Below are 112,834 nucleotides of genomic sequence, written 5' to 3' on the forward strand. Positions count from 1 at the left end.
GCACTGCTTTTACCGCCCCAAAGGAATCCCCAACCATGGCCCTCATCACCTCTGACCGCGCCCGGTTCCCCAACGACCCCTGGCAGCTCGTCGAGACCGTCCACGTCCCCGGCAACGCGGGCACCCTGGAAACGCTCTTCAGCCTCGGCAACGGACACCTGGGCATCCGCGGCGCGCACTGGGCGGCCGCCGACGCCGATCTGCCGGGCAGCTTCATCAACGGCTTCCACGAGACCTGGGACATCAAGCACGCCGAAAATGCGTACGGCTTTGCCCGCACGGGCCAACGGATCCTCTACATCCCGGACGCGAATAACTTCACCGTGGTCATCGACGGTGAAACGCTGAGCCTCGACGAATCCACCGTGCTGGACTACCGGCGCAGCGTTGACTTCACTACCGGCATCTACGAATGCCGGATCACCTGGCAGTGCCGCTCCGGCGCTACCGTGACCACCACGGAACGACGCGCCGTCGGCTACCAGACCCGCGGGGCGCTGGGCATCTCGCTGGAGCTCGCCGCGGACCGCGAGATCTCCGCGGACGTGACGTCCTCCGTGATCAACCGCCAGGACCAGCCGGTGGAGGACCACTCGGCGCATGACCCGCGCCGATCCGGCCGGCACGCCGGACGTGTGCTGCTGCCGCTGCGCCTCGACGGCGGCGACGGCTCGCTGCGCCTGTCCTGGGAAACCGCCGAGTCCCGGCAGCGCATCGGCATGGCCGTGGACCACTGGACGTCCGCGGGACTGCAGCCCTTCGACACCCTGGTGCACGAGGATGACAGCAGCGTCCGCTACGTCCTGGCTGTCGGCGCGGACCAGCCGTTCGTGCTGGAAAAGAGCGTCAGCTACGCCGTCGGACAGTCCTCGGCGGACCTGGCCGACGACGCCGAAGCCGGACTCAAGCCGATCGCGGAGATCTTCGCCGAAAGCACCGCGCACTACCGCGACTACTGGACCACGAGCGACATCGTGCTGGCCGGCCAGGCCGGGCTTCAGCAGGCTGTCCGCTGGAACCTGTTCCAGCTGGTCCAGGCCACGGCGTGCGCGGACGTCGCCGGCATCCCGGCCAAGGGCGTCAGCGGCTCCGGCTACGACGGCCACTACTTCTGGGACCAAGAGGTGTACCTGATGCCGTACCTGACGTACACCTGCCCGGGCAACGCCCGCCAGGTCCTGGAGTTCCGCCATGGGATGCTGCCCGAGGCCAAGATCCGCGCCAAGGAGCTCAGCGTCGACGGCGCCCTCTTCCCGTGGCGGACCATCAACGGCCTCGAGGCCAGCGCCTACTACGCCGCCGGCACCGCTCAGTTCCACATCGCCGCCGCGATCGCCTTCGCCACCAACCGCTACAGCTGGGCCAGCGGCGACCAGGATTTCCAGGAATCCCTCGGCTCCGAACTGCTGGTCGAAACCGCCCGGATGTGGGTCTCGCTGGGCTTCTTCGGCAAGGACGGGCTGTTCCACATCCACGGCGTAACCGGCCCGGACGAGTACACCGCCGTCGTCAATGACAACCTGTACACAAATGTCATGGCGCGCTTCAACCTGCGCGCCGCTGCGGCGCTGGACCACCCGGAGATCGACGACGCCGAGCGCCAGGTCTGGGAGCAGGCCGCCAATCGGATGCAGGTGCCCTACGACGAGGACCTCCAGGTCCACTCGCAGGATAACGACTTTATGACCCTGGAGCCGTGGGACTGGAGTACCCCGCGTTCGCAGTACCCGCTGCTGCTGCATTTCCACCCCCTGGTGATCTACCGGCACCAGGTGCTCAAGCAGGCCGACACCGTGCTGGCCATGTTCCTTCAATGGCAGGACTTCACCGCCGAGGAGAAGCGCCGCGCCTTCGATTTCTACGATCCGATCACCACTGGCGATTCCACCCTGTCCGCGTGCGTCCAGGGCATCATGGCGGCCGAAGTCGGCTACGGCGCGGCCGCGCTGGAGCACTTCACCCACGCGCTGTTCATTGACCTGGACGACACCCACGGCAACACAATCGACGGCGTGCATATCGCCTCCACCGGCGGCGTGTGGAGTTCGCTGGTCAGCGGCTTCGCAGGCCTGCGCGACCAGGGCGCGGTGCCGTACTTCGACCCGCGGCTGCCCGCCGAATGGGACGGACTCGCCTTCCACCTGAAGATCCAGGGCCGGCTGCTGCAGGTCGGGCTGGAACAGGGCGCCATCAGCCTCACGGTCCGCGAAGGCGCCCCGCTGGAGGTCGACGTCCGCGGCGAGCTGATCACCCTGGACCGCGATCCGGTGCGGGTGCCGCTGGCACCCGTGGCAACGCCCGAGCCCACGATCTTCCCCAGCGGACTCCCGACGGCGTCGATCCCGATCGTGCGCGCCGGCGTCTAAGCCGGGCTACAGCAACGCGGGGTCACTTAGCGCCCGTCCGGCGGTCCGGAATGGGCGCTAAGTGACCCCGCGTTGCTTCGGACCGGGCCGCGCCGGGCTCGACGCTTCGGTACCAGCCGGGGTATCGGGGGCGTCGGGGGCGGCCGGGGCGTTATCGCCGCGGTGCAGCGGGTGGGAAATTTCGTCTGCCGGCATCCTCGCCACCAGCATGGCGACCACGGCCATGACGGGGCATACGGTCCCGGCCACGAGGAAGATCAGCCACACCGGCAGGACCTCGGCGGCGGGGCCGGCGAGGGCCATGGAGATCGGCATGAGGGCCAGCGAGACGAAAAAGTCCAGGCTCGAGACCCGGCCCAGCAGATGCGGCGGGACCCGGCGCTGCAGCAGTGTCCCCCAGATGACCATGCCGACGCCGCCGGTGGCGCCGAAAATGAACAGGGCGGCCGCCAGGGCCCAGAAGCTGTCCATAATGCCGACGGCGGCGATTGGCAGGCTGCCCGCACCCCAGCTCACCATCATGACGCTGAGGTAGCGGCGGGGGAGCGGAAACGAGGCGGTGGCCAGCGAGGCTGCGGCTCCTCCGACGCCCATGATCGCGAGCAGGAAGCCGAACATGCGGGAGTCTCCGCCGAGCTGGTCCCGGACCACGAACGGTACCAGGACCTCGATGGGGCCGATCAGGAACAGCACGGAAATGCAGGCCCACAGCAAGGTCCACAGCAGCCACGGCGTCCGGACGGTGTAGCTGACACCCTCGCGGAGATCGTGCAGCAGCGAGGTCTCGTCCCGTGCCTGGCCGGCGCCCTCCTCGCGGGCCGTGCTGCTTTCGCTGTGGGGTGCCGGTGCGGCTGCCGAAGGCCGGCGGCGGAGGAAGTTCAGGATTGAAAAGGCCAGCAGGTGGCAGGCCGCAACCCCGGTGACCGCGTACGCGGGGGACAAGGCCGCCACCAGGATGCCCGCCACTGCCGGACCGGCGGCCTGCTGCAGGATGGGCCGTATGGTGCCCTCCATGCCGTTGGCCGCGAGGAGGTCCTCGGCCGGCAGGATCCGGGGCAGGATGGCCGAGTAGGCGGGGAAGAAAAAGGCCGCCCCGACACCGAGCACAAACGCCCCGAGCGCCAGATGCCAGAGCTGCAGCCGGCCCGCCATGGCCAGCCCGCTGATGGTTGCGATGACGGCCAGGTTGGCGCCCTCCACCGCGATGATCAGGAGCCGCTGCGGCAGCCTGTCCGCCGCGATGCCGCCGGCCAGGACAAAGGCGACTAAACCCACGCTGCCGGCCGCGGCCACGAGGGAGAGTTCCAGCGGGCCTCCGCCGAGGTGGATCACCTCGTAGACCATCGCAACGGCCCACATCCCGGAACCGAAGATGGAGATGGCCAGGGCCGCGATCAGCACCCGGTATTCGCGGTGCGCGAACGGGCGGAGGGCTCTCAATGCGCGCATGGATTCAGTCTAGGTGTCCGGCCAGTTGGAGGAACGGCGGATTTCGATCGCCAAGGACCGGATGGAATAGGCGGCGGACCGTCCGGGTTGCCGCCTAGTAGGACGGGCTACCTCATCGAGACAGCCCGTTCCGACATACTGGGCCCGGACCGCCTTCAAGCTGATCGAATGCGGCGGCCGCGGCACTGATCGAGCTTCAATAGCCAGAAACGGAGATGGTGGATTTATGACTGCCTACAAGACAGTAAACCCCGCAACCGGAGAAACGTTGAAGGAATTCCCGCTCGCGACCGCGGGCGAGGTGGAGCAGGCGCTCGCAGCCTCGAAAGAGGCCTTCGCCGACTGGCGATCGGCCCCGGTGGAGGCCCGCGCCAAGGTCATCGCCCGGGTGGCCGAGCTGTACCGGGAGCGGCGGGACGAGCTGGCCCGGCTGATCGCCACCGAAATGGGCAAACCACTGGCCCAGTCGCGGGGCGAGGTGGGCCTCGTGGCCGACATCTACTCGTACTACGCCGAAGAAGGCCCGTCCTTCCTCCAGGACGAACTGCTGGACGTCAAGGGCGGCGGCGAGGCCGTTGTCCGCTCCGCACCCGTCGGGCCGCTCCTGGGCATCATGCCGTGGAACTACCCCTACTATCAGGTGGCGCGGTTCGCCGCCCCCAACCTGGTCCTCGGCAACACCATTCTCCTCAAACACGCCAGCAGTTGCCCGCAGTCTGCCCTCGCGATCGAGCAGATCTTCAAGGATGCCGGACTCCCGGAGGGCGCTTACATCAACGTGTTCCTGAGCAACGAGCAGGTAGCCGGGGTGATCGCCGATGACCGCGTCCAGGGTGTCTCGCTGACCGGAAGCGAGCGGGCCGGAGCGGCCGTCGCCGAGGTGGCGGGCCGGAACCTGAAGAAGTATGTGCTGGAACTGGGCGGCAGCGATCCGTTCATCGTGCTCGACTCCGGCGACCTCGATGCCACCGTCAAGGCGGCGGTCAGCGGCCGGATGGGCAATGCCGGGCAGGCCTGCACCGCCTCGAAGCGGTTCATCATCCTCGAGGACCTCTACGAGGCGTTTGTGGAGAAATTCACCGCCCGGATGTCCGCGTTCAAACCGGGCGACCCGCTCCTGGCGGACACCCGGTTCGGCCCGCTCTCCTCGCAGAGCGCCGCTGACGGCCTGATCGAACAGATCCAGGACGCCGTGGACAGGGGCGCAACCCTGAGGACCGGCGGACACCACGTCGACGGTCCCGGCGCCTTCGTGGAACCCACCGTGCTCACAGACGTGACCCCGGGCATGCGTGCGTTCTCCGAAGAGCTGTTCGGCCCGGCTGCGGTCATCTACAAGGTGGCCACGGTGGAGGAGGCCATTGAACTGGCCAACGGTTCCCCGTATGGCCTCGGCGGCGCGGTCTTCAGCGCCGACGCAGAGAAGGCCAAGGACGTGGCGGACCGGCTGGACACCGGCATGGTGTTCATCAATTCCGTGGCCGAGACGCAGGCGGACCTGCCGTTCGGCGGGGTCAAGCGTTCCGGCGTCGGGCGTGAGCTGGCACGGTTCGGGATGAATGAGTTCGTCAACAAGAAGCTCATCCGGACCCCGCGCTAACCCCGGCAGGATCCCGCGGGCAGCTGCGGGCGGATGGGCTGCGCCGATCCGCCTTTCAGCTGCCCGCCCCCACCTGGGCGCGCCAATGCGCCGGGCCAGCTTCGCCACGAGCCGTTGACAAACAGCAGTCCATATTAGAGTTAAGGCTCTATTAGCAGTTCCGGTTCCGACGAGAGGCGATGATGGCCAAGCGCAGCAACCCGGCAATGAAGATTGCCCAGCAGACCGCCCACAATGCGATGTTTGATGCACAGGGCCTGCCCAAACAGGGCGTCCACAAAGTGCTCCTGCGGGCCGTTGAAATCCAGCGGCCGTTGATCCTCGCGAACCTCCGACGCCTGCAGAAGAAGCATCCGAACGCCACGGCGGCCCAGCTCGCCGCGAAGCTGGAACGGGACTACCTCATCGCCGTGACCGGTGGCGGCGCGCTCGTCGGCGGATCCGCCGTCGTCCCCGGCATCGGAACCGTGGCTGCCCTGGGCCTTTCAGCGGCCGCCACCGTGGGGTTCCTGGAAGCCACCGCTCTCTTCTCCACCTCCCTCGCCGAGCTGCACGGCGTGCGGATGGTGGACCCGGACCGGGCCAGCACCCTGGTCATGGCCATCATGCTCGGCGAGGAGGGCACCGCCCTGCTGAGCTCCCTGAGCGGCCAGGCCGCCGGGCAGGGCAAGGGGCCCACCCAGGCCTGGGGCTCCCTCTTCGCACGCCGCGTCCCACTGGCCGGCTTCGGCTCGGTACGCGAACGGCTACAGACGATGTTCCTGAAGAGCCTGCTGAAAAAGCAGGGCACGGCACTCCTGGGCCGGGCGCTGCCGTTCGGCATCGGAGCCGTCGTCGGCGGCGTCGGCAACCGGATGATGGGCCGCGCCGTCGTCGCCAACGCCAAGGAAGCGTTCGGACCGATGCCGGACACGATCCCCGGCGAACTGCTGTCCGTCGCCGGGGCCCCCGGCGCGGACACACGCCAGGGTGACGGCCCGGACCCTCACGACGGCGGCGCACCCGGCGCTCACAACGGCGGCGCACCCGGCGCCGGCGAGGACGCCCGCTCCGGCGGCGCCCGTCAGGGCGACGGCCCCCGGAAAGTGGGCCGGGCGAACGGCCAGGGCCACGACGGCGGCACCTTTTGGATCTGAACGCAGCCCTGGGGGAGTCCTTCGGGACCTGGACCATGGGCGACGACGCCGCGATGTTTCCGCTGCTCACGAGTGCCAGCGTGGCCTGCGGGCTGCATGCCGGGGACCCCGTGACCATGCTGGACACCTGCCGGGCCGCGTACGAACTCGACGTCCGGGTGGGTGCCCATCTCGGCTACCCGGACCTGAACGGATTCGGCCTCCGCGCACTGGACATGTCCTTCGACGATCTCTTCGGTGCCGTGCTGTACCAACTCGGCGCGCTGGACGGGGTGGCCCACGCCGTCGGCGCCTCGGTGGACTACGTCAAGGTGCACGGGGCGCTCTACGACCGGACGGTGCACGACGCCGAGCAGGCCTCCGCCGTGATGGCCGCCATCCAGGCCTACGATCCGGGACTGCCCGTCCTGGGCTTCCCCGGCTCGGCGCTGCTCGGTCTCGCCGGGGAAGCAGGCCACCCGGTGTTCGCCGAAGCCTTCGCCGACCGCGCCTACCTGCCGGACGGCACGCTCATGCCGCGCTCGCAGGACGGTGCCCTGCTGCACGACGCCGGCCGGATCGCGGAGAGGGCCGTGCGCCTCGCCACGAAGGGCGAAGTCGAGGCGATCGACGGCACCGTGCTCCGGATGGAACCGGATTCGCTGTGCCTCCACGGCGACACCCCCGGCTCTGTCGCCGTGGCGGCAGCGGTCCGCGCGGCCCTGGAAAGCGCGGGCGTGGAGCTCGACAGTTTCGCCTGAGCCGCGGCTGACGGGCACCATTGCCGGCCCCGTCTGAAGGCTCCAGCAGCCGGCCCCCGGAACCGGATCCCGTCGTACCGCCGCTGCCCAGTGCCGGAAGGCCCTAGCCGGGCCGAAAGGCGCAATCTAACTTAAAGGCATGACTGCCGGAGGTCCCGCGGGGTTTGATGGACCCGCCTCGGACGCAATGCTGAAGCTGGGCCGATTTTTCACGAAGTGGGACCAGACCGATGACGGCAGGGTGGTGTTCCGCGAGGGCGGCCGGAAAGGCGACGTTTTCTACCGCGACCGGTGGAGCCACGACAAGGTGGTCCGCTCCACGCACGGGGTGAACTGCACCGGCTCCTGCTCCTGGAAGGTGTACGTCAAGGACGGCATCATCACCTGGGAGTCCCAGCAGACCGATTACCCCTCGGTGGGCCCGGACAGCCCCGAATACGAGCCGCGGGGCTGCCCGCGCGGGGCAGCCTTCTCCTGGTACACCTACTCGCCCACCCGCGTCCGCTTCCCCTACGCCCGGGGCGTCCTCGTGGAGATGTACCGCGAGGCCAAGGCGCGGCTGGGCGACCCGGTGCTGGCCTTCGCCGACGTTGTGGGCGACCCGGAACGGCGCCGCCGCTACCAGCTGGCCCGCGGCAAGGGCGGTCTGGTGCGGGTGTCCTGGCAGGAAGCGATCGAAATCGCCGCCGCTGCGCACGTCAACACGATCAAGGCCTACGGGCCGGACCGCTGCGCCGGCTTCTCGCCGATCCCCGCGATGTCCATGGTTTCGCACGCCGTCGGGACCCGCTTCATCCAGCTGATCGGCGGGGTGATGACATCCTTCTACGACTGGTATGCCGACCTGCCCGTGGCCAGCCCGCAGGTCTTCGGCGACCAGACCGACGTCCCGGAATCCGGGGACTGGTGGGACGCGGGCTACCTCATGATGTGGGGCTCCAACGTGCCCGTCACCCGGACCCCGGACGCGCACTGGATGGCCGAGGTGCGCTACCGCGGCACCAAGGTGGTCACAGTCAGCCCGGACTACGCGGACAACACCAAGTTCGCGGACGAATGGCTCCCGGCCCAGGCCGGAACGGACGCGGCGCTGGCGATGGCCATGGGGCACGTCATGCTCAAGGAATTCTTCGTCGACCGTGAGGTGCCGTTCTTCTCCGACTACGTCCGGCAGTACACGGACCTGCCGTTCCTGGTCCGGCTGGCACGGCGCGGTGACGGCACGCTCACGCCGTCCAAGTTCCTCACCGCCAAGGACCTCACGGCCGAGTCCGGGGCCGAGGACGCGGCATTCCGCACCGTGCTGTTCGACAAGAAAACCGGCCTGCCCGCGGTCCCCAACGGCTCCATGGGGTTCCGCTACTCCGGCAGCGGCGAGGGCAAATGGAACCTGGACCTCGAGGGGATCGAACCCGCGCTGTCGCTGCGCGAAGTCTCTGCGGAAAGCGCCGAGATCCTGCTGCCGTGCTTCGAGGACGCCGGCGGGGCCGGGAGTGTGCTCCGCCGCGGCGTGCCCGTCGTTGAGGTGGAGGGCCAGCTGGTCACCACCGTGTTCGACCTCATGCTGGCCCAGTACGGTGTGGGCCGCGACGGGCTCCCTGGGGACTGGGCCGGCGGCTACGACGACGCCTCCACGCCCTACACCCCGGCCTGGCAGGCGGAAATCACCTCCGTCCCGGCGAAGGCCTGCATCCGGGTGGCCCGCGAGTTTGCCCGCAACGCCGAGGAGTCCAAGGGCCGTTCGATGATCATCATGGGCGCCGGGATCTGCCAGTGGTTCCACGGCGATACCACCTACCGGGCGGTGCTGGCCCTCGTGATGCTGACCGGCTGCATGGGCCGCAACGGCGGCGGCTGGGCGCACTACGTGGGCCAGGAAAAGACCCGCCCCGCCACCGGCTGGGTGTCCCTGGCCAACGCGCTGGACTGGTCCCGCCCGCCGCGGACCATGATCGGCACCGGCTACTGGTACATGCACACGGACCAGTGGCGGCAGGACGGCTACTCCGCGGACGCGCTGAAGTCCCCGCTCTCCACCGGGGCCCTGGACGGGATGCACACCGCGGACGCGCTGGCCCAGTCCGCCCGGCTCGGCTGGATGCCGTTCTACCCGCAGTTCGACCGCAACCCGCTGGACCTCGCGGACGAGGCGGAAGCCGCCGTCGCCGCCGGCACCGCGAAGGACACGCCCAGCTACATCGCGGACGCGCTCAAGAACCGCACCCTGAACCCGGCGATCGAGGACGTGGACGCCCCGGGGAACTGGCCGCGGACCCTCGTGCTGTGGCGCTCCAACCTGTTCGGCTCCTCCGCCAAGGGCAACGAGTACTTCCTCCGGAACCTGCTGGGCACCCACAACAACGTCCTGGGCAAGGACCACGCCGAGGGGCTCAAGCCAAAAGACGTGAAATGGCACGAGCAGGCGCCGGAGGGAAAACTGGATCTGCTGGTTTCCGCGGACTTCCGGATGACGTCCACCACGCTGTTGTCCGACGTCGTGTTCCCGGCCGCCACCTGGTACGAGAAGCACGATCTTTCCTCCACTGACATGCATCCGTTTGTGCACGCCTTCACCCCGGCGATCGACCCGCCGTGGGAGACCAAAACGGACTTCGACATGTTCCACCTGCTCGCCCGGGAGTTCTCCCGGCAGGCGAAAACCCACCTGGGCGTCCGCCGGGACCTGGTCAGCGTGCCGCTGCAGCATGACACCCCCGGCCAGCTCGCACAGCCCGGCGGGATGGTGCGGGACTGGCGGGACACCTCCATCCCCGCGGTGCCGGGACAGAACATGCCCATCTTTTCGGTTGTGGAGCGGGACTACACCGCCATCGCGGACAAGCTCGCCGCCGTCGGGCCCCTCGCCGACAAACTGGGCTTCACGGTCAAGAACGTCACCTACAAACTCGCCGGCCCGCTGGAGCGGCTCAGCCACGCCAACGGCGTGATGCTCGGCGGCGCCGCGGACGGCCGCCCCGCGATCGACACCGACGCGAAGATGGCCGAAGCCATCCTGGCCTTCTCCGGCACCACCAACGGTGCCCTGTCCGTGCAGGGCTTCAAGGACCTGGAAATCCGCACCGGCCGGAAACTCGCGGACCTCTCCGAGGGCTCCGAGGAAAAGTTCATCACCTTCGCCCAGACCCAGGCCGGCCCGGTGCCCGTGATCACCTCGCCGGAGTGGTCCGGTTCCGAGACCGGCGGACGGCGCTACGCCCCGTTCACCATCAACGTCGAACGGCTCAAGCCCTGGCACACGCTGACCGGGCGGATGCATTTCTTCCTCGATCACGACTGGATGATCGACATCGGCGAGGCCCTGCCGATCTACCGGCCGCCGTTGGACATGCACCGGCTCTTCGGTGAACCCAAACTCGGCCAGGACGGGGCCATGGAGGTGGTGGTCCGGTATCTGACCCCGCACTCCAAATGGTCCATCCACTCCGAATACCAGGACAATCTGCTGATGCTCTCGCTCTCGCGCGGCGGCCCCACGGTCTGGATGAGCCCCGCCGACGCGGCCGCCATCGAGGTCAAGGACAACGACTGGGTGGAGTGCCTGAACATCAACGGCGTCCTGGTGGCCCGGGCGATCGTCAGCCACCGGATGCCGGCGGGCGTGGTCTACGTCCACCACGCGCAGGAACGCACCATCGACGTGCCCAAGTCCGAGGCCACCGGACGGCGCGGCGGCATCCACAACTCCGTGACCCGGCTGCTGGTCAAACCCTCGCACCTGATCGGCGGCTACGCCCAGCTGGCCTACGCGTTCAACTACCTTGGCCCCACCGGAAACCAGCGCGACATGGTTGCCACCGTCCGCCGTCGTTCCCAGGAGGTGCAGTACTGATGCGTGTTATGGCTCAAATGGGCATGGTCATGAATCTGGACAAATGCATCGGCTGCCACACCTGTTCGGTGACCTGCAAACAGGCCTGGACCAACCGCGCGGGCACCGAGTACGTCTGGTTCAACAACGTCGAAACCCGCCCTGGCCAGGGGTATCCGCGCCGCTACGAGGACCAGGAAAAGTGGCAGGGCGGCTGGGAACTGAACAAGCGCGGCAAACTGGTGCTCAAGGCCGGCGGCCGGGTGAAGAAGCTCTTCGGGATTTTCGCCAGCCCGGTCCAGCCGGAACTCAAGGACTACTACGAGCCGTGGACCTACGACTACAAAACCCTCGTGGACGCCCCGTTGGGCGACGATTTCCCCGTGGCCCGGCCCAAGTCCCTGATCACCGGCGAGGACACCAAGATCACCTGGTCCGCGAACTGGGACGATGACCTGGGTGGCTCCACCGAATACGGTCACCTTGACCCGATCGTGGAGAAGGTCCGCCGGGAGTCCGAGGACAAGATTAAGTTCGCCTACGAGCAGACTTTTATGTTCTACCTGCCGCGGATCTGCGAGCACTGCCTGAACCCGTCCTGCATGGCATCCTGCCCCTCCGGCGCCATTTACAAGCGGGTGGAGGACGGAATCGTCCTTGTTGACCAGGACAAATGCCGCGGCTGGCGGCAGTGCGTCACCGGCTGCCCGTACAAGAAAATCTACTTCAACCACAAGACCGGCAAGGCCGAGAAGTGCACCTTCTGCTACCCGCGGGTGGAGGTGGGGCTGCCGACCGTCTGCTCCGAGACCTGTGTGGGGCGGCTGCGGTATCTGGGGTTGTTCCTGTACGACGCCGACGCCGTCACCGCGGCGGCGTCCGTCACGGACCCGCGGGAACTCTACGACGCCCAGATGGACGTTCTGCTGGACCCGAACGACCCCGCCGTCCAGGCCGAGGCCCGGGCCCAGGGCATCCCGGAGGACTGGATCGACGCCGCCCGGCGCTCGCCGGTCTACGCCCTGGCCAAGGTCTACAAGGTGGCTCTGCCGCTGCACCCCGAATACCGGACCATGCCGATGGTCTGGTACGTGCCGCCGCTGTCCCCGGTGGTTGACCTGCTGCGGGACCAGGGCCACGACGGCGAGGACTCCGGCAACCTCTTCGGCGCCATCGACGCGCTGCGCATCCCGGTGGAATACCTCGCGGAGCTCTTCACCGCCGGCGACACGGACCGGGTCACGGCGGTGCTGAAGAAACTCGCGGCCATGCGCTCCTACATGCGCGGCATCAGCATGGGCAACGATCCGGACGACTCCATCCCCGAAGCCGTGGGCATGGACGGGCAGACCATGTACGAGATGTACCGGCTGATGGCAATCGCGAAGTACGAGGAACGCTACGTCATCCCCAAGGCGCACGTGGAACAGGCCCACGACCTCGAGGAGATGGGCTGTTCGCTGGACTTCGACGGCGGCCCGGGCATGCAGGACTCCGCCCCGTTCGGCGAGGCCAGCGGCAGGCCCGTCCCGGTGGCGGTGGAAACGTTCAAGGCCCTCCGGGACCGGCAGACCTCCGATTCCGCGCCGGGCGAAGCGACCCTGCGGGGCAGGGTGAACCTGCTGAACTGGGACGGCACCGGGGCCCCTTCCGGGCTGTTCCCGGAAAGACCGTTACCCGTGACCCCCGGCGGCCACGGTCCCGGCACCCCGCCGGCCGGGGAGCAGCTGTGAGCCGGCGCCAGCAGGTCCTCTACCTCGCCGCGGCCTGGTGCCTGTCCTATCCGGATGAGGAACTGATCGGCCGGGTGCCGCTGATGCGCGCCGCGCTGGCCGAGTTCCCCGGCGCCCTCCCGGACTTCCAGGAGGTCCTGGACCGGCTGGAATCCACGCCGCCGATGGAAATCCAGGCGCACTACGTCCGCGAGTTCGACCTCGGCAAGCGGCACGCCCTGCACCTGTCCTACTGGACGGACGGGGACACCCGGCGCCGCGGCGAGGTGCTGGGCAACTTCAAGAAGACCTACCGGCAAAGCGACATCCTGGTGGACACCCACGGGGAACTGCCCGACTACCTGCCGATGGTGCTGGAATATGCCGCCGTGGTGGACCTCGCGGCCGGCCGCGATCTGCTGACCCGTTTCCGGGCCAGCCTGGAGATGCTGCGCTTCGGACTGCTCCGGGACGAGCTCCCGCACGCGCGGATCCTGCAGGCCGTCTGCGCCACGCTGCCCGGGAAATCGCCCGCGGACGAACAGGCCGTGATGCGGATGGCCGGGTACGGGCCACCCACCGAAGCGGTGGGGCTGGACCCGTACGACCCGCGCCTGCTGCCCGTGAAGGGGGCCTGACCATGCTGGCAGCCGAAACCGAGCCCGGATCCGCCGTCGAAATCACCGCACTGGACATCGTGCTGTGGGGCGTGCTGCCGTACGTTATGGTGGTGGTCCTCGTCGGCGGGCTCATCTGGCGCTACAAATACGACCAGTTCGGCTGGACCACGCGGTCCTCCCAGCTCTACGAGTCCAGGCTGCTGCGGATCGCCTCGCCGCTGTTCCACTTCGGCCTGCTCGCCGTGATCGCCGGCCACTTCTTCGGCCTGGTCATCCCGATGGCATGGACCCAGGCCGTGGGGATGAGCCAGGCGTTCTACCACTTCAACGCCCTGTTCGTCGGCGGGATCGCCGGCGTCGGGACCCTGGGCGGGATCATCCTGCTGATCTACCGCCGCCGCACCACGGGCCCGGTGTTTATGGCCACCACCGGGAACGACAAGACCATGTACGTGGTCCTCACCGCAGCGATCGTGTTCGGCTTGTGGACCACCCTGGCGAGTGTCTTCGAGGGCGAACACGGCCACAACTACCGCGAGACCGTGGCCCCGTGGTTCCGGTCCCTGTTCATCGTCCAGCCGGACATCGCCGCCATGGCCGGGGCGCCGTTCTCCTTCCACCTGCACACCCTGGTGGGCATGGCGCTCTTCGTGATCTGGCCGTTCACCCGGCTTGTCCACGCCTTCACGGCACCGTTCCACTACCTCTTCCGCCCGTACATCGTCTACCGCTCCCGGGACGGGGGCGCGGCCGCAGGCAGAGGCGCAGGTAAATCAACAGACGGTGCCGCCGGCGGGCGACGTTCCACCGGCGCCGCCCGCCGCGGCTGGTCTGCCGTCGGAACCCGCGACCGGGACACCCGGAACCGCTGAGCTGAACTGAAGCTGGAGGACAACACGTGGCAGGATCCGCAGCGCTTCCCCGGACCGCCCCCGCGGGGCGGACACTCAACCTTGTGCTCGCAACCTCGGCCTCGGTGGCGGGTTTCTGGGCCTGGAACTCGGTGGCCACCCTGGGCGCCTTCTACACGCAGAACCTCCAGCTGAACCCGGCCACCACCGGCGTGCTCGTTGCCATGCCGGTGTTCGTGGGCTCGCTGGGCCGGATCGTTGTCGGCACGCTGACGGACAAGTACGGCGGCCGCGCCATGTTCACGTTCGTCCTGCTGGCCTCCATCCTGCCGATCCTGCTCGTGGCAGTCGGCGGCCTCCTCAACTCCTTCGCCCTGGTCCTCGGTGCCGGGCTGCTGCTGGGCGTGGCCGGGACGGTCTTCGCCGTCGGGATTCCCTTTGTCAGCGGCTGGTACGAACCGTCCCGCCGCGGTTTCGCCACCGGTGTCTTCGGCGCCGGCATGGGCGGCACGGCGCTGGCCGCCTTCCTTAACCCGCGGCTGGTGGCCGGAATCGGTTATTTCCCCACCCACCTGCTGATCGCCGCGATCCTGGCCGTGATGGCGGCGCTCGTCTGGTTCCTGATGAAGGAAGCCCCGGGCTGGACCCGCAGCACCACCCCCGTGCTGCCCAAGCTCGCCGACGCCGTGCGCACCCCGGTCACCTGGAAGATGTGCTTCCTCTATGCCGTCGTCTTCGGCGGCTTCGTCTCCTTCGCCACGTACCTGCCCACCTACCTCCGCGATATCTACAGCTTCGATCCCAGCGCGGCCGGTGCCCGCACCGCAGGGTTCGCGCTTGCCGCCGTGCTGGCCCGGCCGGTGGGCGGCGTCCTCGCCGACAAGTTCGGCCCCAAACCCGTGGTGATCGTGTCGCTCGCCGGCGTCGCCGTGCTCGCCTGGGTGGTGAACCTGCAGCCCGACGGCGATGTCCCCGCCGGCCTGACGTTCGTCGCCATGGCCGCGGCGCTGGGCCTCGGGGCGGGCGGGGTATTCGCCTGGGTGGGCGTGCTCGCCCCGGCAGGCAAGGTGGGCAGCATCAGCGGCGTGGTCAGCGCCGCCGGCGGACTGGGCGGGTACTTCCCGCCGCTGGTCATGGGAGCCACGTACGACGCCGCGACGCGCAGCTATTCGATCGGGCTGCTGCTGCTCGTAGTCACGGCACTCGCGGCACTCGCGTTCACGATTTTCGCCGTGCCGGGCCGGACCAAGGCGAAGGTCGCTGCTGCGTAGCAGAACGCCCAGTTGGCCGAACGCTGCGTCAGCCGAACACCAGGTGCGCCACGGTGAAGATGGCCAGTCCGGCGAGGGCGCCCACCACCGTGCCGTTGATCCGGATGAACTGCAGGTCCTTACCGATCTGCAGTTCGATCTTCTGCGAGGTTTCCTCGGCATCCCAGCGGGCCACTGTGTCTGAGATTACGCCGGCAATGTCCGAACGGTAGGTCTTCACGAGATAGCCTGCGGCGTCGCCGATCCACCTGTTGACCTTGCCGGCCAGCTCGGGATCTACCACCAGCCGGGTGCCGAAGTCGTGGACGGCGGCCTTGAACCTCACGGTCAGTTCGCTGTGCGGATCGTCGACGGCGGAGAGCAGGGCCGCTTTGACGGTGCCCCAGGTGCGGGAGGCGAGCTCCCGGATCTCCGGGTCGCCCAGGACCTGGGCCTTGATGCCTTCGGCGCGGGCGATCATGACCGGATCGTGCTGCAGGTCCTGTGCGAGGTCCTTGAGGTATTTGTCGATGGACAGGCGGACCTGGTGCTGCGGATCGGCCTGCACCGCCCGGGTGAACTTCAGGACCTCAATGTAGACCTTGTCGCCCACGAGCCCGTCGACGAACGAAGGCACCCACGTCGGCGAGCGGTCCGTGACCAGCCTGTTGACGGTCTCCTGGTTGTCCCGCACCCAGTCCACCGTGCGGTCCACCAGCACATCCACGAACGCGTGGTGGTGTCCGTCGTCAAAGATCTTCTGCGCGATCCGGCCCACCGGCGGCCCCCACGGCGGAGCGACTATGTGCCGGCGGACCATCCCCTCGATCACGGCCTGGACGTCGTCGTCGTTCAGGACGGTGAACACGCCGCGGAGGATGGCGGCACCTTCCTTGGCCACGCGCTCGGCGCCGCCGGGGCCGGACAGCCAGGCGCCGGCCTTGCGGGCGAGGTCCACGGAGGCCAGCTTCTCCTGAACCACCTGCTCGGAGAGGAAGTTGGTCTCCACGAATTCGCCCAGCGAGGCGCCGATCTGGTCCTTGCGCTGCGGGATGATGGCGGTATGCGGGATTTTGAGGCCCATCGGATACTTGAACAGGGCCGTCACGGCGAACCAGTCGGCGAGGGCGCCCACCATGCCGCCCTCGGCCGCGGCCCGGACGTATTCAAGCCAGGGGTACTGCTTCTGCAGCGCGAAGGCGACCACAAAAATGACTGCCATCACGATCAGCAGCGACACGGCCAGCAGCTTCATTTTGCGCAGCGCGGCGGCTTTCTCTGCATCGGACGTGGCCGCGGGCCGGGTTCTTGGCTCAGTGTTCACCTGCATGTGCCCAGCCTAGTGCCCGCCCTGGCGGGCGCCGTCCGCTAACGTGTCAGCATGACGACTGATGAGTCCTCCGCCGCCCGTCCGCTGGTGTACGCCCACCGGGGATCCAGCGCCGCCTTCGCCGAGCACACCCGCGCCGCGTACCTGCAGGCAATCGCCGACGGCGCCGACGGCGTGGAGTGCGATATCCACCTCACCCGGGACCAGCACGCGGTGCTGCTGCACGACGCCAACCTGGACCGGACCTCGGACGGCACCGGACCCGTGGCGGACCGGACCCTGCACGAACTGCGGCTGCTGGACTTCTCGTCCTGGAAGGGGGCGAGAATTCCGGACGACTACGGCAGCCGGTCCGCGCAGTTCCTGAGCCTTCCCGAGCTGCTGGACATCCTGCGCGGCGCCGGGCGCGAAATCGGTCTCGCTATTGAGCTCAAACACCCCAGCCCCTACCAGCTCAGGCTCGAAGACCGGGTCCTGGACATCCTCAGGGCCGAGGGCTGGGACGCGTCAACGTCCAGGCTGGACAACGTCAGTGTTTCGTTCATGAGCTTCAGTCCGGACTCGGTGAGGCACCTGCTCAAGGCCGTCCCGGCGTCGGCCGTCTGCCAGCTCGTGGACGACGTCAACGTGGCGGAGATCCGCGGGGAACTCGGCCTTGGCGCGCTCACCGGCGGGGCGCTGGCGAATGTTATGAAGGCCGCGCAGACCGAAGGTGAGCGGATCCTGGACGACTGCGAGGCGGGCCTGGCCGGGCCCGGCATCAGCTACGTCCGCGAGCATGCCCGGACCATCCGGCGCTGGCTCGACTCCGGCCGCCGCTTCCGGGTGTGGACGGTTGACTCTGAGGACGACGTCGCGCTGTGCCGGGAGCTCGGCATCCACGAGATCACCACCAACCGGCCGGCCCGCGTCCTGGCCCAGCTCTCGGCTGAATCTCGGCCCGCTCGCTAAGCCTTTGGCCCTTCGCCTGGCTCGGACGCGGATTCGGGGTGTCCCGATGAGTGGTTGGCGGAGATTTTCGTCAGTTGGTCGGAGGTCGAGGTCCAAGGGCGGGATAGCCCTGCTCAGGGACATGCCCCGCGCCGGGGCCAGCGGGTGGACATCGTGTCATTATGCCCGATCCCGGGTGCGAAGAATGGGCATGTCCCCGCGGCTCGAACAGCGCTCGGAAAATTCGCCCACCGGCCGCGGCGCCGAAACCGTCCCGGCCGTTTTCCAGGCTGTGTCCCCGGCGGATGCGGCCAGGGTCAGCGGGGGTACCGCGGCTGTGATTGAGTTGTTCCATGCCATTCCGCTGGTCCGCCCGGGCCGCCCACACAGCGTCCGCGTCAGCCCTCAGCGCGGTGCTGCTGGCCAGTGCCGGAAAGCATTTCCGCGAGCCGGAGTTCTTTGAACAGGTGGTTCCGGGCGTCATCTGCCGCGACGACTCCGGTGGCCGGCCCAACGGGCCCCTCGCGGTGCTGTCCCGCGCGGAGTGGATTGCGCTGAGCGGGCTGCTGGAGGCGGGCGCTGCCATCGGGCTGCTGATCCCGGCCACCCGCCGGGCCGCCGCGGGCTGCGTCACGGTCATGTTCACGCTCTTTCTGGCCGGGCACATCGACGCGCTGCGGAAGGCCTGCGGACCCGACGGATCGCCCCGCCGGCGAAAGGCCCACACCGTCCGGCTGCCGCTGCAGGCGCCGCTCATCGCCTGGGCCTGGAGCCTGACGAAGCCGGTGCTGCCGAAATCAGCCGCGGGGAATCCAGCCGCGGGGAACTTAACCGCGGCGCCGCGGCCGTGAAATTCCTGCAGTCCCCGGCGGTACGGGTGGGGCTGTCCATCAGCATCGCCACTGGACTCTACGGAGTGTCCTTCGGCGCCTTGTCCGTCACCGCCGGACTCGACTTCTGGCAAACCATGGCCCTGAGCCTGCTGCTGTTCAGCGGCGGCTCGCAGTTCGCGTTCATCGGGGTCGTGGCCGGAGGAGGTTCCGGCGTAGCCGCGATGGGAGCGGCCACCCTGCTGGGCATGCGCAACGGAATTTACGGGATGCAGATCAACGCCCTGATGCGGCCGCGCGGCTGGCTCCGGTTCGCCGCCGCCCACGTGACGATCGACGAATCCACAGCGACGAGCACAGGGCAGACGGATCCGCTGGAGCAGAAGCGCGGTTTCTGGACGGCGGGAATCGGCATCTTTATCCTCTGGAACCTGTTCACCGCCGTCGGCGCGCTGGCCGGAAGCGCCATGGGGGACCCCCGGCAGTGGGGGCTCGACGGCGCCGCGGTGGCCGCGTTTCTGGGTCTGCTCTGGCCCAGGCTCAAGGGCCGCGAACCCGTGGCGATCGCCGTCGTTTGCGCCCTCGTCACGGTACTTGCGGTGCCGTTCGTGCCCGCCGGGGTGCCGATCCTGGTGGCCGCCGTCGTCGCCGCAGGAATCGGCTGGTTCAGCCATGGCCGCAGCGACGAAGGACTGGAACCGGACGTGGATCCCTACGCCGAGCAACACCCAGCACGCCCCTCATCCCGCCCCGCCGGAGACACCCCATGAGTCTTTGGATCTGGCTGCTGCTGTCCTGCCTGCTGTCCTACGCCTGGAAGCTGCTGGGCTATCTGGTCCCGGCCGGTGTGCTCCGCGATCCCCGGATGTCGAGGATCGCCGGCACCATGACCATCGGGCTGCTGGCCTCCCTGGCAATCGTCAACACGGTGGCCTCGGGCCAGACGCTGACGCTCGACGCACGGCTGGGCGCGCTGGCCGCGGCCGGCATTGCCCTCCTGCTCCGGGCACCCTTTCTGATAGTGGTCCTTGCCGGAGCCGGTGCGGCCGCCGGCCTGCGGCTGCTGGGCTGGGGCTAGGGCCAGGGCCAGGGCGCATTTTCGCTAGTTCGTCCGGAGCCATGTTGCGGGGGCGGGGCGGCGGGGCTCAGGGACATGCCCCGCGCCGGGCCAGCGGGTGGACATAGTGTCATTCTGCCCGGTCCCGGGTGCGAAGAATGGGCATGTCCCCCGTCCCCGCGCGGGACTGATGCCCGGCGTCCGGTTTGCCTGGTGCCCCAGAACGCAAGGGTCGAGTCTCAGCCGAGCACGGCGTCGAACGCGGTACTCGGCAACGGAGCCTGCGGCGGCAGCGGCCGGTGCGGCCGTTCCGTGCGGATGGCATCCTCCACCAGCGCGACCGGACGGCGCCACGCGTCCGACCCGGCCTCCATCGTGTCCACGACGCCGATAAGCATGGCCAGAAGACGGATCAGGTCCGTCATGGAAATATCACTGCGCAGGGTTCCCTGGCCTTGTCCGCGGCCCAGCAGTACGGCCACGGATTCGATCAGGTCACCGGTGATGCCGGTGAGCAGTCCGCGCCGGCCGGCGACGGCGCCGAGCAGGTTGGCCTCCTCGCTGGCGACGCCCATCAGCGCTTCGATCACGTTGAAGAGCCCGTCGGCGGCGTCCGGGTTGGCGAGTGCCTCCTCGATGGCCGGATCAACCAGCAGCCCAAGCTGCCGGTGCAGGGCGGCGAGGACGAGCTCTTCCTTGTCCGCGAAGTTCCGGAAAAGTGTGGCCGGGCCCACCCCGGCAGTGACGGCGATGGTCTGCAGCGGGACATCCGGGCCGCGCTCGCGGAAGCAATGGCGGGCCGCGGTGATGATCTTGTCCACATTCCGCGCGGCGTCGGCGCGGAGCGGCCTGCCCCCTACTACCCGGTTCATTTGCCTAGGGTAGCAACGCAGACCTTGGGCAAAGCTGATACTCGGCGGTAAGGCTCAATGTGACGGCCTCCGGTCCGTTCGGGACCGGATCCGGGCCATTCCGCTGCGGTGTCCCGTGACAGACTGGTGCCATGTTGCTCGCATTTTCTGTCGCACCCTCAGGCCGGCCCGCACACACGGCCGAAGATTCCGGTGCCGTCTCCGGCGCCGTCCCGGCGGACGAGGCGTCAGTTCACGATGCCGTCGCCGAGGCGGTCCGGATCGTCCGTGAGTCCGGCTTGCCGAACCACACCGATTCGATGTTCACCACGATCGAGGGCGAATGGGATGAGGTCTTCGCGGTGGTAAAGCAGGCTACCGAGGCCGTGGGGCGTTACGGCCGCCGGGTCTCGCTGGTTATCAAGGCGGACATCCGCCCGGGGTACTCGGGAGAACTCACCGGCAAACTGGACCGGCTGGAACAAGTAATCGGCGGCCACCGGACTCCGGCCCGGGACTAGGATTCCCGGTCCCGGACGCTACCGCCGGGCCCGGGCAACTGGGAGACTGGGGGCATGATCGAGCATCAACCCACGGCCCGCTGGACCGCCGTCGAGGAGTTCCTGTCCGACGTCGTGGTCCGGCCGGACGGTTCCCTGAAACGTGCCGTGACCGCCGCCCTGGCGGCCGGTATGCCGCCCATCGAAGTGGCGCCCAACGCAGGCAAGCTGCTGAAGCTGCTGGTCCGGCTCTCCGGCGCCCGCCGCGTGCTGGAGATTGGGACGCTGGCCGGCTTCAGCACCATCTGGATGGCCCAGGGGCTGCCCGACGGCGGCCGTCTGGTCAGCTGCGAATACCTCCCCAAACACGCAGACGTGGCACGCCGGAACGTCGACGACGCCGGCCTGGGCCATCTGGTGGAGATCCGCGTCGGAGCCGCGCTGGACACCCTCCGCGCCCTTGAGGCCGAAGACGCCGCGCCCTTCGACTTTGTTTTCATCGATGCGGACAAGGAAAACAACCCGCACTACCTCGACTGGGCCATCCGGCTGGGCCGGCCCGGCACCGCCGTCGTGATGGACAACGTGGTGTGGGAAGGGGCCGTGCTGGATCCCTCGCTCGATCCGGTCAACGCCCCAGGCATCATTACCGCGCTGCAGATGCTGGGGGAGGACCCGCGGCTGGACGGGACGGCGATCCAGACCGTGGGCTCTAAAGGCTGGGACGGTTTTGCCCTGGCGCTGGTGCGGTAGGACGGGCCCGGCAGACCGCGAGCGGCAGGACGGACCCGGGCGTATGCGGGCTGCACCTCGAAGTGCTAAGTGTGCTTAGATTTACTGAGCGGCAGCCCCCGGCCGACGGCAGCGGGAGCGAACGGCACCAGCGATACTCCCCGAAGGAATGCAGGCCACGGACATGAACGGGACCCCAGACGTCCACCCGCCGCGTCCGGTGCGGATCAGTTCCGCACCGCAGCAACTGGCCGCGCTCCGGCCCTTGCTGGACGCCGCTCAGCCGGCCGTGGGGGACGTTCCGGCGCTGCTGGAACTGGCCAAAGCCGCGGAGGAGACCGCCCCGAAGCCCGGCAGCGGCCGGACGGCGTTCCTCTGGGAGCTCCTGGCTTCCATCACCGCCGTTGATGTCGCGGCAGGCAGAGCCCTGGAACCGCATCTGGATGCGTCTGCGATCCTGGCACAGGCAGCCGCCCAGGCCGCGCCCGAACATCCCGCCCACGCCGCCTATCCCGCCCACCCCGCCGCGCCCGCCGCCAACCATGCCGCGCCCGCTGAGCTGGAAGGCCTGGACCGCCCGGACATCGAAGGGATCCACTTCGAGGGCGCCTGGGGTGTGTTCGCGGCTGAGGCCGCCGGGCTGCGGCTGGAGGCGAAACAGGCCGAGGGCGGATTCCTGCTCCACGGCTCCAAGCCCTGGTGCTCGCTGGCCGCGCAACTGGACCACGCCGTGCTGACCGCGCACGTCGAGGGCAGCGGCCGCGCCGCGTTCGCCGTCGACCTCCACGCTCATGGCGTGAGCTTTGCCGATCCGGAATGGACCAGCCGCGGCCTGCGGGAAATCCCCAGCGGCACCGTGCACTTCGACTCCGTTCCGGCCGCGCCGCTGGGAGGGCCCGGCTGGTACTACCAGCGTCCCGGCTTCGCCTGGGGCGGCATGGGTGTGGCGGCCTGCTGGCTCGGCGGCGCCGTCGCGGTGGCCCGCGGGTACAAGGACTCCCTGGCGGCGGCGGCCGAAGGCGGGCGGGAGCCGGACCAGATCGCACTGGCCCACCTCGGCGAGATCGACCGCACCCTTGCCGCCCTGACCGGGTACCTCGCGCGGACCGCCGCCCGGATCGACGCCGGGGAGCTCTCAGGCAGCGGCGCGTGGAGCGAGGCTTTGCGCGTCCGGGGGCAGGTCGCCGCCGCCGTCGAACGCATCCAGACGCTGGTGAGCCAGAACCTCGGGCCTGGTCCGCTTGCCTTCGACGAGGGCTACGGCAAACGCATGGCCGACCTCTCGCTCTACATCCGCCAGCACCATGCCATGCGTGACGACGCCCAGCTGGGCGCCCTGGCATTGAAGGGGGACCACCCATGGTGAGCTTCACCCACCACGACGCGGGCACCAGCGAGGACACCTGGGCCGCCAGCGGTCTGCCCGTGCTTCCGGAGCTGCCGCTAGACGCCGCGGAAATGGCGGAACGTGCGTTCGTGGTGCTGGCCGCCCATCCGGACGACGAATCCCTCGGCGCCGGCGGGCTGATGGCCCGGCTGCGGTCCGTGGGTGCAGACGTCACGGTCCTGCTGTGCACGGCGGGGGAGGCCTCGCACCCCGGATCGCCGACCACGACGCCGGAAGGGCTCGCTGCCGTCCGGCTGCGGGAATTCGGCGCCGCGCTAGGGCAGCTGCTGCCGGACCATGCCTGGCAGTTCCTTGCGTTGCCGGACGGCCTGCTCTCCGGACAGCGGGCCTCGATCCACACCGCGCTGCGGGACACCGTCGCGGCGCTTGCCGAAAAAGGTGTGCGGCCGGACCACGTTATTCTCGTGGCCCCCTACCGGCATGACGGCCACACCGACCACGACACGCTCGGTTCCGTCGCCGCCGAGGTCGCCGCCTCCGGCGGCCACGGGCTGCTGGAGTTCCCCATCTGGTACTGGCTCCGGGCCACCCCCGATGACCCGGCCTGGCAGTCATGGCTGCGGCTTCCGCTGAGCCCCGCGGAGCAGCAGGCCAAGGCCGCCGCCATGGACGCCCACTTGTCGCAGGTCCAAGCGTTGTCCGGGCAGCCGGGCGATGAGGTGCTGCTGTCGCCGGCATTCCTGCAGCACTTCGAACGGCCGTGGGAGACCTTCGCCTGGCAGCGCCCGGCCGCCGGGGCCGCCGATGGCTCCTATGCCGCAGGCGATGCGGAAGGCGTCTTCGACGCCGTGCACACCGGCACCGACGACCCCTGGCAGTACACGAGCAGCTGGTACGAACAGCGAAAGCGCTCGCTGACCCTCGCGGCCCTGCCCGGGCCGGAGTACGCCGCCGGACTCGAAATCGGCTGCTCGATCGGCACCCTGAGCGCGGAACTCGCCCGGCGGTGCGGAAGCTTCCTCGCCGTCGACGCAAGCAGCGCCGCCCTGGCTCACGCCGCCAAACGGCTCGCGCACCTCCCCTCGGCCCGGACCCGCCACCTCACGGTCCCGCAGGACTGGCCGGAGGGCCGGTTTGATCTCATTGTGGTCTCCGAGGTTGGCTACTACCTGGCGCGGGGCGAGCTGGCCGAGCTGTTCGCCCATGTCGAGGCCTCGCTGCTGCCGGGCGGCACCCTGGCCCTCTGCCACTGGCGGCACCCCATAGCTGGTTGGGAGCTCGACGGCGATTCCGTCCACGCGGCCGCGCGCCGGCAACTCGGCTGGGCCGACGTCGGGCTCTACCGGGAACGCGACTTCGTCCTCGAGATCCTCCTCGCGCCGGAGACCGCCGCCGATTCGGCTGCTGCGGCGTCGGCTGCCCTCGAGCCGGGTGCCCTCGCTTCCGCTGCCGTGGCTTCGGTTGCACCGGCGTCCGGAGCCCCGGAACGGGAACGGGCACGGTAAGCGGATGGCGGCCTATGCCCTTCCGCAGCCCCGCGGGCACAATATCGACCGCGTCGCCGTCGTGATTCCGGCTCACAACGAGGACCGGCACCTCGGCCGCGCCCTCCGCGCCGTGCAGCGGGCCGCCGATGCCCTGAACCGGCTCCGGCCCGACGTGGAGGTGGGTGTGACCGTTGTGCTGGACAGCTGCACGGACGACTCCGCCGGCATCACGGCCCGTTTCGTCGCCGTGGACCCGCGCTTCGGCGCCGTCGAAGTCCGCTTCCGCAGCGCCGGCGCCAGCCGGGAGGCAGGTATCCGGGCTGCCGGTATCGGCGTACCCCGACGCCGGCCGCCCGGCAAACGGTGGACACCACCGCCGTGGGCCGGGCGGACCTGGCTGGCCAACACCGATGCCGACTCGCAGGTCCCGGAAAGCTGGCTGGTCCGCCAACTGGAGTTCGCCGAAGCCGGGGCAGACGCCGTGCTGGGCTCCGTCGAGCCGGACCCCGAAGGGATGGACCCGGAGCTGCGCCGTCGCTGGCTGGAACGCCACCCTTTCGAAGAGGACCACCCGCATATCTACGGCGCCAACTTCGGTGTGCGGGCCTCGGCATACATCGCCGCCGGAGGCTTCCCGAAGCTCGCCGCGCACGAGGACCGGACACTCGTCCAGAACCTCCGCAGCCGCGCGTTCACCGTGACGGCCACGGACAGTATGCGCGTGCTGACCTCGGGCCGGACGCAGGCCCGCGCCCCGCACGGCTTTGGCGCCTACCTCCGGACATTGGGGCGGCACCTTTGACCAGGGGCGCGATCCGGCCGGACTTCGAAACCTCTATCAGCGACGTGACTTACCGGCGGACATCGGGCGCCGGCAGGCACCGTCGGAACTTTCAGCCCTAGCCTCGAAGTGGCCGATGGTGCCACAATCAAGCATGTGGTCGATTTTTGCCGGCGACCGCCGTCGCCGCTGGGTGGCAGCGTGGGTAGCGGTAGTGGTGCTAGCCGCTGCGGTGGTGCTGGCGGTCGTCTTCTCGGCGGGACCTCCGTCGGCCGGTCCGACGGCGACGGCGTCCATCAGACCGCTTCCCGGAACCGCCAGCCCTGCCTCCGCCAGCCCTGCTTTCGCCAACCCTGCAGCCACACCGTCGGACATGCCCAGTCCTTCGGCCAGCGAACCGGGACCGGTTGACCCTGCGCCGGTCCCTGTCCCGGCCCCGGCACCGCCCGCACCGGCCCCGGCGCCCCCGGTCCCGGCGCCCCCGGCACCGCCCGCACCGGCCCCGGCCCCTCCGGCCCGGCCCGCGGCGCCGTTCCCCGCCGCGCTCGCCGGCAGCGACCTTGAAGTGATCCCCGGCGCCGGGGCCGTGGTCGCGCTGACGTTCGACGCCGGAGCGAACTCGGCCGGGTTGCCGAGCATCCTGCAGACGCTGGCCGCCACCGGGGTGCGCGGGACGTTCTTCCTAACGGGCAACTGGGCCAGCGCCAACCCGGCGGGGGTCGCCGCGATCGTGGCCGGCGGCCACCGGGTGGGCAACCACTCCATGACGCATCCGGGGTTCACCGGACTCTCGGACGCCACCATCGGGAACCAGCTCGCCGGAGCCCAGCAGGCTATCCAGGCCGCCGGCGCGGATCCCCGGCCACTCTTCCGCTTCCCTCTCGGCGATCGCGACGCCCGGACTATCGCCACGGTCAACGCCTACGGCTACCTGCCTGTCCGCTGGACCGTGGACACCGTGGGCTGGAAGGGCAGCAGCGGCGGGATCACGGCGCAGATCGTGGCGGACCGCGTGCTCGGGCGGCTACAGCCGGGCGAGATTGTCTTGATGCACGTCGGCTCCAACCCCGACGACGGGACCACCCTCGACGCCGATGCCCTGCTTCAGATCATCAACAGGGTACGCCAGGCCGGCTACGGCTTCACTACCCTTGACACGCTGCTCCGGTGACGGGTGACTGTATGCCTTTCAGTCTGACGTTCCGGTGGCCAGTTGGCCCGCAGCAGCTGCCGTTCCTGGTGCCCCGAAGGACGGGTGCTGCGATAGTACTGGAACTGCGAGCGAGGGCTGGTGCTGCAAAAGGACAGCAAATGCTAGCTACTTCGTGTCCACGCGCAGCACGGCGGCGCCCGTGATCCGGTCTTCCGCGAGGTCCAGCAGCGCCCGGTCTGCGGCTTCGAAGGGGTAAGGCACCGTCGTCGGGCGGAGTGGAATCTCCGCGGCAATCCGGAAGAACTCCTCGCCGTCGGCCCGGGTGTTGGCTGTGACGCTGCGGACCTGGCGTTCCTGGAAGAGCTCGTCGGCGTAGTTCAGCGGCGGGATGTCGCTGAGGTGGATGCCGGCGACGGCGAGCGTCCCGCCGCGGTCCAGGGCCCGCAGCGCCACGGGCACCAGGCCGCCCGCCGGAGCGAACAGGATGGCGGAATCGAGCAGCTCCGGCGGTGCGTCGTCGGCGCCGCCGGCGAACGTGGCGCCCAGTTCGAGGGCGAGGCGCCGGGCTGCCACGGACCGGGTCATCACGTATACCTGGGCCCCCCGGTAGAGCGCGATCTGGGCTGCCAGATGCGCGGAGCCGCCGAAACCGTAGATCCCCAGCCGGCCGCCGATGGGCAGCTCGGCACGGCTCAGGGCCCGGTAGCCGATGATGCCCGCACAGAGCAGGGGGGCGGCCTCCTCGTCGGAGAAGAGATCGGGAATCCGGTAGACGAAGTTTTCCGCCACGGTGATCAGCTCGGCATAGCCGCCGTCGCGGTCCCAGCCGGTGAACGTGGGGGCCAGGCAAAGGTTCTCTTCGCCGCGCAGGCAGAAGCGGCAGGAGGCGCAGGTACGGCCCAGCCAGGCGACGCCCACCCGCTCCCCGCGGGAGAACCGTGCTGCGTGGGCCCCGCATTTGACCACTTCACCCACCACTTCATGGCCGGGGATGATACCGGGGTGCTTCGGTGGGAGGTCACCCTCGGCCAGGTGCAGATCAGTCCGGCAGACCCCGCACACCCTGACCCGCAGGAGCACCTCGCCGGGCCCGGGCCGGGGATCCGGGCACTCGACGGCCAGCAGGGGATCGGTGCTGATCGGTCCCGGGTGTCCCAACCGCCAGGCTCGCACGGGGGCGCCCTCCTCTTCCTGAACCGCCAGCTCCCCTCTGGAGACGGATGTCGCGAACGTCGAAATCAGCGCGCAATCAGCGCGTTGCAGCGCGCCGGGCGCAGCCCGGCGGAGATCGTGGTGCCGGGTCCTCCACCCAGTAGAGCGCAATGCCGTCCATCCGGCTAGGGGCGGAGGTCCCGCCCGTTAGTCCTGTTGAGCGTCGCGGTGCTGCTCGCGCAGTTCGCGTCCGCGGCGGATGTCTTCTTCCTCTTTTTTCTGCAGCTTGTCGCTCTGCTTGGTGTCGCGGGGCGGCAACTGGATGGACTCTTCGGCCTCGATGCCGGCCTGAAGCTGGCGGCCACGCTCCATCTCGGCGTCGAACTCGGCGCCGAACAGCAGCGACATGTTCAGGATCCAGAGCCACAGCAACGAAACGATGACGCCGCCGATCGCGCCGTAGGTCTTGTTGTAGCTGCTGAAGTTGGCTACGTAGAACGCGAAGGCCACGGACGCCAGCAGGAAGATCAGCAGGGCGATGAGAGAGCCCAGACTCAACCAGCGGAACTTTGGCTGCTTCACGTTGGGGGTGGCGTAGTAGAGGATGGCGATCGCCAGCACAACCAGCAGCACCATTGCCGGCCACTTGGCAAGATTCCAGACCGTCAGGAACGCTGCGCCGAGGCCGATCGCGCTGCCGACGGACTCCGCTACCGGCCCGGTCAGGACCAGCATGGCTGCCAGCACGACGACGATCAGCAAGTTAAGTACGGTGACCGCGAGCATGGTGCCCCGGAGCTTGAGGAAGGGCCGGCCTTCGTCGATTTCATAGACCCGGTTCATGGCCCTGGCGAATGCCCCCGTATAGCCGGACGCGGACCACAGTGCAGTGAGGATGCCGGCGACAAGGGTGAAGCCCGCGGCGTTGGAACTCGCCAGTTCTTCCACCGGCTTTCGGATGGCCTCCACCGTTTCAGCGGGGGCGAAGCCCCGGACGATCTCCAGGAGCGCCGAGGTGGTCTGCCCAGCCTGCCCGAACACTCCCAGCAGGGACACCAGTGCCAGCAGGGCGGGGAAGAGCGAGAGGACCGAGTAGTAGGTCAGGGCCGCGGCCAGATCCGGGCACTGGTCCTTCGTGAATTCCCGCAGGGTTTTCCTGGCGATGTACTTCCATGAGGGCTTGGAGACATCTGCGGGGCTGTCCGGCTTGCGGGAATCGTCCGGGGCGGGAGCTGTGCGGGCCTTGGCTGTGCTGCTCTCATCCGTTTCGGCGTTGGTCATGGTGTCATTGTCTGCTCTGGCAAGGTTCTTGGCCATGGAAATTTTCCTTCGTGGGCTTAATCGCAACGGCCGGCCGCCCAGCGCGTCAACGCGGGAAGCCGGCCGTCTCAGTTGGCGGGCTACGCCTGCTGGACGTGATCCTTCGCGTCCGCAGCCGTGGCCTTGACGTCCGCCACGGCGCCCTGGCCGTCGGCCTTGACATGTTCGGCGGCGTCGCCGGCTGTGGCCTTGACGTTCTCCATGGCGGCCTGGGCGGGTTCCTTGAGTCCGTCGGCCACGCTCTTGGCAGCCTCGGTCAGCTCCGCAGTGAGCGGTTCGGCCGCGGTCTTGAGGGCATCCGCGGCTTCGCGCTCCTTCTGGCTGGCGGGAATCAGTGAGGAGACCAAGAGGCCGGCTCCGAACGCGATCAGGCCCGCGGCCATCGGGTTGCCCTGGGTCTTCGTCTTCACCTGCGTCGGCGCGTCCCCGATCGCGGAGCCCGCGTCGCTGAGGTGCCCGCCGGCGCTGCCCGTGGCGGCGTGCGCGTTGCCAGCAGCGTGGTCGGCGGCCCCCATAACTTTCTCCTTCACCCCGAAGACCGCGTCCTTGACGGTTTCTTTGACCTTGTCGGTTTGCCGCTGGACGATATGGGACGGTGTGACTTTGTCCGCCACTGCGTCGACATTGCTGCCGAGGCGCGCGCGGGTTGCTTCGATTTCTGCTCGGATATCATCCGGGTTTTCACTCATCGTGGTTCCTCGCTGGATCTAAGAGTTGGGTTTGAGCGCGGGCGGGATTTCCTGCAGGGTCGCGGCGGTCTGGGGCAGCCCCTTGATCGACTTGAGTTCCTTGCGGCCGATCGAGGCCAGGACGGCGGCGACGATACCCCAGATAAGGGCCACGACGACGCCGGACCAGCCCAGCCCCATCAGGGTTCCAAGTGCCCACCACAGCGCCAGGGACAGGAAAAGGAGCACAAAGTGGCCCGCGACGCCGGCACCGGCAAGCATTCCGCTGCCCTTGCCGGCCCGGCTGGCGGACTGTTTGAGCTCGACCTTGGCGAGCTCGACTTCCTGCCGCATCAGGGTGGACATGTCCCGCGTGACGTCGCCCAGGAGGTCGCCGAGGGACGTGGTTTCGGCCTTGGCGTGGGCGGCGGTGTGAGGGATTTCGCTGCTCATCGACGTCCACCGTCAAAGGGGTCATCGCGCAGCGGATCGACGGGTTGCAGGGGATCGGCAACGACGGGCTCCGGGGCCCAGCGATCCTGCCCGGCTACCCTGCCCGCTGTGCCGGCGTCGAGCGGGTTGGGCGGATAAGCGTCTGCGAAGCCCGCCGTCGTCGTTTCCGGGGCCGGCATCTGGACCGGGGGTGGCGGGACCGCCATGCCGGTGTCGGGCACGCGGGCGGCAGGTGCGGCCGGGCTGCCGGCGGCGGGGGTGCTGGCCGCCGGGGCGCCGGCCGAATCAGGGGCGCCGGCGCTGAGGCTCCGGCTGAGCCGTCCGGCGAGGATGCCTGCTCCGGCGGCCAGCATCAGGAAGGTGCCGGGACGCTGCCGGGCGAAGGTCTTGACTTCGGTCAGCAGTGAACCGGGGTCCCGGCCGTCGAGCCATGATGCCACGGCGGAGGAGCGCTCGGCGGCCTGGCGCACCAGGTCGCTCGCGACGCCGGGCTGATCCGGGGCGGCAGCCATGGTGTGCAGCTCGGTCGAAACGGAGCGCAGCCCCTCGGCGACCTTCTGCTGTTGCGTACCGGCCTGATCGGTGAGATCGGACTTGGCCTGCTGCAGCAGATCACGGGCGTTGGTCTTCACCTCGGCGGCGACGTTGGCCACCTCGGTCTTGGCCGTCTCAGCCACGTTCTGGGCCGAGTCGGTGGCCTGGGCCGCGACCTCACCGGCCTGCTCCTTGGCCGCGTCGGTCTTGGCGGTTCCGCCGTTGGAGATCGGCGTTGTGACGGCCGAAGGCGGGAACGTCGATTCCTTCCGGAGCTCTGTCTGCCGGGCGGCCGTCGGGGTGCCGAGGGTCCCGTCCTGGGGCCATTGGTTTTCTGTCATCTTCGCTCTCTTTCCAAGAAGATCGGATGCTGATCGCAAACCAGCACTACTGGCGTACAAATAGTAAGCATGATTACTAACAAATGGTAAGTACCCTTGGTGTATTTCTTTTCACAGACCGATTGCGTCGGCATCTTCCGGGCGGATGCCGACGCGGACCGGCGGTGACCGGCACCGGGTGGCCACCTCGCGAAGGAAGGCGGGGGGAAGCGGCCAAATCCGGGCCAGTCCAGCACCCCGGCCGGCAGTGGCTGGGCCAGGCCGACGCGTCCGGTCAACTAGGGTTGAAAGATGAGAAGAACGGCGGACGGCTGATGGCTAAGCGGGGCAGGGCGGCCGGCCGGAGCACCGGAAAAACAGTGCCGGGGGTGGTGGAGGTGCCGAAAGGTACCCGCCCCGACGGCCCGGTGGAGGGCATCTACTACATCGACACCGGCGACTGCGAGTTGATCGCGGACCAGGACAATTCCACGGGCTGGCTGCTGCGGATCAACGGCGTGATGAGCTCGCACATCGACCTCGCGGACCCGCTGTTCCTCGACTTCGAGTACATGCGCTGGATCTCCGCGCTGGCGGAATCGCGCTGGTCCCGGGAGACCGGACCGAGGCTGCGGGCCCTTCACCTCGGCGGTGGAGCATGCTCATTGGCCCGGTACTTCCATGCCGCCTATCCGGATGCCCGCCAGGTGGTCGTGGAACTGGACGGCAGGCTCGCCGGGTACGTCCGAGGCTGGTTCGATCTGCCCAAGGCGCCGCTGATGCGCCTGCGGGTGGGGGAGGCCCGCGATGTCACCGAAAACCTCACCCCGCACACCCGCGACCTCATCATCCGCGACGTCTTCGCCGGGTCCATGACCCCGCGTCCGCTTACCACCAGGGAATTCAACCAGCATGCCAAGCGGGTGCTGGCCCCCGGTGGGATCTACGTGGTGAATTCCGGCGACGCCCCGGACCTCAGGAACGCACGCGAGGACGCGGCCACCATCGCGGATACCTTCGAGCACACCGTGATCATCGCCGACCCCGCCATGCTCAAGGGCCGGCGCTACGGCAACATGGTCATGGCCGGAAGTGACTTGCCGTTCGACGACGACCCCCAGCTGGCGCGCCGGCTCCTCGGCGGCGCGGTGCCCGCCCACATCTGGAACGACGCCAAGGTCCGGGCCTTCGCGGCCGGCGCCCCGGTCCGCCACGATCCGCCAGCCCCGCCAGCCCCGCAAACCCCGTCGAGTGCTCCGTAACTGCCCTTTTGGCGCCTCAAAACGGCGGCTACGGAGCAGTCGATGAGGATCTGCCCCGGCCCATCAGCGCCTCGCGGTGGGCGGCGGTCTGTTCGCGCAGTGCCTGCACCACCGCCGCCACGGCCGGACGGCGCATCGAATCGGGCCGCAGCACCATCCAGTAGGGCAATTTCTCGGCGAACTCGTGGGGCAGCAGCCGGACGAGGTCCGGGTGCAGGTCCGCCGCGAAGCACGGCAGGAACCCGATCCCCGCTCCGGCGCGGGTGGCCTCCACATGAACAAAGACGTTGGTGGAGCTCAGTCCGTCCCGCATGGTCGGCACGAGCCTCCGCGGAGCGTCGAGATCATCCACCTGGAGCATGGAATCCACAAAGTAGACCAGCGCATGGGCCGTAAGCTCTTCCACGGTCGTGGGGGTGCCGAACTCGGCGAGGTAAGCGCGCGAGGCGTACATTCCCAGCATGTATTCGCCGAGCCGGGCGGCGGCGGCCCGGTGCACCTGCGGCTCGCCGACCACCACCTCGATGTCCAGTCCCGAGCGCTGCTGGAGCGCGCGGCGCGTAACGGTAATGATCTCGACGCTGAGCCCCGGATGGTCGCGCCGCACGCGGGCCACGGCGGGGGCTGCGATGTAGGCGCTGAAACCGTCCGTCGCAGTCATCCGGACGACGCCGGTGATGGGATCCGGGATCCGGCCCGGCTGCTCGAGGGGCCGGATGGCCGCTTCCACCCGTTCGGCCACCTGGACCGCTTCCGCGCCAAGGTCCGTGAGCTCCCACCCTCCCGAGGCGCGCGAGAGGACCCGCCCGCCCAGAGCCTTCTCCAGGGCCGCGATTCGCCGGGAAACGGTCGTGTGGTTGAGTCCCAAAGTCTGGGCCGCCATCGTGAACTTTGCGGAACGGGAGACCGCCAGCAGTACCAGCAGGTCATCGGGATTTGCTTTCATATCTGCAATTCTGCACATACCGGGTGCTTGTTTGACCATTGAAACGCCCAGTTTGTGCGGCAATACTCTGTGAAGCTGCTCAGTGCTGTGCATCATGCCTCGCCTGGGCCGATAGGACCGCGACCTGAGGAGTGCAGACATGGAGAGCAGCTTGAACGGCCGCAAGGCCCTGGTGACCGGCGGGGCCGGCGGGATCGGTGCCGCCAGCGTCCGGGCCCTGGCGGCGCGCGGTGCCAAGGTGGTGATCGCGGATGTGGATGAAGCGGCGGCCGGTGCCCTTGCCGACGAGGTGGGCGGCACCTCCTGGGCGGTGGACCTGCTCGACGTCGGGGCACTCCAGTCCGTCAGTTTGGACTGCGACATCCTCGTCAACAACGCCGGAATCCAGCGGATCAGCCCCATCGAGGACTTCGATCCGGCCGACTTCCGCCGCATTATCACGCTGATGCTAGAGGCGCCCTTCCTGCTCATCCGGGCCGCCTTGCCGCACATGTACGCCAACAACTTCGGCCGGATCATCAACCTGTCGTCGGTGCACGGCCTGCGCGCCTCGCCGTTCAAGAGCGCCTATGTCTCCGCCAAGCACGGGCTGGAAGGGCTGAGTAAGGTGACCGCGCTGGAAGGCGGCGCGCACGGCGTCACGTCCAACTGCATCAACCCGGGATACGTCCGGACACCGCTGGTCGAGACGCAGATTGCCGACCAGGCCAAGGTGCACGGCATCCCGGAGTCCGAGGTGCTGACCAAGATCATGCTGACCGAGGCTGCCGTGAAGCGGCTCATCGAGCCGGAAGAAGTGGCCTCCCTCGTTGCCTGGCTTGCCTCGGACGACGCCGGCATGGTCACGGGCGCCAGCTACACCATGGACGGCGGCTGGTCCGCCCGCTAGCCCAAACCACCGCCTCGCCGAGGTGAGACTTGGCGCCCATCCTGATCCGGACCATGGGCGCGAAGTCTCACCTCGGCGCAGTCATGGGGAGTCCCGAGCGTCCTGCTCGGGCGCACCGGGCTTCGGGGCGAGGGTGGCCGGCTCGGTGGCCCGACGGATGTAATCGGCGACGGCGTCCTCCGGAACCCGGAACGAGCGGCCGACGCGCACGGCTGCGATGGCGTGCGAATTGACCAGCCGGTACACGGTCATTTTCGACACCCGCATCGCTGCGGCCACCTCGGCGATCGTCAGGTACTGCGTGGACATCGGGGCGGCTGACATGGCAACGCGGCTCCTTGTTGGTGCGGCAAGCCTGGCGGCCTGGCCGTCTTGCAGCCGGGCCGCCGGCTCCGGCGGCAAACGAACTTCCGGCGGTCCGGACCAGCTTCGGGGGGCTCCCCAGCCAATTCCCCGGCTGGTCCGGGACCGCCGTGAAACCCACTGTAGGCTTCTGTCCCGTTCGTCACACGCGTAACTTCTACCCCTGTTACACCCCGCACCACTTGGGTCACAGCTGTGTACTACTTGCAGGGACTACTGGGCCGGCTGGAGCTCCGGCGCAGAAAGCCACCCGGGGAATCAACGTCAAGATGCCGGGCGCAGAAAGCCATTGACACAATGTAAAAGTTTCTTTACATTAGCAATGTCGGCTTTGTTTTACATGGGAGACGAGATGTCCTTCGAAGAAAAGAGCGCCTGGATCACCGGGGTGCTGGCAGTCGCGGCGTACGCGGTGTACCTCGCCGTCGTCCTGGAATTGTCCGGTTCCATGCCGCTGACGGAAGTTCCCTACGTGGCGCCGCTGCTGTTGACTGTGGGCGGATCGATCGCGGGATCCATCGTGCTGCACACCGTGATCCGGACGTTCTCCGCCGGGGATACCGGGAAGAAGGACCAGCGTGACAAGGAGATCTACCGCTTCGGCGAGTACGTCGGCCAGTCCTTCCTCGTCGTCGGGGGAGTGGTGGCCCTGGTGCTGGCGATGGCTGAGGTGGAGCACTTCTGGATCGCCAATGCCGTCTACCTGGCCTTCTTCCTCTCGGCGATTCTGGGCTCCGTCGCCAGGATCGTTGCCTACCGCAGGGGCTTCCAGCCGTGGTGAAACCGACAAGGGTCACCAATTCGATCCGCCGGCTGCGGTCTGAGCGCGGCGAACTCACCCAGGCGGAGCTTGCCGAGCGGATCGGCGTCACCCGCCAGACTGTCATCGCCATTGAACAGGGCCGCTACTCGCCCTCGCTTGAGCTGGCATTCCAGATTGCCCGTGTCCTCAGGGTTCCCCTCGATGACGTTTTCCAGTATCCGGATTCTGAAGGAGAAGCACCATGAAGGCAATAGTTCAAGACGTCTACGGCTCTGCGGATGTGCTGGAGTTGCGCGATGTCGACAAGCCGGTGCCCGCCGACGACGAGGTGCTCATCAGGGTCCGCGCCGCCGGCGTCGACCAGGGTGTCTGGCACCTCATGACCGGGCTGCCGTACCTGACCCGTGCCTTCGGCTTCGGGCTGAAGGCGCCCAAGAACGGCATCCGCGGACGGGAGGTCGCCGGTGAGGTGGAAGCGGCCGGCCGTAACGTCGTCGGATTCCGGCCCGGCGATGAAGTCTTCGGCACCTGCGAAGGGTCCTTTGCCGAATATGTCTGCGCAAAGGAGGGAAAGCTGGCGCTGAAGCCGGCCAACCTGAGCTTCGTGCAGGCCGCCGCCGTCCCGATCTCGGCCGTCACGGCGCTCCAGGGCCTCCGCGACAGCGGGCAGGTCCAGCCCGGGCAGGAAGTACTGATCATCGGCGCGGGAGGCGGCGTCGGCGCTTACGCCGTGCAGCTCGCCAAAGCGTTCGGTGCGAAGGTCACCGGAGTGTGCAGCACCGCGAAGACGGATCTGGTCCGCTCGATCGGCGCCGATCATGTCATTGACTACAAGCACGACGACTTCGCCGACGGCTCGAAGCAATACGACCTCATTATCGACACCGCCGGCAATCGCCCCCTCTCGGTCCTGCGTCGAGCACTCAAGCCGCACGGAACTTTGGTGATCGTCGGCGGCGAAGGCGGCGGGCGCTGGACCGGCGGCTTTGAACGCTCACTGCGGGCCCCCATCCTGTCCCTCTTCGTGGGCCAGAAACTCAAGGGGCTTATTTCGGTCGAGCGCGCCAACGACCTCCGGTTCCTGACCGAACTCATCAACGCCGGCTCGGTGTCACCGGTCATCGACAAGAGCTACCCGCTGGCCGACGCACCCGCGGCGATCCGGTACCTGCACGAAGGCCGGGCCCGCGGCAAGGTGGTCGTCACCATATAAGCGAGGTGATCCGCGGCGGGTGGGACTTCGTTCCCGGGGCGCGTTACGGCCTGAAGGCGGCGTAGACTTCCGCACTGGAAGTGCCGTCGACCAGGAAGGGACTCCCGTGACGTCCGTACCGCTGACACTTCAGAGCAGCCGGCACCGCCGGCTCGTGGCTGATTGCGCCAACTGCGCCGGGCTCTGCTGCGTTGCCTTGGCCTTTGCCAGGTCTGCGGATTTCGCCGTGGACAAGGCCGCAGGCGATCCCTGCGTGAACCTCGAGGCGGACTTCCGCTGCGCCATCCATCCGCAGTTGCGGGAACGCGGCTTCAAGGGCTGCACCGTCTTCGATTGCTTTGGTGCGGGCCAGAAAGTCACCCAGCAGACGTTCTCCGGGACGGGCTGGCGGGAGGCGCCGGACTCGGGGCGGCTGATGTTCGCGGTTTTCCCGGTCACCCGGCAGCTGCACGAGGTCCTCTGGTATCTCAATGAGGCCCTCGGTATGCCCCGGACAGCGCCGCTCCACGGTGAGCTGCTGGCGGCCTTCGAGGAGACGGAGCGGCTTACCCTTCAGCGGCCCGAGGCCATCCTGGCGATCGACGTGAACGGGCATCGGGACGGGGTCAACGCACTGCTGGCCCGTGCGAGTGAACTCGTTCGGGCCACAGCCCCGGCGCCGTCGAAACGTTTAAGGAGGATCGGCCCGGGCGCCGACTTGATCGGGGCCCGGCTGGCCGGGCAGGACCTGCGGGGTTCCAACCTCCGGGGCGCCTACCTCATCGCGGCCGAACTGCGGGGTGCGGACCTGCGCGGCGCGGACCTTATCGGTGCCGATCTGCGGGACGCAGACCTAACCGGCGCCGATCTGTCCGGCACCCTGTTCCTGACGCAGCTGCAGCTCAACGCCGCCAGGGGCGATTCCTCGACCGTGCTGCCCGGCTCGCTGCTGCGGCCCGGGCACTGGGGGCCTGAGGCCGGATCCCTAGGGGCCGCCGGGAACGGCCTGCCGGTCTAGGCCGGCCAGAAAGGCCGCGTTGCCGCGCAACGCGGCCTCATAGCGGATGACCTCCTCGCTGCGGATACGGTCCGTGGCCAGTTCCAGGAGTTCGGCGACGGCGGCATCGCTGCGGGAGGCGGCATGAAGGGACAGGGCCAGGAAGAGGCGGACCGAGTCGGAGCCGGGGAACAGGGCCCGGGCTTGCCGCAACGCGGCCAGCGATTCCTCGTGGAGTTCGAGGTTCCGCAGGGTGCTGCCGTACTGCAACAGGCACCGACGCAGAGTGTCGCCGTCCAGCCCGGCGTCCATTGCCTGCTCGTAGTAGCCGCGGGCGCGCCCCTCCTCGCCGGCAGTGTCGTAGGATCCGCCCACCTCGAAGAGCGCAAGGGGATCGCCGGGATATTCCGCGAGGAGACGCTGGAAATACTCGATGGTCGGCTGCATGTTCTCCCGGTCGCGGTGCCGGTGGCCTTCTTCAATTGCGGCGGCGAGATCGGGGTTCGGTGAGCGGGTCATGGGGTATGTCTAGCCGACGTCGAACGGCACAGCCGGGCGGGACACGCGGGCAGCGGAAATCTAGCGTTACCCCGCCCGCGGCTGGCTCCCTGGCCGGCAATGTCCGGGATTCCAGACACGCGGTGCCGCGGCGGACCGTCCCTCGGTGCCGGGCAGGTGCATGCTTAAGTACGGGATACCGGACACGCCCCGATTTCGAAGAGGACCCATGCCAACGAGCACCACCAGCCCGAACACCGCCAGCCTGAAGACCACCGCCGCGGCCGGCGCGCCGGACGCGCCGGTGGCCCCTGCCGCCAGGCCGGCTGGCAACGGCGCTGCAGCGAAGGCGGCGTCCAAGGTGCCGGCGGCAGAGAACACCCTTCGCATCCTCAAACTGCTGGCCTCCAAGCGCGGGCCGATGGCGGCGTCGAACATTGCCACGGCGCTCGGCCTGCCGCGTTCCAGCGTCTACCACCTGCTCGGCGTGATGGAGGCGAACGGCTTTGTGCTGCACCTGCATGAGGAGCAGCGCTACGGCCTGGGCATCAGCGCCTTCGAACTCAGTTCCGCCTATTCGCGGCAGGAACCCCTGTCCCGGCTGGGCCGGCCGTTGCTCGCCTCGCTCGTTGACATGATCGGCGAAAGCGCCCATCTGGCCGTGCTGCACGGCCGCGACGTGCTCTACATCGTGGAGGAGCGGGCCAAAAACCGGCCGTCCCTCGTGACCGACGTCGGGGTCCGGCTGCCGAGTCACCTCACCGCGAGCGGCCGGGCAATCCTCGCCGCGCTGCCGAAGTCTCAGGTCCGGGCGCTGTACCCGAACGCCGCCGCGTTCAGCGCCCGGCACGAGACCGAGTCGCCCATCATGAAGTACTCCGCGCTGTCCTCGCACCTCGACCAGGTCCGGCAGCGCGGCTACGCCACCGAACACGGCGAGGTGACGCCCGGCTTCGGCTCGATCGCCGCCGCCGTCACGGACCACGTGGGCTGGCCGACGGCCGCCGTCGCCGTGACGTTCCTCGAGGAGAAACTGCCCGCGGAAGGGTGGCCGGCGCTGGCCGCACGGGTGCAGAAGGTCGCCGACGAGCTCTCGGTCCGGATACACGGCCGCCCGCAGCCGTCCTGACCAGTTGCCCTATCACTTACGGCTCCCATTCGCCTGTTTTAGCAACCAAAAGTGATAGCGCAACGGAGGGAGGGGCGCGTCTGGAATCCCGGACGGCACACGTTCTGAGGCTCTGTCTCCGTGGCCGCGGACAGGCTTTAGTTGATACAGAACCTCATTCCTCCGAAGCAGCCGAGAAAAGACGAGAAGGAGCCTCATGGCACCCGCCGATTTCACCACCGGTGCCCGCCCGGTCAAAGCATCCCGCGGCACCACGCTCACCGCCAAGAGCTGGCAGACCGAAGCCCCGCTGCGCATGCTTATGAACAACCTGGACCCCGAGGTGGCCGAGCGCCCCGATGACCTTGTGGTCTACGGCGGCACCGGCCGCGCCGTCCGGTCGTGGGCCGCGTTCGACGCCATCACCCGCACGCTGGAAACCATGGAGAAGGACGAGACCCTGCTGGTCCAGTCCGGCAAGCCCGTCGGCGTCTTCCGCACCAACGAATGGGCGCCGCGGGTGCTGCTGGCCAACTCCAACCTCGTCGGCGACTGGGCCAACTGGCCCGAATTCCGCCGGCTTGAGGCCGAGGGCCTGATGATGTACGGCCAGATGACCGCCGGGTCCTGGATCTACATCGGCACCCAGGGCATCCTGCAGGGCACCTTCGAGACTTTCGCGGCGATCGCCCGCAAACTCACCGGCGACGAGGACGGCACCCTCGCCGGCACCCTGACCCTCACCGGCGGCTGCGGCGGCATGGGCGGCGCCCAGCCGCTCGCCGTCACCCTGAACGACGGCGCCTGCCTGATTGTCGACGTCGACGAAAGCCACCTGCGCCGCCGCGCCGGCAAGCGCTACCTCGACGAGGTGGAGACCGACCTCGACGCCGCCATCGCCAAGGTGCTGGCCGCCAAGGAAGAGCGCCGCGGCTGGTCCGTGGGCTATGTCGGGAACGCCGCGGAAGTTTTCCCGGAGATCCTGCGCCGCCACAACGCGGGCGAGCTCACGGTGGATATCGTCACGGACCAGACCTCCGCCCATGACCCGCTGAGCTACCTCCCCGAAGGCGTCACCATCGAGGAATGGCACTGCGAAGCCGCCGCAGACCCGGACGGCTTCACCAAGAAGGCCCAGGCCTCCATGGCCAGGCACGTGGCGGCCATGGTCGAGTTCCAGGACGCCGGCGCCGAGGTCTTCGATTACGGCAACTCCATCCGCGACGAGGCCCGCAAGGGCGGTTACAACCGAGCCTTTGAATTCCCCGGTTTTGTCCCGGCCTACATCCGCCCGCTGTTCTGCGAGGGCCTCGGCCCGTTCCGCTGGGTGGCGCTCTCCGGCGACCCCGAGGACATCGCCGTCACGGATGCCGCCATTAAAAACCTCTTCCCGGAGAACAAGCACCTGCACCGCTGGCTCGACGCCGCCGCTGAGCGCGTGGAGTTCGAGGGCCTGCCGGCGCGGATCTGCTGGCTTGGCTACGGCGACCGTGCCAAGGCCGGCCTCCTGTTCAACCAGCTGGTCAAGGAAGGCAAGGTCAAAGCGCCCATCGTGATCGGCCGGGACCACCTCGACTCCGGCTCCGTCGCCTCCCCGTACCGCGAAACCGAGGCCATGGCCGACGGCTCGGACGCTGTTGCCGACTGGCCGCTGCTCAACGCCCTGCTCAACACCGCCTCCGGCGCCACCTGGGTCTCCATCCACCACGGCGGCGGCGTCGGGATTGGCCGCTCCATCCATGCCGGCCAGGTCTCTGTCGCCGATGGCACGGACCTCGCCGCGCAGAAGCTCGAACGCCTGCTCACCAACGACCCCGGCATGGGCGTCATCCGCCACGTCGACGCCGGCTACGACCGCGCCGTCGAAGTCGCCAAGGAACGCGGCGTCCGCATCCCCATGATCCCCACGAGCCCCCAATCCACATCGGTTGCTCCGTAAGTGCCGTTTTGAGCCCCCAAAAGGGCACCTACGGAGCAATCGATTCCCACCAACCAGGAAATATCATGACTCTCCCCACCCACTCACCGCTCACCGTCACGCTTGGCTCAAGCGGCGTCACGCCCGAGGACGTCGTCGCCGTCGCCCGCCACGATGCCCGGGTGACCATCTCCCGGGACGCGCTCGACGCTGTCGCCAAGGTCCGCGCCCACATCGACCGCCTCGCCCACAGCCAGGCCCCGGCTTACGGCATCTCCACGGGCTTCGGCGCCCTGGCCAACCGTCACATTCCCAACGAGCTGCGCACCCAGCTGCAGAAGTCCCTGATCCGCAGCCATGCCGCCGGGATGGGCCCGGCCGTGGAACGCGAGGTGGTCCGCGGCATCATGTTCCTGCGCGCCAAGACCCTCGCCTCCGGCCGCACCGGCGTCCGTCCCGTGGTGCTGCAGACCATGGTGGATGTCCTCAACGCCGGCATCACCCCGGTGGTCCGCGAATTCGGCTCGCTCGGCTGTTCCGGCGACCTCGCCCCGCTGTCGCACTGTGCCCTGGTCCTGATGGGCGAAGGCGAGGCGACGGGCCCGGACGGCACGCCCTACGGCGGACGTGGAGAAAGCCCGGTCGCCGGACTCCTCGCCGAACACGGGATAGAACCCGTCACCCTCGCCGAAAAGGAAGGCCTGGCGCTCGTCAACGGCACCGAGGGCATGCTCGGCATGCTGCTTATGGCCATCGCCGACATCCGCCAGCTGCTCACGACGGCGGACATCACCGCAGCGCTCAGCGTCGAGGCGCTGCTCGGCACCGACCAGGTGTTCCTGCCCGAACTGCACGCCGCGCTCCGGCCGCACCCCGGACAGGCCGCCTCCGCGGACAACATGCTGCGGGTCCTGTCCAACTCCCCGATCGTGGCCTCGCACCGGATCAACGACACCAAGGTCCAGGACGCCTACTCGCTGCGCTGCGCACCCCAGGTGGCCGGCGCCGTCCGCGACACCGTGGACCACGCCGCCATGGTGGCGTCCCGTGAACTCGCCGCCGCGATCGACAACCCGGTGGTCCTGCCCGACGGCCGGGTCAGCTCCAACGGCAACTTCCACGGTGCTCCGGTGGCCTACGTCCTCGATTTCCTGGCCATCGTCGTCGCGGACCTGAGCTCCATCGCCGAGCGCCGGACCGACCGGATGCTGGACCCGGCCCGCTCGCACGGGCTGCCTGCCTTCCTGGCAGCGGATCCCGGCGTCGACTCGGGCCTGATGATCGCCCAATACACCCAGGCCGGGCTGGTCTCGGACAACAAGCGGCTGGCCGTCCCGGCGTCGGTGGACTCAATTCCCAGCTCCGCGATGCAGGAGGACCACGTCTCCATGGGCTGGCACGCGGCCCGCAAGCTCCGCCGCTCCGTGGAGAACCTGCGCCGTGTCCTGGCGATCGAACTCGTCACGTCAGCGAGGGCGCTCGACATCCGCACCCAGCTCTCCGGCGGCGACCTTGTGCCGGGACCGGCAGGCACCGCGGTGATCGCGGCACTGCGCGACGTCGTCGACGGTCCGGGAACCGACAGGTTCCTCTCCCCGGAGCTGGAGGCGGCGGACCGCCTCGTTGCCTCGGGGAAGGTCCGGGCGGCGGCCGAATCCGCCGTCGGAAATCTCGCCTGACGGCAAACAAACTGCGGTTTGGCCGGGCAATTTCCGGCGGCCCCGAAATTGTGGGCAACACGGCCGGCGGGGGCCCGGGAACTGTAGTACAAAGGGGAAGTCGCACCAACGACGTTGTGACACAGAACATATACAAAGGGGTAGAAGTTCATGAAAGCACGCGGGACGGTTATGTCCAGGCGCCTGGTATCCGCCGCCACGGTTTCCGACTGGGGAAGCCTCAAGGCCGGCGACCGGGTTGAAATCCTCAAGCACGCACGGGTCCTGGCGGCCGGTGAGGTCGAAGAAGTCTCGGTGAGCGGCAACGTGCTCTGGCTGGTCCCCGCGGACCTGTCCGGGACGCAGCTCGTCCTGAAGTCCGACGGCGTGCAGGTGCGGCGCAGCTGACCGCGCCCCGGCCCGTGAGGCTGATGGCCGGGCGACCCATCAGCGCCGGGAAGGCGGACGGAACTTGGACCGGGCTGCGGACGTTGTGAGAAGGTGGGGGACGGGGCTGCACAGCGTCGCACCCTGCCGATATGATATTGGCACGAAGTCCTGGGGATAACTTCCGGGATGGTTTTCGCCGTCCTGCCGTCATTAACTGGTCAGGACCAGTAGTTCCAGGAGTTGTTCCAGCGTGGTTCTCAAGACATTCGGTTGGTCGTTCGCGGTCACCATCATTGCATTGGTGGTCGCTTTTCTCTACGGCGGACCCGAGGCGCTCATCCTCTGCATCATCCTGGGCATTCTTGAAGTCAGCCTGAGTTTTGACAATGCCGTGGTCAACGCCCGGATCCTCGAGCGGATGAACCCGTTCTGGCAGAAGATGTTCCTCAGCGTGGGCATCATCATCGCGGTCTTCGGCATGCGCATCCTGTTCCCGCTCCTCATCGTCGGAGTCACAGCCGGCCTGAACCCCATTGAAGCGGTCAGCCTGGCCATGGAAAAGGGCGATCCCGGCGCTCCCGGCACCTATGGCTACCTCCTGCACGAAGCGCACCCCCAGATTGCGGCCTTCGGCGGGATGTTCCTCCTGATGCTGTTCCTGGACTTCATCCTCGCCCAGCGTGAGATCAAGTGGATCAAATTCCTCGAAATTCCGCTGGCCCGGCTGGGCAAGCTCGAGGGCGCATCCCTGATCGCCGGAATGGCCGCGCTGGCCTTCGCCGGTGCCGTGTCCGGTGAGAAGCAGGGAATCGTCCTGCTCTCGGGCCTGCTCGGCATGATCACCTATTTCCTGGTGAACGGCCTCGGTAACCTTTTCGACGTCGACCAGGACGGCGACATCGACGCTGCGGACGCGGACCTCGTCGTCCACTCCGGTCCCTCCGGTTCCGCCAAGCTTGCGGGCAAGGCTGCCTTTATGCTCTTCCTTTACCTGGAAGTAATCGACGCCTCCTTCTCCTTCGACGGGGTGATCGGTGCCTTCGCCATTACCTCCGATCCCATCATCATCGCCCTCGGACTCGGCTTCATCGGCGCTATGTTCGTCCGCTCCCTGACCGTCTTCCTGGTCCGGCAGGGAACGCTGGACGAATTCAAGTACCTGGACCACGGCGCGCACTGGGCCATTGGCGCCCTGGCCGTCATCCTGCTTATCACCATCGTGGTCCCCATCAACGAGATCATCACCGGCCTCATCGGAGTGGTCTTCATCGGCGCCGCCCTCACGGGATCGATCCTGCGCAACAGGCGGGACCGCGCCGCCGGGCAGGACGAAACACTCGAGCCGGCGGATGCGAACGGCTCGTCGGTAGCCAGCACCAAGCAGTAGCCACCACTATGGAAAGCGAGTAAATCAATGGGTTTGAGTTTGGAAAAAGGCCAGTCACTGTCGCTGACGAAGCAGAACGGCGAGTCCCTGACGAACGTCCGCCTGGGTCTGGGGTGGGACTCCGCTGTGCCGGCCAAGAAGGGGTTCTTCGGCGGAACGAAGACCGCTGAGGTCGACCTGGATGCCTCGGCCATCATGTTCGACGGCGAAGGCAAGCACCTGGACACGGTTTTCTTCAACCAGCTCACCAGCAAGGACGGCGCCATCCGGCACACCGGTGACAACCTCACCGGCGCCGGCGACGGCGACGACGAGACCATGATGGTGAACCTGCCCGCGGTCTCGCCGGCGGTCAAGCACGTCGTGTTTGTCATCACGAGCTACAGCCAGCAGACCTTCGATATGGTCAAGAACGCGTTCTGCCGGGTCATCGACGACTCGGCCGCGGGCAGCCCGGAAGTTGCCCGCTACTCCCTCACCGAGGCAGGGAAGAACACGGCAATGGTCATGTCGAAGCTGTCGCGGACCGGCAACGCCTGGACCTTCCAGGCGATCGGCACGCCGGCCAACGGCCGCACCGCCGCCGAGGTTCTCGGCGTCGCTGCTTCCGTGCTCTAAGCCCGTCCCCGCAGCGCACCAAGGAGGTACACATGTCCAGCCTGACCCTGAGTAAAGGCAGTAACCTGTCCCTGACAAAGGCTGATCCGGGGCTCCGCCGGGCCATGATCGGCCTCGGCTGGGATCCGCGGACCACGGCGGGCGAACAGTTCGACCTCGACGCCTCGGCGCTGCTGGTCAGGGCGGACGGGAAGGTCCGCTCCAACGCCGACTTCATCTTCTACAACCAGTTGTCTTCGGCCGACGGTGCCATCGTGCACCAGGGGGACAACCGCACCGGCGACGGCGACGGCGACGACGAACAGGTCCTGATCGACCTGGACGCCGTCGCACCCGACGTCGAGAAGATCGTGATCGTCGTGTCGATCGACCAGGCAGACGCCCGCCGGCAGAACTTCGGCCAGGTCCGCGACGCGTTCTGCCGGGTGGTGAACGAGGAGACCGGCAACGAAGTGGTCCGCTACGACCTCACCGAGGACGCGGCCGCCGAAACGTGCATGATTTTCGCGGAGATCTACCGTCACAACGGCGAGTGGAAGTTCCGTGCCGTGGGCCAGGGCTACGCCTCGGGCCTCCGTGGCGTGGCCACGGACTTCGGCATCGCACTGGACTAGAAACCCGGCGGCCCGGGGGAACCCGGGCCGGCCCACCTGACTGAACTAGGAGAATAATCATGGCTGGCTTGACCCTTACCAAAGGCAGTAACCTCTCGCTCACCAAGACCGATCCGGGGCTGAACAAGGTTCTCATCGGGCTGGGCTGGGATCCCCGGACAACAACCGGCGACGCATTCGACCTGGATGCCTCGGCGCTCCTGCTCGGCGCCGACGGAAAGGTCCGCAGTTCCGCGGATTTCATCTTCTACAACCAGCCGGCTGCACCCGACGGCTCGGTGGTCCACAAGGGGGACAACCGTTCCGGCGAGGGCGACGGCGACGACGAAGTGGTCGCCGTCGAGCTCTCGGCAGTGGGCGCAGATGTTGAGCGGATCGTCTTTGTGGTCTCGATTGACCAGGCAGAGACCCGCCGGCAGAACTTCGGCCAGGTGCGCGCCGCCTACTGCCGCGTGGTGAACCAGGAGACTGACGTGGAAGTGGTGCGCTATGACCTCAGCGAGGATGCGGCGCCGGAGACCTGCATGATCTTCTCAGAGCTCTACCGCAACAATGGCGAATGGAAGTTCAAGGCCGTCGGACAGGGGTACGCCACCGGCCTCGCCGGCATCGCCGCGGACTTCGGCGTCCAGCTCGGTTAAGACGCCGCGACCAGAGAATAGAGAGAGACAACAATGAGCATGCAACTCACACCGCCTGAGACGGCGTCGCCGGCACCGCTGGTACTGAACGCGCCGGAATCCGTGGACATCGTCAAGGTGGACGACGCCCCGGGAATGGTCCCCGTTCCAGCTGAACGCCAGCAGGAAATCAACGCGCAGGCGCGGGCTTTCGTCAGTGAAGTCGCTGCTATGAACCCGCACAGCCCCGAGTACTCCAGCAAGATCGACGGAATCAACCGGCTGGCGGGCCAGCAGCTGGTGTCCTCCGCTGACACCTCGAGCCGGTTGCTGGAGCGGTCGTCCACGTCGTTGGCCGGCGCGAAGAAGGCCGGCAGCAGCGCCCAGGTGCAGGTAGCGTCCACCCTTGGTGAACTCCGGTCCACGGTGGAAGACCTCACCCCGAACGCGGCCGACCTGAGCGTGGGCCGCAAGATCCTGGGAATCATCCCCGGCGGCAACAAACTGGCCAAGTACTTCCAGAAGTACGAATCCGCGCAGACGCAGTTGGACAAGATCATCAAGTCCCTGATGGCGGGGCAGGATTCGCTGCTTAAGGACAACGCCGCACTGGCCCAGGAAAAGACCCAGCTGTGGGAAACCATGCAGGGGCTGAGTGAGTATGCGGTATTCGCGAAGGCCCTGGACGGGGCAACAGCAGCCAAAGTCGATGAGATGAAGATCTCGGGCCAGATCGAAGAAGCCGGCAAACTCGACGCCGATGTGCTGTACCCGATCCGCCAGCGCCACCAGGACATCCTGACGCAGCTGGCCGTATCGGTCCAGGGCTACCTGGCCATCGACATGATCCGCAAGAACAACACCGAACTCATCAAGGGTGTTGAGCGTGCCCGCACCACCACGATCTCCGCGCTGCGGACCGCCGTGATCGTGGCCCAGGCTCTCGCCAACCAGAAGATGGTGCTGGATCAGATCGACGCCATCAACACCACCACGAACAACATGATCCTCAAGACGAGCGAGATGCTGAAGGATCAGACCGCCCGGATCCACCAGCAGGCGGCCAGCTCCGGCGTCAGCGTGGAGACCCTGCAGAAAGCGTTCGACAACGTCTTCCAGACCATGGACGCCATCGACACCTTCCGCTCGCAAGCCAACAAGAGCATGGAAGGCACCGTTCACGCCCTCGAAACAGGGCTCGAACGCGCCCGTCCCTACCTGGACCGGGTGCGCCAGCAGGAGGGAAATTAGCGGCCGCCGGCCCTGAGCAATAGGCTTACGGGCTATGGTCGCAAAATTCTTAGGCTCGCTGTTCGGCAGCGGAGCGGGTAACCGCCCCGCTGCCGACTCCGGCGCCGAACTGCCCGCCGCCGTCGATCCGGTTGCAGTCGAGCTGGCAGCCACCGGGTCCGCGCTCCGGGAGCTGCGCGGGACGGCCCTGAGCAAGGGCGCCGAACTGCCCACCGTTGTGGTCTCACAACTGTTGGCGCTGGCGGACATCCTCGGGTCCCTCATCGGCTACATCGGGGAATCCGGGGCGTCCACCGAGCAGCGCGTCCTCCTGAACGCCATCATCACCGACTATCTGCCGTCCCCGCTGCGCGCCTATTTGATGCTGGCCGCTTCGTCACGGAATGAGGACTCCGCGGACACAACCGTATTGCTGGAGCAGCTTGACACGCTCTACTCAACCGTCAAAAACCTGGACAACCAGGTCCGTACGGGGGCTATCACGGAACTGGCGGTTCACGGCCAGTTCCTGCGGGACAAATTTGATGTTGACGGTCTTCACCTGGAAGGACACTAGTGGCTTCGATGGTCGCGGGCAGCAACGCCGCCCTCACCGCTGAGAACCCCGGACTCGGGAAAGTACTGCTTGGGATCGGCTGGGAAATGGTGCCCAGCCGTGGGCCGCAAGCCGAGCTGGTACCGATGGCGATCATGTGCGGGCCGGACGGCCGCGCCATTTCGGATGACCACCTCGTCTTTTTCAACCAGATCGCCAGCCCCGAAGGCAGCATCGCTTTCGCCGGAGCGGAAGACCAGGAGCAGATCGACGTCGACCTCACCCGGGTGCCCGGGACGGTCAGCAAGATCGCGGTACTGCTCTACGTGGATCCGGATGTCCGGGGGCCCGGCACCTTCGGCGCTGTCAAGAACGCCTATCTGCGGGTCGCCAATGAGCAGAACCGGGAACTCCTGCGTTTCAGCGTGCCGCGGGGGAACCTGGATAAGATCAACGCCATGATTCTCGGTGAGCTGTACCGGCATGGCGGGGGCTGGAAGTTCCGGGCCCTCGGTCAGGGCTATGAGGCCGGGCTCGCCGCCGTTGCCGCGGACTTCAAGTTGAAGCTCTGACCATGGGATTGAATCGAAGCCCTGTACGGACCGATATCGACTACCTCAGCCGGCGCCGGAAAGTTGTCAAGCGCCCGGAAACTGCACCGCCCGCTTCGGCCGGCGCAGCCCCGCCGCCGGACCCCGGCCCGTCGACTTCCGCGGGACTGACGCTCGGCCACCGACCGCGGGTCTCCGGTCCCTCCGGTTCCGCCGGCCCGTCCGGTTCCGCCGTTTCCGCGGGACTTAATCTCGGCCCCGGACCCGCGCGTACTCCGGCGGCCGGCGGCACTCCGGCGACCAGCGGCACTCCGTCGACCAGGCCGGGTCCGGCGCCGCGCACCGCCCCGTCGGCCGCGGAGCGGCTGTTCCCGGCTCCGGCCTTTGGCAGCCTCCGCGAGTTGGGGGAAGCGAATCCGGTGGTGCGCCTGAACGCGAGGCAATCCGCGATCGGTTCGCTCCTGGTGGCCGGGGCCCGCTCGGTGGCATGGGAGGACCAGAACCTCACCACGGGTGCCCACCACGCGGACGGGCACAAGGCCGGCACCCCGGTCAGCACACCCGGTAACCGGCCCCTCGCCGGAATTCAGGACCTGTCCGGAATCGTATCCCTGCGCCACGTCCGCCTGCTGCGCCGCGCACTGTTCATCGCTGGCGAGTCACCTTTGACGATCGGAGTCTTCGACGGCGCCGCCGCCGCGGTGGCCGCCAGGAACGACGGCGGCTTCCGGAGCGTTCTGTATGTCGTGCGGATCGGCGGAGTCCTTGAGGTCCGCGCCGAGTTCGTCCCGGCAGATGCCTCCGACGCAGTCATCTGGGCCACCTTCGGGTTCACCATGACGATTCCACTGGACCAACGGGTACTCCTGCGCTAACCGGCAGCACACCGCAGCTAAGAATTAGGGGAAGATGCAGCACTTCAGAGCCCTGCCTGAATCCGTCAAGGATCGGCTTTTCCATCTGCGCCCCGAGGTCCTTCACCGCACCTCGGACCCAGGACTGCTGGCCGTGGCCCTGGGTGCCACCCTCTACTCGCCGGCCACCCGGAGCGGCCTCGCGGCGGGCATCCGGAAGCAGGCCAGGGCCGGGTGTCTGAGTATCGTCATTTGCCTGGAGGACGCCGTACCCGATGATGACGTGCCCGCGGCAGAGGAGAACCTGCTCATAGCGCTGGCGGAGCTTTCGCAGGAGGATCCGGGCGAGCTGCCACTGATCTTCATCCGATGCCGTACCCCGGAACAGCTACTCGACGTCGGACGCCGGGCCGGTGCCGCGCTGGGGGTCGTTTACGGCTTCGTTTTGCCCAAGTTTGAGAACGAAACAGGCCGGGGACGCGCCTTTATGGTGGCGTTGCAGCAGCTTAACGAGGAGGCCGGCCGCGGCGGCGCTTCGGCGGCACAGGCGCTGCAGGCCATGCCCATCATCGAGGACCTGTCGACAACCCATCTTGAATCTCGGGTCCGGGTGCTGACGGACAACCTGGCCCTGATCGAAGAGTTCCGCGAACTGGTGCTGTGCGTCAGGATCGGTGCCACGGACATGTCCAGCGCTTTCGGGCTGCGGCGTTCCCGCGACCTGACCATCTACAACGTCAAGGTCGTTGCCAACATCATCGGCGACGTGGTGAATATCTTCGGCCGCCCGCAGAACGGCTGGGTCATTTCCGGACCAGTGTGGGAGCACTTCGTCAACACCGAGCGGGTCCTGAGGACGCAGTTGCGGTCCTCACCGTTCGAGGCCGTCAACGAAGGCGAGCTCCGCCAGCGCATCCTGATGGACAACCTGGACGGCCTGATTCGCGAGATCGAGCTGGACCTGGCCAACGGGCTGCTCGGCAAGACGGTCATCCACCCCACCCACGTTCCCGTAGTGCATTCCATGTGCGTCGTGAGCCATGAGGAATACCTCGATGCCCGGGATATTGCCGGGAGCGCGGGAGGTGGCGTGAAAGCGTCGTCCTATGGAAACAAGATGAATGAATTGAAGCCGCACCGTGCCTGGGCGGAACGCACCCTGCTGCGGGCCCGGGCCTTCGGCGTCGCCCGGCCAGGGGTCAATTTTGTGGAACTACTGGAAGCGAGCATGCGATGAAGGCAGTCCGTACGGATGCCCCCTGGAGCGGAAACTACGTCCGCGATACCCTCGGCGTAGACGTGGCCTCGACCACCGGTCACGGCGTGCTGCCGGTGGAAGCCCTCGTCGGCCTGGCGCTGCGGCGCAATCCGAAGCGGGCCCATCTGCTCGTCTCCCGGGTGCTCGCCAAGCATGTCCCCACCGAACCCGGAATCACGACGTCGGCCGGCTGGCTCCTCGCCCTCCTCATCAGGAGGGAACTCGAGGGCTCAGACGAGGGCTCCGCCGGGCACGCGGCGTCCGCCGGACTCCTCACGGCCGTCATCGATGAGGCTGCAGACCGACTGGGGCTGCTGCTGGCCGTGGACGCCGGCCGGGACGGCGATGCCAGCCCGGCGGGCACGCAGGCCCGGGAGGACCCGGCGAAGCGGGACGAGCGGCAGGCCAGGGCGTCCGCCGTGACGGAGCTTTGCGCTTTGCTCGCGGGACAGCAAACCGAACTTCCCGGCGCCGTGACCATCGGCTACGCGGAAACGGCCACGGGGCTGGGACAGCTGGTGGCCGGGCAGCTGGGGACGTACTACATCCACTCCACCCGGCAGGGCAGCGGCGGGGTAGCGCCGTACGGGGCGTTCGAAGAGATGCATTCGCACGCCACGTCCCACCAGTTGCTGCCCACGAGCCGCGCCGCCCTGGACCGGGCCGAAACGGTGGTCCTGGTCGATGACGAGCTGAGCACCGGCGCCACGATCATCAACACCATCCGCGAACTCCACAACACGGCCCCGCACCGCCGGTACATCATTGCATCCCTCGTCGACCTGCGCTCCGACGCGGACAGGAATCAGCTTGATGCACTGGCGCTCGAAATTGACGCCAGGATCAGCGCCGTGGCACTGGCCCAGGGCAGCATCCAGTTGCCGGCCACGCTCGCTGCGGATGCCGCGGAACTGATCGGCAGCCTCCCGCGGCCGCATCCATCGGTTCGCGGCCGGGGTCAGGTCCGGCTGCTGGACCTGGCCGGCGTCGTGCCGCCCATCCGCAGCGCCCGCTTCGGCGTCGCAGGGCGCCCCGATCCGCGGCAGGCGGCGGAGATCGCCGACGCCCTCGCCGCAGCACTGAGCGCATTTCCCGGCGCCCCCGGCCACACCGGCCACACCGGCGCCACGGCGGGAGCCCGCGTCCTGGTCCTGGCCACGGAGGAGTTCATGGCGCTCCCGCTGGCGGTCGCTGCCCGGCTGCAGGAGCTGTGCCCGGACACCGACATCCGGTATTCGACCAGTACCCGGTCGCCCATCGCTGTCCTCGACGAGCCGGGCTACGCCATCCGCTCGGCGATTGCCTTTGACAGCGACGACGATGCCCCGGACGGGCCCGGTCCACGGTTTGCCTACAACCTGGCGCACGCCGGGGGACTTTTCGACACGGTGGTGATCATGGCCGAGCCCGGCACGCCGGAGTCCCAGCTGTTGGCTCCCGGCCGGATCGCGGAGGCCGTTGCGGGGAGCGGCGCCGACGTCCAGCTGGTGCTGCTTCCCTGCCAGGCGCCGCGCCAGGCGCCGTTCCCCACACGGTTCCCCGCGCCGCTGCTCGGCCCCGACTTCGGCTCCTACGCGCCGGATGACGTGCAATGGCTGCTGAAGGACCTGAGTTTTGCGCAGCTGGAGGCGCCGCGGGCCGAACGTGAAGCCGCCATCCAATCCGGGAAAGCCAGTTACGCCGAATCGCTGCCGCAGGAGTTCGAACCCTCCCCCGAGTACGGCGCGCTGTTCCAGGCCGCGCTCGGGAGCTCGGCGGTCCGGATCGCCCACGCCGTCGGTACCCTGACGGAGCAGGTCCTGAAACTGCGCGGCAACGCCCCTGTCCTGGTGTCGCTGGCACGGGCCGGAACGCCGGTGGGGATCCTGATGAAGCGCTGGGCCCGGGAGGTCCACGGCCTGGACCTGCCGCACTATGCCATCAGCATCGTGCGCGGACTCGGCATTGACCAGACCGCTCTCGGCTACCTCGCCGCCCACCACCGCCCGGAAGACATCATGTTCGTGGACGGCTGGACCGGCAAGGGCGCGATCGCCCGTGAGCTGGCGGCCGCCGTCGAGCTCTTCCAAAAGACCGACGGACCGGCCTTCCGGCCGGACCTGGCCGTCCTGGCGGACCCGGGGCACTGTGTCCGGATCTTCGGCACCCGGGAGGACTACCTGGTCCCCTCGGCCTGCCTGAATTCCACCGTCTCCGGCCTCGTCTCACGCACCGTTTTCAACAGGGCACTGATCGGCCCGGGCGATTTCCACGGCGCCAAGTTCTACTCGGAACTGGCCGGCAGCGATGTCTCCAACGGCTTCCTGGACGCGGTCGCGGCGAACTTCCCCGGGGTACGGGACGAGGTCACTGCTGCCGCGGCGCACGCCCCCACGGACATCGGCGGGCTTCCGCAGGCGGACTGGTCCGGATGGGCCGCCGTGGAGGACATCAGCAGGAGTTTCGGCATCAACAACGTCAACCTGGTCAAACCAGGGGTCGGCGAAACCACCAGGGTCCTGCTGCGGCGCGTGCCGTGGAAGGTTCTGGTGCGCCCCGAGGCGGTTCCGGAGCTCGCGCACGTCCTGCACCTGGCAGACCAGCGCGGCGTCGAGGTACTGGAAGTTCCGGGGCTGGCCTACAGCTGCGTGGGCCTGATCCACCCGCTCCACACGCCGGGAGCGACCGGCGCCGATGGCAGGTCCGTGGTGGACGTATGAGCGCTCACGCGGGCACCGGCCCGGTCATGGTTGCCAGTGACCTGGACCGTACCCTGATCTACTCGGCGAATTCCATGGCGCTCGGCGGAGCCGACCACCTGGCGCCCCGGATGGTGGTGGCCGAGGTCTACGACGCGTCGCCGCTGTCCTTTATGACCCGGGCCGCCGAAGAGCTGCTGGAAGGGATCGTGGAGCGGAGCATCTTTGTGCCCGTCACCACCCGGACGCAGGCACAGTTCGCCCGGGTCCGGCTGCCGGGCTTCGGCCGGGGCTACGCCGTGACGACCAATGGCGCGGTGCTGCTGCACGACGGCGAGCCGGACGCCGATTGGTCCCGCCACATCCAGCGGTCCCTGGGGACGGATTGCGCGCCCTTGAGCGACGTGCTGGACCATCTGACCGGCAGCGCGGCGGTTCCCGCGATCCTGCGGGTCCGGACTGCCGAAGACTTCTTCGTGTATTCGATCGTTGACCGGCAGGCGCTGCCCGACGCGTACCTCGAGGAACTCGCCGCCTGGTGCCGGGCCCGCGGCTGGACCACGTCCCTGCAGGGACGAAAGCTCTACTGCGTGCCGGCCCCGATCACCAAGGAAGCCGCCGTGGATGAGGTCCGGCGGCGGAGCGGAACAGGTCTGCTGGTCGCGGCCGGCGACTCGCGGCTCGACGCGGGAATTCTTGAACTCGCGGACATCGCCATCCGGCCCGCGCACGGCGAACTCGACAGCGACGCCTTCACCAGGCCGAACCTGACGGTGACCTCGACTGCGGGAATCCTGGCCGGGGAGGAGATCCTGCGGTTCGTGGACGACGTCCTGGCGCAGGCTTCCGGCGCGGCGCCGTTTGCCGGCGCGCCGGCCGTGCAGCGGGTCTGAGGCCGGCTAGCCCAGCAGTGTTGTGATCAGCCGGGCGGCCACCTTCGCGGTGCGGTTGTCGACGTCGAACTCCGGGTTCAGCTCAGCCACGTCAATGTGCAGAAGTTTCCCGCTCGCGGCGAGCTGCCGGCACACGGCGCTGATCACCGGCAGCGGCACACCGTACGCCGCCGGGGCGCTCACGCCGGGGGCCACCGACGCCGGCAGCACGTCCAGGTCGATCGTCAGGTACAGCGCGTCCACCCGGGCCAGGAACGCCGCCACAAAGGCATGCGCGGCCTCCGCCGAGCTGTCCTCGTCCAGGAGGTAGTCCACGCCCAGTTCTGCTGCGGTACGGAACAGCGCCCGGGTGTTGTTCGGTTCGGAGATTCCGACGACGGCGTACGTCAGTTCGCGGCCCGCGGCGGCTTCCGCGCGGGCCATCTGCAGGAACGGCGTGCCGGAACTGGGCACCGGCTCGTAGCGGAGGTCGAAGTGCGCGTCGAGGTTCAGCACACCCAGCTTCAGCCCCCCGCGGACTGCCGCCGATCCTGCCACGCCCAGGTAGCTCGCGTACGCCGTTTCGTGCCCGCCGCCGAGCACCACGGGGAGGAGCCCGGCGTCGAGCAGTGCGGTGATGGCGAGTCCGGCACGCGCCTGTCCGGCCGCCAGGGCATCCCCGGCGTCCCCGGCGACGGTGACGTCGCCGGCGTCGTGCACGTCCCGGCCCAGATGGAAGGCGAGCGGGCCGAGGGCGGTGCGGATGGCGGCCGGTGCGGCCGCGGCGCCCGGTCGGCCCTTGTTGCGCAGGACTCCGGCGTCGCTGCCGAAGCCGAGGATGACGGCGGGGCGCACTGCCCCGGCCGCGGCAGGGGCCTCAGGGGTCGTGGCGGCAGAGGCAAGGCCGGCGGGCGGCGTGTACGGGGTGACGGCCTGCCACCAGCGGCGGTAATCGTCCCCGTCGCCGTCGAACCTCCCGGTCCAGGGCTGCGGCGGGACATCAACGGCGGGTGGGTGCGAAACCATACCCCTAGCTCACCGCACGCGGGACGCGAAAACCAGCAGCGCCGCCGTCGTGCTGTCCGAAATCCCGGAAACCGACACCATTTCCCGCCGAGGTGAGACTTCGCGCCCATGTCTTGACCAGACATGGGCGCGAAGTCTCACCTCGGCGCCGAAGGACGGGTGGTGCGGGCGGGGGAAGCGGAGTAGAGGCTACTTCATGCCCAGGGCGGCCTCGATCGGGCCGATCGCGAAGAACAGCAGGAACGCCGCGGCGACGGCCCACATCAGAGGGTGCACCTCACGGGCGCGGCCCTGGAAGGTGCGGATCAGGACGAAGGTGATGAAGCCGGCGCCGAGGCCGTTGGCGATCGAGTAGGTGAACGGCATCAGGGTGAAGGTCAGGAACGCCGGGATCGCGATGCCCCAGTCCTGCCAATCGATGTTGCCGACCTGGGAGACCATCATAAAACCGACGATGACGAGGGCAGGTGCCACGGCCTCGAACGGCACGAGGTTGATCAGCGGGGTGAAGAACATGGCCACGAGGAACAGCAGGCCGGTGACGATCGAGGCCAGGCCGGTGCGGGCGCCTTCGCCGATGCCGGCTCCGGACTCGACGTAGATCTGGTTCGAGGAGACGGACGCGCCGCCGCCGATGATGGCGCCGAGGGCGTCCACCTGCAGCACACGGTCGACGTTGGGGATGTTGCCGTCCTTGTCGATGGTGCCGGCCTCGGTGGCCAGGCCCACCATGGTGCCCATGGCGTCGAAGAAGATGCTCAGCAGGATCACAAACGCCAGCAGGGTCGCGGCGACGAAGCCGAGGTGCTCAAAGGCGCCCAGCGGGTTGGCCTTGCCGATCAGGGACAGGTCCGGGGCAGCCCATTCGGAGAACGTCGGGGCCACGAGGGACCAGCCCTGCGGGTTGAAGTTCTTGCCGTCGAAGCTGGGACCGATGTTCAGGGTGGATTCCAGGATCACAGACAGGATGGTCGAGGCGACGATGCCGATCAGGATGGCGCCCTTGACTTTGCGGACCACGAGGGCGATGGTCAGGATCAATCCGAACACAAACACGAGGGTGGGCCAGCCCAGCAGCTTGCCGTCGAAGCCCAGCCCGACCGGGACCGTCGTGCCGGCGACGTCCGGGATGCGGCGCACGAAGCCCGCGTTAACCAGGCCGATCAGGGCGATGAACAGCCCGATGCCGACCACGATCGCGGTCTTCAGCCCCTCCGGGACCGCCTTGAAGACAGCGGTCCGGAAGCCGGTGAGGACCAGAATCAGCATGGTCACACCGGACAGCATCACCAGGCCCATCATGTCCGGCCAGGTCAGGCCCGGGTTCGTGGCGACCGTGACCGCCACAAACGCGTTGACGCCCAGGCCCGTTGCCAGCGCAAACGGGTGCTTGGCCCAGGCGCCCATCAGAATGGTCAGGATGCCGGCCACAAGCGCTGTGACTGCGGCGACGGCCGGGAACCCGAGGGTATTGCCGGCGGAATCCGGGCCGGACAGGATGAGCGGGTTCAGTACCACGATGTAGCTCATGGCGAAGAACGTGGCGAAGCCGCCACGGATCTCCCGCGAGACGTTGGACCCCCGCTCGGAAATCTTAAAATACCGGTCGAGTGCAGAGCCCTGCTTGAGCATTGGTCCTCCGGGAGACGTGGGTGGTTACTTGAATCCTATGGGGCGGTACCGCGGCGACCGCCCCATTTCGCCTAGGCTGTTAGCAAGCCAACACTAGGAGTAGCTTTTTCCATGCGCCTCTTCCGACAGTTTCTGAGCGCCCTGCTGGGTGCCCTCGTCCTTGCCGCCGCCGTGCTGGGTGCCGGTTCCCCGGCTTCCGCGCACGACGCCGCCGAATCCAGCAGCCCGGCAGCCGGCGCCACCGTGCCAAAGCCGCCGGAGACGGTGTCGGTCACCTTCAACAAGGCCCCGCTGGCGCTGGGCTCGCAGATCCTGGTGAGCGACGCTGCTGGAACCAGCTGGGCCGACGGCGGCGTCGAGATCGTGGACAGCGTCGCGTCCCAGAAGCTCAGGTCCGGTGCCCCCGCCGGGGTGTTTACCGTTGCATGGCGCGTGGTCAGCTCGGACGGCCACCCGATCGAGGGCAGCTTCACCTTCAACGCCACGGCGGCAGCGAGTTCGACGGCCGCGGCAGGTTCGACGGCGGGCGCCTCGTCGGCGGCCGCGGCAGGTTCGACGGCGGCGGCAGCCGTCCCCACGCTGGGCACCCCCCAGCCAGGCATCACCTCGACGCCGGAGCGCTCCGCGAACGCGTCCGAGCCGTTCCCCTGGAGCATCGTGATCTTCGTCGGGACGGCCGTGGGCATCCTGGTTGTCCTGGGTCTGATGGCCAGGCGTCGCCTCGCGGGCACGGAGCAGGGCGGCACCGGAAGCTGAACAGAAGCAATGCGGGGTCACTTAGCGCCCATCCGGCGCCCTTTGATGGGCCGTAACTGACCCCGCGTTGTGGTAGGGAACCGTGGGGACGAAACCCGGACGGAGGGCTGTTTAGGGCAGGGGTGTTGGGTCGGGACTGGTTAGGCCGGGGCCGCGAGGGCGAATCTGCCGGCCAGGACCGACGGGTAGCCGTCGGGGTGGACCTTGGCGGAGATCGCCTGGCCCACCACTTTCGCCTGGCGGAGGACTTCCTTAGGCGTCGGGGTGGCTAGGTCGCCGACCCCCACAAGGTACATCCCGAGTGCATGCATGGCGGCCATCAGGTTCTGCCCGGCGGCCATGCCCAGTTCGGAGAGCATCCGGCGCAGTTGGCTGTGGGCGCAGCGCGTCAGGACGAGGTGGTCCGCCAGCAGGACCCCGCCGGGGGTGCGCACGGCCCACTGCTGTGTGGGGCCGCTGACACCGGCTTCGAGGTGGTCCAGCTGAAGTGCCCGGATGCTGTTGCGGACATCGAGCTTGTGGCTCGCGGCGTAGTTCCGCAGGTGCCGGAGGATTTCGTTGCGCTCCTTGAGGGTGGCTGCGTCGGCCGCATCGCAGCGCTGGAGCGAGGAGGTGTTGGCCGGGTGGCCGGCGCCCAGCAGGTCCAGCCCGTCCACGATGATGGAATCCACTCCGCGGCGCTGCAGTTCGCTGGCAACGGCCAGGCCAGAGAGTCCCGTGCCGATGACGATCGCGGTGGTTCGTTCGATACCTCCCGCTTCAGGCATGCTCGACACTGCAGGGTCCTTCCTCGAATGGTGCCAGCTGCGGGGCTGTACCCCGAAGGCGTTCCGTTAGCCCGGTCCAAACGTAGCCCCCTTGCGGAGCTGCGTTCTGGAAGACGGGTCTCGGTTCAGCAATGACTCGAAGACTACCTGTGATTCCCCGCCGTGGATAGAGCAGACGAATCATTGCCCGGGCAGGGGATTGCCGGGGTTCCCGCCGCGCACCGGGAGTTCGAAACGCCGTCATCCCGGCGTCCTCCAACGCTCACTGAACGCAGTGTAAACACTGGGTAAATCCCTGCCGGGTGTGCCGCCGCGGGCCGTCCGGGAGTCCGCTTGCCAGTTCCCGGCAAACCGAGAATAGTGGGGAAAACCAGGGGTTCTTGTACGCCAGTTCCGGGGCGCATCGCCGGTGAATGCCGGCCGAGAACCCCGTACGCGGACACCTCTGGCAGAATAGCCGCAACATCAGGCAAGAATCGCGAGGAGGCGGACCCCATGGGCCGAGAACAGATGAACCCGGATCCGGCAGCGGAGGCCGGCGGCGAGTCCGTAGCTCCCAGGGGGATCGTAGTTGGTGTGGACGGTTCGGACCACAGCCAGTGCGCCCTGGTGTGGGCAGCCCGCGAAGCCGAACGCCGCCGTCGACCGCTGCACATTGTGACCGCCTATTCGGTTCCCATCTTCGCCGCTTCGGGGCTCGACGGCGGTTACGCCACCGTGGATGATTCGGTGATCCGCGAAGGAGCGGAAGCCATCCTGAAGCAGGCCGTGAACAAGGTCGCCGGCTACAACATCGACGTCGATGCCTCCGTTGAGAACGGCGATGCTTCCGGTGTCCTGCTGGAAATGAGCGAAACCGCAGAGCTCCTGGTGTTCGGCACCCGCGGCCGCGGCGGATTCGTGGGCAGGCTGCTGGGTTCGGTCAGCAGCGCGCTGCCGGCCCACGCCAAGTGCCCGACGGTCACCGTGCCGTTGATTTGTGCGGACCGGCTGGGCGAAACCACGGATGACAAGCACGTCATGGCCGAGCAGGCAAAGACCGGCCACGTGCCGGTTGAGAACGTCGTGGTCGTAGGGGTTGACGGTTCCGAGCAGGCCCGCGTGGCCGTCCTGGAGGCGGCGGCTCAGGCCGAACTCCTCTCGGCGACGCTCCGGGTGGTCTGCGCCGTGCCCCACTACAGCGGTTCGCTGGCCTGGGTGCCCGCCCCGGTGGACCGCGAGGCACTGTTCGCCGACATCAAAATCCAGCTCGACGCCGGCCTGGCCTGGACCCGGAGCCACTTCCCGCGGCTGACGGTCGAGACGCAGCTTCTGGACGGCTCTCCCGTGGACGTCCTCGTCGAGGCGAGCCGGCATGTGGAGCTGCTGGTTGTGGGAACCCGCGGCCGCGGCGGCTTCGCCGGGATGCTGCTGGGCTCCACTTCGGGCGGCATCCTGCACCACGCCAAGGGCCCGGTCATGGTGGTCCCGGACCGGGACGATCCCCGGCTGGCGGACCGGGCCAGCTTCGGCCCCATCCTCGGCGACTGAACTGTCCGGGATGCCCATACCGTCCTGACGCGCGAAGGGAGGCCGGCAGGTGGAGCAGCTCCGCAGCAAGGACACGCCGGGGTACGCGCCGGGTCACGCACCGGAGCATGCGCTGGTGCTCGGGCTCGAGCTGCTGACCAAGGACATGCTGCCCGAGGCGGGCGGCAAGGCGGCCAACCTCGGCGAACTGGTGCGGGCCGGGCTTCCGGTTCCCGCCGGATTCTGCCTGACCACTCACGCCTATCGGCGGGCCACGGTGTCCGCAGGGCTGGAGGCCATCCACGCCGCTCTCTCCATGGCGGCCGCCGAAGACCTGCCGGCGCTCGCCGGGCTGGCCGGCAGCGCCCGTGACCTGGTCCTGGCCGCCGCCGTCCCCGCCGACGTCGCCGCTGCCGTCCGGATTGCCTATGCCGCCCTCGGAGCCGACGTCCCCGTGGCGGTGCGGTCCTCCGGGACCGCAGAGGATCTGCCTCTCGCCAGTTTCGCCGGGCAGCAGGACACGTACTTGTCCGTTGTCGGCGTCGAAGGCGTGCTGGCCGCCGTCCGGCAGTGCTGGGCCTCGCTGTGGACCACCCGGGCCGTGAGTTACCGGGCAGCCCACGGCATCAGCCCCTCGGCGGTGTCCCTGGCTGTGGTGGTCCAGCGCATGGTGGATGCCGCCGTCGCCGGGGTCATGTTTACGGCGAACCCGGTGACCGGCAGACGGCATGAGACCGTCGTCGATGCCAGCCCCGGACTCGGCGAGGCGGTGGTTTCCGGGGCCGTGAACCCGGACCACTTCGTCGTCGACGGTGCCACCCAGCGGGTCCTGGAGCGCCGGATCGGGAGCAAGGCCATCGCTATCCGGCCTTTGCCCGGCGGCGGAACGACGCGGATCGAACAGCCCGGCGGTGACTCCCGACCCTGCCTGGACGATGCCGGGCTCGCCACGCTGGAGCGCCTTGGCCGCCGCGCGGAGGTGCACTTCGGCTCGCCGCAGGACCTCGAATGGGCCATCGACGGCGACGGGGTGCCGTGGCTGACCCAGTCCCGGCCCATCACCACGCTGTACCCAATGCCGGAGAAACCGCCGGCCGGGGAGGGGCTGCGAGTCTACGTGTGCTTCAGCCTGGCCCAGGGCCTGACCCGCCCGCTGACCCCGATGGGGCTGGCCGGCTTCCGGCTGATTGCCTCCTCGGTGGCCCGGGCGGCGCATTTTGAGGTTGCCGATCCACTCGAGGGGCCGCGGCCGTATGTCCAGGCCGGGCAGCGCCTTTTCTTCGACCTGACCCCCGTGGTCCGCAGCTCTCCGGGCCGCGCGATCGTCCCGCGGGTGTTCGACCTGATGGAGTCCCGCTCCGCGGCGGTGCTGCGCGGGCTTTTCGAGGATCCCCGGTTCTCGGTCACCATCAGATCCCCGTGGCGGGTGCTCCGGCACGTTGCCCCGGTGGTGGCACGCGCCAGGGTTCCGGAGTCCCTGCTGCGCGCCCTCTTCCGTCCGGAGGCGGCGCTCCGCCGGGTCGAGCGTTTTGGCGGTCGCTTCAGGGCCGCCCTCGTGGTCCCGGCCGGCTCCACCCCAGCGCAGCGGCTTGACCACGCCGAGCGCATCCTCGGCCGGGAGCTCTTCCCCGTGGTACCCAACGTGCTTCCGCTGCCCGCCCTGGGCTTCGCCTTGCTGGCCGCGGCCGGCAAGCTGCTGGGCCGCCGCGTGGAAAGGGGGGAGCTGCAGGCGGTCTTGCGCGGGCTGCCCAACAACGTGACCACCGAAATGGACCTGGCGCTCTGGCGGCTCGCCTCTGTGATCCGGGCCGACGCCGGATCCGCCGCAGTGTTCGCCGGGGAGCCGCTGCCGGAGCTGGTCCGCCGCTACCGCGTCGGCGGGCTTCCTGCCGTCGTGCAGTCCGGGCTCACCGGCTTCCTGGGCCGCTACGGCCACCGGGCCGTGGCCGAAATCGACCTCGGAATGCCCCGTTGGACCGATGACCCGGCGCATATTATCGGCGTCCTGGCCAACTATCTCCGGCTGGAGGACCCCGCGCTGGCACCCGACCGGCAGTTCAACAAGGCAGCACGCGAGGCGGAGGAGCATATCGGCAGGCTCGTCGCTGCGGCGGGGGAGCGGAGCCGGCTTCGCGCCGCACTGGTGCGGGCGGCGCTGAAACGGACCCGCCTGTTTGCCGGGCTGCGTGAACTGCCGAAGTACCATATCGTCGAGGCCCTGGCCGTGGTGCGGGAGCAGCTCGCCGTGGTTGGCACCGGGCTGGCCGCGGCCGGCTCCATCAGCGAAGCCGGTGACGTCTTTTTTCTGGACCTGCGGGAAGTCCGTGCGGGCCTGGACGGGGCGAAGCTGCACGGCGTCGTGGCCCGGCGCCGCACCGCCTATCAGGAGGAACTGGGACGCCGGCACATTCCCCGGGTGCTGCTCTCGGACGGCACCGAGCCCGAAGCGCTGAACACCGGCACCGGTGGCGGCGGAACCGGAGGGGCCGGTAGGGGTGTCCTGACCGGCACCCCGGCGTCGGCCGGAACCGTCACCGCCCGGGCCCGCGTCATCCTGGACCCGGAGGGGGCGCAGCTGGAACCCGGCGAGATCCTCGTGGCGCCGTCCACCGATCCGGGCTGGACGCCGCTGTTCCTGACCGCCGGCGGGCTGGTGGTGGAGATGGGCGGGCCCAACTCCCACGGCGCCGTCGTCGCCCGCGAATACGGGATTCCCGCGGTCGTGGGCGTGCCCGACGCCACCTCCAGGATTGCCACCGGAGACAACATCACGGTCGACGGCGCCGCCGGCACCGTGACGCCTGACGCCTGGCCGCCTGCCTAGTTGTCGGGCTCAGGGACATGCCCCGCGCCGGAGCCAGCGGATGGACATAGTGTCATTCTGCCCGGTCCCGGGTGCGAAGAATGGGCATGTCCCGCTGGACTGGTCGCCCGCCCAAGGGGACATGCTCCGCACCGGGGCCAGCGGATGGACATAGTGTCATTCTGCCCGGTCCCGGGTGCGAAGAATGGGCATGTCCCTCGCGGACTGGACACCGGCGCGAAAAGGTTCAGACTCCGTCTGACCCCCGAAGCGAAAATGACGCCTAGCTAGAGTGAGGCCATGAGCGAACAGCACGGCACCGGCAAGCCGACGCCGGGTGGGACAGCAGCCGCCGCGCCGGCAGAGGCACACCGCGCGCCGCAGCTCCCGGGGCCGCGTCCTCCGGGGGCGGGGAGCGACGACGCCCGGCTCCCCGGCTGGCTGGTGCGGCACCCGCTCACCGCCGGCTGGGCCTGGACCGGATTCTGGGCGGCCCTGATCCTGGCGGACGAATTCGTCGATCTCGCGGGCTGGTCCTGGTACGTATTGGCCGGAATGGCCGCGCTGCCCTCCCTGCTGGCGACCATCACGCTGCTGCACGCGACGCCCCGAAGGTACCTCAAACCGCGGCGGGACTCGGTGCTGGGCCACTTCTTCGTCCGCTTCCTCGCCCTGACGGCGGCGTTCCTAATCTGGGGCGTGTCCGTGGTCATGAGCGCCTCCATCTCAACGACCATCCAGTCACTGGTCGGTGCAAGTGAACAGGCCTCGGAACGGGAAGTCACCTCGGTGGGTTTCCAATTGCTGGTGGCCGCGATTCCGCTTGTGGTGTCCGTGTTGTGGCTCGCCTTCATCATCCGCTGCGCCTGGTTCCTCCGCCGGCTGCGCGGCTGGAAACAGCACCCGGCGGGGGCCCGCGTGCAGAAGAAATTCCTCCGCACCAGGCCCCGGCTGCGGCGCGTCGTGCTGGGCCTGGCCCATCCGGGGCTGCTGCTCATCGCCGGGCTCGGCACGTCCGTGCTCGCACTGCTGCTGGGCGCAGTCGAGCTGACCTTGTCGGTGCTGCCGTAGTCCGCCCGGACTAATCGCCCCGGAGGAGGTGTTGCCGGCACCAGAGAGGCGTACTGTTGAGCTATGAACTGCAAGGCTGGAGCGCGGTCCCTGTGACGCGGAAATGGTTGCGCTGGATGCCCGCTGCGGCCGTCCCCGCTGTGATCGCCGCCGGGGTGCTGGTGGGTCCGCTTCCCGCGAGCGCCGTTGATCCCCTGCCGGCCCGGACGCCGCAGGAGGTGCTGCTGATGATCGCGCAGCACAACGAGGGGTCGCTTTCCGGAACCATGGAACAGACCTCCAATATCGGCCTGCCGGCGCTGCCCAAGACCGGACCGGGAGGAGTATCCTCCGACACGGCCTGGCTGGAACTGCTGACGGGCCCGCACACCGCCAGGGTCTACCTCGACGGCGCCGAGAACGCGCGGGTGCAGGTGATGGACAAGATGGCGGAACGCAATGCCGTCCGGCGCGGCAACGAGCTCTGGTTCTACAACTCCAAGGACAACACCGCGGCCCACGCGCAGCTTCCGGCGGATGCGGCTGAGCGCCACGCTGCCAAGGACATGCCCGGCTCCGCTACCGTTCCAACACCCGGGGCCCTGGCCGAAAAACTGCTCGCGAAACTCGACGCCTCCACCGACGTGAGGGTCGGTCCGGACGTCCAAGTGGCCGGACGGACCGCGTACAACCTGGTCCTCACCCCCAAATCCACGGCCACCCTGGTGGCCTCCATCGCGATCTCCGTCGACGGCACCACCGGTCTGCCGCTCGGCGTCGAACTGAAGGCCCGCGGACAATCGGATCCCGCCTTCAAGGTGGCATTCACTAACCTCACGCTCGAGGCCCCTGATTCCTCCATCTTCGAGTTCACCCCGCCGCCCGGGGCTCTGGTGAAGGAGATTCCTGTTCCGGAGCGCAAAGCCCATTCGGCCGCACCGCCGTCGGGCATGTCCCCCGAGGCGATGAAGGCAAAGCGGCCCAGCGTTACCGGCACCGGCTGGGAATCCGTGGTCGGCTTCCCGGCAGGGACCGTGTCGATGCCGGGCCAGGCAACGGACCAAGCCCCCGGTGCCGCGGCGGGCAACCCGATGCAGCCTGATCCCTCCCTGCCCGGTGGGCCGGCGTCCGGAGCCGCGTCCTTGTTTGAACAGGCGGCGGTTGCCGTCCCGGGCGGCCGGCTGGTGTCCACCTCGCTGCTGAACGTGTTGATCCTCGACGACGGCCGCATCTTCGCCGGCGCTGTCCCCCTGGAGCGGCTCCAGTCCGCAGCCGCGCCTCGGTGACCCGCCCGGTGACCGCCGCGTGACCCCCGCCGGTCCGGCCACTGAACTGAGTATCGAGACCACCGGCCTCAGCAAGCGCTTCGGCCATCAGCTGGCGGTCGACGGCGTCAACCTGGCCGTTCCGACGGGCTCCGTTTTCGGCTTCCTCGGGCCCAATGGCTCGGGCAAGACCACCACCATCCGGCTTATGCTCGGTCTCGCCGCGGCCACCGGCGGTTCCGTGCGGCTCCTGGGCCAGGAGATGCCGCGGCAGCTTCACGAGGTTCTGCCACGGGTGGGTGCCCTCGTCGAAGGCCCGGCGTTCTACCCGTTCCTCTCCGGTGCTGCCAACCTGCAGCGCTTCGATGCCGCGGACCCGCATGTCCCCGCCGCCACGCGGAAGGCGCGCGTCCGGTCGGCGCTGGAACGCGTGGGCCTGACGCACGCCGCGGACAAGAAGGTCCGGGCTTACTCGCTGGGCATGAAGCAGCGGCTCGGAATCGCCAACGCCCTGCTGGCACCCCGCGAGCTCCTGGTTCTCGACGAGCCCACTAACGGCCTGGACCCGCAGGGCACCCGGGAGGTGCGCAGCCTGGTGCGCTCGCTCGCGGCCGACGGCGCCACCGTGTTTGTGTCAAGTCACCTGCTGGCCGAGGTGGAGCAGATCTGCACCCATGCGGCCATCATGAGCGCTGGCCGGCTGGTGGCGCAGGGGACCCTCGCGGAGCTGCGCCAGGCGGGGCAGTCGAGGATCCGCGTGCTGACGCCCGACCCCGGCGCCGCAGCCCGGGTACTGGCCGGTCTGGGCCTGACGGTCGACGGCGCTGCTGGCAACGGATCTGCAGGTTCCGGCGCCGTCGGGTCCTTGAGTGCCGGCGAGGTGCTGGTTGCGCCACTTCCGGCGGCGTCCGACGGCGGCGGCGTGGCACCGGAGCGCGTGGTTGCGGCCCTCGTGGCGGCCGGCGTCCGGGTCCGGGGCTTCGCCACGGAGCAGGCGAGCCTGGAGGAACGCTTTGTGGCGCTCACGGGGGAAGGCTTCGACGTTGTCCAGTGACACCTCCCGCGGGCGTGCCGCCGAAGCTCCCTCCGGGCCGGCCGGCCGGTCCGTTTCACGCCCGCGCCGCCGGGGGCGGGGGCTGCTCGCCTCTGAGCTCTGGGTGCTCTTCCGCCGCCGCAGGACCTGGGCCATGTTGGGTGCGCTGGCGGCCATTCCAATCCTGATTGCCGTGGCGGTGCGGGTGTCCTCGGCTGTGCCGGCCGGACGCGGCCCGGCGTTCCTGGACCGGATCACCCAGAACGGATTGTTCGTCGGCCTCACCGCGATGCTTGTGTCTGTTCCGCTGTTCCTGCCGCTGACCGTGGGCGTGGTGGCGGGGGATACCGTGGCCGGCGAGGCCGGTTTGGGGACCTTGCGGTACCTGCTGGTGGCGCCCGCCGGCCGGATCCGGCTCTTGCTGGTGAAGTTCGCCGGAGTGGTGGCGTTTGCCGTGGCGGCGCCGCTCGTGGTGGCGCTGGTCGGGGCGGCCATCGGAGCGGCGCTCTTCCCGGTGGGGCCGGTGCCGTTGCTTTCCGGTGATGCGATCGGCGCGGCCGAGGCGCTGCTGCGGCTGCTGCTGATTGCCGCCTATCTCGCCGTCTCCCTGATGGGGCTCTCGGCGATCGGGCTGTTTGTGTCTACGCTGACCGACGTTCCGGTGGGGGCGATGGCGTCCACCGTGGTGCTGGCGGTAGTCTCGCAGGTCCTCGACGCCCTGCCGCAGCTGGACTGGCTGCATCCCTGGCTGTTCAGCCACTACTGGCTGGACTTCGCCGATCTGCTCCGCCAGCCGGTCGCCTGGGACTCATTCATTGCCAACGCCCTGCTGCAGGGAGGCTACGTCGCCGTGTTCGGGGCGCTCGCGTACGGCAGGTTCGTCACCAAGGACGTGCTTTCCTAGGCGAACGGACTGACCCTAGGCACCGCACCTTTCGGGCCTCAGTACCGGGCGGCCACCGGATGGAGCTGCATTCCTGACATGTAGGCGAGGTCCGTCACGGTGATGCCATCGTCCGGGTTCAGCGCCTGGACCACCCGCCCGCCACCGAGGTAGATCGCCACGTGGTAGAAACCAGGGGCCGTGCCCCAGACCAGCAGATCACCCGGCCGTGCCTGCGACAGTGGGACGTGCATGGGCGCCTGGGCAAACTGTTGTGCCGCGGTGCGGGGCAGATACTTGCCGGCAGCGGCGAACGCGGTCTGGACCAGTCCTGAGCAGTCAAAGCCGTAGGCCCCCGTGCCGCCGTACTGGTAGAAGAAGGGTGCGCCGACCTTGCCCAGCGCTACCGAAATAGCGGTCTGGTTGGAGCCGGCGGGTGCGGGCGCGGGAGCGGGTGCGGGCGCGGGAGCCGGGGCTGGCGCGGGTCCCGGCGCGGGAGCGGGTGCCGGCGCGGGTGCGGGCGCCGGGGCGACTGGAGCCGGTGGTGCCGGTGGTGCCGGTGCCGGGACGGCGGGGGCCGGCCGGATTCCGGCACCACGTTGCGGGGCCGGACTCAACGGGGCCGGACTCTGCGTGGCCGGAACGGCAGGGGCGGGTGCGGGCGCAGCGGCCTCGGTCACCGCAGCCAGCCGCTCCAGTTGGCGCCCGCGGTCCAGGGCGTCCACCCGGGCGGACTCCAGTGCCGCTGTGGTGTTGTTCAGGACCGCGAGCCGGTCCACCAGTGCGGCCCGCTGGGTCCTGGCCTCGGAGACGGCAGTCCGCTGGGCATCGCTGGCACGCTCGGCGTCGATCTTGCGGGATTCCGCCGTCCGGGCGGCCTCGTCGGCGGCCTGGTTGGCCTCCGCGGCGGCCGCCGTCAAGGAATCAGCGGCAGCGGCTGCGGTTTCCGCGGACTGGAAGGCCCGGCTGCGGCCCGCGGTCACGGCTTCGAGGGTGGCGGCCTGCTGCAGAGTGTTGCCTTTTTCGTTGCCGCTGACAATGCTGCTGAGGGCGGGATTCAGCCCACCGGTGCGGTACAGCTCGCCGGCGAGTTGGCCGATCTGCCTGCGCGTCCTCTGCTGTTCCGCCCCGGCGGCCGAAGCCCTGGCCGAAGCGATCTCCGCCGCGTCCCGCCGGAGCTGGGCTTCAACGAGGGCATCGCCATAGGCATTGTTGGCCTGCATGGATGCCGCGCGGCTGGCCTCCTGTCCCGCGGAGGCGTCCGCCAGGAGCCGGTCGATCACGGTGACCTGTGCCGCCGTCGCGCTTTCACCGGACTTGGCTGCTGCGATCTCGTCCGGCGAGGGCGCCGCGGGGGACGCCGGCACCAGAATCGCCGTCGCCGGTGACGCTGGCGTTGCCTGCGCAGGCAACGCCAGCGTTCCGAGCAGTACGACGGCGGTGCAGAGCACGGCCGTGTTGCGGCCGGAACCGGTCCAAATCATGGGGAAACCTCGCTGCTGTGTTGGGCTGGAGCGGGCGAGGTTTTGGTTTTGGCACAAGGAATGCCCCTCTGCTGATCCCCCAGCAGGCTTGAGGCTACGTGCTCAACGCCACTTTGGCAACACTGGTCACATCTATAACATAAACAACAACAGTGTCATTTGGCCACATTTGCGCCCGGCGTGTCGCGTGCGGCAAAGCGCCGGACGCTGCCCGCCCCCGCGTGAGTCCCCGGCATACCCGTCCACCCGGCATGCCCGGCTACCCGACTTCCGCGCTCAGGCGTGCTGGTGGGCCTCATGTTCGGCGTGGGTGACCGGTTCCAGCTGGAACGTGCAGTGCTCGGTGTCGAAATGCGAGCCCAGGCAGCTGGCCAGCTTGTCCAGCACCCGGTCCGTGTCCCGGGCCCCGAGCGCCGCGTCCTCGACCACCACGTGCGCGGAAAATACCGGCACCCCCGAAGTGATGGTCCAGATGTGGATATCGTGCACCGACACCACGCCGTCCACGGCCAGGATGTGTTCGCGGATCAGCTGCACGTCGACGCCCTTGGGGGTGGCCTCGAGCAGGACGTCCACCACGTCGCGGAGCAGGTGCCAGGCCCGGGGTAGGATCATCAGCGCAATGACCATCGAGGCGATGGTGTCCGCCGCCTGGAAGCCGGTAACCATGATCGCAATGGCCGCGGCGATGACGGCGAAGGAGCCCAGCAGGTCGCCCAGGACTTCGAGGTAGGCGCCCCGGACATTGAGGCTCTCCTTCTGGGCGCCGCGCAGAATCAGCAACGAGACCAGGTTGGCGGCCGCGCCGAGGACGGCGGCGGCGAGCATCACGTCGGTGCGCACCTCGGGAGCGGAGCCGAGCCGGCGGATGGCCTCCGTGAAGATGACAACAGAGATGACGATCAGCACCAGCGCGTTGGCCAGGGCGGCCAGGACTTCGGCCCGCTGATAGCCGTAGGTGCGCTTCTCGCTTGCCGGGCGGGTGGCAATCCACGCGGCCAGCAGCGCAATCGAGACGCCGGCGGCGTCGGAGAGCATGTGCCCGGCGTCAGCGAGCAGTGCGAGGGACCCGGAGAGCATCGCGCCCACGATCTGGACCAGCACGACGGTGAGGGTGATGGCCAGGACGGCGACCAGGCGGTTCCGGTGCTTGCCAGTGCCAGTGATGCCGTGCGAGTGGCTGTGGTCGTGTCCCATGCCTACAAGGCTAGCCCCAGCCGAGCTCATGCAGGCGGTCGTCGCTGATGCCGAAGTGGTGGGCGATCTCGTGGACCACGGTGACGGTGACTTCCTCGATAACATCCTCGCGGGATTCGCAGATTTCCAGGATCGGCCGGCGGTAGATGGTGATCCGGTCCGGCAGGGAACCGGCGTCCCACCACGAGTCCCGTTCGGTCAGCGGCACCCCTTCGTAGAGGCCCAGCAGCACGGTGTCCGGATCCTCGCCGGGCTGCGGCGTGTAGTCGTCCTCGATGAAGACGGCCACGTTGTTCATGGTCTTCGCGAGTTCCGGCGGGATCCGGTCCAGGGCGTCGCTCACCGCGGCGTCGAAGTCGGTTTCCGACATCGGAAACGGTTTCGGCTCCGGGCCATCCTGGCTGTCTTCGGCGGGGACGTCCGGGTCAGCGGAGACGTTCGGGTCAGCGGGGGCGTTCGGTTCCTCCGGGTCGTCGGGGACGATAGGCAGGCCGGGCGGCAGCGAAGGGGACATAGCTGAACTGTAGCGCCGAAACTAGCGGGACCGGCGCCGGGTCAGGCCCACGCCCACGAGGCAGATCGCACCGCCGATCAGGCCCCAGATGGTGGGAATCTCGCCCAGCACCAGCCAGGAGATCAGGATCGTGGTGCCCGGTACCAGATACGTGGTGGCGGCGAGCCGGCCGGCGTCGATCATTGACAGCGCATAGGCCCAGGTGGTGAAGGCGATCGCGGTGGGGAAGACGCCGAGGTAGACGAGTCCCAGCGTAGCCGGCAGCGGCGCCGCCTGCAGCTCGGTGGCCAACTGCCCGCTGAAGGGCAGGCAGCAGACGGCGCCCACCATGATGCCGAACCACGTCGCCTGCGCCGCGGGGAACTTCCGCAGCACCGGCTTCTGCACTATCACACTTACCGCCGCGAGGGCCGCCGCCAGCAGGCAGAGCAGCACGCCGGCAATATCCGCCGTCGACCGCTGGCCCGAACCGAGAGCGATCACCGCTACCCCGCCAAACGCGACGAGGCTGCCGATGATCAGCCAGCGCGGGAAGCCCTCCTTAAGGATCACCCCGGCCATGATGGCGATCAGGATGGGGCTGACGTTGATCAGCAGGGCGGCGGTGCCGGCGTCGACCAGGTGTTCGGCAGCGTTCAGCGCCACGTTGTAGCCGCCGAACCACATGACGCCGTAGGCCAGAATGGGCCACCATTCACGGCCCCTGGGCAGCTTGCTGCTCTTCCGGAGCCGCGGCAGCACCACCAGGCCCAGTACGACGGCGGCGATCGCCAGCCGCCCGAGGGCAAGCGGGCCGGGGGAGAAGTTGGGGCCAACGGCCCGGATCCCCACGAAGGCGGACGCCCAGAGCACCACGGTGACGACGACGGCGGCGATGCCGAGCCGGCTGATCTGGCCGGGCCGTAGGGTCTTGCCCGGGGATGCGGGCGCTACAGCCTGGAAAGTCACATCGTGGGTGCTGTCCTGCGTGCTGTCCGGTTGGGGGGAGCCTGGTGCGGCCGTTGTTGCCATGTTAGTCAATGTAGTCCGTCCGGCGCAGTGGGGCTGGCGGAAATCGGTCGCGTCTAGTCGAGTCCTGCCAGCGGCCGTGCGCCCGTCCCCGGGCGGGTTCACCGGAGCGGACGGGCGGCGGCCTGAATCGCCGCGGCCACCTCGTCCAGGGCTGCGGATCCATGCCGCCACTGCTGCCAGTGGAGCGGCACATCCACGTGTGCTGCGGGGTCGAGGGGGACGAGCCTTCGTCGTTTCAGCTCGTCCCGGACCTCAATTTCCGGGAGCAGGCCCCACCCCATCCCCCAGCGGATGGCTTCGCCGAACTCGTGGGCGGCCGGGACGTAGTGCCGCGGCGGCTGGAGTACTTTGCGGCTCACTTCCCGCAGGTAGCGGTCCTGCAGATCGTCCTTGCGGTCGAAGACAATGACCGGGGCCGCGGCGAGTGTTTCCGCCGTCGTTCCGCCGGCAAACCACCGGGCGGCGAAGTCCGGGCTGCAGACCGGCAGATAGCTCATGGTGCCGAGCCGGCGGGACGAGCAGCCGGGGGCGGCCTTGGCGGTGGCGGTGATGGCAGCGGCCGCTGCACCGCTGCGGAGGAGCTCCAGCGAGTAGTCCTGGTCCTCGCGCAGGATCTCCAGCTGGACCTTGTCCGCCACTGCGGCCAGGCCCGGGAGTGCCCAGGTGTGGAGCGAATCGCTGTTGATGACCAGGGTCAGGCGGACCCCTGAATGGGTGGCGCCGGGTTGCAGTTCCTCGGCCAGGTCGGCGGACAGCATGTGGAGCTGGCGGGCGAAGCGCACCACGGCCTGTCCTGACTCGGTGAGTTCGACGGGCCGGGTCCGTTTCAACACCGGACGTCCAACGGTTGCCTCGAGGGCGCGGACACGCTGGCTCACCGCCGACGCCGTGACCGAGAGGTGGCCGGCGGCGGCCTCGAAGCTCCCGTGGGTGACGATCGCGGCCAGTGTCCGGGCCTGCTCCGGATGAATTGCCATCATTAGCTCATCTTATGATAACTCAGAATAATTACCTGGTCTCATGATCTGTTTCGACCTAACGTGGCTGGTGTGATCCTCTCTCTCGTCGCGGGCCTGGCCAGCGGGCTGTCCCTGATCGTCGCCATCGGTGCCCAGAACGCCTACGTGCTCCGCCAGGGCATCCAGCGATCGCACGTTCTTCTGGTTGTTGCCGTGTGCGCCCTGTCCGACCTCGTGCTGATCATGCTCGGTGTGGCCGGGGTGGGTGTCCTCATTGAGCGGGCGCCCGGGCTTCTCGAGGTAACGCGGTGGGCCGGCGCCGCCTTCCTCCTGGCCTACGGGGTCATGGCTGCGGTGCGGGCCATCCGCGGAACGCAGGCTGCCCAGCCGGCGACCGGTCACCCGGGGTCGTGGATGGCCGCCCTGGGGACCTGCCTGGCGCTGACGTGGCTGAACCCCCATGTCTACCTGGACACCGTTCTGCTGCTGGGGGCCCTGGCAGGCACCCACGGAGCGGACGGGCGGTGGTGGTTTGCCGCCGGAGCAGGACTCGGCAGCATAGCGTGGTTCGCCGCACTTGGCGCCGGAGCCCGGTACCTCGGGCCGGTATTCGCCCGGCGGAGTGCGTGGCGCGTGCTCGACGGCGGGATTGCCCTGGTCATGGTCACCCTCGCTGTCATGCTTGTAGCCTGAGATAAGTCAGCCGTCCCACATGACACTTTGAAGAAGGAACCGCCCGTGTACGTCCCCTCGCATTTCGCTGCAGACCAGGACGCCATCAGGGAGTTGCTCGCGGACCCCGGTGCGGCCAACCTCGTGACGTCGACCGAGCGGGGACTGCTCGCGACGCTGCTGCCGTTCGTCTATGATCCGGCGGCCGGCGAGCATGGGGCACTGCTGGGCCATGTTGCCCGCAACAACGAACAGTGGCTGCTGCCGGCACTGGGCGAATCCCTGGTCATCATCCAGCGCTCCGACTCGTACATTTCCCCGTCCTGGTACCCGTCCAAAGCCGAACATGGCCGGGTCGTCCCGACGTGGAACTACACCACCGCGCACGCCTACGGCCGGCTCATCGTCCACGACGACCCGGCCTGGGTTGAAGACCTGGTCCGGCGGCTGACCACGCTGCACGAAGCATCGTCGGAACGCCCCTGGACCGTGGACGACGCGCCGGCGCGTTTCACTGCCGGGCAACTCCGGGCGATTGTCGGCGTCGAACTTGTCATCACGAGGGTTGAAGCGAAACGGAAGCTCAGCCAGAACCGGTCGGCTGCCGATATTGGCGGCGTGATCGCCGGGTTGCGGGTTCGGGGTGACCTCGAATCGGCGGCCGATGTGGAGCGTGCGCAACAGGACCCGGCCCGGGGGAGCTGAGCGCCCGCGAACCGGCGACCGCCGATTTTGGATAATCCAGAGGTCTGTCCTATAGTTTTATAGGTCCAGTTCGGAGCAACTCGAAAGGACAAAAACGAACGGCTTCGGCCCTTTATTTTTGCCCCCAATGAGCCGAATTGAGTTCTGGCCCCCATCGTCTAGCGGCCTAGGACACCGCCCTTTCACGGCGGCGGCACGGGTTCGAATCCCGTTGGGGGTACGCAGGGAACTGGTCAGTCCGGATGTGAAAGTCTGGTAGGCTAAAGGCCTTGAAAAATTGCGGTAGCGATACTGCAGAGAAGCAAGAAAATAGCAAGGCCCTGTAGCGCAGTTGGTTAGCGCGCCGCCCTGTCACGGCGGAGGTCGCGGGTTCAAGTCCCGTCAGGGTCGCTCTGATTGCCAGAAGAAATTCCGGCCGTCATGGTGACACGTCACCTAGGCTCTGTAGCTCAGTTGGTAGAGCGTTCGACTGAAAATCGAAAGGTCACCGGATCGACGCCGGTCGGAGCCACCAGCTAGAACCCCGCAGTTCCCAGTGTTTGAAAGGGATCTGCGGGGTTTTTTCGTTGCCCGGTGCAGCTGTCGAATCAGCTGGGATTACCCGAAATCAGCCGAGTTCTCCGTCGGCCTCGGTGCCGATATCGCCTTGGTGGGCGAGGACCAGACGAGCCAGTTCACCGTCGGGCCTAGTGGACATTTTCCTTAGTTCGCTGGGATTCAGGCAGCGCCAGGATGTGTCCGCGCCGGGAGGACATGCCCATTCTTTGCGCCCGGGGCAGGGCATAACGGGACTATGCCCACCCGCGGCCCCGGTGCGGGGCATGTCCAGTCCAGCGGGCACGTCCCGTCCGGTTGGTGGCGCTCCTTCCCGGTTGTCTGCCGCCACAGCTCCTATCGGCCCGGGAAAGGCCCGGGTTTCCGCGGGCTTGTGGCGCCGGGTGCCGAAGTAACCGGGCGGGAACGTCGCGGCCCGTCGCGTTGGGCTGGTCCGGTCAGGCGTTGGGTGGGTCCGGCGGCGTGGAATCTGGCGTCGCCGCGGGAGTACATGTCCATCCTTCGCGCCCGGGACAGGGCACAACGGGACTACGTCCATCCGCGCACCCCGGCGCGGGGCATGTCACTTAGCAGTGCCCTCCCAGCCCCCCGGGCCAAGACCCCCGACGAACTAACGAAAATCCCACTAGCCGGCGAAGCTGTCATCACGGCCAAGGTGATTAGCTCAGCATCGGTGATCTTATGACGTATGCCGATGCGGATGCTGGACCGGGCCGGGACCGTTCCGGATATGCCTTTTAGTAAATCATCGGCCTGCACATTGCCCTTCAAATCGCCGCGCCGCGCCGAACGAGCCCCCTGGAACTACTCCTCTAGACTCGCTGGATGGCTAGCAGCAAGAAATCCCAGGTGATCATACTGAACGGCGGTTCGAGCTCCGGCAAGTCTTCAATTGCAAGAGCGCTTCAGGAGATACTCCCGGGCATCTGGTCGACCTTCGGCGTCGACACGTTCATCGCCGCACTTCCTGCCAGGGGGTACAGCCCTCGCGCGGGAATCTCCTTTGAGCAGGACGGCACCATCACCTTTAGCGCGGAGCATCGGGCCTTAGAACGAAGTTGGTACACCGGCCTCAGCGGTATGGCCCGGGCAGAGGCCCACATGATCCTCGATGAGGTGCTTTTTCCGGTGGTGCTGGACAGGAGCGCATACAGTCAGCATTCAGCGGAGTGAAACTCAGTTGGGTGGGAGTGCGCTGCGACCCGGATGTCGCCGCATGCCGCGAGGTACGACGTCTCGACCGTGTGGAAGGAATGGCGCGACAGCAAGCCTTGAGCGTGCACGGCGGAGTTGCCTACGATCTAGAGGTCGACACCACGAATCGCTCGACTGAAGAGTGCGCACGGGACATTGCCAGCCAGCTCTTACTCAAGGCTTTGGCCCGCTGAGGGATCAGCTGACGGGTGTCAGTGGCCGATAGCTTGTGGCCGGAAGGTATCGCAGCTCTCGCGCTCTGCCTTTGGCTTCCTAACTGAGAAGGGCGTTCTTCTGCCGGGATTTGATCGTTGAGCTCTGCCCGCAGTTGGTGCAGGTGATGTCGAATTTTTTGGATGTTGTGAGGACGGGAATGAAGAACAGGGTGAGTTTTGTGGCGCGTTCCTGCAGATGATGGTGGATGAACCGGCCGCAGTACTGGCATGTCGCCATCCGTCCGGGCAGGTCGCGAAGGAGCGTTTTGAGGCCGAAGAGCAAAAACATGGTGTGTGCCTTTCAAGGGTTGTTCCGGTCAGTCCCTGGTTTGGGCGTCCGGTGAGGACAGGCGGGCCGCGAGGCCTGAGAGCAGGATGTTGATTCCCTGGTCGAGTTCGGCTGCGCCGTCATAGTCGGCGAGGACCGGGGCGAGAGCGCGAAGTCTCGGAAAGTCTTTCGCCGGCAGACGGTGCAGGCCGAGGCGAAGAAGGGCTTCGTTTTCGTCCGGGTCGGCGATGATTTCCTGCAGTTCGTTGAGGATGTGTCCGTACAGGTAGCCGTAGTAGGCGCGGTAGACGTGCAGGGCGTCAGCCGGGGTGAATCCGGCGTCGATTAGCAGCGACAGGATTTTTTCCAGGGGCCGCAGCGTCCCCAGCGGCCGGAGACCCAGGGGCGTGGATAGCGGACGGGTCACGAGCAGGGGCACGACGTTAGGGTGCCGGAGCGCCAGCCGCCGCAGGTCGTGGGCGATGTGGCGGAGCTGTGCCTGCCAGTCCGGGTCGTCGGGGAAAATGGAAAGTTCATTAAGAACGAGCTCGGAGACGCCGTCGAGCAATGCCGCGCGGTTCTCGGCGTAGCGGTAGAGGCCCATGGGATCGCGCCCGAGTTCCTGCCCGAGCCGGCGCATGGTGAGGGCATCGAGTCCCTCCGCGTCAACCAGTGCCAGGGCTGCGGACAGAACCAGCTCCCGGCTGAGCCGCTTTTTCCTGCCAGCACCGGATCTGGGCACCGGATTCTCTTCAGGTGACATGGTCTTCCGTTCCCGTGGCTGCGGCCAAGCCCCCCTTCCAAAGAAAGTAAGTAGGCTTGCTTGTTGTGTAGTCTACGTATAAAGTCTACATCGTAGAGAAGTTGTCATCACCGGTTTCTGAAGCGGGACGTTGGTTGCACGGCCATTCAGGCCCCTCACATCACCCCAGGAGATTCCCATGACTGCCAATAACACCCAGACCGCACGCACCGAGACGACCCGGAACGCGAACGACATCAAGATCTCCACGAGGACGCTCGAGTTCGCCGTGTATGCCGCCGCAGTGCTCGCCACGATCATCACCGCCGCCGTCGTCGGAGACGACCGCAGCGAAAACGGCGTGGATGTCTTCAACGCCCATGACGCCATGCAGCTCATCACCTGGCTGACGGTCGGTCTCATGGTGGCCCGCGGCCTGGCCAAGGCCGGCAACCGCAACCACAACCACGGCTAACGTCTGTACCTCGTTCGGCTGCGAGTGCTGTTGAACAATGATGGTCCTGGTGCGGCCGCCGAAAGGGCGGCGGCACCGGGATTTTCAGTCCGAATTGTTTCATCCCCGGATCTGCACCGGTCCGGGAACCGCTTCAGCGCCGCGTGCACGGCCTTGAGGCTTCAGCTGCTGTAGCCACACGGCGGCACGAGAATGCACCGAGCGGAAACGAGCCACCCATGGCAGATTCGCAGCACGACCGGTTCCTGCAGGCAGCCACTACCCATGCCCCGGCGTGCGACCGTGCTCTGGGCCGGAACCTCCGCTATGGCCTCTCTATGAGTTGGTGTCGCCTGTTCCAGGCCGCGCCCGGGCCGGAGGATGCATTCCCGACTGCCATGAAGAAGAAACGGATCGATCCTTGGCGCACCGGCCATTGCCTGAAGGAGCCGGTCTCGGCGGATTACAACCAGGCCAGCTACCCGGAAGTGGTCTGATCCGGATGTCGGCGACTTTTCCCACGTCCATGCCGCGCGACGCCCACCGGCCCCGCGTTCACTGCCAGGAGCCCATGTCACCCGCGGACCCCACCCTTCGGGGCGTGCAGTGGCCGGTTTCCACGGAGGCCGGGCCTACGGACTTGTTGAGCGTTTACCTCCGGACCCGCGTTCTGCGGTGCCGGTGCGGATTCCAGATGGAAATACCCCGCCAGTGACAGGCAGCACCTGTCCGGCTCTGCAGCCGGCCGAGAACAACACGGAGACATTGTGACCAGAAACGACGGCGTACACCAACCCGCACACCCGGCAGTGGGGAATTGGCCGGGCTGACCCCGACACCCTCGTCCACGCCGGCAACAGTTGAACATCTGCACTGTTCGGTCAGCGGGCCGCAAAACCGCGGGAATCAGCTACCCCGTCCGGAAACCACCACTTATACCAGGAGCACGCCATGGATTCTGTCCGGACTTTTGAGTCAATAGTCATCATCTTCAATCCCAACAGCACAGGGGATGCCCCCACGCTCGCCGAGAAACTCCGGGACCGGCTAACTGAGCTCCTCACCTACACGCCGGATCTCAAACTCCAACCGACCAGTCACGCCGGACACGCCGTCGAGCTCGCCCGCGAGGCTGCCAGCAGCGGCGGCCACGTACTTGTCGTGTCCGTCAGCGGTGACGGGGGCTATAACGAAGTCGTCAACGGCGTGAAGCAAAGCGGCAACCCCAACGCGGTCTGCGCCGTCATGGCGGCAGGGAACGCCAATGACCACCGGCGGACCACCGGCACCAAGCCGCTGGAAGAGGCCATCGCCGAGGGCAACGTACGCTACATCGACCTGTTGCGCATCCACACGGGCCAGGGAGACGACGCGCCGGCGGTATACGCCCACTCCTACATCGGATTCGGTCTGACGCCGGTGATGGCGATCGATATTGAAGAGGGCAGCAAAGGTGCCATCAAGGAAATGGTCTCCGTGATCCGGGCCTTCGCGAAGTTCAGACCGTTCGAAATACGCCTGACCGACGGAAAGCACCGGAAGTTTGACAGTCTTGTCTTCGCCAACATTTCTGAGATGGCGAAGTACGCCACCCTGAGTGACGCTGACGACGAGCCGTCCGACGGAAAATTCGAAGTGATCCTCTTTCCGCACATGCCCAAGTGGCGGGTACTGCTGACGGCCCTGCGCGCCACCACGCAGGGACTGGGCGACCAGCCAAGCGTCAGCACTTACGAATTCACCACACTCAAGCCCCTTCCCTACCAGATGGACGGGGAAGTGAAGTCCGTGGACGCGGACACACTGGTCAAGGTCGAATGCGCCCCGGCCGCCCTGCCAATACTGGGGTAGAGCCCGGCAGGAGGCACGAAGGAACCGTGGAACCTGACGACGCCGCGCAGGATGAGCCCCTTCCGCGACCCGCGGCCTTTCCTGCCTTCTGAGGACACGTCTTGACCTTCCCGAAGATACGTCTTGACGGGTTTCGTGCTCGCTCATAAGCTAAGCATGCTTAGTAAACTCGCTTCGAAAAAAGTCCGCGATCCATAACCGGGGAAACGGCCGGGTGTGGGGAGACCGACCCAGGGTTACGGTCAGCAGCGAAGTTACCAGTGTCCATCCGTCACCGTCTTGAGGAGCCACCATGTACTTGCACACTCAGCAGTTGATCAATGAAATCGCCGTGGACGAGCCCGATCCCGCGGCGGCCAATGCCCTGCAGGAAGGGCTGGGTGGGCAGTTCGGCGAAATGCGCACCATGATGCAGTACCTCTTTCAGAGCATCAATTTCCGGGGGGACCCGGCGTCGAAACCTTATAAGGACCTTATCCAGGGCGTGGGCACCGAAGAGATCAGCCATGTCGAACTCATCGGCACGACCATTTCCCGGTTGCTGGACGGATCCCCGCAGTACCAGGGGAAGAAAACCGATCCGGTGGACCAGCCCGGCGCGATGGGAGCCACGCCGCTGAAGATAGCCCTGGACACCAGCAACATCCACCATTACCTTGTGGGCGCCCAGGGCGCTCTGCCAGTGGACGCCGCCGGCAATCCGTGGCTGGGGTCATATGTGTACAACAGCGGAAACCTGGTTCTCGATCTGCTCTACAACCTGATGCTGGAATCCACGGGGCGGCTACAGAAATGCCGAATTTACGAGATGACTGAGAACGCCGCCGCACGTTCCACGATCGCGTACCTGATCGTGCGGGACCAGGCGCACGAAAATGCTTTCGCAAAGGCATTGGAGAGCCTGGGGGTGAACTGGGGCAAGGTGCTGCCCATCCCGAAAACCAATGCCGAGCAGTTCCCCGAAGTCAAGAAGCTCCTGGACAAGGGGCTCCAGAGCATCCAGTACACGTTCAGTGCGGACGACGCCAGCGAAGCGGCCAAGCTATACCGGGGCGCATCGCCCTCCAACGACGGCACCGAACTGAGCACCGGTGTGATGCCCGAGGGCTTCCCGATGGCAATGTCGCCGGAACGTCGGGAGGAATTTGCGCCCGGGCTGGATGCTGACCTTCTGGCCCTCATCCAGGCCACCGCCGAAGTCGAACTCAAAGTTGCCGATAACCCCAGCGAACCAAAAACGACTTAGCCTGCCCGGCCCTCCCCATGACTCGGCGGCCCCGAACACCCGGAGCGGAACGGGACAACGTGCTTCCTCCGGGTAGCCACCGCCCCATCACCGCATCCGGCTCCGTCCTGGGACGGGACCGCCTCTATGGGGGCGGACGCCGGACTTAGAAAGAAGGAGGGTGCAGCGCCAGGGCAACGCCGGCCCGCCGCTAAGCCTCGAGAACCACAACCATCCGCAGCCGCACGGCCCCCAACAAGGAGTAACAATGAACATCCCTGAACCGAGGGGACCTATCAGCGCCGGGCTCATTGCCATCCTGGTGGAGAAGAAGCCCGGGCCGGAACCCCAAGGCCTGGCCGCTCTGCACACACTGGTCGCGGAACGGTTGTTGGTTATCAGGGACATGATCGACGACGACGTCCAGCTCGCCTTGTTCTGCCTCTATGAGCTGCACTACGGAGGGCTGGACGGCGTCGATGACCGCTGGGAATGGCATCCCGGGCTGATCGGTATCCGCCACCTGCTGGAGGAACCGTTCGAGGCGTGGCTGCGGGCCGAGGCCGGCCCGGTGTCGGCGTCCGTGGTGCGCCCGGACTCCAGGACGCCCGGCAGCGATGCCACTGCGGCCCTTCTGTTCGGCATGGCCGGGCGGGACAGCGGTCCCAGTGTCTCCCGTCATGTGGCGAAGAAAGCGACGGCCGGGCAGCTGCGTGAATTCCTGATCCATAAGTCCTTGTATCAGCTCAAGGAAGCCGACCCGCACACTTGGGCCATTCCGCGCCTGAGTGGCCGGGCCAAGGCCGCCCTCGTGGAAATTCAGGCGGACGAATACGGCGGCGGCCACCCGGAGCGTATGCACAGCGCCATGTTCGCCCGGACCATGAGGGGGCTGGGACTCAATGACAGCTACGGCGGCTACGTGGACGTGGTCCCGGCCATCTCACTGGCCTCCGTGAACATGATGTCCCTGTTCGGGTTGAACCGGAGGCTTCGCGGAGCCATTGCCGGGCATCTGGCCATGTATGAGATGACGTCCTCACGGCCGAACCAGCTCTACGGGAACGGCTTCCGCCGTCTGGGATTTGATGCGGACGTGACCGGGTACTTCGATGAGCACGTTGAGGCGGACGCCGTCCACGAACAGATAGCCGGGAGGGATCTTGCCGGCGGACTCGTAGAGGCGGAACCGGACCTCCTGGACGATGTCCTCTTCGGTGCGGCCGCGGTCTCCTGCATCGACGCCCGCTTCGCGACTCACCTCATGGACGCATGGGACAACGGCCGGTCTTCACTGCGTTCGCCCATTCCCGCCGCGGCATGACTGGCCGGGCACCACGTTTCTTCCCGGGACCGCGGGAGGAGTGCATTCTGCCCCTGCGCCGGCCGGAGGAGTGCCATATGCGGGAACCCGCCGTGAATCCGCCGCGCATTCCGAGGCCGGGCGGCGGCTCCGGCATGCAGGCAAGATCCGCCCGTTCCCTCCCCTAACTCTGATCGGAAACAGCCATGAAAGACACCTCGCCAAACCCCGGCAGCGCCTCACTCTTCCTCTGCCCGGACGGACCCATCCTGGTCCGCGGCGACTTTGACGTCCTCACGCCGTCCGGGGATCCTGTGCCGCGGCAACGCAAGACCGTCGCCCTCTGCAGATGCGGTGCCTCGGCCCTAAAGCCGTACTGCGACGGCACCCACAAAATAATCAACTTCCGCACCGGCAGCCCGGTCGCGGAACCGGAAACGACTCCGACCCCTACAGGCAACCCGCGAGCGGCACGCTGACAAACGATCCGTGCTCCGTGCCCGTCGATTGCTCCGTAACGGCCCTTCTGGCGGGTCAAAAGGGCCGTTACGGAGCAACCGACGGGAGTTCGACGGCGGGCATGGTTGGGGGCGTGGGAGTCAACCGGGCTAGACTCGCACGCTGGGGAAAAACGCCAAGGCCGCCAGCAGCCTGAACGGGCCGGCGGTGCAATCTCAACCGGAAAAGTGATTCCTAAACCGTGATCCTGAAGAATATTGCACGCCCATTGACCATCAGCGTCCTCCTCGCCTCCCTGGCACTTACCGGCTGTTCGGCGCCGGAGGCCGGCAGCACGCCGTCGTCCGCGGCCGCCACTTCCGCTCCCTCCGCCTCCTCAACGGCGGCTCCGGGCAAGTCCTCCGGCCCTTACGGCGACTTCCCGACGGCGGCCGCCGCCTGCGCCAAGATCTCCGAACAGGCGGCCGGCGCTACCCTGCTGCCGCTCTCGGCGGCGCAGGGGAAAACGGCTGAACTGGAGCAGGCCAAGGCGGAACTGGCCCGGACGGCAGAGATGGTCCCGGACAGCATCAAGGCGGACTTCGCCACGCTCAGCCAGACGGCTGTCGCCGGGGTGAAGGACCAGACGGTCTTCTCCAGCGGGAAGCTCCAGGACGCCATGGCCCCCGTGCAGGGCTGGCTCGCCGCGAACTGCAACTAAGCGCCAGCCGCCAGCCGCCGGGCGCCGCGGAAGAATCCCTCCCCGGAACCGGACTCTGCGGCGTTCCCGGCGCCAGGCCTCCACCTTGTCGGGGGCAGACGCTAGGGTGGTCTCAAGAGAAGGGGAGTGCCTTATGGAATACCAGAATTCCCAGCCCGTAGCGGGCTCCGTTCCCGAGCAGCCCACTGCCGCGCCGGCGGGCAGCGGCGGACGCACCGTGATTTCCGAAGCCGCCGTCGCCAAGGTAGCCGGCATCGCCGCCCGCGCCGTCCCGGGCGTCTATTCCCTGGGATCGGGCCCGTCACGCGCCCTCGGGGCGTTCCGCGACGCGGTGGGCAGCTCGGACCACGCCGCCGGAGTCCGCGCCGAAGTGGGCGAAACCCAGGTCGCCGTGGATATCGATCTGGTGGCGGTCTACGGCACACCCCTCCACGCCCTGGCGGACCAGATCCGGGCCGCGGTGTACGCGGCTGTCGAGAAACTCGTGGGGCTCCAGGTTATCGAGGTCAACGTGGAGATCCATGACGTCTACGTGCCGGGCCCGGCTAAGCCCGGCACACCCGGCGAAACCCGGCCGGCGAGGGAGGCAATCCAGTGAATTTGACCGTTGTAGGGATCGCAGCAGGCGCCTTCGCGGCGTTTATGTCCTTCCAATTTGGTGTCTGGGGTTTCCTCGGCGCCCTGCTGTTCATGGGAATCGGGGCCGTTCTGGGCCGCGCCGCGGAAGGGAAACTGGATCTGCGCAGCGTTCTCGACGCCCTCACTGGCCGGCGTTTCTCCTCATGAGCGGTACGGCCGGGGCCGTGGTTCACAGCGCCGCGCTGGCTGGACACAACCGAATCAGCACCCAGGCCCTGACCAGCCTGGCGCGGGCCGCCGCGGCGGAGGCGCTCGGTGTCACGGCGCCGGAAGTCCGGGCCGAGTGGTCCGACGACGACGGCCTGCTGGCCTTGTCTCTGGTCGCACCCATCACCGTGCCCCCGCTGACCGCCGTGCTGCGGGATCCGGGACGGACCGCAGCCTTCGGCGGCTCCGTCTGGGACAGGGCCGTGGCCGCCAAGGCTCAAATCCTGCGCCGGGTGACCGAATTAAGCGGTGCCCGGCTGAGCCGGGTGGACATCCGGATCAGCGGAGCAAGCGTCAGCGAAGGAGGGCGGGTCCGGTGAGCGACGATTCGGAACGCGGGCACGCGAAAAACCCGAAGCGATCGGCATCCGCTGTCCCTGCGGACCCCGCGGCCGGGGCCTTTACCGCCGGAGCAGCCGGCGACGCCGGCATGGAATCGATTCTGAAACGCGAGACCCGCTCGTCGAGGGCCGTGGCATCCGTTATCGCCGCCGTTCTGGTCATTGCGCTGTGCGTGTATGCACTCCTGGAAGCCGCGGTCCGCGCCGTCGGGCAGCCGCCGTGGCTCGTGGATCCGCAGACTGCAGCCGACCAGATCGTAGCGCTCCCCGGGCGTGTCCCGCCCCTGCTGCTGGGCGTTGCCGGCGCCGTACTCGTCATGCTGGGCCTGTTCTTCTTCCTCAATGCGGTCCTGCCCGGACGCCGGGCCCGCCACCTGCTCTGGGACCGCCGCGCCGCCGTCGTGGTGGACGACGAAGTGATCGCCTCCGCACTCGCGCGCCGGGCGCGGCTGGCCGCCAACGTGACGCAAGAGCAGGTCACGGTGATTGTGTCCAGACAAAGGGTGGTGGTGAACGTCCGCCCCACCTCCGGCATCCCCCTGGACGAGGCTGCTGTGTTGTCCGCGGTTCAGGACGAGCTACGGGGCATGGGGCCTTCCCCCATGCCGGAGATCCGGATTATCGTCGCCTCGGCAGGAGTGATCGGCGCATGAACAGCAGCCCTAGAATCCTCAACCGGATCCTGATCGGGATCCTCGGCGTCAAGCTCCTCGCCATCGGAATCCTGCTGATCCTGCTGGCCGTTGTTCCGGCCGTCGGCAGCTGGTGGCAGACGTGGTCCGCCGGGGTGTGGAGCAACTGGCGGGATGCCTTCGAAATCACGCGCTTCCCGGGCCGGACGGAGAGCTGGCTGTGGATTGTGCTGGCGGTGCTGCTGCTCGCGGTGATTGGCGCCATGGTGGCGTGGGCTGCCCAGCAGGGCAAGGGGCGGTCCAATCTGCTCGTCAGTGGCGAAGACCCCGGCGAAGTTCCCGGAAACGTCCGGATCGGCAGCGGCGTGGCCGAGCAGGCACTGCGGGCCGCACTGGCTGACCGTCAGGACCTGGCCGGAGCCACCGTCGCGACCTACGATTACCGTGGCGAGCCTGCCCTGAGAATCCGGGTCCAGCCCCGCCAGGGCGTAGCCCCCCATATTTTGGCAGCCGAGGTGTCCGGCCTCGTGGAGGCGCTCGACGCTGTGATCGGGAAACGCACTCCCGTGCTCATCCACATCGCCGCCGGCGCGCGGTCCAGGTTCGGCCGGGCCGAGCGGGTCCGCTGACCAGGCGCTGCGCCACCGCTGACCCGGGTCCAGCGGGTCCGCCGGGCCTCCGCCGGGTCCGTCGGTCCCGCCCGGGTGAGTCTGCAGGCGTGAGGTTCCGGCAACATTCCCCCGTATCCCGCGCAGCCCCGGCGACCAGGCAGCGGATGGCGGGTTTGCGCGGGAGCCGGCCCACAGGGTGCCGATCTCCTTTCGATAAAGGTTTGATGTAAACGCTTGCATTCCTCACCGCCAAGTCGCTATTGTGATGGTCACCACACCAACTGCACCGCCGTTTTTCTATCCGGTACTCAGCGAGGAGCCTCCAGCATGAAAACCCCTAAATTCCTACTTCCCGTAGCCGCGGCAGGCGTTCTAGCCCTCACACTCTCCGCCTGTGGTGGCGGAGGGGGCGGCGGCACAACGGGCGGCAACGCCGGTGGCGACGCCGCGCAGGGCCTCGACGGCCGCGGGCCCATCACCTACGTCCAGGGCAAGGACAACAGCAACGTCGTCCGGCCGCTGATCGAAAAGTGGAACGCTGCCCACCCGAACGAGAAGGTTACGTTCAAGGAGCAGACGGACCAGGCCGACCAGCAGCACGACGACCTCGTCCAGAACTACCAGGCCAAGAATGCCAACTACGACGTCGCAAGTGTTGACGTCGTGTGGACTGCAGAGTTCGCAGCCAAGGGCTGGCTGCAGCCGCTCAAGGACAAGATGGCCCTGGATACCGCTGCCATGCTGAAGCCGACGGTTGACAGCGCTTCCTACAAGGGGACGCTCTACGCGGCCCCGGTGTCGTCCGACGGCGGCATCCTGTATTACCGCAAGGACCTCGTCCCCACGGCTCCCAAGACCTGGGACGAGATGATGGGCATGTGTTCTGTCGCCAAGGCCAACAATATGGGCTGCTTCGCGGGCCAGTACGCCAAGTACGAAGGCCTCACCGTCAACGCCTCGGAGGCTATCAACTCCTTCGATGGCTCCGTGCTGGACAAGGACGGCAAGCCCAGCCTGAACAGCCCGGCTGCCAAAGAGGGCCTGAGTGCCCTCGCCAAGGCCTACGCCGACGGCAACATCCCCAAGGAGGGCATCACCTTCCAGGAAGAGCAGGGACGCCAGGCCTTCCAGGACGGCAAGCTCCTCTTCCACCGCAACTGGCCCTACCTCTACAACCTGGCTACCACGGAAGGATCCTCGAAGGTCAAGGACGTCCTGGGGATGGCCGCGCTGCCCGGCAAGTCCGGCCCCGGCGCTTCCTCCCTCGGCGGACACAGCGCGGCCATCAGCGTCTACTCCAAGAACAAGGCCACGGCCCTGGACTTCGTCAAGTTCCTCGTCAACGAAGAGAACCAGAAGTTCTTCGCCACCCAGGGCTCACTGGCTCCGGTGCTGACCAGCCTTTATGGCGACCAGGCGCTGGTGGCCAAGCTTCCGTACCTGCCGGTTCTGAAGACCTCGATCGAGAACGCCGTACCGCGGCCCGTCACCCCGTTCTACCCGGCCGTCACCAAGGCCATCCAGGAGAATGCCTACGCGGCGATCAAGGGCGAAAAGACCGTCGACGCGGCACTGTCCGACATGCAGAAGTCCATCGAGTCCGCTAGCGCGGGACAGTAGCCTAGCCATGGCAACCGAATTGGGCCCGACGCCGGTTAAGTCACCGGCGTCGGGCAGCGCCCCGGTCCACCGTGCGCCGAAGGGCGTGGGCGAGGACAACCGCGTCGCCAGCCAGGGCCGATGGGCCTCGTGGCTGCTTGCGCCGACCATCATCGCGCTGGCGATCGTGATCGTTTACCCGATTATCAGCGCCATCATCATGTCCTTCTCGAAGGACTCCGGCCTTGACCCCGTCACGGGACTCTTCACAGCGGGCGGACCGGCTGGCATCTCGAACTACGTGAATTGGATTGCCCAACAGTGTGCCGCTCCGGGCGGCGGAACCGTCGCCTGCCCGCCGGGAACCCTTGGCGCCCAGTTCTGGTCGGCAACCGCCACCACGTTCTTCTTCACGGTGGTGACCGTGGCACTGGAAACTGTGCTCGGTTTCTGGATGGCTATCATCATGGCTCGAACCTTCAAGGGCCGCAGCCTGGTCCGGGCAGCCGTTCTGGTTCCGTGGGCCATCCCCACCGCCGTGACCGCCAAGCTCTGGCTCTTCATCTTCGCCTTCGAGGGCATCGCCAACAAGCTGTTCAACACCACCATCCTCTGGACGGGCAGCGAATGGCCCGCCAAGTGGGCCGTTATCATCGCAGATACGTGGAAGACAACACCGTTCATGGCGCTGCTGATCCTGGCAGGCCTGCAAATGATCCCGGCCGACGTCTACGAAGCGGCCAAGGTGGACGGCGCGTCCGCCTGGCAGCGGTTCCGCATGATCACCCTGCCGCTGGTGAAGCCGGCGCTGATGGTGGCCATCCTCTTCCGGACCCTCGATGCCCTGCGGATGTTCGACCTCCCCTACATCCTCACCGGTGGCGCGAACAACACCACCACGCTCTCCATCCTGGTGATCAACCAGATCAGGCAAGGCTTCAACGCCGCTGCGGCACTGTCCACCATTACGTTCATCATCATCTTTGTCGTTGCCTTCATCTTCGTCCGATTCCTCGGCGCGAATGTTGTGGAGCAAAGCGGCGGCACCGGTAAGGGGAAGAAATGACCGTCGCGACCGAACTCCGAGCACGGCAGGACCGTGGCCGCAAGGTAGCCCAGAACCGCGAAAAGTGGGCGCAGGGCCGCACCTACATCAGTGCCGCCGTGATCCTTATCTGGTGCCTGGCCCCGGCCTACTGGATGGTGGTGACGGCGTTCAGGGATGTCGGATTCACCTACGACACCTCACTGCTGCCCAGCCATGTCACGCTGGACAACTTCAACACCGCCTTCGACACTTCCTTCGGCAACCGCTTCGGCCAGGCGCTGATCAACAGCGTGTTCATCGGCGTCGTGGTCACCATCATCTCGCTGGTGATCGGCGTCTTCGCGGCGTACGCGCTGGCAAGGTTGAACTTCCGGTTCAAGTACCTGGTGCTCGGCTTCATCCTGGGGGCGTCCATGTTCCCCGGCGTCGCCCTCATCACCCCGCTGTTCCAGCTGTTCACCAATATCGGCTGGATCGGCACCTACCAGGCACTGATCATTCCGAACATCTCCTTCGTCCTCCCGCTGACGGTTTACACCATGACGTCGTTCTTCCGGGAGATGCCGTGGGAGCTGGAGGAATCCGCCCGTGTGGACGGCTGCACCCAGGGGCAGGCGTTCCGCAAGGTGATCATGCCGCTGGCTGCGCCGGCCATTTTCACGACGGCGATCCTGGCATTCATCTCCTCCTGGAATGAGTTCCTCATCGCCAGCCAGCTCTCGAGTGACGCGACCCAGCCGGTGACGGTGGCCATTGCCAGCTTCGCGGGTGCCCAGCCCAACCAGATTCCCTATACGGCCATCATGGCCGCCGGAACCATCGTCACTATTCCGTTGGTGATCCTGGTTTTGGTCTTCCAGCGCAAGATCGTCGCCGGCCTCACGGCCGGCGCGGTTAAATGACGGTGCGGCCGTGAGCGCCAAGCCAAGCCGCGGCCTGGTCCGCAGCGAGCACCGGCGCGTGCGCTCGGGGGAGGACTTTGACATCATCATCGGACTCCTCGGCTTCTGGGCACTGGTGCTGCTGGTGGGCACCGTCTGGATGGAGGTGACCGCCCAGCCGGCCCTTGGCTGGGCGCTCGGCCTGCTGGCCACTGTGCTGGCGCTGTACGGGATGATCCGGCTGCGCCGGCGCCTCCCCCAGCGGACGGCGACCAGGCAGAAGTAAGGACCGGGGGGGGGGTGCAGCTGCGGTGCCGCGGGGAGGCTAGCTGACACAGTTCCGCGGATGGCCGGATGGCCTCCGCGCTCAGTCGACAAGGGGACACGGTGGCACGGACAACGGATAGGGCACAACGGGGAGGCCACTCGGGCGTCAGCATCGAGGATGTGGCCGCTGCGGCCGGTGTCTCAACGGCCACCGTGTCCCGTGCGGTCCGCGGTTTGCCCCAGGTGTCGCCGGCCACCAGGGAGAAAATCCTGGGCGTTGCGGCGGATCTGGGATATGTGGCGTCCTCCTCGGCCTCCGGGCTGGCCACCGGGCGCACCAAGACGATCGGGGTACTGGCGCCTTTCGTCAGCCGCTGGTTCTTCTCCAAGGCCATCGAGGGTGCGGATCGGGAACTTCACAGCCGGCATTACAACCTGTCCCTCTTCAACCTGGGCGGACACGGCAGCAACCGCGAGCGGCTTTTCAGCAAGACCATGGTCTACAAGCAGATCGACGCGCTGCTGGTCCTCTGCATGGCGCTGACCCATGAGGAAATCGAACACCTTCAGAAGATTGATATCCCGCTCGTCGTCGTCGGCGGACATGTGGACGAATGCCCGTACATCGGCATTGACGACTATGCGGCCGCCTGCACAGCGGTCCGCCACTTGATCGACCTCGGACACCAGGACATCGCCCTCCTGCACGGCGACGACGAAACCGACCTGAACTTCGACGTCCCGAGGGTCCGGATCAAGGCTTTTCAGGACGTCATGGCGGAAGCCGGGCTGAGTGTCCGGCCGGAATGGGACGAATGCGGAGACTTCACCGTCCCGAGCGGCCAGGCGGCCTTCCATCGGCTCTGGGACAGGCCGGGACCGAAGCCCACTGCCATCTTCTGCGCCTCGGACGAGATGGCCATGGGGATCATTTTCGAAGCCGCTAAGGCCGGGGTCCGGGTCCCGGAGGACCTCTCGGTGATCGGCATCGACGACCACGACTTTTCTGAAGCCATGGGACTCACCACCGTCGGGCAGCGGCCCGACGAGCAGGCCGAACTGGGCACCAAGATGCTGCTGGACGAGCTCGACGGCATGGCCGGGGCCGTGCGGTCCACGGTCGCGCCGCACTGGCTGATCGTGCGGCGGACGACGGCGCCGCCCCGCGCCGCGGACTCACTCGCCGTCGGAAGGATTGCCGGGCAGTCTGCTGGCGGGACCGCCGTCGGGCCGGCCAACGACGACTCGGTTGCCGGGCAGCCTGCCGGCCGGTCGCACGCCGCAGGCTAGGGTCAGGAAGCGCGGGCGAGCTGCCGGATCGGGATCCAGCGGGACGCCAGCCGGCGGTAGGCGGCGGCCGCGCCGGTCATGTCGCCTTCGGCGAGGCACTCTATCCCCAGCCTCACGTCCAGAGGGGAATCGTCCGGGTAGACCTTGTCCGCCACGGCGCCGTAGTCCAGTTCCACCGCCGACTCCGCGTGGAAGAGCGCCAGCCATTCCGTGAGCTGGGTCAGGTCCTCGAGCATGTCCAGATCCGGCGCGGCGAGGGTCAGATGGGCCACCGCATAGCGGACCCGCTCCAGGGCCTCGCCGATCGCCGCGCGGACCCGCACCGTGACGATATGTCCCTCGGACTCCACTACCTCGGTGGGGTCAGACTCCTGGAAGAGGCAGAACCAGCTGAACGGGATGCCCCAGGTGGACGCGCGGGTGTGGACGCGGCCCAGCCCGGCGTGCGCGCGCACCTCGTCGATACGTCCCTGGTGCCGGTCCCGCTGCTCCTCGGGGATCAGCAGTTGCGCCAGGGGCGCGTGGATTCCTTCCAGCAGGGCATTCGCCGCGAGACCGGCCCGGAGGACAAGCTGGCTCGGGCAATACAGCAGTCCCGCGGACTGCCCCGCGGGCTGCCCGGCCTCGGCGGGCTGCGTGTTGTCGGAGCCGGCGCCGTCGGCGGCACTGGGGGTGACGGGCGCGCCGGCAGCGGGCATTGGCGGGGCGCCGGCCGCACCACGCGGGGACCCGACGACGCGCACCAGATCGGTCCGCCCGGTGGGGAACGGATCCCCGCCGGAGCGGGTGACCCGGCCCAGGGAGGCCAGCAGTTCGGCGTTTTCGACGGCGGCGCGCGACGCGCTGCGGCCGCCCGCCGTGCGCAGCGCCTCCTGCTGGTCTGCCGGGAACGCTGCCAGGGGCTCGTAGATGCGCAGCGCCGAGGAAAACGGCAGCCCGACTTGTCCCCGGTAGAGGTTCCCCGTCATCGGATCACGGTGCTTCCCTGGCCGGCGGTCATCAGTCGCCCAGCTCCACGATGACGGGGGCGTGGTCCGAGGCGCCCTTGCCCTTGCGTTCCTCGCGGTCGATCGACGCGCCGGTGACGCGGGCGGCCAACGCGGGGGAGGCGAGGACGAAGTCGATGCGCATGCCTTCCTTCTTGGGGAAGCGCAGCTGGGTGTAGTCCCAGTAGGTGTAGACCCCGGGGCCCGGGGTGCGGGGGCGGACAACGTCCTGGAATCCGGCGTCTTCGAAGGCGCGGAAGGCTTTCCGTTCCGGCTCGCTGACGTGGGTGAGGCCCTCGGCACGGAAATAGTCGATGTCCCAGACGTCCTCGTCCCGCGGGGCGATATTCCAGTCGCCCATCAGCGCGATCTGCGCCTGGGGTTCGTCCCTGACCCAGCCCTCGGCATGGGATTTCAGCGTGTTCAGCCAGTTGAGCTTGTACGGCATGTGCTCGTCGTCGAGCGCCCGGCCGTTGGGGACATAGAGGCTCCAGACCCGGACGCCGCCGCATGTGGCGCCGATGGCGCGGGCCTCCTGCACGGCGTCCTTGCCGTTCTTGCCGAAGACGGGCTGGTCCATGAAGGTGCGTTCGACGTCGTCGAGTCCCACCCGGGAGGCGATTGCCACGCCGTTCCATTGGCTCAGGCCGAAGTGCGCCACCTCGTAGCCCATGTTCTCGAACAATTCCCAGGGAAAGTTCTCGTCCTTGCACTTGGTTTCCTGGATGGCCAGGACATCACAGTCGGTGCGCTGAAGCCAGGACTCCACGCGGTCGGCACGGGCACGCAGCGAGTTCACATTCCAGGTAGCAATCTTCACACTCCTAACTTACCGAACTTGGCTGGACGACGACGCTGCCCGGCCCGGGCAGTCCCTCTGGAAATTAGTAGGAAGTCCGAGTATATTCAGCAGGGAGATGGCGTGGGTCACAGACGGTCCGGCCGTCACCGCGGCAATCACACTGCAGGCAATCACAATGCAAAGGAGCATTCCACCATGGTTCGTGAGCTAAGCCACTACATCGACGGACAGCATGTTGACGGCACCTCGGGGCGCTTCAGCGATGTCTACGATCCCTGCACCGGCGAGGTCCAGGCCAGGGTCCCGCTGGCCAGCGTCGAGGAGGTCCGCAACGTGATCGCCAGCGCGGAGAAGGGCCAGCTGGCCTGGGCTGCCATGAACCCGCAGCGCCGTGGCCGTGTACTGCTCAAGTTCGTGGACCTGGTCAACCAGAACCTCGACGAACTCGCCACGCTGCTCTCCTCGGAGCACGGCAAGACCTTCCTGGATGCCAAGGGTGACATCCAGCGCGGCATCGAGGTGGTGGAATTCGCCGCGGGAGCCCCGCACCTGCTCAAGGGCGAGTTCTCGGACAGCGCCGGAACCGGCGTCGACGTCCACTCGCTGCGCCAGCCCCTCGGCGTCGTTGCCGGCATCACGCCCTTCAATTTCCCGGCCATGATCCCGCTCTGGAAGTCCGGCCCGGCGCTCGCCGCGGGCAATTCCTTCATCCTCAAGCCCTCCGAGCGGGACCCCTCCGTGCCGCTTCGCCTCGCCGAACTCTTCACCGAGGCGGGACTGCCGGATGGCGTATTCAACGTGGTCAACGGTGACAAGGAAGCAGTCGACGCGCTCCTCGAGGACGCCCGGGTCCAGGCCATCGGATTTGTCGGCTCCACCCCCATTGCCCAGTACATCTACGCCACGGCCGCCGCCAACGGCAAGCGCGCCCAGTGCTTCGGCGGCGCCAAGAATCACATGGTGATCATGCCGGACGCGGACCTGGACATGGCCGCGGATGCCCTGATGGGCGCCGGCTTCGGCTCCGCCGGGGAACGCTGCATGGCCATCTCGGTGGCAGTCCCTGTCGGCAAGGCCACCGCCGACGCCCTCGTTGCCAAGCTGCTGGAGCGGATCGCGGACCTCAAGGTGGGCCACAGCCTGGCCAAGGATTCGGACTTCGGGCCGGTCGTCGCGGCGTCCGCCAAGGAACGGATCGAAGGCTACATCCAGGCCGGCGTCGACGAGGGCGCCAGCCTGCTGACCGACGGCCGCGGCCTCAAGGTCGAGGGCTATGAGGGCGGCTTCTGGGTGGGCCCCACGCTCTTCGACAACGTCACCAAGGACATGACGATCTACAAGGAAGAGATCTTCGGCCCGGTGCTGAGCGTGCTCCGCGCCGAAGACTACGACGAGGCGCTGCGCCTGTGCAGCGAGCATGAGTTCGGCAACGGCGTGGCCATCTTTACGCGCGACGGCGACTCCGCCCGCGACTTCGCCAGCCGGGTCCAGGTGGGCATGGTGGGCATTAACGTGCCCATCCCGGTGCCGATCGCGTACTACACCTTCGGCGGCTGGAAGGCTTCCGGCTTCGGCGACCTCAACCAGCACGGCGCCGACGCGTTCCGCTTCTACACCAAGACCAAGACGGTCACCACGCGCTGGCCATCGGGCATCCGCAGCGGCACCAGCTTCGTGATGCCGGAAGGCAGCTGATGACCGGGACGCACTCCGGGGAAGCCCCCGCCGCTGAACTGCTGGCCGCTGAAGTGCTGTTTGAAAAGCGCGGCCGGCTGGGCGTCGTCACGCTCAACCGGCCCAAGGCCGTCAACGCGCTCACCGCGGGCATGGCTTCGGCCATGCTGGAGCAACTCACGCTCTGGGCGGACGACGACGCCGTGGCGGCGGTGTTGGTCCGCGGTGCCGGCGACCGGGGGCTGTGCGCCGGCGGCGACATCGTGGCCATCTACCGGGACATGATCGACGGCGGTGACGCGACGGCTGCCTTCTGGGCCGAGGAATACCGGATGAACTCCCTCATCTCGGGCTATCCCAAGCCGTATGTGGCGTTCATGGACGGTCTGGTCCTCGGCGGCGGCGTCGGGATTTCGGCGCACGGTTCGGTCAGGATTGTCACCGAACGCACCCGGATGGGGATGCCGGAAACCACCATCGGGCTGGTGCCCGACGTCGGCGGCACCCTGCTGCTCGCACGCTCACCGGGAGAGTCCGGCACCCACGCCGCCCTGACCGGGGCGCACTTGGGCGGCGCCGATGCGCTGTTCCTGGGATTCGCCGACCGCTTCGTGCCGTCCGGACGGCTTGCGGAGCTCGCCGAGGCGCTGGAGAGCGAGCCGGCGGACGCCGCCGTCGCACGCTTTTCCGAAGCTGCCCCGCCGTCCATCCTGGCGGCACAGAGCGAGTGGATTGACGCGTGCTACTCCAGCGACGACGCCGAGGAGATCCTGCGCCGGCTGCGGGCCTTTGGCGGGGAGAGCGGAGGGGAGGCCGCCGAAGCGGCCGACACGATCGTGGCCAAGTCGCCGACCGCCGTGAAGGTGGCGCTGGAATCCCTGCGCCGCGTCCGCGGGCTGAGCCTTGAGGAAGCCCTCGAACAGGAGTACCGGGTGGGCCTGCGCTTCCTCGCCGGCCCCGATTTCCGCGAGGGCATCCGCGCCCAGGTGGTGGACAAAGACCGTAACCCGCGCTGGCAGCCGGCCAGCCTGGCGGAGGTCAGCCGGGACGACGTCGAGTCCTACTTTGCGCCGCTGGGCGCCCGTGAACTGAAGCTTTCGAAGGAGCACGACAATGCCTGAGTCACCGTCTGAATCACCCACTGGGCTGTCTGGGCCCGGGGCCACGGCGGGCAGCATCGCGTTCCTGGGCCTCGGCCACATGGGTGGCCCCATGGCGGTCAACCTCGTCAACGCCGGCTACACCGTCACCGGCTTTGACGTGGTGCCGGCGGCGCTGGAGACCGCCCGTGCGCACGGCATCGCCACCGCCGGCACAGCCGCCGGGGCCGTAGCGGGGGCCGCCGTCGTCCTGACCATGCTGCCCAGCGGCAAGCACCTGCTGGACGCCTACCGCGGCACCGGCGGCCAGCCGGGACAGCCTGCCCAGCCGGGACAGCCCGCCCAGCCAGGCCTGCTGGACGTTGCGTCGCCGGGAACGCTTTTCCTCGACTGCTCCACGATCAACGTGGACGAGGCCCGCGAGGCTGCCGGCCTTGCCGTCGCGGCCGGCCACCGGGCCGTTGATGCGCCGGTCTCCGGCGGCGTCGTCGGTGCCGAGGCGGGCACCCTGACGTTTATGGTGGGGGCGCATCCGGAGGACTTCGAGGCGGTCAAACCGATGCTCGGGGTCATGGGCAGGCGTGTGGTCCACTGCGGCGAGCACGGCGCCGGGCAGGCCGCGAAGATCTGCAACAACATGATCCTCGGCGTGTCGATGATCGCCGTGAGCGAGGCCTTTGTGCTCGGCGAGAAGCTGGGGCTGACGCACCAGGCCCTGTTCGACGTCGCCTCTGCGGCTTCCGGACAGTGCTGGGCGCTGACCACCAACTGCCCCGTGCCGGGACCGGTACCCACGAGCCCCGCCAACCGGGACTACCAGCCCGGCTTCGCGGGCGCCCTGATGGCCAAGGACCTCAAATTGGCGCTAAACGCCCTCGAAAGCACCGGAGTAGCGGCCCGGCTGGGGCCGCTGGCCGCCGAAATTTACGGTAGCTTTGCCGCGGAAGGCGGTGCCGGCCGGGACTTCTCCGGCATCATCACCGACATCCGGGACAAGTCCGAACACTAGGGCTGTCTGCACACCAGGTGCGTCCGAGACCTCAGGCGCATCCGGACATCGAGCACATCAGGCACATCCGAACATCCGAACATCCGAACATCAGCTGAGGGGACACGCATGACCGACTACGCAAACATTCTGGTGGAGCGACGCGGCCGGGTAGGCCTCGTGACGCTTAACCGGCCCGAGGCGCTGAACGCCCTGAACAAGGCCACCATGGACGAACTCGTGGCTGCCGTCACCGCCATGGATACGGATCCTGAGGTGGGCGCGGTGGTGGTTACCGGTTCCGCCAAGGCCTTCGCGGCCGGCGCCGATATTAAGGAAATGCAGTCCAAGGGCTACATGGACATGTACGCGGCCGACTGGTTCCGTGGCTGGGAGGACCTCACCCGGCTGCGCATCCCCGTAGTTGCGGCCGTGTCCGGCTTCGCCCTCGGCGGCGGCTGCGAACTCGCCATGATGTGCGACTTCATCATCGCCGGGGACAACGCGAAGTTCGGCCAGCCGGAAATCAACCTGGGTGTGTTGCCCGGGATGGGCGGCTCGCAGCGACTCACCCGTGCGGTGGGCAAGGCCAAGGCCATGGACATGATCCTGACCGGACGGTTCATGGGCGCGGAGGAAGCCGAGCGCTCGGGCCTGGTGTCCCGCGTGGTGCCGGCCGCGGACGTGGTCGAGGAGGCGCTGAAGGCCGCCGGGGTCATCGCCGCCAAGTCCAAGCCGGTGGCGATGGTGGCCAAGGAGGCGGTCAACGCGGCCTTCGAGACCGGCCTGGCCCAGGGCGTGCTCTTCGAACGGCGCGTGTTCCATTCTTTGTTCGCCACGGAGGACCAGAAGGAAGGCATGGCGGCCTTCAGCGAGAAGCGCCAGCCGGAATTCACCCACCGCTAGGCGCAGCGACGCGCAATCGTTCCTGCGACGCGCGAATGAATCTGTGACGCGCAAAAGTCCTGGCGCTACTGGAATACCAGCAGCGCCGGGACTTTTGCGCGTCGCCAGGCCGGAACCGCCGCGCTGAGATTGCTACGGCACGGCCGGTATCCCGCTTTTTGGGGACTACCTCTTTTCGGAGGTAGTTGGATGTCCATGCTTTTCGTTACGGTGAGCTGAGTCACACAACCGTGTACCAGGGTCGACATCAAGGGAGATTGCCATGACCTCAGTTTCACCGACTTCGCCGGCCGGACTGCAAGCGCCGCCGAGCCGCAGGACCCTGCGAAAGGTTGCCTTCGCGAGTGCCGCCGGAACCACCATCGAGTTCTACGACTTCTTCATCTACGGCACCGCCGCCGCCCTGGTCTTTCCGGTGGTATTCTTCCCGGCACTCGGCGCCGCGGCCGGAACCATCGCGTCGTTCGGCACGTTCGCCGTCGCCTTCTTCGCCCGTCCTATCGGCGCCATCATCTTCGGCCACTACGGTGACCGGATCGGCCGGAAAAAGACCCTCATCACCACGCTGCTGATGATGGGCATCGCCACCGTGATGATCGGGTTCATCCCGGATGCCAGCACGATCGGCGTCGCAGCCCCTATCCTCCTGGTGGTGCTCCGCTTCGTCCAGGGCCTGGCCGTGGGCGGCGAGTGGGCCGGGGCCACGCTCCTCGTGGCCGAATACGCGCCCACGGGCAAGCGAGGCCTCTTCGGAGCCTTCCCGCAGCTTGGCCCGTCGATGGCCTTCGCCCTGGCCAGTGGAACGTTCCTGATCACCAACCTCACGCTCGGCGACAAGTCCGAGGCTTTCATCACGATCGGCTGGCGGGTTCCGTTCATCCTCAGCGCCGTGCTGGTGCTCGTGGGCCTGTGGGTCCGGCTGAGCATCGAGGAAACCCCCGTATTCAAGAACGCGGCGGCGAATGCCGCGAAGACTACCGGGACCGCCACCAGGCTGCCCATCCTCGAGTCGATCAAGCGCCAGCCCCGCGAAATCCTGCTCGCCGGCGGCTCCTTGACCCTTCTTTTCGCTTTCTTCTACATTGGCACCGCCTACCTGACCAGCTATGCCACCAGCCCCACTGGCATGCAACTGAGCCGCGTGGAAGTGCTGAGCACCGGCATCGTTGCCTCGCTGTTTGTCGCCGCCGCCACCCTGGCCTCGGGCATCCTTTCGGACCGCTTCGGCCGCAAGAAGGTCATCGCCACCTCCTGTATCCTCGCCGTGCCGTGGTCCCTGGCGCTCTTCCCGATCCTCAGCGCGAACACTGTCTTCGCCTTCGGCATCGGGCTGACCGTCACTCTGGTGATCTTCGCCATCGCCTACGGTCCGGCCGGCGCGCTGCTTCCCGAGCTCTTCGAAACCCGTTACCGCTACACCGGTGCGGGCATGGGATACAACCTTGCCGGCGTCATCGGCGGTGGCATTGTCCCGCTCGTGGCGGCCCAGCTGGCCGGCACGTCCGGGGCCTGGTCCGTCGGGTACCTGCTCGCCGGGATCGGCGTGTTCAGCGTGCTGTGCACCCTGGCACTGCCCAACCGAGAAAAGCATGCGCTGGAGGACGGCAGCCACCAGGCCGTTCCGGAGCAGGCCGAAGGCGGAAAGGGAGCGTCCGAGTCCGTCTCCCGGCGCTGAGGGATTCGGCACCGGGGGATTCAAGAGTAGGGGATTCGAGACTGAACGAACCGTGATTGGGGGTGGGGCTGCCGGGCTGTCCCGGCAGCCCCAGTTCACGGAATGAGTCCCAGGCGCCGCGCCGCTGACACGGCCTCGAGCCGGTTGTGGGCGGAAAGCTTGGCCATGGCGTTCTGCAGGTAGCTCTTCACCGTCACCGCCTTCAGACCCAGACGGTCCGCCGTTTCCTGGTACGAACAGCCCAGGGCAAGCTGCGCCAGCACGTCGAGTTCGCGGCGGGCCAGCCTGGCGGCCGGATGGATACCGTCTGCGGGGGGCGGAGCCAGATGGTTACCGATCAGGTCCAGCTGCCGGGCCAGTTCGGGATCGGCGACTGTTCCGGCCAGCGACCGCAGCTGGGCGTGGGCTTCCCTGACGTGTTCCAGCCAGCTCCGGTCCCGGACCAGGGCGGGTTCGGCCCGGACCCCGTCGATGATTGACACGCGGCGGTCCACCTCGTCCCGGACGAGCAATTCTGCAGCGATTTCCGCGGCCGCGTCCATGGCCTCGCGCAGGGCGTTTTCGCCCAGCGGCGCACGGTCCCGGCTGGCGATGTACAGCACCGCCCGTGCCTCGCCCCGGACCACCACCGGGACGGCCGCCATCGAGGTAAGCCGCTCCCGGCTGACCGCCAGATCGTATTCATGCGTGATGCCCTCGGAGGCGATGTAGTCCGGCACGAGGAACGGCCGTCGCTGGGTGAACACCCGGCCGCCGAGCCCGGTCCCCGGTACCACCACCATCTGATGCAGGCTGGATGTTGCGGTGCCGAGGAAATCGGTCAGCTGAAGCGAGTTGCCGCTGGCCAGGCCGGCGAACAGCACGGCGGGCCGGAACCTGCCGGACAGCAGGCGCAGCGAGGCGCGGAGCAGTTCCCGGTCGTCGGGGCGGGAATAGGCGTTTGGCTCCATGAGTCCTCTCCTGGTGCCGCGGAAGCCCGCCACCGCAGTGTGGCAGGCCGTCAGTGTCGTTGGGTCGCTTCGGCCGGGCGAGCCGGCTGCCGGGGCCCGGCCGCCGGAGCTCAGCCGCTGAAGTCCCCGGCGTTGCGCCGAAAGGTCCCCAGAATTCCGATCAACTGGTCGACGTCCTGCTCCGCGAAGCCGGACTGGCCGAAGACCTCTGAGTTCAGCACCGCCGTCGCCCTTTTAGCCAGCGTACGCCCCTCGGGGGTGAGCTCAATCAGCGTGGTGCGCCCGTCCGTAGGATGCGGCGAGCGGAGCACCAGCCCCGCGCCCTCAAGCCGGTCGACAGCGTTGGTCACCGAGGTGGGATGGACCTGCAGCAGCGCACTCGCCTTGTTCATGGGCAGCGCACCGCCGCGGGCGAAGCTCAGCAGGGCCAGCAGTTCGTAGCGGGCAAACGTCAACCCGAACGGTTTCAGGACGCCTTCAATCCGGGCCAGCAGAATCTGCTGCGTCCGCATGATGGCGGTGATGGCAGCCATCGGCGCGGCGACGTCGGACCAGCCGTGCCGCTCCCAGTTCAGCCTCGCGTCGGCAATCGGATCACGCGGCAGCGGCGTAGGCACGGCACCCCCTGCTTGTTTCAGGCTTCATGAGGATCAGCCCAGCTTTTCCGGCTGCGGAACCGACGGGCTCTTCAGTGCCGGGAAGTCCGCTTCGGAGTATTCCGTGCCGAGGCCGGCCGGAACGGCCCCGCCGCCGTGGCGCAGTTCCTCGCTGTGGCGCAGTTCCACCCGCCGGATCTTGCCCGAGATGGTTTTGGGCAGTTCGGCGAATTCCAGCCGGCGGATCCGCTTGAACGGGGCCAGATGGTCGCGGCAGTAACGCAGGATGTCCTCGGCCAGTTCAGGGCCGGCCTGGTGCCCGGCGGCCAGGACCACAAAGGCCTTGGGCACTGAAAGCTTGAGCGGGTCGGGGGAGGGGACAACGGCGGCCTCCGCCACTGCCGGGTGCTCGATCAGCACACTTTCCAGCTCGAATGGGGACAGCCGGTAGTCGGAGGACTTGAAGACGTCGTCGCCGCGGCCCACGTAGGTGATGATGCCGCGCTCGTCCCGGCTCGCCATGTCGCCGGTGTGGTAGTAGCCGTCGCGGAAGGCGTCCGCGGTTTTTTCGGGGTCGCCGTAGTAGGCCTTCATCAGCCCGACGGGGCGGGGATCGAGGCGCAGGCAGAGCTCGCCGTCGTCGCCCTCCGCACCAGTGGCCGGGTCCACCAGGACAACGTCGTAGCCCGGCAGCGGCATGCCCATCGCGCCGATTTTGACCGGCTGGCCCGGGGTGTTGGCAATCTGCACGGTGGACTCGGTCTGGCCGAAGCCGTCGCGGATGGTCTGGCCCCAGGCGCGCTGGACCTGGTCAATGACCTCGGCGTTGAGCGGCTCGCCGGCGGACACCACCTTGGTGGGCGGGCTCTTCAAGAGGGTCAGATCGGCCTGGATCAGCATCCGCCAGACCGTGGGCGGGGCGCAGAAGCTCGTGACCGATTCGCGGTCCATCTGTTCCATCAGGGCCTTGGCGTCGAAGCGCTCGTAGTTGTAGATGAAGACGCAGGCTTCGGCGATCCACGGGGTGAAGACGTTGGACCAGGCGTGCTTGGCCCAGCCCGGCGAGGCTACATTGAGGTGCACATCGCCCGGTTCCATGCCGATCCAGAACATGGTGGACAGGTGCCCCACCGGGTAGGAGGTGTGCGTGTGCTCCACGAGCTTGGCCTTGGAGGTGGTCCCCGAGGTGAAGTAGAGCAGCAGGGTTTCGTCGGCCAGGGTCGGGGCGTCCGGGGTGAAGTCCTCGGCGGAGCCGGCGGACCCGGTGTACTGCAGGGCAGTGGCCTGACCTGCTGCGGTGCCCACGGCCTCGCCGTCGCCGACTTCGATCAGGGTGTAGTCGCCCGGGACCTCGGCAAACTTGGCGATGTTCGCGCTTCCGACGGCGGCCCAGTTCGCCCCGCCGCGCTCCACCCGGTCCTTGAGGTCCGCGGGACCCATCAGTGTGGTGGTGGGGATCATGACGATGCCCAGTTTGATGCCGGCGAGCATAAGTTCCCAGAGTTCCACCTGGTTGCCCAGCATGATGATCATGCGGTCGCCCCGGCGGACGCCCTGGCCGCGCAGCCAGTTGGCCACCCGGGCGGAGCGGCGGGAGAGGTCCGAGAAGCTGCGCCGTGTGGCGGTCCCGTCCTGTTCGACGATCACGAGGGCCGGCCTGTCGGCCTTGGCCGGGTCCGCCGCGATCTGGTCGAACCAGTCCAGGGCGAAATTGAACTCGTCAAAGCGCGGCCATTCGAATTCGCTGCGGGCGGCGCCGTAGTCCTTGCGAAGGTCAAGCAGGCGGTCGCGTGCGGCGCGGAATTCCTCAGTGACTGTCATGGTGCACCTTTCGACGTCTGGTGGCGCAGCCGTTTCAGGCCCGGCGCCGTTGCCCGGGAATCATCAACTAGCTAGTGATCCCCATCACTGTGCAATATACTAGGACATCCAAGGGTTTGGAAGAGCCGACTCGGTTTCTGAGCGGACCATGACGAAGGGATACATGCCCGTGCAGCCACAAGGACGTGCCAGCGGACAAAGGGTCACTGAGGATGGAACAGCGGTTGAGCGTGCGGCGGAGCCGCCCTTCCCGGACGCAGACCTGATGTACATCGTGGACCTGCTGCCCCCGGATGAACAGATCCGCTACCAGGAAATCAGAGACTTCCTCCAGTCCCGCATCCGTGCGGCCTCGATCGATTACTGGAACCGCGAGGAGTTCCCCTTCGGTCTGCTCGCCGAGCTGGGAAAGTACGGCCTTGGAGGACTGCAGACCGACGGCACCTCCAAGCTCTTCAAAGGCCTCATGTACGTCGAGGTGGCCCGGGCCGATGTGTCGCTCTCGGCCCTCGTGGGGATCCACAACGAGCTGATCGTGGGCATGATCGACCAGCTCGGCTCCGAGGAACAAAAGGCGCGGTGGCTGCCGGGGCTTACCGCCTTCACCCAGATCGGCGCCTTCGCCCTCACGGAGCCGGACCACGGCTCGGACATCGCCGGCGGCCTGGCCACCACGGCCCGGCTGGACGACGGCGAATGGGTCATCAACGGCGCCAAGCGCTGGATCGGTGCCGGCACCATCGCGGACTTCGCCCTGGTCTGGGCGCGGGACGTCGCGGACCAGCAGATCAAGGGCTTCATCGTGGAGACGGACCGGCCCGGCTACAGGGCCACGAAGATCGCGAACAAGATCGGGCTGCGCATCATGCAGAATGCGGACATCGTGCTCGACGAGGTCCGCATCCCGGAATCCAACCTGCTCCCCGGTGCCACCGACTTTTCCAAGGCCAACGAGCTGCTCCGTGATTCGCGCGCCTGGGTGGGCTGGCAGGCCGCCGGCATCCAGCTGGCGGCGTTCGACGTCGCGCGTGCCTACTCGCTGGAGCGCAAGCAGTTCGGCAGGGAACTGGCGCGCTTCCAGCTCGTCCAGCAGCAGCTGGCCGAGATCCTGGGCAACGCCTCGGCCTCGCTGTCGCTGATGGCGCAGCTGGCCAGGGTCCAGGAAGACGGCAAGCTGGAGATGGTCCAGGCCGCGATGGCCAAGTCCACCACCACCCGGCTGGCCCGGGCATCCGTGGCGATGGGGCGCTCGCTGCTGGGCGGCAACGGCATCAGCAGCGACTACGAGATGGGCAAACTCTTCGGCGACGCCGAAATCCTTTACACCTATGAGGGAAGCTACGAGATCAACTCGCTGATCGTGGCCCGGGCCGTGACCGGGAAGTCCGCGTTCGTCTAGGCGCACGGAGGCGCCGGCCGGGGTTCTATCCCGGCCGGAACCTCAGCGCCATGCTTGCACGCCGGGCCAGCACGCAGGGTATGTACTCAGGGCTCAGTCGATCGGCGTGACGTACGCGCCGGAAATCCCGCCGTCAACCAGGAAGGTGGAGGCGGTGATGAACGAGGCGTCGTCGCTGGCGAGGAACGCCACGGCCGCAGCCAGTTCCTCGGGTTCCGCGAAGCGGCCCAGCGGCACATGGACCAGCCGGCGGGCCGCTTTTTCCGGATCCTTGGCAAACAGTTCCTTGAGTAACGGGGTGTTCACCGGGCCGGGGCACAGGGCATTGACCCGGATGCCCTGCCGGGCGAATTCGACGCCGAGTTCCCGGCTCATGGAAAGCACCCCGCCCTTGGACGCGCTGTAGGAGATCTGCGAGGTTGCCGCGCCCATCACCGCCACGAACGAGGCTGTGTTGATGATGGAGCCCTTCCCTTGTTCCTGCATATAGGGGATGGCGTACTTGCAGCAGTAGTACACCGAGGTCAGGTTCACGTCCTGGACCCTGCGCCAGGCATCGATGCCGGTGTCCAGGATGGAGCCGTCGTTGGCGGGGGAGATCCCGGCGTTGTTGAAGGCGATGTCAACACGGCCGTAGGTCTCCTTGGTCTGGGCGTAGAGGTTCCGGACGTCCTCTTCGCTGGTGACATCGACCTTGACGAATAGGCCGCCCACCTCGGTTGCCGCGGCGAGTCCCGACGTGGGCTCGATGTCGGCGATGACGACGTTGGCGCCTTCCGCGGCCATCCGGCGGGCGGTGGCCAGCCCGATGCCGCTGGCGCCACCGGTGATGACTGCGCTGCGGCCGGCGAGGCGGTTGGATACTACTGACTGCATGGGAACTCCTTAAGATATGGCGGTGAAAGCCGGGGGATTGTCTAGGCCAGGGACGGCGTGGAAATAAAAACGTTTTTGGTTTCGGTGAAGGAATCCAGGGCATCGGGCCCGAGTTCACGCCCCAGTCCGGACTGCTTGAAGCCGCCGAAGGGCGTGGAGTACCGGACGGACGAGTGCGAGTTGACGGAAAGGTTTCCGGCTTCAACGCCCCTGGCTACGCGCAGCGCCCGGTCCACGCCGGAGGTCCAGATGGACCCGGAGAGCCCGTACTCGGTGTTGTTCGCGATCCGGATCGCGTCAGCCTCGTCGGTGAACGGCACCACGGCCACCACCGGGCCGAAGATTTCTTCCGTGAACGACGGTGAGTCCAGTTCCGGGGTCAGTACCGTGGGCGGGAACCAGAAACCGGCCCCCGCCGGAGCCTGCCCCTGGAAGGCGATGGGGGCGTTGTCCGGGACGAAACCGGCCACCGTTCGGCGCTGCTGGGCCGAGATCAACGGTCCCATTGACGTGGCTTCATCCGACGGGTCCCCGACCGTGAGTGCTTTGACGACCGGCTCGAGCAGCTCCATAAAACGGTCGTAGACGTTGCGCTGGACCAGGATGCGCGAGCGCGAGCAACAGTCCTGCCCGGCATTGTCGAACGCGCCGCCGGGCGCGGCGGCGGCGGCGAGTTCCAGATCGGCGTCGTCGAACACGATATTCGCGCTTTTGCCGCCGAGTTCCAGCGTCACCCGCTTCACCTGGTCCGCGCAGCCGGCCATGATTTTCTTGCCGACGCCGGTGGACCCGGTGAAGACCACCTTCCGGACGGCGGGGTGGGTCACGAAGCGTTCGCCCACGACCGAGCCCTTGCCGGGTACCACCTGGAAGACGCCCTCCGGGATGCCGGCCTCACGGGCCAGCTGAGCCAGCCGGATCGCTGTCAAGGGCGTCAGTTCGGCGGGCTTGAGCACCACCGTGTTGCCGGCGGCCAGGGCCGGTGCGAAGCCCCACGCGGCGATCGGCATGGGGAAATTCCAGGGAACAATGACCCCCACGACGCCGAGGGGCTCGTGGAAGGTGATGTTGACGCCTCCCGCCACCGGGATCTGCTTGCCGAAGTGACGCTCCGGTGCAGCGGAGTAGTAGGTGAGCACATCGCGGACGTTGCCCGCTTCCCAGCGGGCGTTGCCGATGGTGTGGCCGGCGTTGATGACTTCGAGCCGGGCCAGGTTCTCAAGGTCGGTGTCAACCGCCGCGGCAAAGCGCCGCAGCAGCAGTGAGCGGTCTGCGGGTGCGACGGCCCGCCAGGACTCGAAAGCGCCGGCCGCGCGGGCGATCGCATCGTCGACTTCGGCCAGCCCGGCCAGTGTGACCGTCTCGATGACTTCCTCTGTGGAGGGGTTGATGACGTCAAAGGTGGTTGCTGTCATGTCGTGGACATCTCTTTTCGGTTGGCGCGGTAACTGCCGGCGGCCTCTACGAAGCCGCGGAACAGCCGCAGGTCTGCCGGGTTTTGTTCCGGATGGAATTGCACGCCCAGGACCCAGCCGGAGCCGCCGGCAGCTTCCAGGGCCTGGACGGTCCCATCGGCGGAGGACGCGGTGACGCGCAACGCCGGCGGGACGGCGTCCATGCCTTGGTGGTGGTAGCAGGGTGCCACCGCCGCATCCCCCAGCAGCGACTGGATCAGGCTGCCGGGCGCGGTGGTGAAGGCGGCCTCACCAAACACCCCCGGCGCGGGCTGATAGTTCGCCGTCGGGTTGATGTCCGGGATGTGCTGGGTCAGGCTGCCGTTGAGGGCAACATTCAGGATCTGGGCCCCGCGGCAGATCGCAAACAGCGGGAGCCCGCGCTCCATCGCCGCGCGCGTCAGAATCGTGTCGTGTTCATCCCGCAACGGTTGCGGCACGGTCTTGGGGTGCGCGGCGGCCCCGTAGCGCGTGGGATCCACGTCGGGCCCGCCAACGACGATCAGTCCGTCCATGATGTCCAGGACGGATTCGTCCGTGCCCAGCGGCGGCAGCAGGATCGGTGTGCCGCCTGCTGCCACCACAGCCTCGACGTAGGTGCCGGGGAGGATGGCGGCCGGGGCGTTCCAGACGCCCCACACGGCGTCCTGGTAGTAGCTGGTCAGTGCGATCCGGGGCCTGTAGCGCTCAGAGGCGTTCGAAGCCACGAACGCGCTCCCAGTCGGTGATGGCGCTCTCATAGGCCTTGATCTCGATGCCGGCGGAGTGGACGTAGTGGTCCACCACGGCATCGCCGAACGCCTTCCGGGCGATGACGCTCTCAGCCAGCAGGTCGCGGGAGTCGCGCAGGTTCGTCGGCAGGCGGTCGGCGTCGGAGGCATACGCGCTGCCCTGCATAACGGGGCCCAACGGAAGGCGGTTTTCCAGCCCATGGATCGCTGCGGCGATCAGCGCAGCCGCGGCCAGATACGGGTTGAGGTCTCCGCCGCCGACGCGCATTTCGGTGCGCAGGCCCCGTCCGTGGCCCACCACCCGCAGGGCGCAGCTGCGATTGTCCATGCCCCACGCAATGGCGGTCGGGGCGAAGCTGCCATCGACAAACCGTTTGTACGAGTTGACGTTCGGGGCGAGGAAATAGGTGAGTTCCTTCAGGGCATCCAGCTGGCCGGCCATGAAGTGCTCCATCGCCGGGCTGAATCCGTGCTCACCGTCGCCGGGCAGCACAGGATTGCCGTCGAGGTCCGTCAGGCTGAAATGGATGTGGCAGGAGTTTCCTTCGCGGGCATCGTACTTGGCCATAAAGCTGATGCTCTTGCCGTGCTGGTCCGCGATTTCTTTGGCACCGTTCTTGTAGAAGGTGTGCTTGTCGCAGGCTTTGAGGGCCTCATCGAAGCGGAAGGTGATCTCCTGCTGGCCCAGGTTGCACTCACCTTTTGACGATTCGACCACCAGGCCGGCCGCTTCCATGTTGGTGCGGATTGATCGGATCACCGGTTCCAGCCGGGCGGTTGCGAGCAGAGAATAGTCAACGTTGTACTGGGTGGAGGCCTCGAGTCCGTGGTAGTTCTTCTGCCACGCCTGACGGTAGGAGTCGTCGAACATCAGGAATTCAAGCTCGGTTCCCATGAAAGCGCGGTAGCCGAGTTTTTCGAGCCGTTCCACCTGGGCGCGCAGGATCTGCCGCGGTGAGGCAACGACCGGGGATTTGTCCGCCCACATCACATCGCAGAGGACCAGGGCGGTTCCCGCCTGCCACGGCACCCGGCGCAGGGTCGAGACATCCGGCAGCATCATCATGTCGCCGTAGCCGGTCTCCCAGGAGGACATTGCGTAACCGTCGATGGTGTTCATCTCGACGTCGACGGCCAGGAGGTAGTTGCAGCCTTCGGCGCCGTGCTCGAGGACGTCTTCGAGGAACGAACGCGCGCCGCAGCGCTTGCCCTGGAGGCGGCCCAGGGAGTCAGTAATAGCCACGACGACGGTGTCGATGGCGCCGGAGGCGACATCCGCCTGCAGCTCAGCAAGGGTGAGCTGGGCGTTCCGGCCGTTGTCTTGTGATTGTTCAGTCATGGTTGCTCCGCAACGTCGTTTGCAATGGGGTGATGGTGGTCGGGGGCAGCTACTTATTCAGCTCGGCCTCTGCCAGCGCGAGCCGGGCGAATTCCTCATCCGGGGAACCGGCGACGATCCGGTGGCGGCTGTAGAACCAGTAGTAGGCGATTGCGGCGGCGAAGATGGCCGCTGTGATGGAGGCCGCGTAGACGTCCACTACGAAGGTGGCGACGACGGCGACGGCGGACAGGGCGAGGGCCACCGAGGTGGTGGCGATGCCGCCCGGTGTGCGGTAGCCGCGCTCCAGCTCAGGTTCCTTGATCCGCAGCACGATGTGGGACAGGTTCAGCAGGACGTAGGACACCGTGGCGCCGAAAACGGCGATGTTGATCAGCAGGGCGCCGTCCTGGGTGATGGCCGCGAGCAGGAACCCGATGGTGCCGGGAACGATCAGGGCCCAGTAGGGGGTGCGGCGGGTGCCGGTGAGCGAAAGCCATTTGGGCAGGTAGCCGGCGCGGGAGAGGGCGAAAAGCTGCCGCGAGTAGGCGTAGATGATGGAGAAGAAGCTGGCCACAAGCCCCGCCAGTCCCGCGTAGTTAATGAAGTCGGCCAGAAAGGTATTTCCGCCGTAGGCGATCCTGATGGCTTCGGGCAGCGGGTTGTCTGAGGTGCTCATGGCCTGGGACCCTGCCGCGCCGGGAACCAGGACAAGCATCAGGGCGCCGAAGACCACCAGGATCACGACGGCGACGATAATGCCCCGCGGCATGTCCCGTTTCGGGTCCGCCGATTCTTCTGCGGCCAGCGGGACGCCTTCAACGGCGAGGAAAAACCAGATGCCGTAGACGAGGGCGGCCAGGATTCCACCGACGCCCATGGGCAGGAACGCGCTGGAACCGGCGGAGCCGTCAGGCACGATGTCGAACAGCTTGGCCGGGTCGAACTTCGGCAGCAGGCCGATGACAGCGGCGATCAAGGCAACAACGGCAACCGCTGTAATCGCGAACATGATCTTAAGCGCTTCACCGACCCCACGAAGGTGGATGGCGATGAAGAGGACGTAGGTGGCCAGATAGACCGGCCACGAATTGGTCAGGCCAAAGAGCCCCAAGGCCTCTATGTAGCCGCCGATAAAGGTGGCGATGGCGGCCGGAGCGACGGCGTATTCGATCAGTACGGCAATGCCGGTGGCGAACCCGCCCAGGGGCCCCAGAGCCCGTCGGGCAAAGGCGTATCCGGCCCCGGCGGTGGGCAGGGTGGAGGAGAGTTCCGCGAGGCCGAACACCATGCAGGTGTACATGACGCCCATGAGGATAAACGCGATCAGAAGTCCGCCCCATCCGCCTTGGGCGAGACCGAGATTCCAGCCGGCGAAATCACCGGATATGACGTACGCGACTCCCAGTCCGGCGAGTAGTATCCAGCCGGCGGCGCCGCGCTTAAGTTTGCGCCGTTGAAGGTACTCTGATTCGGTCCCGGCGGCCGGACTTGTCACGCCGGCGCCATCATCTGCTGATTTCATGCGTTTCCCTTGGTATAGGACTGTCATCCAGATTTAAAGGACTGTTATCAGTCCAAGAACACATCTCCCAGTGTGGTGTTATGGATCACATCCGTCAAGGATTCCCTGCAAATCCAATGGAAATTTCGTTTGGCCGGAGAATCATTGGTTCGAGACGCCCGCTTTTTGCGGCCTAAACGTATGCTTACTGAACGTATAAGCTCGCAGACTGCTGGGAGTTGGCCTTGACTGATTTCGCGTTACAACAGCCCTACTCGATGCTGCGGCCCGTCCGCAGTGGAAACGCCTTCGAGGAAACAATCGAGCACATTCTGCAGACGATCAAGCTCGGCATCTTTGCTCCGGCCGACAAGCTGCCGCCGGAGCGCGAGCTGGCCGAGCAACTGGGCGTGTCCCGGGCGACCCTCCGGGAAGCACTGGGGGAATTGCAGGCTGCGGGATACCTGGTGGTGAGGCGAGGCCGGTATGGGGGCACGTACGTGTCCGAAACCCAGGTGCGCCCAGAGCGTCGGGGGACCCGGCCACTGGATCGTGCCGAGGTCCACGACGTGCTGATATTCCGTGGAGTGATCGAGCCGGCGGCGAGCGCCCTGGCGGCCGGATCAAACTTATCGGCCGCCGCCCGGGGCCACCTGCGCAACTGCCTGACCGATGTGGCAGTCGCCACCGAAGCAAGCTACCGGCCGCGGGATGCCCGGTTCCATATCGCGATCGCCGAGCTGGCGGGTTCGCCGAGCCTCGTGGGGGCGGTGGCAGAGACCCGGTCCAGGCTCAACGACTTGCTCGACAGGATCCCGTTCCTTGGCACCAACCTGGAGCACTCCAACGAGCAGCACGCGCGGATCGCGGACGCAATCCTGCGCGGCGATTCCACGGCCGCCGAGCGGGCCACACTTGAGCATCTGGAAGGAACGGCTGCCCTGCTGCGCGGGTTCCTATCTTGACGTCCTCCGCCGCACGGGCGCTGCGGCACCCGCGGCCCGGGCCGTGACCGGGAAGCCCGCCCTTGGCTAAGCTCTGCGGTCCCCGCGGGCTTGGGTGGCTACGGCCCCGTAGCGCATGCTGCGGTTGCGTCCGGCGTGTTTGGAGGCATAGAGGGCATGGTCGGCGCAGGCCAGCAACGCATGGCTTCCGGCCTCCTGCAGCTCGCAGACGCCGGCGGACAAGGTAATGGTCCCGACGCCGTCGAACGGCCTGGAGGCTACCGCCAGGCGGGCCCGCTCGGCTGCCTGGAGTGCCTCTTCGCTGCTGCTGCCGGGCAGGAGCCAGACGAATTCCTCGCCACCGAAGCGGGCGACGATCTCGCCCTGGCGGGTGACCTCACCGAGCCGGCCCGCGACCTCCGCCAGCACCTTGTCCCCGGTCAGATGGCCGAAAGAGTCGTTGACCGTTTTGAAATTGTCAATGTCGAGGACGACGGCGCTAAGCTGGCTGCCGCGCGCGGTCGCTAGCTCGGTCTCGTAGGCGAGCCGTTGCTCCAGGACCCGGCGGTTGGGCAGACCGCTCAGGACGTCGGTGCTGGCCAGGAGTTCAAGACTGGCACGGGCTTCGGCGTTGCCGATGGCGATTTCCACGAGTTCAGCGAACTGGGCGAGCTGATCGAGGACCGCCTGTGTGAGGTTGGCCTCCGACTTCGAGGTCAGGGCCAACGCGCCCCAGAGCGAGCCGGACACCCGGATGGGGGCGGCCGCCGAGGACCGGAAACCGGACGCCAGCATCTGTTCGGCCGCCAGTCCGCCGCCCGCGACGTAGACCGCCAGGGCGGGCTTGCCCGTCATGGCCACCCGCACGGTCGCCGGGGCATCCGTCGCGGAAAACACGTGACGGCGGCTCAGAGCCGGAGGGAGCGCGGGCGCCATGGCCACGATTTCAGCCGACCACGGCCCGGTGAAGCGGGCAACCGCCGCCGAATCGACGTCGAAGATCGAGCGCACGACGGCGGCAACCTGATCGACTATGTCCTCCGGCGCCGCGTTGCGGGCCACTGCCGTGGAGATCTCGTGCAGGCCGGCCCACGTCTTTTCCTGTCGACGGCGCTCTGTCACGTCGACCGCCACCACCATCCCTACGGTTTCACCGTCGGACTGGACCGGGCGGGCCGTCAGCAGGAACGTTCGATCGCCGATCCGGCGCTGCCACGAGATCTCCTGGCCCGCCAGCGCGGCGCGGTAACGTGGTTCAAGCTCGTCCGCCAGTCCGCCCTTCAGGGCGTCGTGGATCAGCCGGCCTTCCATCTCGTCGCTGCGGTACCCGAACTTCTCCAGCTCCTGTCCCTCCGCGATGAGGTACCGGAGGTCCGAGTCGAAGAGCAGGACAAAGACGCCGGGGATGCTGCGCGCGAGCGCCCGGTACCGGTCCATGTCGCGTTGCTGGCGCCGTTCGGCGACAACCCGCTCGGTGATGTCCGTGACAAGCGCGAAGAACCCCCGGATTTCGCCGTCCTGACGGTCCGGCACGTAGGAGGCCTGGGTATACCGCGTCTTTCCGGCGTCATCCACGAGGGTACGGTCGAAGAGCTGAGGCTCTCCCTCAAGTACTTTGGCGATGGACCCCTGGTTTGCCGCGAAAAGCTCCTCGCCGAGCATCTCGCGGATATGGACGCCGTGCATCTGATCCGGATCGACGTTGAACCATGCGCCGTAGGCGTCGTTGGCGAGGCAGTTGCGCAAATCCTTGTCCCAGTAGCCCACCATGGCAGGGATGCCGTTGAGTACAGCCCGCATCTGGGCCGGGAACTGCGGCATCAGGTCCGAAGCTGCATTCTCGCTGGTGGAGGAACCGTGAGACGTCATTTCCCTAGTATCCACGTCCGCTGTACCGCACGGAAACCGTCGAAGCCGATAGCCTGGCGAGTTGCTCCTAGCGGAACGCGGAGATGCCCGTGATGTGCTGACCGAGGATGAGGGTGTGGACCTCGTCCGTGCCCTCATAGGTCCGGACGGATTCGAGGTTGTTGGCGTGCCGCAGCGGCGAATAGTCCAGGGTGATGCCGTTGCCGCCCAGGATCGTGCGGGCTTCGCGGCAGATCGCTATGGCCTCGCGGACGTTGTTCAGCTTCCCCACCGAGACCTGGACCGGCTCCAAGGCCCCGGCATCCTTCAGCCGCCCGGTATGGATGGCCAGCAGGGTTCCCTTCTGGATCTCCAGGAGCATGTTGACCAGCTTCTCCTGGGTCAGCTGGTAACCGGCCAGGGGCTTGCCGAACTGCATGCGCTCTTTGGCGTACGCCAGGGCGGCCTCGTAGGAGTCCCGGGCGGCGCCCATCGCGCCCCAGATGATCCCGTAGCGGGCCTCGTTGAGGCAGGAAAACGGGCCGCTGAGCCCCCGCGCTCCGGGGAGCAGCGCCGTGCCCGGCAGGCGGACGTCCTCAAGAGCGATGTCGCACTGGATGGAAGCCCGCATGGACAGCTTGGACCCGATGGGCGTCGCGGTGAACCCCGGAGTGTCCGTCGGCACGATGAACCCGCGGATGCCGTCGCCGGTGTTGGCCCAGATAACTGCGATCTGCGCCACGGACGCCAAGCCGATCCAGCGCTTTGCGCCATTGATTATCCAGCCGCCGCTGCCGTCCGGCGCCGCAAAGGTCGCCATGCTGGCCGGGTCCGAACCGGCGGTGGGCTCGGTCAGCCCGAAGCAGCCTATCTTTTCGCCCCGTGCCATCGCAGGCAGGTGCTCGACTTTCTGCTCCTCGGATCCCCACCTGTGGATCGCGGACATGGCCAGGGAGCCCTGCACACTGACGAACGTCCGGATTCCGGAATCCCCTGCCTCCAGCTCCATGGCGGCGAGGCCGTACTCGACGGCGCTCCTGCCGGGGCAGCCGTAGCCCTCCAGATGCATCCCGAGCACCCCGAGCTTGCCCAGCTCGGGCACCAGCTCAAGCGGGAAATGGGCCTGCTCGTACCAGGCGCTGATGTTGGGCCGGATCCGCTCCGTTACGAAGGCGCGGACGTTGGCGCGCAACTCGAGCTCCTCTGCCGTCAGCAGGCTGTCCAGGCTGAGGACGTCATCGTTTATACGGGTGGCTTCGGTTACGGTCACAGGTTCAACTCCAGGCAGGTAAAT

General features: G+C 67.6%; 108 protein-coding genes and 3 tRNA genes. 78 read left to right on the forward strand and 33 right to left on the reverse strand.

Features of this window, described 5'->3' with window-relative positions; translation table 11 throughout:
* Positions 1-35 precede the first annotated feature (35 nt).
* Complete coding sequence (locus AC50X6_RS00515) at positions 36-2,366, forward strand: glycoside hydrolase family 65 protein (RefSeq protein WP_494964381.1); 2,331 nt, start codon at positions 36-38, stop codon at positions 2,364-2,366.
* A 57-nt stretch (positions 2,367-2,423) separates the two neighbouring features.
* Here AC50X6_RS00515 and AC50X6_RS00520 read toward each other — a convergent pair whose 3' ends face one another.
* Entirely contained in the window at positions 2,424-3,815 is a 1,392-nt protein-coding gene (locus AC50X6_RS00520; protein WP_494964382.1) for an MFS transporter, read from the reverse strand.
* Between the two features lie 226 nt (positions 3,816-4,041).
* Here AC50X6_RS00520 and AC50X6_RS00525 point away from each other — a divergent pair, with 226 nt between their 5' ends.
* The 8 genes from AC50X6_RS00525 (at position 4,042) to AC50X6_RS00560 (ending at position 15,574) form a co-directional block, all read left to right on the forward strand.
* The gene (locus tag AC50X6_RS00525; protein ID WP_494964383.1) at positions 4,042-5,415 is read left to right on the forward strand and encodes an NAD-dependent succinate-semialdehyde dehydrogenase; all 1,374 of its coding nucleotides are present in this window, start codon (positions 4,042-4,044) and stop codon (positions 5,413-5,415) included.
* Positions 5,416-5,597: 182 nt separating this feature from the next.
* Positions 5,598-6,551 carry a hypothetical protein gene (locus AC50X6_RS00530; RefSeq protein ID WP_494964384.1) on the forward strand — a complete coding sequence of 318 codons (954 nt, stop codon included), beginning with the start codon at positions 5,598-5,600 and terminating at the stop codon, positions 6,549-6,551.
* The gene (locus AC50X6_RS00535; RefSeq protein WP_494964385.1) at positions 6,542-7,291 is read left to right on the forward strand and encodes a LamB/YcsF family protein; all 750 of its coding nucleotides are present in this window, start codon (positions 6,542-6,544) and stop codon (positions 7,289-7,291) included. The genes AC50X6_RS00530 and AC50X6_RS00535 overlap by 10 nt, the downstream gene beginning before the upstream one ends.
* Before the next feature lie 139 nt (positions 7,292-7,430).
* On the forward strand, positions 7,431-11,141 hold the full coding sequence (locus AC50X6_RS00540) for a nitrate reductase subunit alpha (protein ID WP_494964386.1): 3,711 nt from the start codon (positions 7,431-7,433) through the stop codon (positions 11,139-11,141).
* On the forward strand, positions 11,141-12,853 hold the full coding sequence (gene narH, locus AC50X6_RS00545) for a nitrate reductase subunit beta (RefSeq protein WP_494964387.1): 1,713 nt from the start codon (positions 11,141-11,143) through the stop codon (positions 12,851-12,853). Before AC50X6_RS00540 ends, narH begins: the two co-directional genes overlap by 1 nt.
* Complete coding sequence (narJ, locus tag AC50X6_RS00550) at positions 12,850-13,470, forward strand: nitrate reductase molybdenum cofactor assembly chaperone (protein WP_494964388.1); 621 nt, start codon at positions 12,850-12,852, stop codon at positions 13,468-13,470. The genes narH and narJ overlap by 4 nt, the downstream gene beginning before the upstream one ends.
* Before the next feature lie 2 nt (positions 13,471-13,472).
* On the forward strand, positions 13,473-14,324 hold the full coding sequence (gene narI, locus AC50X6_RS00555; RefSeq protein ID WP_494964389.1) for a respiratory nitrate reductase subunit gamma: 852 nt from the start codon (positions 13,473-13,475) through the stop codon (positions 14,322-14,324).
* Positions 14,325-14,350: 26 nt separating this feature from the next.
* Complete coding sequence (locus AC50X6_RS00560) at positions 14,351-15,574, forward strand: MFS transporter (RefSeq protein ID WP_494964390.1); 1,224 nt, start codon at positions 14,351-14,353, stop codon at positions 15,572-15,574.
* Positions 15,575-15,602: 28 nt separating this feature from the next.
* Here the strand turns inward: AC50X6_RS00560 and AC50X6_RS00565 are convergent, their stop codons facing one another.
* Entirely contained in the window at positions 15,603-16,883 is a 1,281-nt protein-coding gene (locus tag AC50X6_RS00565; protein ID WP_494964391.1) for a DUF445 domain-containing protein, read from the reverse strand.
* A gap of 51 nt (positions 16,884-16,934) precedes the next feature.
* On the opposite strand from AC50X6_RS00565, the gene AC50X6_RS00570 reads away from it, so the two are divergent.
* The 4 genes from AC50X6_RS00570 to AC50X6_RS00585 all read left to right on the forward strand — a co-directional run bounded on the left by AC50X6_RS00570 (position 16,935) and on the right by AC50X6_RS00585 (position 19,721).
* Entirely contained in the window at positions 16,935-17,834 is a 900-nt protein-coding gene (locus AC50X6_RS00570) for a glycerophosphodiester phosphodiesterase (RefSeq protein WP_494964392.1), read from the forward strand.
* A gap of 332 nt (positions 17,835-18,166) precedes the next feature.
* Positions 18,167-18,664 (forward strand): DoxX family protein, encoded by a 498-nt coding sequence (locus AC50X6_RS00575; RefSeq protein WP_494964393.1) that lies wholly within the window; start codon positions 18,167-18,169, stop codon positions 18,662-18,664.
* Positions 18,661-19,413 carry an AzlC family ABC transporter permease gene (locus tag AC50X6_RS00580; protein WP_494964394.1) on the forward strand — a complete coding sequence of 251 codons (753 nt, stop codon included), beginning with the start codon at positions 18,661-18,663 and terminating at the stop codon, positions 19,411-19,413. The genes AC50X6_RS00575 and AC50X6_RS00580 overlap by 4 nt, the downstream gene beginning before the upstream one ends.
* Entirely contained in the window at positions 19,410-19,721 is a 312-nt protein-coding gene (locus AC50X6_RS00585) for an AzlD domain-containing protein (protein WP_494964395.1), read from the forward strand. The genes AC50X6_RS00580 and AC50X6_RS00585 overlap by 4 nt, the downstream gene beginning before the upstream one ends.
* Before the next feature lie 218 nt (positions 19,722-19,939).
* Here AC50X6_RS00585 and AC50X6_RS00590 read toward each other — a convergent pair whose 3' ends face one another.
* A complete protein-coding gene (locus tag AC50X6_RS00590; RefSeq protein ID WP_494964396.1) occupies positions 19,940-20,572 on the reverse strand; it encodes a TetR/AcrR family transcriptional regulator in 633 nt (210 codons plus the stop codon).
* Positions 20,573-20,703: 131 nt separating this feature from the next.
* Here AC50X6_RS00590 and AC50X6_RS00595 point away from each other — a divergent pair, with 131 nt between their 5' ends.
* The 6 genes from AC50X6_RS00595 to AC50X6_RS00620 all read left to right on the forward strand — a co-directional run bounded on the left by AC50X6_RS00595 (position 20,704) and on the right by AC50X6_RS00620 (position 26,570).
* The gene (locus tag AC50X6_RS00595) at positions 20,704-21,072 is read left to right on the forward strand and encodes a thiamine-binding protein (RefSeq protein ID WP_494964397.1); all 369 of its coding nucleotides are present in this window, start codon (positions 20,704-20,706) and stop codon (positions 21,070-21,072) included.
* Positions 21,073-21,126: 54 nt separating this feature from the next.
* The gene (locus tag AC50X6_RS00600) at positions 21,127-21,804 is read left to right on the forward strand and encodes an O-methyltransferase (RefSeq protein WP_494964398.1); all 678 of its coding nucleotides are present in this window, start codon (positions 21,127-21,129) and stop codon (positions 21,802-21,804) included.
* Between the two features lie 163 nt (positions 21,805-21,967).
* On the forward strand, positions 21,968-23,149 hold the full coding sequence (locus AC50X6_RS00605) for an acyl-CoA dehydrogenase family protein (protein WP_494964399.1): 1,182 nt from the start codon (positions 21,968-21,970) through the stop codon (positions 23,147-23,149).
* Entirely contained in the window at positions 23,143-24,636 is a 1,494-nt protein-coding gene (locus AC50X6_RS00610) for a PIG-L family deacetylase (RefSeq protein WP_494964400.1), read from the forward strand. The genes AC50X6_RS00605 and AC50X6_RS00610 overlap by 7 nt, the downstream gene beginning before the upstream one ends.
* Positions 24,637-24,640: 4 nt before the next feature.
* Positions 24,641-25,420, forward strand: coding sequence for a glycosyltransferase family 2 protein (locus AC50X6_RS00615; RefSeq protein WP_494964401.1), 780 nt, complete (start codon positions 24,641-24,643; stop codon positions 25,418-25,420).
* A gap of 133 nt (positions 25,421-25,553) precedes the next feature.
* Positions 25,554-26,570: a polysaccharide deacetylase family protein gene (locus AC50X6_RS00620; RefSeq protein ID WP_494964402.1), complete on the forward strand. Its 1,017-nt coding sequence runs from the start codon at positions 25,554-25,556 to the stop codon at positions 26,568-26,570.
* A gap of 147 nt (positions 26,571-26,717) precedes the next feature.
* Here AC50X6_RS00620 and AC50X6_RS00625 read toward each other — a convergent pair whose 3' ends face one another.
* The 5 genes from AC50X6_RS00625 to AC50X6_RS00645 form a co-directional block, all read right to left on the reverse strand.
* A complete protein-coding gene (locus AC50X6_RS00625) occupies positions 26,718-27,725 on the reverse strand; it encodes a zinc-dependent alcohol dehydrogenase family protein (RefSeq protein WP_494964403.1) in 1,008 nt (335 codons plus the stop codon).
* A 186-nt stretch (positions 27,726-27,911) separates the two neighbouring features.
* A complete protein-coding gene (locus AC50X6_RS00630) occupies positions 27,912-29,021 on the reverse strand; it encodes a YihY/virulence factor BrkB family protein (protein ID WP_494964404.1) in 1,110 nt (369 codons plus the stop codon).
* Positions 29,022-29,104: 83 nt separating this feature from the next.
* Positions 29,105-29,713: a DUF3618 domain-containing protein gene (locus AC50X6_RS00635; RefSeq protein ID WP_494964405.1), complete on the reverse strand. Its 609-nt coding sequence runs from the start codon at positions 29,711-29,713 to the stop codon at positions 29,105-29,107.
* An 18-nt stretch (positions 29,714-29,731) separates the two neighbouring features.
* Positions 29,732-30,145 carry a phage holin family protein gene (locus AC50X6_RS00640; protein ID WP_494964406.1) on the reverse strand — a complete coding sequence of 138 codons (414 nt, stop codon included), beginning with the start codon at positions 30,143-30,145 and terminating at the stop codon, positions 29,732-29,734.
* Complete coding sequence (locus AC50X6_RS00645) at positions 30,142-31,020, reverse strand: hypothetical protein (RefSeq protein ID WP_494964407.1); 879 nt, start codon at positions 31,018-31,020, stop codon at positions 30,142-30,144. The genes AC50X6_RS00640 and AC50X6_RS00645 overlap by 4 nt, the downstream gene beginning before the upstream one ends.
* 314 nt (positions 31,021-31,334) lie before the next feature.
* Between AC50X6_RS00645 and AC50X6_RS00650 the strand changes: the two genes are divergently transcribed.
* Positions 31,335-32,261: a spermidine synthase gene (locus AC50X6_RS00650; protein ID WP_494964664.1), complete on the forward strand. Its 927-nt coding sequence runs from the start codon at positions 31,335-31,337 to the stop codon at positions 32,259-32,261.
* Positions 32,262-32,289: 28 nt separating this feature from the next.
* On the opposite strand, the gene AC50X6_RS00655 is transcribed toward AC50X6_RS00650, so the two are convergent.
* Positions 32,290-33,207 (reverse strand): LysR family transcriptional regulator, encoded by a 918-nt coding sequence (locus tag AC50X6_RS00655; RefSeq protein ID WP_494964408.1) that lies wholly within the window; start codon positions 33,205-33,207, stop codon positions 32,290-32,292.
* 139 nt (positions 33,208-33,346) lie between these two features.
* Here AC50X6_RS00655 and AC50X6_RS00660 point away from each other — a divergent pair, with 139 nt between their 5' ends.
* The gene (locus tag AC50X6_RS00660; RefSeq protein WP_494964409.1) at positions 33,347-34,096 is read left to right on the forward strand and encodes a 3-hydroxybutyrate dehydrogenase; all 750 of its coding nucleotides are present in this window, start codon (positions 33,347-33,349) and stop codon (positions 34,094-34,096) included.
* 81 nt (positions 34,097-34,177) lie between these two features.
* On the opposite strand, the gene AC50X6_RS00665 is transcribed toward AC50X6_RS00660, so the two are convergent.
* Complete coding sequence (locus AC50X6_RS00665) at positions 34,178-34,420, reverse strand: helix-turn-helix domain-containing protein (RefSeq protein ID WP_494964410.1); 243 nt, start codon at positions 34,418-34,420, stop codon at positions 34,178-34,180.
* 361 nt (positions 34,421-34,781) lie between these two features.
* Between AC50X6_RS00665 and AC50X6_RS00670 the strand changes: the two genes are divergently transcribed.
* The 4 genes from AC50X6_RS00670 to AC50X6_RS00685 all read left to right on the forward strand — a co-directional run bounded on the left by AC50X6_RS00670 (position 34,782) and on the right by AC50X6_RS00685 (position 37,432).
* Positions 34,782-35,240 (forward strand): hypothetical protein, encoded by a 459-nt coding sequence (locus tag AC50X6_RS00670; RefSeq protein WP_494964411.1) that lies wholly within the window; start codon positions 34,782-34,784, stop codon positions 35,238-35,240.
* Positions 35,234-35,467, forward strand: coding sequence for a helix-turn-helix transcriptional regulator (locus tag AC50X6_RS00675; protein ID WP_494964412.1), 234 nt, complete (start codon positions 35,234-35,236; stop codon positions 35,465-35,467). Before AC50X6_RS00670 ends, AC50X6_RS00675 begins: the two co-directional genes overlap by 7 nt.
* Positions 35,464-36,435 carry an NAD(P)-dependent alcohol dehydrogenase gene (locus tag AC50X6_RS00680; RefSeq protein WP_494964413.1) on the forward strand — a complete coding sequence of 324 codons (972 nt, stop codon included), beginning with the start codon at positions 35,464-35,466 and terminating at the stop codon, positions 36,433-36,435. The genes AC50X6_RS00675 and AC50X6_RS00680 overlap by 4 nt, the downstream gene beginning before the upstream one ends.
* 106 nt (positions 36,436-36,541) lie before the next feature.
* Positions 36,542-37,432: a pentapeptide repeat-containing protein gene (locus tag AC50X6_RS00685; protein WP_494964414.1), complete on the forward strand. Its 891-nt coding sequence runs from the start codon at positions 36,542-36,544 to the stop codon at positions 37,430-37,432.
* Here AC50X6_RS00685 and AC50X6_RS00690 read toward each other — a convergent pair.
* Positions 37,400-37,930: a tetratricopeptide repeat protein gene (locus AC50X6_RS00690; protein ID WP_494964415.1), complete on the reverse strand. Its 531-nt coding sequence runs from the start codon at positions 37,928-37,930 to the stop codon at positions 37,400-37,402. The genes AC50X6_RS00685 and AC50X6_RS00690 overlap by 33 nt on opposite strands.
* 208 nt (positions 37,931-38,138) lie before the next feature.
* On the opposite strand from AC50X6_RS00690, the gene AC50X6_RS00695 reads away from it, so the two are divergent.
* From AC50X6_RS00695 to AC50X6_RS00765, 15 genes are all read left to right on the forward strand, one after another.
* Positions 38,139-39,038, forward strand: a complete 900-nt coding sequence (locus AC50X6_RS00695; protein WP_494964416.1) for an IclR family transcriptional regulator — start codon at positions 38,139-38,141, stop codon at positions 39,036-39,038.
* Positions 39,039-39,234: 196 nt separating this feature from the next.
* Positions 39,235-40,956: a urocanate hydratase gene (gene hutU / locus AC50X6_RS00700; protein ID WP_494964417.1), complete on the forward strand. Its 1,722-nt coding sequence runs from the start codon at positions 39,235-39,237 to the stop codon at positions 40,954-40,956.
* 65 nt (positions 40,957-41,021) lie between these two features.
* Positions 41,022-42,614: a histidine ammonia-lyase gene (gene hutH, locus AC50X6_RS00705; RefSeq protein WP_494964418.1), complete on the forward strand. Its 1,593-nt coding sequence runs from the start codon at positions 41,022-41,024 to the stop codon at positions 42,612-42,614.
* Positions 42,615-42,764: 150 nt separating this feature from the next.
* Entirely contained in the window at positions 42,765-43,001 is a 237-nt protein-coding gene (locus AC50X6_RS00710) for a hypothetical protein (protein ID WP_494964419.1), read from the forward strand.
* A gap of 232 nt (positions 43,002-43,233) precedes the next feature.
* Entirely contained in the window at positions 43,234-44,370 is a 1,137-nt protein-coding gene (locus tag AC50X6_RS00715; protein ID WP_494964420.1) for a DUF475 domain-containing protein, read from the forward strand.
* 27 nt (positions 44,371-44,397) lie between these two features.
* On the forward strand, positions 44,398-44,988 hold the full coding sequence (locus AC50X6_RS00720) for a TerD family protein (RefSeq protein WP_326965890.1): 591 nt from the start codon (positions 44,398-44,400) through the stop codon (positions 44,986-44,988).
* A gap of 32 nt (positions 44,989-45,020) precedes the next feature.
* Positions 45,021-45,602 carry a TerD family protein gene (locus AC50X6_RS00725; protein ID WP_326965889.1) on the forward strand — a complete coding sequence of 194 codons (582 nt, stop codon included), beginning with the start codon at positions 45,021-45,023 and terminating at the stop codon, positions 45,600-45,602.
* A gap of 59 nt (positions 45,603-45,661) precedes the next feature.
* Positions 45,662-46,243 (forward strand): TerD family protein, encoded by a 582-nt coding sequence (locus tag AC50X6_RS00730; RefSeq protein WP_494964421.1) that lies wholly within the window; start codon positions 45,662-45,664, stop codon positions 46,241-46,243.
* A gap of 33 nt (positions 46,244-46,276) precedes the next feature.
* Positions 46,277-47,473, forward strand: a complete 1,197-nt coding sequence (locus AC50X6_RS00735; RefSeq protein WP_494964422.1) for a toxic anion resistance protein — start codon at positions 46,277-46,279, stop codon at positions 47,471-47,473.
* Positions 47,474-47,507: 34 nt separating this feature from the next.
* Positions 47,508-48,029, forward strand: a complete 522-nt coding sequence (locus tag AC50X6_RS00740; RefSeq protein WP_494964423.1) for a hypothetical protein — start codon at positions 47,508-47,510, stop codon at positions 48,027-48,029.
* An 8-nt stretch (positions 48,030-48,037) separates the two neighbouring features.
* Positions 48,038-48,580, forward strand: a complete 543-nt coding sequence (locus AC50X6_RS00745; protein WP_494964665.1) for a TerD family protein — start codon at positions 48,038-48,040, stop codon at positions 48,578-48,580.
* A gap of 2 nt (positions 48,581-48,582) precedes the next feature.
* On the forward strand, positions 48,583-49,434 hold the full coding sequence (locus AC50X6_RS00750) for a hypothetical protein (RefSeq protein ID WP_494964424.1): 852 nt from the start codon (positions 48,583-48,585) through the stop codon (positions 49,432-49,434).
* A gap of 34 nt (positions 49,435-49,468) precedes the next feature.
* Positions 49,469-50,650 carry an HpcH/HpaI aldolase/citrate lyase family protein gene (locus tag AC50X6_RS00755; protein WP_494964425.1) on the forward strand — a complete coding sequence of 394 codons (1,182 nt, stop codon included), beginning with the start codon at positions 49,469-49,471 and terminating at the stop codon, positions 50,648-50,650.
* Entirely contained in the window at positions 50,647-53,370 is a 2,724-nt protein-coding gene (locus tag AC50X6_RS00760; RefSeq protein ID WP_494964426.1) for a phosphoribosyltransferase domain-containing protein, read from the forward strand. Before AC50X6_RS00755 ends, AC50X6_RS00760 begins: the two co-directional genes overlap by 4 nt.
* On the forward strand, positions 53,367-54,242 hold the full coding sequence (locus tag AC50X6_RS00765) for an HAD family hydrolase (RefSeq protein ID WP_494964427.1): 876 nt from the start codon (positions 53,367-53,369) through the stop codon (positions 54,240-54,242). Before AC50X6_RS00760 ends, AC50X6_RS00765 begins: the two co-directional genes overlap by 4 nt.
* Positions 54,243-54,248: 6 nt before the next feature.
* On the opposite strand, the gene hutG is transcribed toward AC50X6_RS00765, so the two are convergent.
* Both hutG and AC50X6_RS00775 read right to left on the reverse strand, forming a co-directional pair.
* The gene (gene hutG, locus AC50X6_RS00770) at positions 54,249-55,247 is read right to left on the reverse strand and encodes a formimidoylglutamase (protein ID WP_494964428.1); all 999 of its coding nucleotides are present in this window, start codon (positions 55,245-55,247) and stop codon (positions 54,249-54,251) included.
* Positions 55,248-55,436: 189 nt separating this feature from the next.
* Entirely contained in the window at positions 55,437-56,879 is a 1,443-nt protein-coding gene (locus AC50X6_RS00775; protein ID WP_494964429.1) for an NCS2 family permease, read from the reverse strand.
* Between the two features lie 111 nt (positions 56,880-56,990).
* On the opposite strand from AC50X6_RS00775, the gene AC50X6_RS00780 reads away from it, so the two are divergent.
* On the forward strand, positions 56,991-57,635 hold the full coding sequence (locus tag AC50X6_RS00780) for a copper resistance CopC family protein (RefSeq protein ID WP_494964430.1): 645 nt from the start codon (positions 56,991-56,993) through the stop codon (positions 57,633-57,635).
* Between the two features lie 140 nt (positions 57,636-57,775).
* On the opposite strand, the gene AC50X6_RS00785 is transcribed toward AC50X6_RS00780, so the two are convergent.
* The gene (locus AC50X6_RS00785; RefSeq protein ID WP_494964666.1) at positions 57,776-58,402 is read right to left on the reverse strand and encodes an FAD-binding protein; all 627 of its coding nucleotides are present in this window, start codon (positions 58,400-58,402) and stop codon (positions 57,776-57,778) included.
* A 495-nt stretch (positions 58,403-58,897) separates the two neighbouring features.
* Between AC50X6_RS00785 and AC50X6_RS00790 the strand changes: the two genes are divergently transcribed.
* The 6 genes from AC50X6_RS00790 to AC50X6_RS00815 all read left to right on the forward strand — a co-directional run bounded on the left by AC50X6_RS00790 (position 58,898) and on the right by AC50X6_RS00815 (position 66,966).
* Entirely contained in the window at positions 58,898-59,932 is a 1,035-nt protein-coding gene (locus AC50X6_RS00790; RefSeq protein ID WP_494964431.1) for a universal stress protein, read from the forward strand.
* 145 nt (positions 59,933-60,077) lie between these two features.
* Positions 60,078-62,735 carry a PEP/pyruvate-binding domain-containing protein gene (locus tag AC50X6_RS00795; RefSeq protein ID WP_494964667.1) on the forward strand — a complete coding sequence of 886 codons (2,658 nt, stop codon included), beginning with the start codon at positions 60,078-60,080 and terminating at the stop codon, positions 62,733-62,735.
* A gap of 279 nt (positions 62,736-63,014) precedes the next feature.
* Positions 63,015-63,785: a hypothetical protein gene (locus tag AC50X6_RS00800; protein ID WP_494964432.1), complete on the forward strand. Its 771-nt coding sequence runs from the start codon at positions 63,015-63,017 to the stop codon at positions 63,783-63,785.
* A 116-nt stretch (positions 63,786-63,901) separates the two neighbouring features.
* Positions 63,902-65,050 carry a LolA family protein gene (locus AC50X6_RS00805; RefSeq protein WP_494964433.1) on the forward strand — a complete coding sequence of 383 codons (1,149 nt, stop codon included), beginning with the start codon at positions 63,902-63,904 and terminating at the stop codon, positions 65,048-65,050.
* Positions 65,051-65,069: 19 nt separating this feature from the next.
* The gene (locus AC50X6_RS00810; protein WP_494964434.1) at positions 65,070-66,083 is read left to right on the forward strand and encodes an ABC transporter ATP-binding protein; all 1,014 of its coding nucleotides are present in this window, start codon (positions 65,070-65,072) and stop codon (positions 66,081-66,083) included.
* Between the two features lie 82 nt (positions 66,084-66,165).
* Positions 66,166-66,966 carry an ABC transporter permease gene (locus AC50X6_RS00815; RefSeq protein WP_494964668.1) on the forward strand — a complete coding sequence of 267 codons (801 nt, stop codon included), beginning with the start codon at positions 66,166-66,168 and terminating at the stop codon, positions 66,964-66,966.
* A 38-nt stretch (positions 66,967-67,004) separates the two neighbouring features.
* On the opposite strand, the gene AC50X6_RS00820 is transcribed toward AC50X6_RS00815, so the two are convergent.
* The 5 genes from AC50X6_RS00820 to AC50X6_RS00840 all read right to left on the reverse strand — a co-directional run bounded on the left by AC50X6_RS00820 (position 67,005) and on the right by AC50X6_RS00840 (position 72,131).
* A complete protein-coding gene (locus tag AC50X6_RS00820) occupies positions 67,005-68,429 on the reverse strand; it encodes a C40 family peptidase (protein WP_494964435.1) in 1,425 nt (474 codons plus the stop codon).
* Positions 68,430-68,705: 276 nt separating this feature from the next.
* Positions 68,706-69,626, reverse strand: a complete 921-nt coding sequence (locus AC50X6_RS00825) for a cation diffusion facilitator family transporter (protein WP_494964436.1) — start codon at positions 69,624-69,626, stop codon at positions 68,706-68,708.
* A 10-nt stretch (positions 69,627-69,636) separates the two neighbouring features.
* Positions 69,637-70,140, reverse strand: coding sequence for a metallopeptidase family protein (locus tag AC50X6_RS00830; RefSeq protein ID WP_494964437.1), 504 nt, complete (start codon positions 70,138-70,140; stop codon positions 69,637-69,639).
* A 21-nt stretch (positions 70,141-70,161) separates the two neighbouring features.
* On the reverse strand, positions 70,162-71,151 hold the full coding sequence (locus AC50X6_RS00835) for a DMT family transporter (RefSeq protein WP_494964438.1): 990 nt from the start codon (positions 71,149-71,151) through the stop codon (positions 70,162-70,164).
* Positions 71,152-71,249: 98 nt separating this feature from the next.
* A complete protein-coding gene (locus tag AC50X6_RS00840; RefSeq protein ID WP_494964439.1) occupies positions 71,250-72,131 on the reverse strand; it encodes an ArgP/LysG family DNA-binding transcriptional regulator in 882 nt (293 codons plus the stop codon).
* Positions 72,132-72,200: 69 nt separating this feature from the next.
* Here AC50X6_RS00840 and AC50X6_RS00845 point away from each other — a divergent pair, with 69 nt between their 5' ends.
* The 7 genes from AC50X6_RS00845 (at position 72,201) to AC50X6_RS00875 (ending at position 75,430) form a co-directional block, all read left to right on the forward strand.
* Positions 72,201-72,803 (forward strand): LysE/ArgO family amino acid transporter, encoded by a 603-nt coding sequence (locus AC50X6_RS00845; protein WP_494964440.1) that lies wholly within the window; start codon positions 72,201-72,203, stop codon positions 72,801-72,803.
* A gap of 45 nt (positions 72,804-72,848) precedes the next feature.
* Positions 72,849-73,487 carry an FMN-binding negative transcriptional regulator gene (locus AC50X6_RS00850; protein ID WP_494964441.1) on the forward strand — a complete coding sequence of 213 codons (639 nt, stop codon included), beginning with the start codon at positions 72,849-72,851 and terminating at the stop codon, positions 73,485-73,487.
* A 147-nt stretch (positions 73,488-73,634) separates the two neighbouring features.
* Positions 73,635-73,707: transfer RNA gene (locus AC50X6_RS00855), tRNA-Glu, on the forward strand.
* A 96-nt stretch (positions 73,708-73,803) separates the two neighbouring features.
* Positions 73,804-73,877, forward strand: a tRNA-Asp gene (locus AC50X6_RS00860).
* Positions 73,878-73,925: 48 nt separating this feature from the next.
* Positions 73,926-74,001: transfer RNA gene (locus tag AC50X6_RS00865), tRNA-Phe, on the forward strand.
* 866 nt (positions 74,002-74,867) lie between these two features.
* Entirely contained in the window at positions 74,868-75,215 is a 348-nt protein-coding gene (locus AC50X6_RS00870; protein WP_494964442.1) for a phosphotransferase-like protein, read from the forward strand.
* A gap of 17 nt (positions 75,216-75,232) precedes the next feature.
* Entirely contained in the window at positions 75,233-75,430 is a 198-nt protein-coding gene (locus AC50X6_RS00875; RefSeq protein WP_494964669.1) for a phosphotransferase-like protein, read from the forward strand.
* Positions 75,431-75,509: 79 nt separating this feature from the next.
* Here AC50X6_RS00875 and AC50X6_RS00880 read toward each other — a convergent pair whose 3' ends face one another.
* Together AC50X6_RS00880 and AC50X6_RS00885 are read right to left on the reverse strand one after the other, a co-directional pair.
* Entirely contained in the window at positions 75,510-75,740 is a 231-nt protein-coding gene (locus tag AC50X6_RS00880) for a zinc-ribbon domain-containing protein (protein WP_494964443.1), read from the reverse strand.
* A gap of 28 nt (positions 75,741-75,768) precedes the next feature.
* Positions 75,769-76,482 carry a TetR/AcrR family transcriptional regulator C-terminal domain-containing protein gene (locus tag AC50X6_RS00885; RefSeq protein WP_494964444.1) on the reverse strand — a complete coding sequence of 238 codons (714 nt, stop codon included), beginning with the start codon at positions 76,480-76,482 and terminating at the stop codon, positions 75,769-75,771.
* A gap of 178 nt (positions 76,483-76,660) precedes the next feature.
* Between AC50X6_RS00885 and AC50X6_RS00890 the strand changes: the two genes are divergently transcribed.
* The 17 genes from AC50X6_RS00890 (at position 76,661) to AC50X6_RS00970 (ending at position 89,968) form a co-directional block, all read left to right on the forward strand.
* Positions 76,661-76,936, forward strand: coding sequence for a hypothetical protein (locus AC50X6_RS00890; RefSeq protein ID WP_494964445.1), 276 nt, complete (start codon positions 76,661-76,663; stop codon positions 76,934-76,936).
* Between the two features lie 218 nt (positions 76,937-77,154).
* The gene (locus AC50X6_RS00895; RefSeq protein ID WP_494964446.1) at positions 77,155-77,412 is read left to right on the forward strand and encodes a hypothetical protein; all 258 of its coding nucleotides are present in this window, start codon (positions 77,155-77,157) and stop codon (positions 77,410-77,412) included.
* A 454-nt stretch (positions 77,413-77,866) separates the two neighbouring features.
* Complete coding sequence (locus AC50X6_RS00900; RefSeq protein WP_494964447.1) at positions 77,867-78,766, forward strand: diacylglycerol/lipid kinase family protein; 900 nt, start codon at positions 77,867-77,869, stop codon at positions 78,764-78,766.
* Positions 78,767-79,058: 292 nt separating this feature from the next.
* Positions 79,059-80,012 (forward strand): manganese catalase family protein, encoded by a 954-nt coding sequence (locus AC50X6_RS00905; RefSeq protein WP_494964448.1) that lies wholly within the window; start codon positions 79,059-79,061, stop codon positions 80,010-80,012.
* A gap of 247 nt (positions 80,013-80,259) precedes the next feature.
* Positions 80,260-81,315: an iron-containing redox enzyme family protein gene (locus tag AC50X6_RS00910; RefSeq protein ID WP_494964449.1), complete on the forward strand. Its 1,056-nt coding sequence runs from the start codon at positions 80,260-80,262 to the stop codon at positions 81,313-81,315.
* A 185-nt stretch (positions 81,316-81,500) separates the two neighbouring features.
* Positions 81,501-81,773: a CDGSH iron-sulfur domain-containing protein gene (locus tag AC50X6_RS00915; protein WP_494964450.1), complete on the forward strand. Its 273-nt coding sequence runs from the start codon at positions 81,501-81,503 to the stop codon at positions 81,771-81,773.
* 248 nt (positions 81,774-82,021) lie between these two features.
* Positions 82,022-82,453 carry a hypothetical protein gene (locus AC50X6_RS00920; RefSeq protein WP_494964451.1) on the forward strand — a complete coding sequence of 144 codons (432 nt, stop codon included), beginning with the start codon at positions 82,022-82,024 and terminating at the stop codon, positions 82,451-82,453.
* Positions 82,454-82,586: 133 nt separating this feature from the next.
* Positions 82,587-83,051, forward strand: coding sequence for an Asp23/Gls24 family envelope stress response protein (locus AC50X6_RS00925; RefSeq protein WP_494964452.1), 465 nt, complete (start codon positions 82,587-82,589; stop codon positions 83,049-83,051).
* A complete protein-coding gene (locus tag AC50X6_RS00930) occupies positions 83,048-83,239 on the forward strand; it encodes a hypothetical protein (protein WP_494964453.1) in 192 nt (63 codons plus the stop codon). The genes AC50X6_RS00925 and AC50X6_RS00930 overlap by 4 nt, the downstream gene beginning before the upstream one ends.
* A complete protein-coding gene (locus AC50X6_RS00935; RefSeq protein WP_494964454.1) occupies positions 83,236-83,619 on the forward strand; it encodes a hypothetical protein in 384 nt (127 codons plus the stop codon). Before AC50X6_RS00930 ends, AC50X6_RS00935 begins: the two co-directional genes overlap by 4 nt.
* A gap of 110 nt (positions 83,620-83,729) precedes the next feature.
* Positions 83,730-84,293: a hypothetical protein gene (locus AC50X6_RS00940; RefSeq protein WP_494964670.1), complete on the forward strand. Its 564-nt coding sequence runs from the start codon at positions 83,730-83,732 to the stop codon at positions 84,291-84,293.
* Positions 84,290-84,901 (forward strand): hypothetical protein, encoded by a 612-nt coding sequence (locus AC50X6_RS00945; RefSeq protein WP_494964455.1) that lies wholly within the window; start codon positions 84,290-84,292, stop codon positions 84,899-84,901. The genes AC50X6_RS00940 and AC50X6_RS00945 overlap by 4 nt, the downstream gene beginning before the upstream one ends.
* Positions 84,902-85,210: 309 nt before the next feature.
* Entirely contained in the window at positions 85,211-86,503 is a 1,293-nt protein-coding gene (locus tag AC50X6_RS00950) for an ABC transporter substrate-binding protein (protein ID WP_494964456.1), read from the forward strand.
* Positions 86,504-86,510: 7 nt separating this feature from the next.
* Complete coding sequence (locus AC50X6_RS00955) at positions 86,511-87,548, forward strand: carbohydrate ABC transporter permease (RefSeq protein WP_326965847.1); 1,038 nt, start codon at positions 86,511-86,513, stop codon at positions 87,546-87,548.
* Positions 87,545-88,432: a carbohydrate ABC transporter permease gene (locus AC50X6_RS00960; RefSeq protein ID WP_494964457.1), complete on the forward strand. Its 888-nt coding sequence runs from the start codon at positions 87,545-87,547 to the stop codon at positions 88,430-88,432. The genes AC50X6_RS00955 and AC50X6_RS00960 overlap by 4 nt, the downstream gene beginning before the upstream one ends.
* A gap of 10 nt (positions 88,433-88,442) precedes the next feature.
* Positions 88,443-88,697, forward strand: coding sequence for a hypothetical protein (locus tag AC50X6_RS00965; protein ID WP_494964458.1), 255 nt, complete (start codon positions 88,443-88,445; stop codon positions 88,695-88,697).
* Between the two features lie 101 nt (positions 88,698-88,798).
* Positions 88,799-89,968 (forward strand): LacI family DNA-binding transcriptional regulator, encoded by a 1,170-nt coding sequence (locus tag AC50X6_RS00970; protein WP_494964459.1) that lies wholly within the window; start codon positions 88,799-88,801, stop codon positions 89,966-89,968.
* Between the two features lie 2 nt (positions 89,969-89,970).
* On the opposite strand, the gene AC50X6_RS00975 is transcribed toward AC50X6_RS00970, so the two are convergent.
* Together AC50X6_RS00975 and AC50X6_RS00980 are read right to left on the reverse strand one after the other, a co-directional pair.
* Entirely contained in the window at positions 89,971-90,936 is a 966-nt protein-coding gene (locus tag AC50X6_RS00975) for a DUF8083 family protein (protein WP_494964460.1), read from the reverse strand.
* A gap of 31 nt (positions 90,937-90,967) precedes the next feature.
* A complete protein-coding gene (locus AC50X6_RS00980) occupies positions 90,968-91,774 on the reverse strand; it encodes an exodeoxyribonuclease III (protein WP_494964461.1) in 807 nt (268 codons plus the stop codon).
* Between the two features lie 177 nt (positions 91,775-91,951).
* On the opposite strand from AC50X6_RS00980, the gene AC50X6_RS00985 reads away from it, so the two are divergent.
* From AC50X6_RS00985 to AC50X6_RS01005, 5 genes are all read left to right on the forward strand, one after another.
* Complete coding sequence (locus tag AC50X6_RS00985) at positions 91,952-93,451, forward strand: CoA-acylating methylmalonate-semialdehyde dehydrogenase (RefSeq protein WP_494964462.1); 1,500 nt, start codon at positions 91,952-91,954, stop codon at positions 93,449-93,451.
* Positions 93,451-94,551: an enoyl-CoA hydratase/isomerase family protein gene (locus AC50X6_RS00990; RefSeq protein ID WP_494964463.1), complete on the forward strand. Its 1,101-nt coding sequence runs from the start codon at positions 93,451-93,453 to the stop codon at positions 94,549-94,551. The genes AC50X6_RS00985 and AC50X6_RS00990 overlap by 1 nt, the downstream gene beginning before the upstream one ends.
* On the forward strand, positions 94,544-95,539 hold the full coding sequence (gene mmsB / locus AC50X6_RS00995) for a 3-hydroxyisobutyrate dehydrogenase (RefSeq protein WP_494964464.1): 996 nt from the start codon (positions 94,544-94,546) through the stop codon (positions 95,537-95,539). The genes AC50X6_RS00990 and mmsB overlap by 8 nt, the downstream gene beginning before the upstream one ends.
* 108 nt (positions 95,540-95,647) lie before the next feature.
* Positions 95,648-96,424 carry an enoyl-CoA hydratase gene (locus AC50X6_RS01000; protein ID WP_494964465.1) on the forward strand — a complete coding sequence of 259 codons (777 nt, stop codon included), beginning with the start codon at positions 95,648-95,650 and terminating at the stop codon, positions 96,422-96,424.
* Positions 96,425-96,686: 262 nt separating this feature from the next.
* Complete coding sequence (locus AC50X6_RS01005) at positions 96,687-98,099, forward strand: MFS transporter (protein WP_494964466.1); 1,413 nt, start codon at positions 96,687-96,689, stop codon at positions 98,097-98,099.
* A 95-nt stretch (positions 98,100-98,194) separates the two neighbouring features.
* Here AC50X6_RS01005 and AC50X6_RS01010 read toward each other — a convergent pair whose 3' ends face one another.
* From AC50X6_RS01010 to AC50X6_RS01020, 3 genes are all read right to left on the reverse strand, one after another.
* The gene (locus AC50X6_RS01010; protein WP_494964467.1) at positions 98,195-99,049 is read right to left on the reverse strand and encodes a LuxR C-terminal-related transcriptional regulator; all 855 of its coding nucleotides are present in this window, start codon (positions 99,047-99,049) and stop codon (positions 98,195-98,197) included.
* Positions 99,050-99,159: 110 nt separating this feature from the next.
* A complete protein-coding gene (locus AC50X6_RS01015; protein WP_494964468.1) occupies positions 99,160-99,666 on the reverse strand; it encodes a MarR family winged helix-turn-helix transcriptional regulator in 507 nt (168 codons plus the stop codon).
* Between the two features lie 33 nt (positions 99,667-99,699).
* Positions 99,700-101,466, reverse strand: coding sequence for an AMP-binding protein (locus AC50X6_RS01020; protein ID WP_494964469.1), 1,767 nt, complete (start codon positions 101,464-101,466; stop codon positions 99,700-99,702).
* Positions 101,467-101,731: 265 nt separating this feature from the next.
* On the opposite strand from AC50X6_RS01020, the gene AC50X6_RS01025 reads away from it, so the two are divergent.
* Positions 101,732-102,865, forward strand: a complete 1,134-nt coding sequence (locus AC50X6_RS01025; protein WP_494964671.1) for an acyl-CoA dehydrogenase family protein — start codon at positions 101,732-101,734, stop codon at positions 102,863-102,865.
* A 93-nt stretch (positions 102,866-102,958) separates the two neighbouring features.
* On the opposite strand, the gene AC50X6_RS01030 is transcribed toward AC50X6_RS01025, so the two are convergent.
* From AC50X6_RS01030 to eat, 5 genes are read right to left on the reverse strand one after another with little or no spacing between them, the layout of a single operon-like run.
* The gene (locus tag AC50X6_RS01030; protein WP_494964470.1) at positions 102,959-103,741 is read right to left on the reverse strand and encodes a 3-oxoacyl-ACP reductase; all 783 of its coding nucleotides are present in this window, start codon (positions 103,739-103,741) and stop codon (positions 102,959-102,961) included.
* 41 nt (positions 103,742-103,782) lie between these two features.
* Complete coding sequence (locus AC50X6_RS01035) at positions 103,783-105,156, reverse strand: aldehyde dehydrogenase family protein (protein WP_494964471.1); 1,374 nt, start codon at positions 105,154-105,156, stop codon at positions 103,783-103,785.
* Entirely contained in the window at positions 105,153-105,902 is a 750-nt protein-coding gene (locus AC50X6_RS01040) for a gamma-glutamyl-gamma-aminobutyrate hydrolase family protein (protein ID WP_494964472.1), read from the reverse strand. The genes AC50X6_RS01035 and AC50X6_RS01040 overlap by 4 nt, the downstream gene beginning before the upstream one ends.
* The gene (locus AC50X6_RS01045) at positions 105,883-107,265 is read right to left on the reverse strand and encodes a glutamine synthetase family protein (RefSeq protein ID WP_494964473.1); all 1,383 of its coding nucleotides are present in this window, start codon (positions 107,263-107,265) and stop codon (positions 105,883-105,885) included. The genes AC50X6_RS01040 and AC50X6_RS01045 overlap by 20 nt, the downstream gene beginning before the upstream one ends.
* Before the next feature lie 49 nt (positions 107,266-107,314).
* Complete coding sequence (gene eat / locus AC50X6_RS01050) at positions 107,315-108,769, reverse strand: ethanolamine permease (protein ID WP_326965825.1); 1,455 nt, start codon at positions 108,767-108,769, stop codon at positions 107,315-107,317.
* 224 nt (positions 108,770-108,993) lie between these two features.
* On the opposite strand from eat, the gene AC50X6_RS01055 reads away from it, so the two are divergent.
* The gene (locus AC50X6_RS01055; RefSeq protein ID WP_494964474.1) at positions 108,994-109,713 is read left to right on the forward strand and encodes a FadR/GntR family transcriptional regulator; all 720 of its coding nucleotides are present in this window, start codon (positions 108,994-108,996) and stop codon (positions 109,711-109,713) included.
* A 66-nt stretch (positions 109,714-109,779) separates the two neighbouring features.
* On the opposite strand, the gene AC50X6_RS01060 is transcribed toward AC50X6_RS01055, so the two are convergent.
* Both AC50X6_RS01060 and AC50X6_RS01065 read right to left on the reverse strand, forming a co-directional pair.
* Positions 109,780-111,561 carry a sensor domain-containing diguanylate cyclase gene (locus tag AC50X6_RS01060; RefSeq protein ID WP_494964475.1) on the reverse strand — a complete coding sequence of 594 codons (1,782 nt, stop codon included), beginning with the start codon at positions 111,559-111,561 and terminating at the stop codon, positions 109,780-109,782.
* 67 nt (positions 111,562-111,628) lie between these two features.
* A complete protein-coding gene (locus tag AC50X6_RS01065; RefSeq protein WP_494964476.1) occupies positions 111,629-112,810 on the reverse strand; it encodes an acyl-CoA dehydrogenase family protein in 1,182 nt (393 codons plus the stop codon).
* Between the last annotated feature and the right edge of the window lie 24 nt (positions 112,811-112,834).

This window comes from Pseudarthrobacter sp. HLT1-7 (assembly GCF_059383435.1).

Excerpts from the sequence above, each read along its gene's own strand:
- AC50X6_RS00635 (WP_494964405.1), bottom strand. The coding sequence starts at position 29,713 with ATGAGTGAAAACCCGGATGATATCCGAGCAGAAATCGAAGCAACCCGC.
- AC50X6_RS00525 (WP_494964383.1), top strand. The coding sequence starts at position 4,042 with ATGACTGCCTACAAGACAGTAAACCCCGCAACCGGAGAAACGTTGAAG.
- AC50X6_RS00835 (WP_494964438.1), bottom strand. The coding sequence starts at position 71,151 with ATGGCAACAACGGCCGCACCAGGCTCCCCCCAACCGGACAGCACGCAG.
- AC50X6_RS00790 (WP_494964431.1), top strand. The coding sequence starts at position 58,898 with ATGGGCCGAGAACAGATGAACCCGGATCCGGCAGCGGAGGCCGGCGGC.
- AC50X6_RS00905 (WP_494964448.1), top strand. The coding sequence starts at position 79,059 with ATGTACTTGCACACTCAGCAGTTGATCAATGAAATCGCCGTGGACGAG.
- AC50X6_RS01025 (WP_494964671.1), top strand. The coding sequence starts at position 101,732 with ATGTACATCGTGGACCTGCTGCCCCCGGATGAACAGATCCGCTACCAG.
- AC50X6_RS00900 (WP_494964447.1), top strand. The coding sequence starts at position 77,867 with ATGGATTCTGTCCGGACTTTTGAGTCAATAGTCATCATCTTCAATCCC.
- AC50X6_RS00695 (WP_494964416.1), top strand. The coding sequence starts at position 38,139 with ATGCCAACGAGCACCACCAGCCCGAACACCGCCAGCCTGAAGACCACC.
- AC50X6_RS00730 (WP_494964421.1), top strand. The coding sequence starts at position 45,662 with ATGGCTGGCTTGACCCTTACCAAAGGCAGTAACCTCTCGCTCACCAAG.
- AC50X6_RS00745 (WP_494964665.1), top strand. The coding sequence starts at position 48,038 with ATGGTCGCGGGCAGCAACGCCGCCCTCACCGCTGAGAACCCCGGACTC.
- AC50X6_RS00650 (WP_494964664.1), top strand. The coding sequence starts at position 31,335 with ATGGCTAAGCGGGGCAGGGCGGCCGGCCGGAGCACCGGAAAAACAGTG.
- AC50X6_RS00605 (WP_494964399.1), top strand. The coding sequence starts at position 21,968 with ATGAACGGGACCCCAGACGTCCACCCGCCGCGTCCGGTGCGGATCAGT.
- hutG (WP_494964428.1), bottom strand. The coding sequence starts at position 55,247 with ATGGTTTCGCACCCACCCGCCGTTGATGTCCCGCCGCAGCCCTGGACC.
- AC50X6_RS00735 (WP_494964422.1), top strand. The coding sequence starts at position 46,277 with ATGAGCATGCAACTCACACCGCCTGAGACGGCGTCGCCGGCACCGCTG.
- AC50X6_RS00515 (WP_494964381.1), top strand. The coding sequence starts at position 36 with ATGGCCCTCATCACCTCTGACCGCGCCCGGTTCCCCAACGACCCCTGG.
- AC50X6_RS00805 (WP_494964433.1), top strand. The coding sequence starts at position 63,902 with ATGCCCGCTGCGGCCGTCCCCGCTGTGATCGCCGCCGGGGTGCTGGTG.
- AC50X6_RS00530 (WP_494964384.1), top strand. The coding sequence starts at position 5,598 with ATGGCCAAGCGCAGCAACCCGGCAATGAAGATTGCCCAGCAGACCGCC.
- AC50X6_RS00910 (WP_494964449.1), top strand. The coding sequence starts at position 80,260 with ATGAACATCCCTGAACCGAGGGGACCTATCAGCGCCGGGCTCATTGCC.
- AC50X6_RS00575 (WP_494964393.1), top strand. The coding sequence starts at position 18,167 with ATGCCATTCCGCTGGTCCGCCCGGGCCGCCCACACAGCGTCCGCGTCA.
- AC50X6_RS00840 (WP_494964439.1), bottom strand. The coding sequence starts at position 72,131 with ATGATGGCAATTCATCCGGAGCAGGCCCGGACACTGGCCGCGATCGTC.
- AC50X6_RS00540 (WP_494964386.1), top strand. The coding sequence starts at position 7,431 with ATGACTGCCGGAGGTCCCGCGGGGTTTGATGGACCCGCCTCGGACGCA.
- hutH (WP_494964418.1), top strand. The coding sequence starts at position 41,022 with ATGACTCTCCCCACCCACTCACCGCTCACCGTCACGCTTGGCTCAAGC.
- AC50X6_RS00880 (WP_494964443.1), bottom strand. The coding sequence starts at position 75,740 with ATGTTTTTGCTCTTCGGCCTCAAAACGCTCCTTCGCGACCTGCCCGGA.
- AC50X6_RS00795 (WP_494964667.1), top strand. The coding sequence starts at position 60,078 with ATGCTGCCCGAGGCGGGCGGCAAGGCGGCCAACCTCGGCGAACTGGTG.
- hutU (WP_494964417.1), top strand. The coding sequence starts at position 39,235 with ATGGCACCCGCCGATTTCACCACCGGTGCCCGCCCGGTCAAAGCATCC.
- AC50X6_RS00565 (WP_494964391.1), bottom strand. The coding sequence starts at position 16,883 with ATGCAGGTGAACACTGAGCCAAGAACCCGGCCCGCGGCCACGTCCGAT.
- AC50X6_RS00570 (WP_494964392.1), top strand. The coding sequence starts at position 16,935 with ATGACGACTGATGAGTCCTCCGCCGCCCGTCCGCTGGTGTACGCCCAC.
- AC50X6_RS00670 (WP_494964411.1), top strand. The coding sequence starts at position 34,782 with ATGTCGGCTTTGTTTTACATGGGAGACGAGATGTCCTTCGAAGAAAAG.
- AC50X6_RS01020 (WP_494964469.1), bottom strand. The coding sequence starts at position 101,466 with ATGACAGTCACTGAGGAATTCCGCGCCGCACGCGACCGCCTGCTTGAC.
- AC50X6_RS00800 (WP_494964432.1), top strand. The coding sequence starts at position 63,015 with ATGAGCGAACAGCACGGCACCGGCAAGCCGACGCCGGGTGGGACAGCA.
- AC50X6_RS00820 (WP_494964435.1), bottom strand. The coding sequence starts at position 68,429 with ATGATTTGGACCGGTTCCGGCCGCAACACGGCCGTGCTCTGCACCGCC.
- AC50X6_RS00775 (WP_494964429.1), bottom strand. The coding sequence starts at position 56,879 with ATGCTCAAGCAGGGCTCTGCACTCGACCGGTATTTTAAGATTTCCGAG.
- AC50X6_RS00960 (WP_494964457.1), top strand. The coding sequence starts at position 87,545 with ATGACCGTCGCGACCGAACTCCGAGCACGGCAGGACCGTGGCCGCAAG.
- AC50X6_RS00750 (WP_494964424.1), top strand. The coding sequence starts at position 48,583 with ATGGGATTGAATCGAAGCCCTGTACGGACCGATATCGACTACCTCAGC.
- AC50X6_RS00520 (WP_494964382.1), bottom strand. The coding sequence starts at position 3,815 with ATGCGCGCATTGAGAGCCCTCCGCCCGTTCGCGCACCGCGAATACCGG.
- AC50X6_RS00585 (WP_494964395.1), top strand. The coding sequence starts at position 19,410 with ATGAGTCTTTGGATCTGGCTGCTGCTGTCCTGCCTGCTGTCCTACGCC.
- AC50X6_RS00925 (WP_494964452.1), top strand. The coding sequence starts at position 82,587 with ATGGAATACCAGAATTCCCAGCCCGTAGCGGGCTCCGTTCCCGAGCAG.
- AC50X6_RS01060 (WP_494964475.1), bottom strand. The coding sequence starts at position 111,561 with ATGACGTCTCACGGTTCCTCCACCAGCGAGAATGCAGCTTCGGACCTG.
- AC50X6_RS00890 (WP_494964445.1), top strand. The coding sequence starts at position 76,661 with ATGACTGCCAATAACACCCAGACCGCACGCACCGAGACGACCCGGAAC.
- AC50X6_RS00870 (WP_494964442.1), top strand. The coding sequence starts at position 74,868 with ATGGCTAGCAGCAAGAAATCCCAGGTGATCATACTGAACGGCGGTTCG.
- AC50X6_RS00975 (WP_494964460.1), bottom strand. The coding sequence starts at position 90,936 with ATGACGGGGAACCTCTACCGGGGACAAGTCGGGCTGCCGTTTTCCTCG.
- AC50X6_RS00590 (WP_494964396.1), bottom strand. The coding sequence starts at position 20,572 with ATGAACCGGGTAGTAGGGGGCAGGCCGCTCCGCGCCGACGCCGCGCGG.
- AC50X6_RS00660 (WP_494964409.1), top strand. The coding sequence starts at position 33,347 with ATGGAGAGCAGCTTGAACGGCCGCAAGGCCCTGGTGACCGGCGGGGCC.
- AC50X6_RS00955 (WP_326965847.1), top strand. The coding sequence starts at position 86,511 with ATGGCAACCGAATTGGGCCCGACGCCGGTTAAGTCACCGGCGTCGGGC.
- AC50X6_RS00620 (WP_494964402.1), top strand. The coding sequence starts at position 25,554 with ATGTGGTCGATTTTTGCCGGCGACCGCCGTCGCCGCTGGGTGGCAGCG.
- AC50X6_RS01045 (WP_494964473.1), bottom strand. The coding sequence starts at position 107,265 with ATGACTGAACAATCACAAGACAACGGCCGGAACGCCCAGCTCACCCTT.
- AC50X6_RS01030 (WP_494964470.1), bottom strand. The coding sequence starts at position 103,741 with ATGCAGTCAGTAGTATCCAACCGCCTCGCCGGCCGCAGCGCAGTCATC.
- AC50X6_RS00710 (WP_494964419.1), top strand. The coding sequence starts at position 42,765 with ATGAAAGCACGCGGGACGGTTATGTCCAGGCGCCTGGTATCCGCCGCC.
- AC50X6_RS00755 (WP_494964425.1), top strand. The coding sequence starts at position 49,469 with ATGCAGCACTTCAGAGCCCTGCCTGAATCCGTCAAGGATCGGCTTTTC.
- AC50X6_RS00680 (WP_494964413.1), top strand. The coding sequence starts at position 35,464 with ATGAAGGCAATAGTTCAAGACGTCTACGGCTCTGCGGATGTGCTGGAG.
- AC50X6_RS00885 (WP_494964444.1), bottom strand. The coding sequence starts at position 76,482 with ATGTCACCTGAAGAGAATCCGGTGCCCAGATCCGGTGCTGGCAGGAAA.
- AC50X6_RS00760 (WP_494964426.1), top strand. The coding sequence starts at position 50,647 with ATGAAGGCAGTCCGTACGGATGCCCCCTGGAGCGGAAACTACGTCCGC.
- eat (WP_326965825.1), bottom strand. The coding sequence starts at position 108,769 with ATGAAATCAGCAGATGATGGCGCCGGCGTGACAAGTCCGGCCGCCGGG.
- AC50X6_RS01010 (WP_494964467.1), bottom strand. The coding sequence starts at position 99,049 with ATGGAGCCAAACGCCTATTCCCGCCCCGACGACCGGGAACTGCTCCGC.
- AC50X6_RS00985 (WP_494964462.1), top strand. The coding sequence starts at position 91,952 with ATGGTTCGTGAGCTAAGCCACTACATCGACGGACAGCATGTTGACGGC.
- mmsB (WP_494964464.1), top strand. The coding sequence starts at position 94,544 with ATGCCTGAGTCACCGTCTGAATCACCCACTGGGCTGTCTGGGCCCGGG.
- AC50X6_RS01000 (WP_494964465.1), top strand. The coding sequence starts at position 95,648 with ATGACCGACTACGCAAACATTCTGGTGGAGCGACGCGGCCGGGTAGGC.
- AC50X6_RS00990 (WP_494964463.1), top strand. The coding sequence starts at position 93,451 with ATGACCGGGACGCACTCCGGGGAAGCCCCCGCCGCTGAACTGCTGGCC.
- AC50X6_RS00935 (WP_494964454.1), top strand. The coding sequence starts at position 83,236 with ATGAGCGGTACGGCCGGGGCCGTGGTTCACAGCGCCGCGCTGGCTGGA.
- AC50X6_RS00615 (WP_494964401.1), top strand. The coding sequence starts at position 24,641 with ATGGCGGCCTATGCCCTTCCGCAGCCCCGCGGGCACAATATCGACCGC.
- AC50X6_RS00780 (WP_494964430.1), top strand. The coding sequence starts at position 56,991 with ATGCGCCTCTTCCGACAGTTTCTGAGCGCCCTGCTGGGTGCCCTCGTC.
- AC50X6_RS00690 (WP_494964415.1), bottom strand. The coding sequence starts at position 37,930 with ATGACCCGCTCACCGAACCCCGATCTCGCCGCCGCAATTGAAGAAGGC.
- AC50X6_RS00785 (WP_494964666.1), bottom strand. The coding sequence starts at position 58,402 with ATGCCTGAAGCGGGAGGTATCGAACGAACCACCGCGATCGTCATCGGC.
- AC50X6_RS00665 (WP_494964410.1), bottom strand. The coding sequence starts at position 34,420 with ATGTCAGCCGCCCCGATGTCCACGCAGTACCTGACGATCGCCGAGGTG.
- AC50X6_RS01005 (WP_494964466.1), top strand. The coding sequence starts at position 96,687 with ATGACCTCAGTTTCACCGACTTCGCCGGCCGGACTGCAAGCGCCGCCG.
- AC50X6_RS00640 (WP_494964406.1), bottom strand. The coding sequence starts at position 30,145 with ATGAGCAGCGAAATCCCTCACACCGCCGCCCACGCCAAGGCCGAAACC.
- AC50X6_RS00915 (WP_494964450.1), top strand. The coding sequence starts at position 81,501 with ATGAAAGACACCTCGCCAAACCCCGGCAGCGCCTCACTCTTCCTCTGC.
- AC50X6_RS00740 (WP_494964423.1), top strand. The coding sequence starts at position 47,508 with ATGGTCGCAAAATTCTTAGGCTCGCTGTTCGGCAGCGGAGCGGGTAAC.
- AC50X6_RS00645 (WP_494964407.1), bottom strand. The coding sequence starts at position 31,020 with ATGACAGAAAACCAATGGCCCCAGGACGGGACCCTCGGCACCCCGACG.
- AC50X6_RS01035 (WP_494964471.1), bottom strand. The coding sequence starts at position 105,156 with ATGACAGCAACCACCTTTGACGTCATCAACCCCTCCACAGAGGAAGTC.
- narH (WP_494964387.1), top strand. The coding sequence starts at position 11,141 with ATGCGTGTTATGGCTCAAATGGGCATGGTCATGAATCTGGACAAATGC.
- AC50X6_RS00830 (WP_494964437.1), bottom strand. The coding sequence starts at position 70,140 with ATGTCCCCTTCGCTGCCGCCCGGCCTGCCTATCGTCCCCGACGACCCG.
- AC50X6_RS00600 (WP_494964398.1), top strand. The coding sequence starts at position 21,127 with ATGATCGAGCATCAACCCACGGCCCGCTGGACCGCCGTCGAGGAGTTC.
- AC50X6_RS00765 (WP_494964427.1), top strand. The coding sequence starts at position 53,367 with ATGAGCGCTCACGCGGGCACCGGCCCGGTCATGGTTGCCAGTGACCTG.
- AC50X6_RS00945 (WP_494964455.1), top strand. The coding sequence starts at position 84,290 with ATGAACAGCAGCCCTAGAATCCTCAACCGGATCCTGATCGGGATCCTC.
- AC50X6_RS00720 (WP_326965890.1), top strand. The coding sequence starts at position 44,398 with ATGGGTTTGAGTTTGGAAAAAGGCCAGTCACTGTCGCTGACGAAGCAG.
- AC50X6_RS00595 (WP_494964397.1), top strand. The coding sequence starts at position 20,704 with ATGTTGCTCGCATTTTCTGTCGCACCCTCAGGCCGGCCCGCACACACG.
- AC50X6_RS00655 (WP_494964408.1), bottom strand. The coding sequence starts at position 33,207 with ATGAAAGCAAATCCCGATGACCTGCTGGTACTGCTGGCGGTCTCCCGT.
- AC50X6_RS00950 (WP_494964456.1), top strand. The coding sequence starts at position 85,211 with ATGAAAACCCCTAAATTCCTACTTCCCGTAGCCGCGGCAGGCGTTCTA.
- AC50X6_RS00895 (WP_494964446.1), top strand. The coding sequence starts at position 77,155 with ATGGCAGATTCGCAGCACGACCGGTTCCTGCAGGCAGCCACTACCCAT.
- AC50X6_RS00610 (WP_494964400.1), top strand. The coding sequence starts at position 23,143 with ATGGTGAGCTTCACCCACCACGACGCGGGCACCAGCGAGGACACCTGG.
- AC50X6_RS00940 (WP_494964670.1), top strand. The coding sequence starts at position 83,730 with ATGGAATCGATTCTGAAACGCGAGACCCGCTCGTCGAGGGCCGTGGCA.
- narI (WP_494964389.1), top strand. The coding sequence starts at position 13,473 with ATGCTGGCAGCCGAAACCGAGCCCGGATCCGCCGTCGAAATCACCGCA.
- AC50X6_RS00630 (WP_494964404.1), bottom strand. The coding sequence starts at position 29,021 with ATGGCCAAGAACCTTGCCAGAGCAGACAATGACACCATGACCAACGCC.
- AC50X6_RS00825 (WP_494964436.1), bottom strand. The coding sequence starts at position 69,626 with ATGGGACACGACCACAGCCACTCGCACGGCATCACTGGCACTGGCAAG.
- AC50X6_RS00725 (WP_326965889.1), top strand. The coding sequence starts at position 45,021 with ATGTCCAGCCTGACCCTGAGTAAAGGCAGTAACCTGTCCCTGACAAAG.